A 97,565-nucleotide genomic window follows, 5' to 3' on the forward strand; every position below is an offset into this window, starting at 1 on the left:
CGAGATCCGTCGTGTACGCCGCGTTCTTCGACGCGAGACGGAACTTCGCCGTGTCGAACGACACGACCACCTGTCCGTTGGCCTGCTGCACGTCGAGGTTCTTGTAGTACGTGACGGGAACGTAGGTCTTCCCGTTGTACGACACCTGCGGCACCAGCAGTGCGTAGCCCAGATCGGTCGTCCCGTAGATCAGCTTGTCGGAGAACGGCACCGGGTAGTACGGCGTGAACGAGTTGTAGTCGGGCGCCTGGCTGAGATTCAGGTTGATCGCGCGGCGGCCGTCGCGCACGGTGAGCAGCGCCGCGTTGTACGGATGCGCGGTATCGCCGGGCTGGTTGTACCAGGTGAGCGTGTAGCGCGGCAGCGCGTCGAGCCACGCATCGTAGGCCGCATCGTCCATCGGCGCCTTGCCGCCGAAGCCGAGCTTGTTCCACCACGCGTTCACGTACAGGTACTGATGCAGCAGGCTGAAATTCTCGCCCATCACGCGCGGCTTGCCGCGATAGGCGTCCGTGCCGCGACCCTTGACCCACATGTTCACCGACGGCGTCGGCAGCGACGGGTCGTACCAGTACGTGTCGAAGCGCCGCGCGGCCCGGTAGATGAACGCGTACGCAACCTGCTTTTCCTGGTCGGTCAGCACGCCCGCGTTGGCGGCCGCCGTCAGCACCTCCATGAACGCGGAATCGCCGTACGGGCCGATCGAACGGCCGTAGTTGAAGCCCTGGCCGTCGGCGTTCAGCTGCGGCAGGATCAGGTCGACCGACTTGCGCAGATAGCCCTTCAGTTCCGGCGTGAGGTTCGCCTCGTTGCCCATCTCGAACGTGCGCTCGGTCACTTCGCCGATCAGCAGCGTGCTGTAGCGGTCGTAGCGCGCCCGGTCGTAATAGGTCGTGTGCGTGTTCGACGCTTCGTCGGAGAAGCCGCCCGACGAATCGTTGCGGATGTGGTTCGTCACCGTATAGAGCAGCGCATCGCGCGCGCCCATCGTCGCGACGGCCGGATCGGTTGCCGACGCGAACGACGGATTGCTCCAGCCGAGTTTTTGCCGCAGGCCGGCGATTCCGTAGGACACCGCATAATAATTCTGCGCGGTGTTGAGCGACGTAATGTCGATCGGCGTACCGGCGGCCGGGCAGGTGCTGGTCTTGCCGCTTGCATCGGGGCCGAACATGTCGCAGAAGGTGAGCCGTTGCTGCAGCGTCGCGAGCATCGCGTCGCTGAAGACCTCGTTGAGCATGCCGTGCGCCTTCAGGTTGTTCAGCGCGACGAGGTAGTAGTACTCGCCCCACGACGTATTTGCATACGTGTAGTCGCTGCCCGACTGCGCCATCATCGCGGTCGTGATCGTCTGGTACGTCGCGAGATAGCTCGCGTATTGCGGGTCGCCCTTCGACTTCATGTCGATCAGGATGTACGACAGTCCGAGCGCGAGCTTGCCGGGCAGGAATTTGTCGCCGGTGTTCGTGTCGAGCACGTGAACCGGCGAACCGTCGCCGAGATCCATGACGACCTGCGTGAAGTCGGGCGACTTCCGGATCAGGTCGAACAGCGCACGCATCTGCCCCATCATCGTGACCGGAATGCGCGTGCCGGCCGGCACGCTGGTGTCGGGTGCGCCGTAGACGAGCGCCTGCAACGAGTTCGGCGCGAGCGCCGGTGTCGACGGCGGGGCGGTCACGTCGTTGCCGCCGCATGCGCTGACGAACAGGACGGAAAGGGCGCTGAACGCCGCGCCGAGCGCGAATCTGCTGCGCGTATGCATCGTGTCTCCAGGTTCGAATAGTGATGAAGTCTTGAATCGCAACTCGAGCAGGCAAGCGTTCTCCCTGCGCGGGCCATGGTCGCGTCGCGCCGACAGTGCTGGAAAACGTTTTCCAAATTTAGACATCGATTGCTTCGATGTCAATGCGCTTTCACGCCGGATGCGACGGTGAAAACCCGGATGGTCAAAGCAGGAGGTGCGATGAAAGTGGGCTATGCGTGCTGGAATTTCCGCGATTTATGATTATTTTCGCTGCGGCGCAGCGTGGCATATCGGCAGTGACGGCATGCGTCGGAAAGGCGTTCGTGCGGCGCGCTTCCGGCGAGATGCGCGAGAAAACGTTACCCTTGAAAATCGAATCGAGCCGGACATCGACTTGTCGATCCCGTCCGGTGGCCGTCCCGCGGCGATGCTAAAGCTGCGCTTCGATCGCGGCCTTGTCGATCACCGACCACACCTGGCGGATCTTGCCGTCGTGAAATTCGTAGAACACGTTCTCGGCGAACGTGACGCGCGTGCCGTCGACGGCGAGCCCCATGAACGTCCCGCTCGGCGCACACGCGAAGCGCAACCGGCATGCGATGCGCGGCGGTTCGCACACCAGCAGCCGGATCTCGAAATGGAGATCCGGAATGTCGCGGAAATCCTGCTCCAGCATCGCGCGGTAGCCGGCCAGGCCGAGCGGCCGGTCGTTGTGGATCACGTTGTCGGCGACGTACCGGCCGAGCGCCGGCCAGTCCTGGCGGTTCAGGCAGTCGATGTAGGCGCGGTAGTGCGTGGCGAGATCGGGTGTCGTCATGGCGGTGGTGCCTCCTCGTGTATCGCCCGGCCGTTGCGGACGGCGCGCGGCGTTCAGCGCGATGGCGTTTCGCCCGACAGATACGACACGAACGCCTGCGTATATTTGGGCAGCGCATCGAACGATCGCGCGCAGAGCGTCAGCTTGCGGTGGCTCCACGCGTCGGACAGCTCGACGAGCCGCACGTCCATCGTCTGCATCGCGCGCTCGGCCGCGTGGCGCGATACGATGCCGATCCCCACGCCGCTTTCGATCACGCGGCAGATCGCATCGAAACTCTTCAGCTGCACACGGTAACGGATCCGCTTGCCGAGCGCACGCGCCTGGTCGCCGAGATGGACCTGCAGCGCGCTGCCGTCGGTCAGCCCGATGAAATCCGCGTCGGCGATCTCGTCGAACGCGACCTCGTCGCGCGCGGCGAGCGGATGCCCGGCCGGCACGACCGCGATCAGCCAATCCTCGCGGAACGGCTTCTGCTCGAGTCCGCCGAGCCCGACCGAATCGGCGACGATGCCGACCTCGGCCGTCTTGTTGCGGATCGCGTGCACGATTTCCTGGCTCGAGCGCTCCTCGACGCTGATCGACAGTTTCGGATGATGCGGCAGATATGCGGCGAGCGCGTCGGGCAGGTATTCGCTCAGCGACGCCGTGTTGCAGAGCAGCCGGATATGCCCGCGCAGCCCCTGGCCGTATTGCTGCAGTTCGCCGCGCATGTGGTCGATCTGCTGCAGCACCGTGCGCGCGTGGTGCTCTAGCGCGCGGCCGGCGTCGGTCGCCTGCGCGCCGGACTTGGTCCGGTGCAGCAGCGGCACGCCGAGTTCGTCTTCCATTCCGCGAATGCGCTCGCTTGCTGCCTGCAGCGTGATGTGTGTGCGCTCGGCGCCGCCCGTGATCGTGCCGGCCTCGCAGATGTTCAGGAAGAGCCGCAGGTCGGTCAGGTCGAAGCGCATGGCGGGGTGAGGGCGCGTAAGAATGGATATGGCCGATAAGTTAGCAGGAACCGCCGCGCCGGTCTCAGGCTGCGCCTGAGACCCCGTTCGCCGGTTCCGCATTTTCGGGGCGGGATCGATGCCGGATCATGGCCGCATATCAACCGGGGGAGATCGTCATGCGGGTCGATTCGTCGTGGGGCGTGTCGTTCAAGATCGCGTTGCACCTGCTGTTCCTGTGCATCGGCGTCGCGTGGGCCTGCGCGGAGCTGGTCGACTGGCTGCGCTGAGCGGGCGGCCGTCGCAGGCCGCCTCGGCTGTCCGGCGCGGCCATGGGAGATTGAAAGCCATTCGAAATATCGGTAGATCCTGAAATTTCTTCCGCATCGCGCGTCCAAAACCGTCAAGTTTTTCCGAAATCGACCGTATTACCGGTAACGAGTGTCCGCCGGCGCCCGGTTCGTGATCGTTTGTCATCATTGTTTGCATCCGGTTACACGTCGGCCGTTCCGTTTTTGAGATGCTTGAAAGATTGTCAAACCGGAGTCGATCGTCCATGAATCAGCGCGAGATTTGCCGCAAGTCGGCGTGGCTGTCCGGCCTGGCCGCGGTGCTCGTCATGGCCGGTTGTGCCAGTCCGCCGCCCGTCCCGCCGAGCGACACGCTGGCGGGCTCGCCGTCGGGCCAGCCCGCCGCCACGCCCGCGACGCCGCCGCCCGCACCCATTCTCGTCGCGCAGAAGTACGTGGTGAAACGCGGCGACACGCTGTCGGGCATCGCGTCCGCGAACGACTGCAGCGTCGCCGACCTGCGCACCTGGAACAAGCTCGATGGGCGCGGCAGGCTGCGCATGGGACAGGTGCTTCGCATCGTCCGCCAGCAGCCGTTGCAGGCATCGGGCGGGAATGGCGGTGCACAGGCCGTCGCGCCAGCCGACGCGAGCAATGCGCCGGCCGCCGCGCAGGCGAGCGCGTCGACGGCGAGCGACCGGCAGGTCGTGAAGGAAACCAGGCGGCATGCGGGCGGTGTGGCGCTTACGTGGCCCGCGCGCGGCAAGATCGTCGACGCGTTCCGGCCGGGGCAGAACCGCGGCATCCAGATCGCCGGCCGGCCGGGCGACCCGGTTCGCGCGGCGGCCGACGGCCGCGTGATGTACGCGGGTAGCGGCCTGAACGATTACGGCACCCTGATCATCGTCCAGCACAACGCGGATTTCCTCACCGCCTATGCGCACAACCGCAAAGTGCTCGTGAAGACCGGCGACATCGTGCACCGGGGCGACGAGATCGCCGAGATGGGCGACCTCGACAACTCTCGTGTCGCGCTGCTGTTCGAAGTGCGACGCGACGGCAAGCCTGTCAATCCGATGCCGTACCTGCCTTCGTCGCAAGGCTGACGCGGGGCGCGCTCGCTGCTACGCTAGGGTCTGTTCACGTGCGTCCCGCCGCATGCGGGGCCGACGGACGTCTTCGGGGATGCGCGGCGTATGCCGTCGCGAGCCGGCCGTCGGCGCGAATGCGTGTGTGTCGTCGACGCGCACGTGCGTTGCTCCATGCCACCGTTTCCGACAGAACGCCCTTCATCCATGGAACATTCTCCGACACGCCGCTCGCTGTTGCTCGCCGCCGTCGCCGCGCCGTTCGTCGCCGCGTGCTCGTCGGCGCCCGTCGCCGAACAGGGGCGCGCACATGCCGCCCAGGCCGAACTCGCCGCGCTCGAAAAAGCGTCGAACGGCCGGCTCGGCGTCGCCGCGCTCGATACGTCGAGCGGCACGCGCATCGCGCATCACGCGCGCGAGCGCTTCCCGCTGTGCGGCACCTATGCGGTCGTCGCCGCCGCCGCGATACTCGCGCGCGGCTCGCTCGACGCGTCGCTGTTGCCGCGCCGCATCCTGTATCGCCGCTATGAAGTCGTGGCCGGCTCGCCGGTGACGGAAAGCCACGTCGACACGGGGATGACGATCGCGCAGCTCTGCACGGCGATGCTGCAGTCGGGCGACAAGGGCGCCGGGAACCTGCTGATGGGCGTGCTCGGCGGCCCGCAGGCCGTCACGTCGTTCGCGCACGAAAGCGGCGACACCGTGTTCCGGCTCGATCGCTGGGAACCCGAACTGAACCAGGCGGCGCCTCGCGACGAGCGCGATACGTCGACACCGGTCGCGATGGTCGACACGCTGCAGCGGTTGCTGCTTGGCGATACGCTGCGCGAACCGCAGCGTGCGCAGCTCACGGAATGGATGACCGGCGGCGCGCGCGGCGCGACCGGGATCGCGGCCGGCGTGCCGCCCGGCTGGCGCATCGCGGACAAAACCGGCACCGGCGGCTACGGCACGACGACCGACGTCGCGGTGCTGTGGCCGCCGTCGCGCGCGCCGATCGTGCTGGCCGTGTCGTTCACGCAGCCGCGTGCCGACGCGGCCGCACGCGCGGACGTCGTCGCGTCGGCGGCACGCATCGCGACGGGCGCGTTCGCCGCCACGGCCTGAGCGCGCGCCGCACCTCGCGTAAAGCCGGCGTTTGGCTTATCGTGTCGATCAACGCGCGCCGGTGTCGGCGCGCGGCCTTGCCGCGCCGTCGTTCCGTGCGGTCGATCCGTCTACCCCCTTCGTCATGCGCCGACTTCCGCCCCTGCACGCGCTGCAGATCTTCTCGACGGTGGCCCGCCACCGCAGCTTCACGCGCGCGGCCGAGCAGCTGTGCCTCACGCAGGGCGCGGTGAGCCGGCAGATCCAGACACTCGAGGCGCACTACGGCTTTCCGCTGTTCAAACGGCACGCGAAGGGCCTCACGCTGACGGCGGAGGGCGAGCAATTGCTGCCGGTAGTCAACGAGAGCTTCGCGCGGATCGAGGACATCTCGATGAAGCTCACACGGCAGCGCACCGATCTCGCGCTGAAGGTGCCGACCTGTGTGATGCGCTGGATGCTGCCGCGCATCATGCGCTTCCAGGGCGAGCATCCCGAGCTCCACGTGCAGATCACGACCGCGTGGCAGCACGTCGTCGATTTCTCGACCGAGCCGTTCGATGCGGCGGTCGTCTACGGTACGTCGCCGGGCCCCGGTGTCTTCGCGCTGCCGCTGTTCGACGAACGCTTGACGCCGGTGTGCGCGCCCGAGTTGCGGCAGGCCGCGCCGCTCGATGCGGTCGGCGATCTCGCGCACCATACGCTGCTGCATCCGACGCGCGACCACCGCGACTGGCGCGCGTGGCTCGATCACGCGGGCGAGCGCGCCGTCGACGCGGAGCGCGGGCCGACCTTCGACACGCTCGATCTCGCGACGAACGCGGCGATGCAGGGCTTCGGCGTCGCGATCGGCGACGTGACGCTCGTCGACGACGACGTCAGCGCGCGCCGGCTCGAACGGCCGTTCGACATCGTGCTCGAAACCGGCGCCCGCTATTTCTTCGTCTATCCAGAGAGCGTCGGCAGCCAGCAGAAGATCCGCGCGTTCAGCGACTGGATCGCCTGCCATCGCGACTGACGCGCGACGTCTCCGGCAGCGGGCGTTACTGGTACGTCACGATGGCGATCATCGGCGCATGAGTGTCGCCCGCACGGCCAGGTAAAACGATTGCGCGCGAGGCCTGCGTAAAGGTCGTGGTCTTGATCGTGCGCAGGCTGGCCGTGTCGACGAACGCGACTTGCCCGCTCGCCGGGCGCGGGCAGTCGGGGCGCACGCGCGCGTGCGCGGCGTCGGCCGTGTCGAGCGCGAACGAGCACGGCGGCTCGACGATCATGCCGGTGAAGTGGATAACGCCGGACGCGCCGGCGGCAAAAGATGAGGACGACGCCAGAAGCGAGGCAGCCAGGGCAAACGAGGCGGCAAACAGGCGATGCTTCATGACAGGCTCCAGAGAGGAAGCGCGTCGCAGCGGGGCCGCTCGAATGGCAGTCCGTCAACGCTGCGGTGCTGTATGCGTAAACGGCAATTCCATTGGACCTCTTGAATGAAAAACGGGAAATAACGGCAACGATCAAATGACGCCGTATTCCTCCAATCAATTTATCCCAAATTTGTGCAGCCGCAAGTCAGGGTATTGCCGATGGCGTAAGGGCGCGGCAATCCGGCCAGTGAACCGGGGTTTTGCGAGTGAATCGTTGAGGACTCAACGATTCGACGAAGGTGCGAATTGCGGCGTGCAGAAAGAAAACGGCCGCTCGTGTAACGAGCGGCCGTTGCGTATCGACGCGGGCGATGCGGCGGTCAGCCCGCGCGCTTGCGCACCGCGCCGACGACCACGAGCAGCACGATCGCGCCGATGATCGACGCGATCCAGCCGGCGCCTTGGCCCGGCGCATACCAGCCGGCGGCGCGGCCGACGTAGCCCGCGACGAGCGAGCCGACGACGCCGAGCACGACGGTCATCAGGATGCCCATCTTGTCGTCGCCGGGCTTGAGCGCACGGGCGAGGAGGCCGACGATGAGCCCGACCACCAGGGTTTCGATGAATTGCAGCATGAACGCCTCCCTATTGCTGTTGAGCTGTTGACGAAAGGAAATGGACCCGCGCGGCGCGCGAGGGTTCCATCCGTCGGCGCGCCGGTGCACTGGCGCGCCGACGCACGGGGTGCCGAGTATCGCACGCCCGCGCGTCGCGCACATGTCAGGCAACCGGATCGAGGCGTCGGTAGCCTTCGGTCGCGCGCAGCAGCGTGCGCGTGTAGTCGCGTGCGACCTGTCCGGCGCGAACGTCCGCGATCCGCAGCTGTTCGACGATCTCGCCATGCTGCATCACCGCGACGCGCTGGCACAGGAAGCCGATCACCGCGAGATTGTGGCTCACGAGGATCATCGTCAGGTTGCGTTCGCGATGCAGGCGGCGCAGCAGGTTCAGGATCTCGGCCTGCACCGATACGTCGAGCGCGGAGGTCGGCTCGTCGAGCAGCAGCACGCGCGGCTCGACGATCAGCGCGCGCGCGATCGCGACACGCTGGCGCTGGCCGCCCGACAGCTGATGCGGATAGCGGAAGCGGAACGCCGGGCCGAGCCCGACTTCGGACAGCGCGCGGGCGATGCGCGCGTCGGCGTCGTCGATCCGGTGGATCGACAGCGGCTCGCGCAGCGTCTGGTCGACCGTGAAGCGCGGATGCAGCGACGCGTACGGATCCTGGAACACCATCTGCACGTGGCGGCGGAATGCGCGGTCGGGCGTGCCGCCGACGGGCCGGCCGTCGATCGACAGGCTGCCGCCCGCGAGCGGCACGAGGCCGGTCAGCGCGCGCAGCAGCGTCGACTTGCCGGAGCCCGATTCGCCGACGAGCCCGAAGACTTCGCCGTCGCGTACCGCGAAACTGGCATCGCGCACGGCGTCGACATGGCCGGTGCGGGTCGGAAAACGGATCGAGGCGTGATCGACGTCGATCATCGTGCGGCCTCCCTGGATTCGGCCGACGACGACGCGGGCGAAGCGGCGTCGAGCCACGCCGGGTCGCGCCGCAGCACCGGCAGTTCGTCGGGCGGGTTCGCGAGCGGCGGATTCGCCGCGAGCAGCCCGCGGGTGTACGGATGCGTCGCGTCGCGCAGGTCGCGCGCGGCGCAGGTTTCGACGACGCGGCCCGCATACATCACCGCGACGCGATCGCAGAACGACATCACGAGCGGCAGGTCGTGGCTGATGAACATCAGGCCCGTGCCGTGCCGCGCGATCATCGCGTCGAGCACCGCGAGCACCTGCATCGACACCGCGACGTCGAGCGCGGACGTCGGCTCGTCGGCGATCAGCAGGCGCGGGCCGGTCGAGACCATCATCGCGATCATCACGCGCTGGCCCATGCCGCCCGACAGCTCGTGCGGATACGCATCGGCGACGCGCGCCGGGTCGCGAATCTGCACAGCGGCGAGCGCCTCGACGATCCGCTCGCGCAGCGCGCGGCCGCGCAACCCCGGCTCGTGCAGCCGGAATGCTTCGCCCATCTGCTTCGCGACGGTCATCACCGGGTTCAGCGAATATTTCGGATCCTGCAGGATCATTCCCATCTGGCTGCCGCACAGGCGCCGGCGTTCGCTCGCCGACATCGCGAGCAGGTCGCGGCCGGCGAAGCGCATCGTGCGGGCCGACCAGCGCGCGGCTTCGGGCAGCAGGCCGAGCAGCGCGCGGCCCGTCAGCGATTTGCCGGAGCCCGATTCGCCGACGATGCCGAGCCGTTCGCCGGGGGCGAGCGTCAGCGACAGGTCGCGCACTGCGTCGGACACGACGCCGTCGTGCCCGCGAAACCCGATCTTCAGGCCGTCGATCTCGCAGAGCGGCGCGGGCGCATTGACGGAATTCGGTTGCATGTCACGCTCCATGACGCGGATCGAAGACGTCGCGCAGCCCGTCGCCGAGCAGGTTGAACGCGAGGCTGACGAGCAGGATCGCCGCGCCGGGCAGCGTCGCGACCCACCACGCGTCGAGCAGCACGTTGCGGCCCGACGCGACCATGAAGCCCCATTCGGGGCTCGGCGGCTGCGCGCCGAGGCCGAGGAAGCCGAGGCCCGCGACGGTCAGGATGATGCCGGCCATGTCGAGCGTCGCGCGCACGATCACCGACGACATGCACAGCGGCACGATGTAGCGCAGCAAGATCCGCGGGCCCGATGCGCCTTGCAGGCGCGCCGCGTGGATGTAATCGGCCTGCGCGATGCGGATCGTCTCCGCGCGCGCGAGCCGCGCGTACGCGGGCCACGCGGTGATCGAGATCGCGACGACCGCGTTGATCACGCCGGGCCCGAGCGCGGCCGCGAATGCGAGCGCGAGCACGATCTTCGGGAACGCGAGCGCGATGTCGGTGATGCGCATCAGCACGCTGTCGACGAAACCGCCGCAATAGCCGGCCGTCGTGCCGATCAGGAGTCCGATCGGCACGACGATCACGACCACGAGCATCGCGATGCCGAGCGTGAGGCGCGAGCCTTCGATCAGCCGCGAGAGGATGTCGCGGCCGAGCTGGTCGGTGCCGAGCCAATGCGACGGCGAGCCGGGCGGCAGCAGGCGGTCGGACAGCACCTGGCGCAGCGGATCGTGCGGCATGATCAGCGGGCCGACGAGGGCGACGACGATCAGCGCGACCAGGATCGCGAGCCCGAACAGGTTGAGCGGATTGGCGGCGAAGCGGCGCCAGCGGCGATATGCGAGGCCGAACGCGGCCTGCGAGCGCGACGCGGGCGCATCGGAAAGCAGCCACGCGCGCAGCGTGAGACGCTCGGCATTCATGATCGGACGACCTTCGGCATGGACGGTGAAAGAAGCAGGGTGGAAGCGGTCATGTCGCGGCGGCCCTCAGCGCGCACGCGGATCGAACACGCGGTACAGCGCGTCGGTCAGCAGGTTGACGGTGATGAACATCGCGCCGATCACGAGCGTCGCGCCGAGCACCGCGTTCATGTCGGCGTTCAGCAGCGCGCCCGTCAGGTACGAGCCGAGCCCCGGCCACGCGAACACGATCTCGGTCAGCACCGAGCCCTCGAGCAGGTTGCTGTACGTGAGCGCAATCACGGTCAGGAGCGGCACCGCGATGTTGCCGAACGCATGCCGCCAGATCACGCGGCGCTCGGACAGGCCCTTCGCGCGCGCGGTGACGATGTATTCCTGGCTCAACTGGTCGAGCATGAAGGAGCGCGTCATCCGGCTCAGGTACGCGACCGAGTAGTAGCCGAGGATCGCGGCCGGCAGCGCGATGTGCGACACCGCGTTGCGGAACACGTCCCACTCGCCCGCGAGCGCCGAGTCGATCAGCAGGCTGCCCGTGCGCGGGTCGACCATGCCGTCGTACACGGGATCGAGCCGGCCGGGGCCGCCGACCCAGTGCAGCCGCGCATAGAACAGCAGCAGCCCCATCAGCCCGAGCCAGAACACCGGCACCGAATTGCCGATCAGGCCGACGAAGCGCGCGATGTGGTCGATCGGCCGGTTGTGCTTCACCGCGGCCGCGACGCCGAGCGGCACGCCGATCGCGATGCCGATCAACGTCGCGATCGTCGCGAGTTCGAGCGTGGCGGGGAACACGCGTCGGACGTCGTCGAGCACCGGGTTCGACGTCAGCAGCGACATCCCGAGATTGCCGTGCAGCACGTCGCGCGCGTAGATCAGGAATTGCGTGGCGAGCGGCTTGTCGAGGCCGAGCGCGATGCGCTCGGCCGCGTACGCCTCGGCCGACGCGCGATCGCCGAGGATCGCGAGCACGGGATCGATCGGCACCTTGCGGCCGATCACGAACGTCAGCGCGAGCAGCCCCGCGAACGTGACGGCGAGCGTAAGCGCCCAGCGCAGCACGCGCAGCGCCCAGCGTACGGCCGGGCGCCGCGCGGGCAGCGTGCGCAGCGCTTCGAGGGAGGAGGCGGGAGTCGACATGCGGTGAATCTTATTGCTTCTTCAGGTTACGGTACGACACGAGATCGTTGATCGGTCCGACTTCGAGTCCGCTCACGCCGGGCCGCGTCGCGACCTGCGCGACCTTCTGGAACATGATCACGAACGGCGAACGCGCGAGCATGTCCTTCTGCATCGCCTGATACCGTTGCGCGCGTTGCGCGGCGGTCGGCTCGGCGAGCGCGGTGTCGGTCTCCTTCGTCAGTTGCGGAATGTCCCAGCTGTTGCGCCAGGCCAGCATTTTATAGCTCGACTTGTCGGAGTTGTCGGGGTTCCATGCAAAACCCTGCGCGTTGCTGTGCGGGTCGATGTAGTCGGCCGACCATTCGCCGATGTAGATGTCGTGCTGGCGCGCGCGGTATTTCGCGAGCGTCTGCTTGTTGTCGCCGGGGATCAGCTGCACCTTGACGCCCGCCTGCGCGAAGTTCGCCTGCACGGCCTGCGCGATCTCCGTGTACGGATAGTCGTTGCGCACGTCCATCGTCACCGCGAAGCCGTTCGGCACGCCGGCCTTCGCGAGCAGCGCCTTCGCCTTCGCGACGTCGAGCTTGTACGAATTCGCATTCAGCGTGCCGAGGAAGCCTTCGGGCAGGAAAGTCTGGTGCACCTTGTAGGTCGTCTTCACGACGTTGGTCTGGATTCCGGAATAGTCGACCAGCCACTTCAGCGCTTCCTGAACGTCGGGCTTCGCGAGCGTCGGATTCTTCGTGTTCAGGCCAAGATACAGCAGCGTCGCCTGCGGCGATGCCGCGACCTTCGCCTTGCCGGATTTCACGACCGAGGCGAGATCGTCCGGGCTCAGGTCGCGCGCCGCGTCGACGTCGCCGTTTTCCAGCAGCAGGCGCTGGCTCGCCGCTTCGGGCACGTGGCGCAGCACGATGCGCTTCATCGCGAGCGGCAGGCGGTAGTCGTCGAAGCGCTGCAGCACGATGCTGTCGCCGGCCGACCACTTGACCAGCTTGTACGCGCCGGAGCCAGCCTCGTTGGTCTTCAGCCACGCATTGCCGAAGTCGTTGCCTTGCTGGTGCGACAGCAGCAGCTTCCTGTCGAGCACCGACGCGGGCCACGAGCCGAGCACGTTCAGCACGAAGGTCGGCGCGTATTTGTGGTCGGTCGTGATCGACACCGTCTGATCGTCGAGCTTCTTCACGTTCGCGGCGACGTTCGCCTTCGTGAGGCCGATGCCGGTCAGCACGGCGGCCGGACCCTTGTCGAGCAGCACCGCGCGCTGGATCGACCATGCGACGTCGTCGGCCGTCAGCGGGTTGCCCGAATGGAACTTGAGGCCCGAGCGCAGCTTGAACGTATAGGTCAGCCCGTCGGCGCTCACCGTCCACGACTGCGCGACGTCGCCGTTGAATTTCGACGGATCGCGCAGGTCGACGCGCACGAGCCGGTCGTACGTGTTCGCGACGTATTCCTCCGGCACCAGTTCGTAGATCTCGCCGGGATCGAGCGTCGTGAATTCGTCGAGCAGCGTGGCCATCACGAACATGTCCTTCGGCGTTTCCGCGCATGCGGCGGAAAGCGGAACGGCGGCGAGCACGGACGCGGCGGCGAGTGCCGCGACAAGCCGGGAGGTCAGGGGTTGCATGTGCGCTTCTCCATGTGTCGTTGAGGTCGTTGAACGGGAATGGTGAAAGAAACGTGCATCGTCGTTACATCAGGCGCCACGGGCCGCTCGCCGCGTTGTCGATCTGCGGCAACGCATGCGAACCGGGCAGTTCGTAGTGCCACCATTCGCTCTCGATATGCGCGAAGCCGGCCGCGCGCATCACGCCGAGCAGCAGCAGCCGGTTGCGTTGCACGGCTTCGGGCAGCCCCGGGTGGAAGTGGCCCGACGCGGCCACCATCTCGTCGAAGCCGGTGCCCATGTCGAGCGGCTCGCCGTTCGCGCCGACGAGCGTCAGGTCGAGCGCGGTGCCGCGGCTGTGGTTCGAGCCGCGGCCGAGATCGGCGACGAAGTTCGGATCGGGCAGGAAATCCCACAGCACCTGTTGCGCCTGCGGCGGCCGGTATGCGTCGTAGATGCGCAGCGTGAAGCCGGCTTGTGCCGCGACGTCGACCGCGCGGCGCAGCGCGGTCTCGGCCGGCTCGAGCAGCAGGCAGTGCGCGCGACGGTAGATCGGCTTGCCGGTCAGGTTGCGCTCGGTCGCGTAGACGAGATCGATCTCGACGCGATGCGTGGCGGGCGTGATTTCGACGAGGCGGGGAGACGGCATCGGCATTCGGGGCGCTCAGGATTCGAATTGGTCGAAGGTGCGCTGCAGTTCGCGGTTGCGCGCGACGCGCCGGTCGATCGCGGGACCGAGGCGGTCGACCACGGCGGTGATCAGCAGGTTGAACAGACACGTGAGCGGCGCGAGCGAATCCCAGAACTGGCCGACGTCGGTCTTCACCTGCAGCAGGTCGGCCGGCCATTCGCGCGCCCACGGGCAATAGAGATCGGTGACCAGCGCGAACGGCTGGCCGCGTTCGGCGGCCGCCTGGCAATAGCGGCGCGCGCTGCGCGAATAGGCGCGCGTATCGGTGACGATGCAGTACGGCCGCTCGAATTCGGAATTCAGCGAATCGACGTACGAGCCCGACTGGCCGTCGGAATAGAACACGCGCGGGCGCAGGTATTCCAGATAACTGCTGAACGCGTTGCTGATGCCGCGGGTCGACTGGATGCCGAGGATGAATACGGCGTCGGCATGCGCGATCCGGTCCGCGACCTGCGCGAACACGGGTTCTTCCGCGAGCCGGTAGACGTGGCGGATCGCATCGAGCTCGCGATCGAGCGACGATGCAAGCGTGCCGTCGCCATGGTCGCTGTCGCCGGCGTTCGCGTGCGCGCCGGCGGTGCGGCGGTATTCGTCGAGGCGGTCGGTGATCATCCACGGGCGGTCGCTGCCGCCGCGCAGTTCGCGTTTCAGATCGTCGAGGTTCCGGTAGCCGATGCTGCGCAGGAAGCGACCGACGGAGATGCCGCTGGTGCCGGTCTGCTGCGCGATCTGGTCGGCCGTTTCGAGCCCGAGACGGTCGAGGTTCGCGAGCATGTAGCTCGCGATGCGCTTCGCGGTCGGCGTCAGGTCGGCAAAGCGGGATTCGACGGTATGGGCGAACGCGCAGGTCATCGGGCTGTTAGATATTTGTCATTGGATGATTCGGTGTCATCCATCTAACAAAGCCAAAATCATTCGCGCCAGCGGATAAAAACTATCGTGTTGCGCATGATGATAGTTCCATGGGGGGCGCCCGAGGGCGGATTCGGCCCACATACCGAACCGCCACATTCATATGCTGTGCATTGACCGCTATCGAAGCGCCCACTGCCGCGACGCCGCAATAATTACAGAATGCCGACCGAATCAGAAGAAATCATTAATTCAGGTTAATAATTCATTTAATTTTTAAGTCGACTTGTATTTAACTTGCGTCACGGCGCGCTGCTTTTCGATAAACAAGAAAGTGGTGAATGTCCGGAGTGAATATTCGATTTTCCGAAATGGTGAAGAGGGAAACATGACGAATCTTTCTCGACGCAGGATGTTGACGAGTACGGCCGGTGCGATCGCCGCCGCAGGCATCGCAGTAACGGCGAAGGCCGCTTCGTTCGGTAATCCGGACAGCCCGCCGGAAGGCGCGATAAACGCGCGCAACAAGCAGGGATTGACCGACCCGGGGCCGCAAAACCCCGCATTGTCGAATCAGTTCCCGTCTTTTCAGAATCCGCCGGCCACCGATATAAACGGCATGCCGTTATTCTGGGCGTCGTTCAATAACGCACATAAACGCATTCAAAACGGCGGATGGGCGCGAGAAGTCACGCAGGACGATTTCGCGATTTCCGAAACCATTTCCGGCGTGAACATGCGGCTCACGCGCGGTGGCATTCGCGAGATGCACTGGCACCAGCAGGCCGAGTGGGCGATCATGCTCGACGGCCGTTGCCGCATCACCGTGCTCGACGAGCAGGGGCGGCCGTCGGTGCAGGACGTGAAAACGGGCGATCTCTGGTATTTCCCGCCCGGCCTCCCGCATTCGCTGCAGGGCATCGGCACCGATGGCGCCGAATTTCTGCTCGCATTCGACAACGGTCGCGCATCGGAATTCAACACACTGCTGCTGACCGACTGGGTCGCGCATACGCCGCCCGACGTGCTCGCCCTCAACTTCGGCGTGGCGGCCGACGCATTCAGGAACATTCCGCTCGACAACCTGTGGATCTTCCAGGGGGACGAGCCCGGGCCGCTCGCGGACGCGCAGCGGGCATCCGCTTCGTCGGCCGGCACGCCGCCGCATCCGTTCATCTTCTCGCTCGGCGACATGAAGCCGTTCAAGAAGACGCGCGGCGGCGAAGTGCGGATTGCCGACAGCACGAATTTCGACGTGTCGAAGACGGTCGCGGCGGCGCTCGTCACCGTGCATCCGGGCGGCATGCGCGAACTGCACTGGCATCCGAATGCGGACGAATGGCAGTACTACCTGCAGGGCGAGGCGCGGATGACCGTGTTCGACACGGGGCCGAAGGCGCAGACGGCGGATTTTCGCCCGGGCGACGTCGGTTACGTGAAGAAGAGTCTCGGGCACTACGTGCAGAACACCGGCAACACCGATCTCGTGTTTCTCGAGATCTTCAAGACGGACCGCTACGCGGAGGTGTCGCTGTCCGACTGGCTCGCGCATACGCCGCCGAAGCTCGTCGAGGCGCACCTGAACATCGCGCCCGACGTGCTCGCGCGTTTTCCGCGCAACCGTCCCGACGTCGTGCCGCTGTAACGCCGCCGCCGCGGCCACGGCCGGTCGCGGCGGCAGATATTAAGGAATCCTTCACCTTGAGAACGGAACCCGACCATGATTCCCGTCCCGAGCAAATCCCCCGGCGGTCTCGCGCTGTCCGGCCTGTCCACCGAGCGTAGCGACGGCGCGGCGCGCGCCGCGCTGGAAGGACGCCGCACCGGCATCGCCGCGCTGCTGCCGTTCGTCGGCCCAGCCGTGATCGCGTCGATCGGCTACATGGATCCCGGCAACTTTGCGACCAACATCCAGGCCGGCGCCGCGTACGGCTACCGGCTTCTGTGGGTAGTCCTTGCCGCGAATGCGATTGCGATGCTGTTCCAGGCGATGTCGGCGAAGCTCGGCATCGTGACCGGCCGAAACCTGGCGCAGCTGTGCCGCGACCATTTCCCCGTGCCGCTGGTGTGGGGCATGTGGATTGCGTCCGAGGTCGCCGCGATGGCGACCGATCTTGCCGAGTTTCTCGGCGGTGCGCTCGCGTTCGGACTGCTGTGTCACCTGTCGCTGTTCGCGGGGATGACCGCGACGGCGCTCGCGACCTTCGCGATCCTCGCGCTCGAGAAGCGCGGCTTCCGGCCGTTGGAAGCCGCGATCGCAGCATTGGTCGGCGTGATCGGCGCATGCTATCTCGGTGAACTTCTGATTGCGCCGCAGGACTGGCACGCGGCTGCATTCCATCTGGTTGTCCCGCAGATTCCCGATCATGCGGCGCTGACGATCGCGGTCGGGATCATCGGCGCGACGATCATGCCGCACACGCTGTATCTGCATTCGGGCCTCACGCAGGATCGCAACGCAACGCGCGATGAAAGCGAGCGGCGCCGGCTCATGCGATTCTCGAACCGCGAGGTCGTCGTTGCGCTGGGCCTCGCCGGGTTCGTGAACATTGCGATGGTGATGATGGCGTCGTCGGCATTCCATGCGCGCGCGCCGGGAACGGCCGACATCGGCGCTGCCTATCACACGCTGATCCCCGTGCTCGGACCAGCGGCCGGCGTGCTGTTTCTCGTCGCGTTGCTCACGTCGGGCGTGTCCAGCTCGGTCGTCGGCACGATGGCGGGCCAGGTCGTGATGCAAGGATTCATCCGACGCCGTCTGTCGGTCTGGGTACGGCGAGTGGTGACGATCGCGCCCGCGTTCGTGGTGGTCGCGTGCGGGTGTGACGTCACGCGCGCGATGGTCGCCAGCCAGGTGGTACTGAGCTTCGTCCTGCCGATGCCGATGATCGCGCTGCTCGTTCTGTCGGCGCGGACGGACGTGATGGGGCGCTACGCGATGCGGATGCCGCTGCGTATCGTCGCCGGCACGGCCACCGTCGTGATCGTCGGGCTGAACGCGTATCTCGTATGGGCCGCGTTCAATTGAACAGCGGGTGTGGCGCAGGTGGGACGACACCGCCCGCGGCAAGCCGGAGCGGCCGCGCGGGCAGCGTCGCGAACTTACTTTTTCAGCGTACGGTACGACACGAGGTCGTTGATCGGTCCGATCTCCGGCCCGGTCGTGCCGGGGCGCGTCGCGACCTGCACGACCTTCTCGAACATGATGATGAACGGCGAGTTGGCGAGCACGGCCTTCTGCAGCGCCTCGTAACGCTGTGCGCGCTTCGCGGGCGACGGCTCGACGAGCGCGGCCTCGGTGTCCTTCGTCAGTTGCGGGATGTCCCAGCTGTTGCGCCATGCGAGCATCTTCGTCTTCGACTGGTCGGAATTGTCGGGATTCCAGGCGAAGCCGCGCGCGTTGCTGTTCGGGTCCATGTAGTCGGGCGACCATTCGCCGATGAAGATGTCGTGCTGGCGCGCGCGGTACTTGCCGATCGCCTGCTTCGCATCGCCCGGGATCAGCTTCACGCGGATGCCGCCCTGCGCGAAGTTCGCCTGCAGTGCCTGTGCGATCTCGAGGTACGGATAATCGTTCGGCATGTCCATCGTCACGTCGAAGCCGTTCGGCAAGCCGGCCTTCGCGAGCAGCGCCTTCGCCTTCGCGACGTTGAGCTTGTACGGATTCGAATTCAGCGTGCCGAGGAAGCCTTCGGGCAGGAAGGTCTCGTGCACTTTGTACGTCGTGCTGACGATGTTGCGCTGGATGCCGTCGTAGTCGACCAGCCACTTCATCGCCTGTTGCACGTCCGGCTTTGCGAGATTCGGGTTCTTCGTATTCAGGCTCAGGTACAGCAGCGCGGACACCGGCCACGACGCGACCTTGATCTTGCCGGCCTTGGTCAGCGAGGCGAGGCTGTCGGGGCTCAGGTTGCGCGCGGCGTCGACGTCGCCGTTTTCCAGCAGCAACCGCTGCGCGGAGGCCTCGGGCACGTGGCGCAGCACGACGCGTTTCATCGGGTACGGCGCCCGGTACTTGTCGAAACGCTGCAGCACGATGCTTTCGTTCGGCGTCCACTTGACGAGCTGGTACGGGCCCGAGCCCGCGTCGTTGGTCTTCAGCCAGGCGCTGCCGAAATCGCTGCCCTGCTGATGCGACATCAGCAGCTTCTTGTCGAGCACCGACGCCGGACACGCGCTCAGCACGTTGAGCACGAAGCTCGGCGCGTACTTGCGGTCGGTTTCGAGCACGAAGGTCTGCGGGTCGACCGCGCGCACCTTCTGCATCACGTTCGCCTTCGTGAGGCCGAGATCGGCGAGCACGCTGGCCGGGCCCTTGTCGAGCAGGATGGTGCGCTGCAGCGACCACGCGACGTCGTCGGCGGTGACCGGGTTGCCGGAGTGGAACGTGAGGCCGGGGCGCAGCTTGAACGTGTAGGTGACGCCGTCGGCGCCGACCGACCAGGATTGCGCGATCTGCCCGTCGAAGCGCGTCGGGTCCTTCAGGTCGACCCGCACGAGCCGTTCGTAGGTGTTCGCGACGTACTCGGACGGCACGAGCTCGTAGATTTCGCTCGGGTCGAGAGTCGTGAATTCGCCGAGCTGGGTGGCGACGACGAAGATGCCGGGCGGCGTCGCGGCCTGCGCCGGCAGCGCCGGAACAAGCGCGACGAGCGCGGCGCTGACGAACAGCCGGGACAGCAGGTGCTTCATGCGGGCTCCGTGGAAAGGGAATCGTGGTGCGATTCTCTCATCGACGGCGGCCCGGATGAAAAAATTCGACGGGCGCGCATGACGGCGCCCGGATGGCGCGGCTTGCGGGCCGGGCGGGGTGCCCGGCACCGGCGCCGGTCAGATCACGCAGCGCGCGATCGCGAAGCGCATCGCTTCCTCGGCCGGCTCGCTGCCCGAGCCGCGCACGACCTTGACGACCGACCCGTTGCCCGACGGCGTGAGCGTGACGAAGTACGAGCGCGACCCGACGGTGATGTCGGTCACGCCGTTGTGCTGCGACTGCTCGGTGCCGGACAGGCGGCTGTCGAGGCAGTTGGCGATCGCGTGGGCCGGGCGCGCGGACGACACGTAGATCATCGGCGCCGGGCCGGACGCGGCCGAATCGGACGAGGGCGCCGAGCCGCAGGCGGCGAGCAGGGCGGCGGGAAGGAGCAGCAGGAATCGTTTCATGATCGGGATCGTCGTGTGTCTCGTGTCGAGGCTGGGGCGCGGGGTACGCGAAACGCGGAGCTTCGCGACGAAACCGCCGGAATCGTGCCGTTCTTGACGGTCGATGCGGGTGGCGGCTGACGTCGGAGTATACCCGCGGCACTTGACGCGAACGGCCTGCTGAAACGATTCGATACAACAACAAGCGCCCGCTGTCGCACGGCGGCAGCGGGCGTTTCAAGCGATGGCGAATCGACGCTTGCCGGCGCTACTGGCCGATCTTGTGGCTGACCGCGTTTTCCTGCCGGTTCAGCACGTGCTTTTCGCTCTGCGTAATGTGGCCGTGATCCTGCGCGGCCATGTCCCGCTCTTCCTGGCGGATCTTGCGGTCGTCGCGGTGCAGGCGCGCGGCCTGGGCGTGCGACATCTCGCCTTCCTTCACTTCGTGATGGATCCGGCGATTCTGGTTGGCGAGACGCTGGTTGACCTCTTCGCGGCGCGGATGCGCTTGCTGCCACGGCGTTTCGGCGAACGCGGTGCCGGTCAGTACCGACATCAGGGTGGCGGCGATCGCGAGATGGCGGGTAAGGGCTCGCATGACGTTTTCTCCTGTCGTTGCGCGTCACGAAACGTGCGCGCTTGTCGAAAAAAAACGCTGAGCGGGCCCCGGCTGTTGACGTTTCCGGCTGTATCGATTGCAAGTCTTTATTACGGCGTCGATGCGATGCGCTCGCCGCCGCTCGCCATCGACACGAGATCGTCGAGGCGCGCGTCGAGCATCCGCAGCCAGTGCTCGCGCGGCCGCACGATCATCGCGGCGCTCCGTCAGGCAGCGGCCGACGCCGGCGCGGCCGCGCGATGCAGCAGCACGGGCACCGACTTCGACGTCGGCGTGTTGCACACGTCGCCGACGCTGTCGAGCGGCACCAGCGGGTTCGTTTCCGGGTAGTACGCGCCGATACAGCCGCGCGGGATGTCGTATTCGACGAGCAGGAAACCGTCCGCGCGCCGCTCGATGCCGTCGTGCCACACGGTTTCCATGTCGACCCATTCGCCCGCCTTCAGGCCGAGCATCGCGAGGTCGTCGCGGTTGACGAACACCACGCGGCGCTGGCCGAACACGCCGCGATAGCGGTCGTCGAGCCCATAGACGGTGGTGTTGTACTGGTCGTGCGAACGCGTCGTCATCAGCGTCATCAGGCGCTCGCCGTGCAGCGCGCGGGCGCGCTGGATCGGCGTGTCGGTCGGCAGCGCGTGCGCGATGAAGTTCGCCTTGCCCGTCGGCGTCAGCCATTCGCGGTCGCGCGACGCGACGCGCAGGTGGAAACCGCCCGGCCGCGCGATGCGCGTGTTGTAGTCGTAGAAGCCGTCGACGGTTGCCTCGATCGCGTCGCGGATCTTCGCGTAGTCGTCCTTGTACGCGAGCCAGTCGATCTCGCCGCTGCCGAACAGCGCATGGCCGATGTGCGCGACGATCGCGGGCTCCGACATCAGGTTCGGCGACGCCGGCTTGTTCATCCCGTACGACACGTGGACCATGCTCATCGAATCCTCGACCGTCACGCCCTGCGCGACGTTGTCCTGCAGGTCGATCTCGGTGCGGCCGAGCGTCGGCAGGATCAGCGCATCGCGGCCGTGGATCAGATGGCTGCGGTTCAGCTTCGTCGTGATGTGCACGGAGAGATCGCAGCGGCGCATGCCTTCCCACGTGCGCGGCGTGTCGGGCGTCGCCATCGCGAAGTTGCCGCCGAGACCGATCAGCACCTTCACGTGGCCTTCGAGCATGCCTTCGATGGTTTCGACGACGTCGTAGCCGTGCTCGCGCGGCGGCTCGAAGTCGAACACGCGGCCGAGCCGGTCGAGGAACGCCTGCGACGGTTTTTCCTCGATACCGACCGTGCGGTTGCCCTGCACGTTCGAGTGGCCGCGCACCGGGCACAGGCCCGCACCGGGGCGGCCGATGTTGCCGCGCATCAGCATCAGGTTCGTCAGCATCTGCACGGTCGCGACCGAATGCTTGTGCTGGGTGATGCCCATCCCCCAGGTCGCGATCACGCGCTCGCTGCGTGCATAGCGTTGCGCGAGGCCGTCGATCTGCTCGTACGACACGCCGCTTTCGGCCGTCAGCGCGGACCAGCTTTCGTTGCGCAGATCGTCGGCGAACGCATCGAAGCCGGCCGTATGCTCGCCGATGAACGCCGTGTCGAGCACGCGCGGCGCACCGGCGGCGCGCGCGGCATCGTCGAGTTCGAGCACGCGCTTCGCCATTCCCTTGATCAGCGCGAAATCGCCGCCGATCGTCGGCTGGATGAAGGTCGACGCGATGTTGGTGCCCGACATCGTCAGCATCTCGAGCGGGCTTTGCGGATCGGCGAAGCGCTCGAGCCCGCGTTCCTTCAGCGGGTTGATCGACACGATCGTCGCGCCGCGCTTCGCGCATTCGCGCAGCTCGCCCATCATCCGCGGATGGTTGGTCGCCGGATTCTGGCCGAAGATCAGCAGCATGTCCGCGTGCTCGAAATCGTCGAGCGTGACGGTGCCCTTGCCGACGCCGACCGACGCCGGCAGCCCGCGGCTCGTCGCCTCGTGGCACATGTTCGAGCAGTCGGGGAAATTGTTCGTGCCGTAGCGCCGCACCAGCAACTGATACAGGAACGCCGCCTCGTTGCTCGCGCGGCCGGACGTGTAGAACGCTGCCTGGTTCGGGTCCGGCAGCGCGCGCAGGTGGCGTGCGATCAGCTCGAACGCGTCGTCCCACGCGATCGGCACGTAGCGGTCGGTCCGCGCGTCGTACACCATCGGGTCGGTCAGGCGGCCGTGCTGTTCGAGTTCGAAATCCGTCTGTTCGAGCAGCTCGGCGACGGTGTGCGCGGCGAAGAATTCGGGCGTCACGCGCTTGCTCGTCGCCTCGGCGGCGACGGCCTTCACGCCGTTCTCGCAGAATTCGAACGTCGACGCATGCTGGCGGTCGGGCCACGCGCAGCCCGGGCAGTCGAAGCCGTCCGGCTGGTTCTGGCGCAGCAGCGTGCGGTAGTTGCCGCCGCTGACCTTTTCCTTGATCAGGTTGATCGTGACGGCTTTCAGCGCGCCCCAGCCGGCGGCCGGGTGGGTGTACGGTTCGATGCGCGCGGCGGCGGATTTCTTTTTCATGATGCGTGTGTCGGGGGCGATGCACGGAGAGTACGCGCGGTGCGGCGGCCGCTGTGTGTACACCTTTCATCTTCAAAAAAGAGTACAGTTGCGGCCAGTCAGGTGGTGGCGGCCGCAACTGTGTTGTCGAAGGGATGTTGAAAGGGAGGCGCGTGAAGCGTTACGAACAACTGGCCGACGATCTGCAGGCGCAGATCGAGCGCGGCGTGTACCGGCCCGGCGAGCGGATTCCGTCGGTGCGCCAGGCGAGCCGGCAGCAGCAGCTCAGCGTCACGACCGTGCTGCGTGCGTATCTCGTGCTCGAGAGCCGTGGGCTGATCGAGAGCCGGCCGCAGTCGGGCTACTTCGTGCGGGCGCGGGCCACGGCGCCGGCGCAGGCCGAGCTGCACATGTCGGCGCCGACCGCCGAACCGTCGGCGGTGGACGTGAGCCGGCTCGTGCTGTCGACGCTGCGCTCGATCGCGCGCGACGACGCGGTGCCGCTCGGTTCGCCGTATCCCGATGCGTCGCAGTTCCCGGTGCAGCGTCTCGCGCGCTACGCACAGGCGATCGGCCGGCGCCGCACGCGCTGGGGCGTGATCGACGACCTGCCGCCCGGCAACCAGGAGTTGATCCGCCAGATCGCGCGGCGCTACGCGGAGCGCGGGATCCCGGTCGAGCCGGGCGAGATCGTGGTGACGATCGGCGCGACGGAGGCGATCAACCTGTGCCTGCAGGCCGTTGCAAAGCCCGGCGATACGATCGCGGTGGAGTCGCCGACGTTCTACGCGATGCTGCATGCGATCGAGCGGATGGGTATGCGCGCGCTCGAGGTGGCGACCCATCCGGGCGACGGCATCGATCTTGACGCGCTCGAACGGATTCTCGCGCGCGAGCGTATCGCCGCATGCATGGTGATGCCCAATTTCCACAATCCGCTCGGCTTCCAGATGCCCGATGCGCGCAAGCGCGCGCTCGTCGAGCTGCTCGCGAAGCATGACGTGCCCGCGATCGAGAGCGACGTCTATCACGAGCTGCATTACGGCGACACGACGCCGAGCGCGCTGAAGTCGTACGACCGCGACGGCCTCGTGCTGCATTGCGCGTCGTTCACCAAGAGCCTGTCGCCGCGCTACCGGATCGGCTGGGCGATGCCCGGCCGCTACCGCGACCAGGTCGAGAAGCTGAAATTCCTGAACACGCTCGCGACGCCCGCGATCGAGCAGCTCGCGATCGCCGAATACCTGAAGCACGACGGCTACGATTTCCACCTGCGGCGGATGCGCAAGCAGTATGCGCAGCAGGCGAGCCTGATGAGCGCGATGGTGCGGCGCTTCTTCCCCGAAGGCACGCGATTGTCGCAGCCGCAGGGCGGGTACGTGCTGTGGGTCGAGCTGCCGCCGCAGGTCGACGCGATGAAGCTGTATGCGCGCGCGCTCGCGCAGGGGATCACGATCGGGCCCGGCCACATGTTCTCGGCGACCGCCGATTACCGGCACTTCATCCGGCTCAACTACAGCTATCCGTGGTCGCGGCAGATCGAGGACGCGTTGAAGGTGGTGGGGCGGCTCGCGGCCGAGTGCGCGGGGCGGTGAGCGGCGCCACGCGCGCCGCGATGCCGCGTTGCCGGCGGCGACCCGTTGCAGGCCGCCGCGGCAAGCCCTAGCGCGCGTGCGGCGCCGACAGTTCGGCTTGCGCCGCGCCGGCCATCCGGCGCATGTCGAAGCCCGACGGATGCTGGTACACGCGCAGCCCGAACTCGGGCAGCACCGCGATCAGGTGATCGAACAGATCGGACTGGATCGCCTCGTAGTCGACCCAGGTCGTCGTGTCGGTGAAGCAGTACAGTTCGAGCGGAATGCCCTCGGCCGTCAGCGGCAGCTGGCGCGCCATGCAGGTCATGTCGCGGCGGATCCGCGGATGGCCCTTCAGGTAGTTCGCGACGTACGCACGGAACGTGCCGAGATTCGTCAGCTGGCGGCGGTTCGCCTGGCATTCGCCGGCCGCGCCGAGCGTGCCGTTCCATTGCGCGATCGCATCGACCTTGTCTTCCAGGTAGTCCTTCAGGAGCGTCAGGCGTTCGAGCCGTTCGATCTCGTCGTTGCCGAGAAAGCGCACGCTCGTCGCGTCGACGAACAGCGCGCGCTTGATGCGGCGCCCGCCGGCCTCGGTCATCCCGCGCCAGTTCTGGTAGCTCTCGGTGATCAGCTTCCAGGTCGGCACCGTGATGATCGTGTGATCGAAGTTCGCGACCTTGACCGTGTTCAGCGTGATGTCGATGACGGTGCCGTCCGCGCCGGCCGATGGCATCGTGATCCAGTCGCCGATCCGCAGCATGTCGTTCGACGACAGTTGCACACCGGCGACGAGGCCGAGCAGCGTGTCCTTGAAGATCAGCATCAGCACCGCCGACATCGCGCCGATGCCCGACAGCAGCAGGCCGATCTGCTTGCCGGTCGCGTCGCCGATCACGACGAGCGCGGCCGTGATGAACATCACGAGCTTGACGAGCTGCATCGCGCCTTTCAGCGACAGGCGCGGCTGGTCGCGCCGGCTCGTGCGATGCGTGTGCTCGAGCGCGGACAGCGTCGCGCTGATCGTCATCGACACCAGGAACACGATCAGCGCGAACAGCACCTTGTCGGCGGCTTGCGCGGCCACGGCGGGGATGCCGGGCACCGCGCCGAGGCCGAGCTTGATCACGACGAACGGCACGATGCGGTTCAGCCACTTGAATGCGCCGAATTCGAACAGCGCGTCGTCGATGCGGGTGGCCGACAGCCGCGCAAGCCGCGCGACCACGCGGAACAGCAGGAAATGGGCCGTGGCCGTGATCGCGCCGGCGGCGGCGACCAGGATGAGGATACCGACGAGCGGCGCAAACCAGGATTCGTTCAGGGTCATAAGGTCAGGCAGGGTCCTTCTCGTGTGTTGAATCTGCGCCGCGATGCGGCGTGCGCCCGATGAAGGGCACATGTAAGGGACCGTGATTGTGCCATCGGGTTCCGGCCGGATGTCGCGCACGCATGACGTAGGGCTCCGGAACATTTTCAGCGTTACGTCGGACTGCGTTGTTTTCATGCCGCGCAGCACGTTGCGCGTTTGGCATGCAGTGCCCGCGGGGGGCACGTGTCGCGCGGCGGCGAGCGGGGAGGAACGCGCAGGTCCGGTCGACCATCGACACGGGCAGCGGCGTCTGCATTCACCGCGAACCGACCCGCGCGGCCCCCGCCGGTCGCCCGCCCGCGCCGCTCGACCATCGCGGCAGCCGCAGCGTCGTCACGAAGCTCGCCGCATGCAGTGCGCAAAGCAGGCCGAACGCCCACGCGTAGGCGGCTCCATGCATGCCGCCCGTCGACGCGGATTCGACCTGCAGCCGCCACGCGAGAAACAGCGTGCACAACGTCGTGAACGTCGGGCCGCCGAGGCGCTGGACGATATTGAGCGACGTCGTCGCCATCGGCAGGTTGCGCCGCTCGACCGACGCATACGCGGCGGAAATCGACGGTGCGCCGATCGCGCTCTGGCCCATCCCGCGCAGAAACAGCGCGGGCACCAGCACGTAGGGATCGTAGCCGGCCAGCGCCAGATACACGAACGACAGCGTTGCGGCGAGCGCGAGCAGCGCGCCGGCGGCGGCCAGCCGGCGCACGCCGAACCGGCCGGTCAGCGCGCCCATCGAAGGATAAGTGACGAGCATGCCGAGTCCGAGCGGCGCCAGCAGCCAGCCCATCTCGCCGGGAGAGCGGCCGCACGCTTCGATCAGGAACACCGGAATCAGCATCTGGCCCGCGTAGATCGCGCCGTTCGACAGGAACTGCGTCGCAGCGGCCGCGCCGAATACGCGCGAACGAAACAGCGCGAGATCGATCAGCGCATGCTCGCCTTTGCGCCGCTCGACGCGCAGGAACGCGGCGAGCAGCAGCACCGAACCCGTGATCGCGGCGATGCCGGGCACCGCGTCGATGCGCTCGGCGCCATACAGGAACAGCACGAGCGCCGGCGACAGCAGTGCGAGGCCGACCCAGTCGAGTTCGCGCCGCTGCGTTTCATCGCGGTCGCCGGGCAGGAACCGCACGGCCAGCGCAAGCGCCAGTGCACCGACCGGCAGATTCACGAGAAACAGCCAGCGCCACGAGGCGTGCTGCAGGATCGCACCGGCGACGACCGGCCCGAGGATCGGTGCGATCAGCACGGGCACCGCCGCATAACCGATCACGCGCGCCATCTGCTGGCCGGCCACGCGCGCGATCATCATCTGCGCCATCGGCGCGAGCAGCCCGCCGCTGACGCCCTGCAGCACGCGGAACGCGATCAGCGACGGCGCGGACCACGCGAGCCCGCACAGCGCCGACGTCAGCGTGAACGCGGAGAAACACCACAGGTACAGCGCCTTCGCGCCGATCCGGTCGACCAGCCAGCCGTTCAGCGGCAACACCAGCGTGAGGGCGAGCAGGTAGCCGCTCGTCACCCACTGGATCGTCGACAGGCTTGCGTGCAGATCGGTCGCGAGGCTCGCCAGCGATACGTTGACGATCGTCGCGTCGAGTTGCGACAGCAGCGAGCCGAGCGTCGCGACGGCGCTGACTTTCCAGATCGACGGATCGAGCCGGCCGGCCGCATGGCCCGGCGCCGGCCGAGCGCGTTTGTCGCTCACGCGCCGCGCCGGTCGAGCAGCGCGAGGATTGCTTGCGTCGGACCTGTCTCGCCCAGGCGCGGGAACAGCCGTTCGACGCTGTTCGTATGCGCGTCGGCGTTGAGGTCGGTCATCGCGTCGACCGCGAGCGTCACGTTGTAGCCGAGTTCGTGCGCCTGGCGGGCCGTCGATTCGACGCCGATGCTCGTCGCGATGCCGGCCAGCACGATCTGCGTGACGCCGGCGGCTTTCAGGTGCGCGTCGAGACCGGTGCCGGTAAACGCACCCCAGGTCTTCTTCGTCACGAGATGGTCGCTTGGCTGGCGGTTCAGTTCGGGCAGAAGATCGGCCCAGTCGGCGGGAAGGGCATCCAGACGCACCTGCTGCTGCGTGCGGCCCGGCGCGCTGCCGGCGACGTTGACGAGCACGACCGGCAGGCCGCGACTACGGAAGGCGTCGAGCAGCGCGCGCGTCCGTTCGATCACCGGTGCGACCGGGTGAGCGGTGGGCAGCGCGACGATGCCCTTCTGCAGGTCGATGACGACGAGTGCCGTTTGCGTGTCGAGACGGGTCGTGCTCATGGCGTGATGCTCCGTGAAGTGGGCGAAGGAAAGCGTGCGCGCGGATGCCGCGCGGCACGCACGCAGGTCATTGCTCGCCGATGCGCCGGATCAGCAGAATCGCGGCGGCGAGCGTGCGGATGTCTTCGGGGGCGAGCTTCTCGATCGCGGCACCGAGCCACTTGTGCTTCGCGGTGTCGCGCTTGCGACGCGCCGCGAGGCCGGCCGCGGTCAGCATGAAGAGGATCTGGCGGCCGTCGGTCGGATGAGGCTCGCGTTCGACGAGCCCGTCTTCCTCGAGGCTCGCGAGAATCGCCTTCATCGACTGCGGCTTCATCGCCTCGGCGCGGGCGAGATCGGCGGTCGTCATCGGGCCTTGTCGTTCGAGCCGTGCGAGCGCGCTCGTCTGCGACATGCCGAGCCCTTCGGATTCGATCTCGGAACGCAGCCGACGGATCAACTGGCCGACCGCGAGGGTCAGATCGGCGGCGACGGTATCGGCGGAAACGCCGGGTGTGCGCGGTGGTGTCATGCGGCGAATCATAGAATACGACAGTTTAACTTGCAAGTTTGGCTGTCGAATTTGGCGGGCGTACGAGATGTGCGGTGTGTCGGTGCGGTGGGAGTGGGCAGCGCGTTACGCGCGGCGCGGCGACGGAATCGGCACGACGTCGTTGTACTTCGGCGATGCATTCTCGTGCAGCAGGTCGCCGAGATATTGCGCGAGTTCGTCCGCGGCGAGCGCGGACGGAATCTGCAGGTTGGCCGGCCGTCGCTTGCCGTCGGTGCCGAGATCGAACACGGTCCAGCGGCCGTTCGAACGCACGACGGCGAGCAGGCGTCCGAATGCGTTGAAACGGTATTCGTCCTGCATGGCATCGCTCCTTCGTGGATGAGCGCGCGGGCCGCGCGCGTCGTGCTTACTGGATCGAGCAGGCCAGCCAGCGATGGATCTTCAGGGCATCGCTCGACACGCCGGCGCGCGTCGGCGCGCCGAGCAGCACGACCGTTTCGCGGCGCCCCTTCACGTGCATGCGCATGACGACGCCGTGCCCCGATTCGTTGATGAAGCCGGTTTTCTGCAACCGGATCGGCAGGCGGCCGTGGCGGACGAGCGGATCGGAGTTCACGTACAGCAGCTCGCCGTCGCCGGCCTGCACGGTGGTCGACGTGTCCGTCGAGAAATAGCGGATCAGCGGATCCTGCGCGGCCGCGGCGACGAGCCGCGCGAGATCCTCGGCGGTCGACACATTGTGCGGCGAGAGGCCGGTCGGTTCGCGGAAATGCGTATGACGCATCCCGAGCCGGCGCGCCTCGCGGTTCATCGCCTTCACGAACGCGGCACGGCCGCCCGGATAGTCGCGGCTCAGCGCGGCGGCCGCGCGATTTTCCGACGACATCAGCGCGATATGGAACATCTGGCGGCGCGACAGTTCGGCGCCGATCGGCAGCCGCGAACCGGTGAACTTGATCGTGTCGCGGTCGCGCGAGGTGACGCGCAGCACGCCGTTCAGCGGACGGTTCGCGTCGCGCGCGACGACGGCCGTCATCAGCTTCGAGATCGACGCGATCGGCCGCACCGTGCGTGCGTTGCGGGCCAGCAGCGGCGTGCCGGAGTCGACGTCGAGCACGTAGGCCGCGCGCGAGTGCAGCGAGCGTGCCGCGCGCGGGCTATAGCCGCAGCTTGCGAGCAGGCGCGGCTTCGCGGCGGGGCGTGGGCGAACCGCATTCGTGCGTTTCGCGCGCCGCTGCGGTGCGGGCGCCGCGTGACGCTTGACCGCTTGATGCTTCACGCGCGGGCGGCGATGCTTGACGGCCTTGTGCTTGCGGGGAGCGGGCTTTTTCTTGACGACTTTCGCATGCGCATGCGCATGCGGCGACGCGGTGCGATGCGGCTGCGCGGACGCGTTCGTCGCGAACGCGAGTGTCAGGAACGAGAGGACGATGATCAGGGTGGTCCGGGCGCGAGGCAGGCGCGCGATGAGGCCGGTCAAGCGAAAGTCTCCTTTTCTCGCGCGTTGCGGCGGCGCGAAATGCGTGGGCGGTCAGCGGGTGCGGGAAATTATAAGGTCGATCGCGTGGCGATGACGATGGATGTGCGCGCAATGATGCGTGATGCGCGCGGATTCCTGCGGTTTTTTTGCGGAGGATCGAACGCGTGCGTTCGGCGGCGGGCGCCAGGTGTCGCGATTCAACGCGGCCAGTTCCGCCGCGACACGACCGCGAAGCTGATCGCGATCGAACCGGTGACGGCACGTGGCGGCACGTCGTCCAGCGCATTGCCGAAGCGCAAGCGGCGGCTGCGGCCGTCGGCGCGTGCGGTGCGACGCCCGGGCGCCGGCGCGTCGGGCCCGGCATCGCTTGCGCCGGCGACGACCGTGTCGCACGACTCGTCGGTCAGGCACTCGGCCGCATGATCGAAAGGCATGGTGGGTAACTCCGAAAGGGGCGTTTCCGTATTGAACGTCACGCCATTCGATCAGTAAAATGAATGTTTCGATCGATACGATTCCTTTGAAGAATGGAATTGAAACTGCTGCGCACTTTCCTGACGGTCACCGAACTCAGCCATTTCAGCCGTGCGGCCGACACGCTGCACATGAGCCAGCCGGCGCTGAGCAAGCAGATCGGCGCGCTCGAGGCGAGCCTCGGCGGCAAGCTGTTCGAGCGCGGGCGGCACGGCGCGGAGCTGACGCCGTTCGGTGAACGCTTCCTGCCCGACGCGCAGGCGCTCGTGCGCGACGCCGACGAGATTCTCGCGCGTGCACGGGAGGCGACCAGCGGGCAACGCGGGCATTTGCGGCTCGGCATCTGCCTGTCCGTGCTGACGCTCGTGCCGAAACTCGTCGCGGAATTCCGGCGCCGCAATCCGGGCATCGCGGTCACGCTGAGCGACCTGTCGTCGTCCGAGCAAACTCGTCGGCTCCGCGCGGGCAAGCTCGACGCGGGGTTCCTGCGTTTGCCGTCGGATGACGGATTGTCGTCGTTCAAGGTGATCGACGAGGGGCTGGCGCTCGCGGTGCCGCCGCACCTCGGCTTCAAGCGCGTGCCGGCCGATCTCGACGTGCTCAACGAGATCGGCTTCATCGCGCTGCAGCGCGCACGCGGCCCCGGGCTCGCCGCACAGATCGACCGGTGGTGCGTCGAGCGGCGCTTCGTACCGCAGGTCACGCAGCAGGCGGAGGACGTGCAATCGGTGCTCACGTCGGTCGCGGCCGGGGTCGGCGTCGCGTTCATTCCTTCGCGTGCGCAGTATCTGCTGCGCGACGCGACCGTATTGCCGCTCGCCGGCAGGGACGCGAAATGGCGCGTCGGGCTGGCGTGGCTGTCCGGCCGCGACGATCCCGTGACCACGCGTTTCGTGTCGTTCATGCGCGCCGCGATCAAGGGCGCGTGACCGGGCGTATAGTGTCCGCGATTGCATCCTTCCCGAATGCCGGTCCCGCGCCGGCTCGCGAACCCGAACCGATGACTTCAGAATCCGACGACGCCCCGCTCGATCCCGCACTCGTTGCGACGCTCGCGACGCTGCATGACGCCGCGACCGATCCGTCCGGCAGGACGTGGTCGCTGCCGAAAATCGCGAAGCGCACGCAATTGCCGATGAGCACGCTGCGCCGCGTGCTGACGCAACTCGACGCCGCCGGCCTGAGCGCGACGACGCTGAACGACGATGGCACCGGCAGCGCCGCATTGACCGAAGCGGGGCGCGCCGTGTGCGCGCAACTGTTCGGCGCGAACGACGGCAAATGAGAAAACGGGCCGCCCGAAGGCGGCCCGTCGCGGTGGGTCAGACATGCGGCGTCGGCCGCATCGTCACGGCATCACCACCGCGCCGTTACTCCACCCATGACGGAATGACGGTAGGTCTGGTCGTTCAGCCCGTGCCGGTAGCCGATGTCGAGATCGAGCCAGCGCCTCGGCGAGTAGATCGCACCCGCGATCACGAACGCCGGATTTGCGCCGGCCGTGCTTTCGGTGTTGCGCGACAGGCCGATGTCCGCCACGAATTGCAGCTTGTCGGTTGCCTTGTAGAGCGCCGCGGCCGACACGGCCCAGACCGAGCGCAGATCGCCCTGGCGATTCGGCTGGTAGGCGAGGCCCGCATTCGCGAGCAGCGAGAAGCGCGCGACGTCGGCTTGCGCGAGCAGCGTCGCGCCGGTGCCGACACGGCCCGTGCCGAGCCCGCGACCGTCGTTGCCGGTCGGCATCGTCACCTTCGGTTTCAGCGCGAGCGACAGCGGCCCGCGTTCGACGAAGCGCCATTTCATGCCGATCTCGACATCGCCGATGCCCGCGCCGTTTTCGTCGGTGCGCGTTTGCAGATGCGTGTAAGGCGCGCTCACGTAGAGATCGACGTGCTCGCCGAGCCCGCGCGTGAGCGTCGCGTTCCACAACTGATGGCGGCCGTTCTCGTCCTGTTTCGAGGTTTCCTCGCCGTTGAATTCGAACTGCCAGTTCGCATTGCCCTGCGTGCCCGTGTCGTCGCTGACGAGCGGATGCGCCGCGTAGGCATCCAGCGGCGCGAGGAGGGCGCTCGCGGCCGCGCGCGGAAGCATTCTTCTTTTCATCACGTCACCTGTAGTGCGTCGTGGGCGTGCCGCCCATGCGGGCCGGCACGCCGTCGTTCGGAGGGAATCAGAACCACTGCTTGTAGCGACGCACATAGATCGTCTTGACGATCTGCGCGAGCAGGATGTAGCCGACCATCGTCGCGGCGAGCCACAGCCAGTAGGTGCCCGGCAGGTGCATGAAGCCGAGCGAATCCGCGAACGGCGAGAACGGCAGCCAGCAGCCGATCGCGATCGCGGTGAACGTCGAGAGCAGCACCGGCAGCGCGGCCGTGCTCTGCAGGAACGGAATCTTCTGCGTGCGCAGCAGGTGCACGACGAGCGTCTGCGACACGAGGCTCTCGATGAACCAGCCCGAGTTCATCACGATCTGGCCGCCCGAGCCGCCGTGCAGGTGATACATCGCACCCGCGCCGAACACGGTCCACATCAGCACGTAGGTCGTGATGTCGAATACCGACGACGTCGGCCCGACCCACAGCATGAAGCGGCCGATGTTGCCGGCTTCCCACTTGCGCGGCTTCTTCAGGAACTCCGGATCCATCTTGTCCCACGGCAGCAGCATCTGCGACGTGTCGTAAATCAGGTTCAGCACGAGCAACTGGGTCGCGAGCATCGGCTCCCACGGCAGGAACGCGCTGGCGACGAGCACCGAGAACACGTTGCCGAAGTTCGAGCTGGCCGTCATGTTCAGGTACTTCAGGATGTTGCCGAACGTCTCGCGGCCCTTGATCACGCCTTCCTCGAGCACCATCAGGCTCTTTTCGAGCAGGATGATGTCGGCGGTTTCCTTCGCGATGTCGGCGCCGCTGTCGACCGAAATGCCGACGTCGGCGTCGCGCAGCGCGGGTGCGTCGTTGATGCCGTCGCCGAGGAAGCCGACCGTGTGGCCGTTCGCCTGCAGCGCCTTCACGATGCGCGCCTTCTGCAGCGGCGTGAGCTTTGCGAACACCGTCGTGCGTTCGACGAGCTGCGCGAGCGTCGCGTCGTCGAGCGCCTCGATTTCAGCGCCGAGCACCGGCTTGCCCGGTTCGAGGCCGACCTGGCGGCACACCTTCATCGTGACGGTCGGGTTGTCGCCCGTCAGCACCTTCACCGACACGCCGTTCTCGCGCAGCGCGGCGAGCGCCGGCGCGGCCGATTCCTTCGGCGGATCGAGGAAGGTCAGGAAGCCGCGCACGACGAGGTCGCGCTCGTCGGCGGTGCGGTACTGTTCGCGTTCGTCGCCGCGCGGGATCGCGCGGGTCGCGAGCACCAGCACGCGGAAGCCGTCCTCGTTGTAGGCGTTTGCCTGTTCGAGCAGCCGCTTGCGCGCGACGAAGTCGAGCGGACGCACGCCATGCTCGTCCTGCACGTGGGTCGATACCGCGAGCATTTCCTCCACCGCGCCCTTGCAGATCAGCAGGTGCGCGCCGTGCGTGTCCTCGACGACGACCGACAGGCGGCGGCGCACGAAGTCGAACGGCAACTCGTCGATCTTCCTGTAGCCCTGCGGCTTCACTCGCTCGCCGATCTCGTCGGCGCGCGCGACCACCGCGATGTCGATCAGGTTCTTCTGGCCGCTCTGATGGAAGCTGTTCAGCCAGCCGAGCCGCAGGATGTCCTCGTTCCGGTGGCCGGACAGGTCGAGATGGTGTTCGAGGATGATCTTGTCCTGCGTGAGCGTGCCAGTCTTGTCGGTGCACAGCACGTCCATCGCGCCGAAGTTCTGCACGGAATTCAGCCGCTTCACGACGACCTTGCGGCGCGCCATCGCGATCGCGCCGCGCGCGAGGTTCGCGCTGACGATCATCGGCAGCATCTCGGGCGTGAGGCCGACGGCCACCGCGAGCGCGAACGTGAGCGCGCTCAGCCAGTCGCCCTTGGTCAGGCCGTTGATCATGAACACGATCGGCACCATCACGAACATGAACCTGATCAGCAGCCAGCTCACGCTCGCGACGCCGCGGTCAAAGCTCGTCTCGATGCGCTTGTGGCTCACGACGTTGCGCGCGAGCGATCCGAAATACGTGTCCTCGCCGGTCGCGACGACCACGGCCGTCGCGGTGCCGCTGACCACGTTGGTGCCCATGAAGCACACGTTCTCGAGATCGAGCAGCGATGTCGACGCGTCGTTCGCCGCGCCCGGCGCGCCCGCCATGCCCGCGTGGGCCGACTTGCCGGCGACCGCGCCGAGCGTGTCGTACTTCTCGACCGGCAGCGCTTCGCCGGTCAGCACGGCCTGGCTGATGAAGAGGTCGCGCGACGCGAGCAGACGCACGTCGGCGGGGATCATGTCGCCGGCCGACAGATGCACGATGTCGCCGACCACCACTTCGCGCATCGGCACCTCGCGGCGCGCCGGCTCGGACGTGTCGGTCACCGCGCGCTGCACGGTCGCCGTCGTGCGGACCATCGCCTTGAGCTTTTCGGCCGCGCGCAGCGACCGGAATTCCTGCACGAAGCGCAGCAACGCGCTGATCGTGACCATCGCCAGCAGGATCGTCATGCCGACGTAGTCGCGATCGTCAGGTGCCGCGAAATAGACGTCGGTGAAGAAGCTGATCGCGGCCAGCACCAGCAGCACGTAGACGAACGGATTGTGGAACGCATGCAGCAACTGACGCGTCCAGTGCGGCGGCTTGTCGTGCGCGATTTCATTCGGGCCGTCGTGCTGCAGACGGTCGGCGGCCTGCCCGTAGGTGAGGCCGCGCATGCTGGTATGCAGCGACTTGAAGGTTTCTTCGAGCGGGCGGGCCGCTTCCTGCGCGGCGCGCATGGCACGCGGTTCGTTCTGCTGACCGGGGCCGGCGTTGATGAAGCCGCGCTGTTTCTTTTGCGAGGTGTTTCGTTGTGTCATGAATCGCTCCTTGCGCACGCGGCGGCGGGCGGGAAGCGACCGTGACGTTATCGACGCACGAACGCTTCCCGCCGCGTCGCGCCGGGCGCGATCGGCTGTGGATCGGTGAAGGGAGGAAGGCTCGCCGGCGCGCGGAGTGCGGTCCGAGGGACGAAGCGCGGCGTCGCGCCGGCGAGCGGTAATCGACTACTGTCGTCTGAGTTCATCTGCACTCCTGTCGGTTGCGGGTGGACGGCACGGGCGATCGATAGCCGCGCACGCGTGAGGGCGCGCGGCCGGACGGCACGCGAACGGAACACGCACGCAGCGTGCGCTGCGTGCGGCGCGAACGTATGCGCGCGGCAACGCACGGTTGCGCAGCGCGAACGTTCGGCGATATCGAAAAAATCGGCGGGGGATTCTGGCCGGTCAGGCCGGAAGGGCGCCGCATCCTGCTTCCCGGGATGCGGCAGAAGACGAGGCTCTGCGCGGTTTCCTCAGGCAGCAGTCAAGTTGGTCGAGGACCAACTACAACTCGCATCGGTGTTCACAGAACACTCCATGTAATCAGACGGGGGCGATGGTAATGGGTCGTCGTGCGAAGCGTCAACCCTTTTTCCGCCCTTTTTTCGGGCAGTTCCTGCAATACGCCGGTGCGACGACGCTGGCTTCGCGGACGAAAAAAACGCGCGCATGCCAGGCAGGCATGCGCGCGATTGCGTCGAGGCGACGTACCGGCTACTGCGTGGACGCCGTGACGGCAGCGCCTGCATCCGCGATACCGGAACCGGCCGGCAGCGCGGTGCACGACGTGCTGGCCGGCAGCATCGCCGCGCGTGCGCCGCCTTGCAACTTCTGCTGGATCTGCGCGGGCGTGAGGTTGCCGTTCACCGACAGCATCAGCCCGACGATGCCCGTCACCTGCGGTGTCGCGAGGCTCGTGCCGCTCGCGGTGCCGTACGTGTCCGTGCCCGGTGTCGTCTTACCGCTATTGGCCGTCGACAGGATGTTGACGCCCGGCGCGCTCAGCGCGACGTCGGAGCCGAAGTTGCTGAACGACGCGCGGCGCCCGGTTGCGTCGGTCGCGGCGACGGTGATCACGCCGCGGCAGTTCGCCGGCTGGTCGAGCGCGGTCGACAGGCCATCGTTGCCGGCGGCGACGACGACGGTCACGCCCTTCGCATTCACATCGTCGATCGCCTGCTGGAACGTCGCGCTGCACGCGCCGACGCCGCCCAGGCTCAGGTTGATGATCTTTGCGGGATTCGGGTTCGTCGGCACGCCGGCGACCGGGATGCCGGCTGCCCAGCGCATCGCGTCCGCGATGTCGCTCGTCTTGCCGCCGCACTTGCCGAGCACGCGCACCGGCAGGATCCGGCCGAGCCACGACACGCCGGCGACGCCGATGCCGTTGTTGGCGGCGGCGCCGATCACGCCCATCACGCGCGTGCCGTGCCAGCTGCTGGCGCTCGGCTCGCTCGCGCAGTGATAGTACGGGCCGCTGGTGTCGTCCAGTTCCTGCTGCGTGACCCAGTCGCCCGGATCGGTTGCATCGGTGCCGCGCGCCTGGCCGTTGTTGCTGGTGTTGGCGTTCGAGATGAAGCTGTAACCGGGCAGCAGATTGCCGACGAGGTCGGGGTGCGGCCGGTAGCCGGTGTCGAGCACGGCCGTGACGACGGTCGGCGCACCCTTGGTCCGCGTCCACGCGGGCGGCGCGTTGATGCCGACGCTGGCGTCGGACAGATACCACTGCTGGCCATAGGCGGGGTCGCTCGGCGTGTCGCGGATTCGCATCGGGTGATCGGGTTCCGCGTAGTCGACGTCGCCGTCGGCCGCGAACGCCTGCGCGAGCGCCGCCGCGTCGTCGGATGCGATGCGCTGGCCGATGGACAGCACGGCCGCGCCGTCCGACAGGGTTCGCTCGACCTGCACGTTCAGCGGTGCCTGCGATGTCGTCACGGCGGCATACGTCCGTGCGGCGCCGGTCGACGTCGGCGCTGTCCAGCGCGTCATCGAGCGCTGGATCACCGCGTCGAGCCGCGTGCCGGTGTCGAGGGCCGCCATCGCGCGCGCGGCAGTCGGCGTCTTCAGCCGGACGATCAGGTGATCGACCGGCGGCTCGATGGGCCCGGCCGTCTGGGCGGCCATCTGCACGGCGGCCTGCTGCGTCGTGCATGCATTGCTGCCGCTGGTCGGGGGCGGGGTCGTCGGGGTTGGGGAGGGCGCCGGCGAGGGGGCCGGCGCTGCGTTGGAAGAAGACGGATTGCTGCCGTCGCCGCCACCGCCGCCGCAACCGGCGATCGGAAGCAGGGCCGCGGCAGACAGCATGCCGGCGAGCATGCGCGCATGAGCGGAGCGGGCCAGCGCGAAATCGAATCGTTTGGCTCTCATGGTGAAACTCGATCCTCGTAGATGACCGTCGTGCTGGCGGTCGTGCCTGCCCGGCGTAAACCGGACCTGTTTTTTTATCGGACACGTGCAGACTGCTGCGACGCGCCATGCACTGGGTAACGGCCGATGAGGCGGCTTCTTGAATATGTTTTGTGTGAAAAAAGCACGACACGCAAACGATTGCCTTGCTGTATCGCAGCATGAACGCGCGTTTGGAACGGATGATCTGTTCACGCAGTGCAAGATTGGAGGCGGATGACCGGGAGAAACGTGCGGCGCGGGCGTTTTTGCGCGCCACGGAAACGATTGCTCGCGGGCGGCATCGACGGAGTGCGCTTTACGCTTTCCCTGATGAGGCGCGAATTTTGTCGGGCGTACGATCGCGATTCGATCAACGTTTCGTCAGGAGAAAAGCATGGATCGCCGCTTCCGTTGGCTGGCCGTCGCACTGACCTGCGCGCTGGCGGGCACCGCGCACGCGCAGGCGCTCACCGGCACGCTGAAGAAGATCAAGGACACGGGCGTCGTGTCGCTGGGTATCCGCGAATCGTCGGTGCCGTTCTCGTATTCGGACAACCAGCAGAAGAACATCGGTTACTCGCGCGACATCGCGGCGTGCATCATCGACGCGCTCAAGGCCGAGCTGAAGGCGCCGAACCTGACGGTGAAGGAAATCCCGATCACGTCGCAGAACCGGATTCCGCTACTGCAGAACGGCACGATCGACTTCGAGTGCGGGTCGACGACCAACACGCTGGAGCGGCAGAAGCAGGCCGCGTTCTCGAACAGTATTTTCCTGTACGGAATCCGCTTCAGCACGCGCAAGGATTCAGGTGTGAAGGACTTCGCGGACTTGGCCGGCAAGACGGTCGCGACGACGGCCGGCACGTCGGACGAGCGCCTGCTGCGCAAGCTCAACGAGGAGAAGGGGATGAACATGACGATCATCAGCGCGAAGGACCACGCCGAAGCGTTCATGAACGTCACGACGGGGCGCGCGGTCGCGTTCGTGATGGACGAGCCGCTGCTGTACGGCGAGATCGCGAAGGACCGCAATCCGGGTGCGTACACGGTGACGGGCACGCCGCTCGTTCACGAAAACTACGCGTGCATGATGCGCAAGGACGATCCGGCGTTCAAGCACGTGGTCGATGGCGTGATCGCGAAGATGCAGACCTCCGGCGCGGCCGAGAAGCTCTACGACCAGTGGTTCATGCAGCCGATTCCGCCGAAGGGCGTGAGCCTCAATTATCCGCTGTCGCCGGAGATGAAGCAGCTGTTCAGGAATCCGACGGATCAGGCGCAGTACTGATCGACGCGTCGTCGGCGTATCGCACCGCAAATATAGAGACCGCCGGCACCTGCCGGCGGCTTCCGTTTATGGCCCGGACCCTGGCGCGGCGCAAGCGTGCGTGAGACCTTGATTTCCGGCTGGCGCAATGCCGGTTCGTCAGTTGCCGACTGTGCCGAAATCGGCATTCAACCGCGCCCGCGCCATGGGATTCCTGTCGCGCTGCGTAACAACAGGCACAATACGCACTTCGCCGCGCACCGTTGTTCGTCGTTCGAACAGCACGGCGCGTGCCGCCGCCGTCCGAATCTTTCCCGGTTGTCATGAACGCCTCGCTCACCCCCGCGCGCGAATCGAACTCGCCGCGCTTCCTGTTGTTCCTGATCTGCCTGTTTGCCTCCGCCGGCCAACTCGCGATCGACATCTACGTGCCCGCGCTGCCCGACATGGCGCGCTCGTTCGCGACCACGCCGCAGGCGATCCAGTCGAGCGTATCCGGCTACATGGCCGCCTATGCGCTCGGCCAGCTGATCTTCGGCCCCGTCGCCGATGCGTACGGGCGCAAGCGCGTGCTCGCGTTCGGGCTCGTCATCTACACGATCGGCTGCCTGCTGTCGCTCGGCGCACCGAACCTGGAGACGTTCGTGCTGGCGCGCTGCCTGCAGGGCTTCGGGATCGCGACCACGAACCTGCTCGCGAAGGCGATCATCACCGACTCGTTCTCGGGCCAGGCGCTGATGCACGCGTTTACGTATATGTCGATCGCGTGGGGGCTTGCACCGATCATCGCGCCGGTGATCGGCGCGCACCTTCAGGAATGGTTCGGCTGGCGCGCGTGCCTCGTGTTCCTGCTGGTGTACTCGCTGGTGATGTGGGCGCTGCTGTGGCGCTATCGCGAAACCTTGCCGAAACCGGTCCATCTCGAGCCGCGCACGCTGATGGCGAACGCGGGCAAGGTGCTCGCGAGCCCGGTGTTCCAGAGCTGCTTCCTCGCGCAGGGGCTGTGCTACAGCATCCTGCTGGTGTTCAACATCGTCGGGCCGTTCATGGTGCAGACCACGCTGCACAAGCCGCCGACCTACTTCGGCTATCTCGCGCTCGGAATCGGGCTGATGTATTTCCTCGGCGGGCTGTCGAACCGGATTCACGGGCGCGGGCTGCCGAGTGCCGAGCAGCGGCTGCGCATCGGCGCACGCGTGATGGCGGGCGCGGCGGTCGCGATGCTGGTGCTGGCGCTGACCGTCGGCCTGCGCGTGTGGACGCTCGCGACGCCGGTGCTCGTGATGGGTTTCTGCGCGGGCGCGATGTATCCGACGCTGATGGCCAAGGGCAATTCGCTGTTTCCGCATATCGCGGGGCTGACGAGCGCGATCCTCGGGTGCGCGCTGCTGCTCGTGTCGTCCGCGATGATGGGGCTGGCCGGTTTCGTGTCGATTCACGTGCTGACGCCGCTCGCGGTGTTCTTCGTCGCGCTGTCGTTCATCGTCGTGTGGATGGTGACGAAGCTGCTGCGCTACCTCACGCAGCAGCAGGCGGCGCGGGTTGCTTGCGGGAGCGGGGAAGCCGCGTAAGCCGTAGCGGCTGCGCAAGCGCGTGCCGCAACGGCACGCCGGCCGCTCACAGCGGGTGCCCCGCGCCCGCCTGCGCCAGCAGCGAAACCGCGGCCGGATCCGGCATTCCGTTCGAATCGATCGCGCCGGCCTTGGCCAGCGCGTCGAGATCGCTGTCGACGCCTGGTTGACCGACCACGAACGGCGTCGTCAGGAAGGCCGGCGTCGACAGCGTGACCGAATAGCGCTGCTGCAGATTCGTCACGACCGCCGATTGCGCGGCCTGCACCGTGTTCGGGCTGCCCATCGCCTGCTGGAAGTGCGCATTCCCCTGAAAATTGCCGATCAGCCCGGCCGTGTTCGTACCGAGTTGCGCGGCGAGATAGACGAGCATCAGCTCGGTCTCGGGCGTCGTGTTGAAGGTGCCGCCCGCGTAGGCGAGCGAATGCAGGCTGGTGCCGCTCGATGCGACGGTGATCACGCACGGCAGCACGGCGTTCACCGTCACGCGGTAGTTGCCGCCGCCGTCGGTCAGCGTCGTCGCCGAGCCTTGCGCGCAACTGACCGTGACCGACGCGCTCGCGAGCGCGGAGCCCGTGGCGGCCGTGCCGGACAGCGCGACGGTCTGCGTGTTGTTGCCGTTGAAGCAGACATCGACGCCGAAGCAGGCGTCGCCGTTGCAGCCGGCCAGTGCCGCGAGGGCGGCGACGCAGGCGGTGCCCAGCGCGGGGCGGAGAAAGCGCGGATGGCGAAGGTTCATGGTCGCGGGCATATGGGCAAGTGTGGCAACCGGTGGACGCCGGATAGGCGGTGTCGCTCATATTCTAGGTCTCGGATTCCGGCGGTGCATGCTCGCTTTCTCGACAGAGCGCGGGGAGCGCGTGCCGGCAGGTGAGTCTTGTCAAACCTGCTCGCGCGAGCAGCACGTTGCACCGGCGCGATCGGCAACCGCCCGGGTCCGGAGCCTTTCGATTCCCTTCGCAATTGGTTATGCTGCGGGACGATCAAAAAACGACGAGAGAACGCGCCATTCCCGACGGAACCGGCGCGCCGTTTCCGACATGAACCTGAAACGACTGACGCGGCGGTCACGCCTCCCGGATTGCGAGGGCGATCCGGCATCGATGGCATGCACGACCCGCAACGCGGCGCGGCCCGCCCGCATCCGCGGCAAGACCGGCACCGGCAAGGTGGTGGCGGCCGCGCTGCTGGCCGGGGCGATGGTTCTTTGCAGCACGGCCTTCGCCGCGCCGGCCGCTGACGCTGGCGCGATTCCGTTGGCGGCCGGTGCGCCGTCGGCCTGCACGAACGTGGCTACCGCAGCCGCCTATCCCGTCGCCAACGACCCCGAAGCAGCGCCGCCGCTGACAGGCCGCGTGACCGACATGACGGGCGTACTGAGTGTCGCATGTGCGTCCGAGCTGACCGACCGTCTGGCCGATCTCGAGCGCCGGCTCGGCGTGCAGATGGCGATCCTGCTGGTGGGCTCGACCGGCCACGCGACCATCGAGCAGTTCGCGACCACGGTATTCGAGAAATGGCGTCTCGGCGCGAGCAAGATCGACAACGGTCTGCTGCTGGTCGCCGCACTGAACGATCGCACCGTGCGGATCGAGGTTGGATACGGCCTGGAAGACGCGATTCCGGACATCGTCGCGGGGCGAATCATCCGTGAACGCATCGTGCCGGCGTTTCGCGAGAAGCGTATCGAAGCCGGCGTGAGCGATGCGGTCGATGCGCTGGTGCGCGAGATGACGCCGCCTGAAATGGCGGCGTCGGATAGCGCACTGCCCGACGAGGACGCGCAGCGCGCGACGTCCGGCGATGCGAAGCGGTTGTCGAACGGCTTGCGGGAGAAACCCTCGGCCGACGTCGGGAGCTTCCTTTTCTGGTTACTGCTCGGGCTGACCGGTGTCGCGCTGGGTGTCGTCACCGAATGGCGCAAGCTGCGTTGGCAGGTGATGTTGCCGGCCAGCTTTCTCGTCGCGACGATCGTGCCGGTTGCGATGTTGCCGGTCGGCGCGATTTTCGAAGGCGATCTGGTCGCGATGCTGGGTGGGCTGGGGATCGTCGCGACGAGCATGGGTTACTGTGCGTGGCTCCTCGGCATCGCTCTCGTTCGATCCGCACGCGTCCGGAAGAATACGGCGATCATCGGCGTGACGTTGCTGGCGTTGATCTGGATCGGGCATCTGATGGGATATTCGCCCGGTGAGGTTCTGCTGACGGTCTTCTGCGTGGTGATGGGGATCCTGTTGATCGTCGAAAAACTGACGGGCAGCGATTGGTCGTCATCCCGCTCCACGTCCTCGTCTTCGTCGTTCAATTGGCCATCGTCCGGCTCGGATTCGTCCAGCTCCAGCTCCAGTTCGTCCGATTCATTCACCGGCGGTGGCGGCTCGAGCGGCGGCGGCGGGGCATCGGGCCGCTGGTAGCCGCCGTGCGCGGTGCGAGGGCGAACGTTTCTTTTCAACTTTCCGCTCCAGCCGGAGCGTTCAACCGGAAGTCACAAACAATGAAATGGTTTCGAATCCTGCTCGTATGCTGCGTGCTCGCGCCGCTCGCCGGTTGCGGCTACAACGCGATCCAGTCGTCGGATGAAGACGTCAACGCGGCGTGGTCGGAGGTGCTGAACCAGTATCAGCGTCGTGCGGACCTCGTGCCGAATCTTGCCGCGTCGGTGAAGGGCTACGCGTCGCACGAGGAACGCGTGCTGACCGAGGTCGCGTCGGCACGCGCGCGCGTGGGCAGCGTGCAGATGACGCCGGAGATGGCAAAGGATCCCGCCGCATTGGCGGCGTTCGATCAGCGGCAGGGCGAACTGTCGGGCGCGCTGAGCCGGCTGATGGTGGTGTCGGAGCGTTATCCGGAACTGAAGGCGAACGAGGCGTTTCGCGATCTGCAGACACAGCTCGAAGGCACCGAAAACCGCATCGCGGTCGCGCGCGGCCGCTACATCAAGACGGTGCAGCAGTACAACGTGCAGATCCGCCAGTTCCCGGGCGTCGTGATCGCGCGGATCTTCGGCTACCAGCCGCGTCCGAACTTCAGCGTCGCGAACGAAGCCGCGATCTCGACCGCGCCCGTCATCGACTTCTCCAATCAGCCGCCGAAGGCGAACGCAGCAGGCCAGTAAGCGGCCGGCGCGGGCGCTCAGGGCTTGCGCCCAGCCGGCTTCGCGAACGCGCCGCGCACCTCGAAGCCGATCGCATCCGCCACGTTGCCGCGTGCGTCGACGAGTTCCAGCCGGTGCCTTCCCGGCCACGGCATCCACGCGACGCGGTCGGCGTGCCCGATCACCTTGTCGTCGAGCCGCCACGCGAACCGCGCGGCATGCCCGGACGACCGCTCGAACCAGATCCGCTGGTTCTTCGGCGGAATGTCCGGATCGATCGCGAAGATCGTGCCGTCGGTCGGCGCGCCGATCGTCAGTGGTGCGCGCGCGCCGTCCTTGCCCGGCGTGACGGGCGCCGCGAGCCGGATCGTATCGAGCGCCGTGCCCGCGACGAACCACTCGTCGCGCGACGGCTCGACGTCGCGCTCGAACGTGATGCGACGCGTTTCGACGCCGGCCGGCGGACGTGGCGCCCGGCTCGGCAGGTCGCGGTGCAGGTAGCCGACGACGGCCGACCACACCGGCGACGCGCCCGTCACCCCCGACACGTCCCACATCGGCGAACCGTCCGCATTGCCGACCCACACGCCGACCGTATAGCGCGACGTGAAGCCGACCGTCCAGTTGTCGCGCATGTCCTTGCTCGTGCCGGTCTTCACCGCCGAGAAGAAGCGCGTCGCGAGCGGATTGTCGAAGCCGAACGTGCGCACGCGCGCATTGTTGTCGGAGAGGATGTCGGTGACGACGAAGCTGGCCGCTTCGCTGAATACGCGCGTGCCGTTGTCCGCGCGCCCCGATGCCGATGCGCCGGAAGCGGGCGACGGCGCGGGCAGGTCGACGATCTGTCGTGCGACGCCGCCGTTCGCGAGCGCGCGATACGCGTTGGTCAGCGACAGCAGCGTGACGTCCGCGCTGCCGAGCGCGAGGCTGAAGCCGTAGTAGTCGCCTTCCTGCGCGAGCGGCAGGCCGAGCGCGGTCAGCGTGCGTGCGAAGCGGTGCGGCGTGACGAGCACGAGCGTGCGCACGGCCGGCACGTTTAGCGAGCCGCCGAGCGCGCTGCGCACGCTCACCCAGCCCTTGAAATCCTTGTCGTAGTTTTGCGGAATGTAGAGTCCGCCACCGGCTGCGAGGTTGATCGGTGCGTCGTCGAGCAGCGATGCGGCGGTCAGCCGTTTCTCGTCGATCGCCTGCGCATAGAGGAACGGCTTGAGCGTCGAGCCGGCCTGGCGCGGCGCGAGCACGGCGTCGACGTCGCGCGCGCCCGACAACGCCCCCGACGAACCGACCCACGCGCGAATCTCGCCGGTCGCGTTGTCGATCACGACGACCGCGCCGTCCTGCACGTTGCGCCGATGCGCGGGCGCGTTGAGCTCGGTCAGCGCGCGCGTCAGCGTGTCGCGCGCGAAGCGCTGCAGCGGCGCATCGAGCGTCGTGCGCACCTGCGCGCCGGCCGCCGGCCTGACCTCGGCCGCGATGCGTCGCGCGAAGTGCGGGGCGAGGGCGGCGCCGTCGTCGCGCACGGCGTTGGCCGGGCGGGCGATCACGAGCTGCACGTAGCCGTCGAGCGACGCGCACGCCTGTTCCGCATGCATGTCGCGCAGGATCCGGCACGCACGCTCGGCGACCTTCGCGCTGGCCGCGTTGGGCGCGCGCACCAGCGCGGCCGCGATCGCGGCTTCACGCGCGTCGAGACCGGACGGCGCCTTGCCGAACAGCACCTGCGACAGCGCGGCGAGCCCGACCGTCTCGCCGCGGAACGGCACGAGATTCAGGTAGGCCTCGAGGATCTGGTCCTTGCGCCAGCCGCGCTCGAGCAGCAGCGCGTTCATCGCCTGCGTGGCCTTCTGCGGCAGCGAGCGCTGGCCCGAGCGGCGCGGCGAATCGCTGAGCAAGCCGGCGAGCTGCATCGTCACGGTCGACGCGCCGCGCGTGCGCTCGTTCCACAGATTGCCCCACGCCGCGCCGGCGATCCCGCGCCAGTCGACGCCGCTGTGCGCGTAGAAACGCTTGTCCTCGGACACGACGATCGCCTCGCGGAACGCGGGCGACACGTCGGCGAGCGAGACCCAGTCGCCGCGCCGTTCGGTGAGGTCGACGCGCGTGCGTTGCAGCGGCGTGCCGTCGCGCGCGAGCAGCACCCAGTCGGAACTGCGCCAGTTGCGGCGCACGTCGTCGTAGCCGGGCAGCGCGTGCGCGACCAGCGGCGCGGCCAGCACGACGGCGACGAATACGCGGCCGGCGAAACGCACCGGCCGCGGCGATACACGATCGATCATCACGTACTCGTTACTTGCCCGCGTCGGCCGGCTTCACGGTCATCGGCGGGTTCGGCCACAGGCCATACACGGACGGCGCGTACAGCGCCTCGACGCGCGTCGGCGGCAGCCCGAAGGTGCCGACGTTGTTCAGCCGCACCGTGTATTCGACCGAGAGTTTGCCCTTCGGCAGATAGTCGTAATACGCGCGGTAGCCGTCGAAGTCGCGTTCGATGAAAGCCGGCCATGCGCCGTCCGGCGATTTCTCGCCCTGCGTCGCGGCTTCGGAGTCGCGACCGAGGCCGGAGCCGAGGATCGTCGCGCCGGACGGGATCGGATCGTTGACGACGACCCACGTCATGTCGCTCTGCGCATCGATGTCGAGATGCACGCGCACGACGTCGCCGCGCGTCAGCACGCCCTTGACGGCGGGCGACACGGGCGTGACGGTCTTCGTGATCCGGTAGCCGGCCGCGAACGGCGCGCGCAGCGGCACGGCCGCGAGGCTTTCGACGGTCGCCCACGGGCGGCCCGTGCCGTCCTGCGTGACGGACAGCGTGGCCGGTGCCTGCGCCGCACGCGGCCACGGCATCAGCACGCTGCGCGCGGCGGCGGCGCGGGTCGCGGCGGTGGCCGATGCGGGGGCGTCGGCCGGTGCCGGCGCCTGCGACCACGAGATCGCGCGCTCGTTGCCGCCGAGCGCGACCTTCGTCGTGCCCGCCACAGGCGTGCTCTCGTAGGTGCGCGAGAAGCGCTCGATCGCGAGCTGGCCGAGCGCGTTCGACGTCGTCGTCTGCCATGCGCCCTGGCGTTGCAGCGCGAGCAGGCCGGTCGCGATGCGCGGCATCTCGTCCTTCCACGCGGGGTCACCCGCGAACTCCAGCGCGAGACGCGCGGCGTTGGTCTCGGTGCTCGTCATCAGCCACCACAGATCGTCGTCGCGCGCGGTCGAGAACACGAGTTGCGTGCCCTGATACGTGAGGCGCGCACGCAGGATCTGCTCGACCTGCGCGCGTTTCTCGTCGCGCTGCGGGATGTCCTTCACGCGCGTGAGGATCGCGTGATAGTCGATCACCGCCGACGTCGGCCACTGGTTCGGCGCGATCTCGATCGAACCGAGCATGCGGCCCTGCGCGGCGCCGTAACGCGACAGCGCCTCGATCGCGGCGAGCTTGCGCAGATCGCGATCCTGGCGCGGCGCCCATGCGTTGCGCTCGATGCGGCCGTCGACGAAGCGCGCGAGCCCGGCCTCGAGCTGCGTGCGCAGGTCTTCCGGCAGCGCGAAGCGCGGGTCGAGGCGGCCGGCCTCGTCGGCGACCACGAGCAGGTACGACGAGAGCGTCGGGCTGCCGTAGTGCGCATCGTCGGACGACGGCGGGAAGTAGCTCGCGAGGCCATCGCTGTCGAGGTACACGGGCATGCGCGCCACCAGCGCCTGCCATTGCGCGGCGTCGTGCAGGCCGATCGCACGCGACGTCTGCTGTTCGAGGCAGCGGTACGGATAGCGCTCGAACCAGCGCCGCACGCCGGGCAGGCCGTCGGCGAGCTTCGACTGCAGCGACACGGCGATGCCGCCGCGCGGCGCGCCCTGTGCGTTGTTGACGGCGCCGGCCGGAGCGGATACGGGCACCGTCAGCGTGCCGTCGACCTGCGTGAGCGTGGCTTGCTGCACGGTCACCGGCAGCGCGGGCACGACCTTCTGCGCGACGGCCAGCGCGTCGGACGCGCGCTTGCCGCCTTGCTCGGCCGCCTCGATGCGCCAGTTCAGCGCGCCGGCCGCGTCGAGCGCCTGCTCGGGCACCGTGATCGTCCATGCCACCTCCGTCGCCGCATTGGCCGCGAGCGACACGGTTTGCGGCGCGACGTCGAGGCCCGTCACGCGCGGCGTCACGACGACCTGCATCGCGCGGTCGGTCGTGTTGCGCAGCGTGACCTGCGCGCGGAACGCATCGCCTTCGCGCACGAGCGGCGGCAGCCCGGAGATCAACTGCAGATCCTGCGTGCTGCGAATCGACGTGCTGCCGGTGCCGAAGCGGTCGGGGCCGACCGCCGCGATCGCGACGATCCGGAAGCGCGTGAGCGCGTCGTTCAGCGGCACGTCGACGGTCGCGCTGCCGTTCGCATCGAGCGTCACGCGAGGATTCCACAGCAGCAGCGTGTCGAACAGCTCGCGTGTCGGCGCGCCGCCGCCGCCGCCGCCGGCCGGCACGGCCTTGCGGCCGAAGTGGCGGCGACCGACGATTTCCATCTGCGCGGTGGCCGTCTCGACGCCATACGCGCGTCGCTGCAGCATCGCGTCGAGCAGGTTCCAGCTGTCGTTCGGCATCAGCTCGAGCAGCGCCTCGTCGACGGCCGCGACCGCGATCTGCGTGCCGGCCGGCGCCGGCTGGCCGTTCGGCAGCGTGACCTTCACGTGCGCCTGCGCCTTGCCGCGCACCGTGTAACGCGTCGCGTCGGTCGTCACGGACACGCCGAGACGATGCACGCCCGTGCCGACCTTGATCTCGCCGAGGCCATAGCGGAACGCGGGCTTCGACAGATCGACGAACGCGGTCGGTGCTTCATAGTGACGGCCTTCGCGCCAGAACGCGCGGGCCCATTCGACCGGCGCCTTCCAGCCCCAGGTGAAGAACGAGTACCACGGCACTTCGCGAATCCGGCCGCGCAACGCGAGCACCGACACGTACACGTTCGGCCCCCACGACTCGCCGACCTTCAGGTCGACGGTCGGGTTCTTGCCGTTGAGTTCGACGATGTGGGTTTCCATCACACCGCCGCGTTCGACCGCGACGAGCGCGGTTGCGTAGCGGAACGGCATGCGAACCTGGAAGCGGGCCGTTTCGCCCGCCTCGTAGGACGTCTTCTCCGGGATCACGTCGATCCGGTCGGTGTTGTCGCCGCCGAACCAGAGTTCGTCCTCGCGCGTGACCCAGACGGACGTCGACGCGTTCGACGTGCGGCCGTCGCCGTCCTTCGCGACCGCGATCAACTGGATGTTGCCGGCCTGTTCGAGCGTCGCGTCGCAGGCCATGCGGCCCTTGTCGTCGGTCTTGCCCGAGCACAGCACGCCGAGGTCGCGCGTGTCGCTCTTGTTGTCGTATGCGTAAAAGCCGCCGACCATCCGCTTGCGCGACGACGTCGTGATGTGCGCGACGCCCTTGATCTCGACCGGCACCGATGCGCGCGGCTTGCCCTGCAGGTCGACCGCGAGCGCCTGCACAGGCACGCGCTGGCCGACCGACACCCAGCGGCCGGCCTTGATGCCGGCCACTACCGCGGCCGGCCACAGGATCGTGTCGCCGCGGATCGTCTGCACTTCGCCGTTCGGGTCCGCGAACGTCGCCTCGAGGGCGATGCGCTTCGGCGCGTCGACGTCGGGCAGGCCCTTGAGCGTGACGGTGCCCGCGCCGTTGCGGTCGAGCGTCAGCGGCAGCTTGTCCGCGATCAGCCGGGTCGAGTCGGGATCGTTGTTCGCGGCCGATGCGCTGTCGCCGTCCTGCGCATCGTCGTCGGCATTGCCGTCGCTGCGCTCGGGACGATACGGCGTGAAGCTGAAGTCCTCGAAGCGATCCGCGAACGGCGGCGAAGCCCATTTCATCAGCGCCGACACCTGCACGGGCAGGTTCGATGCGCCGCCGCCCGACACGTAGTCGATCTGCACCGCGAGCGGCGCTTCCTTGGCCGCGACGAGCGGGCTCTTCTGCGCGTCGCGCGCGCCGATCGTCCCCTTGAGCACCGGCAGGCGGAACGCCTCGACACGGAAGCTGCCGCTGTAGTAGCTGGCGGTCGGCGCATCGTCCGGGCCGCCTTCGAGCGACACGCTGTACTCGCCGAGCTTCGCCGCGGGCGGCAACGTGAACTGCGTGTCGGCGCTGTGGTCGGCCGACCACGTGAGCGGCAGCTTGTAGGTCTGGTCGGAGCCGAGATGGCGGATCGTCACGCGCGTCGGGTATTGCGCCGGGAACGCGAGGCTCTGCAGCGTCTCGGTGCGCAGGAAGTGCTTCATCGACACGGTTTCGCCGGCACGCAGCAGCGTGCGGTCGAATACCGTATGCGCGCGCACGGTCGGCGCGCTGCCGGTGTCGGTCGGCACGTTGAAGCGCCACGATTCGATCCCGCGGTTCCAGTTCGAGCTGACGAACGCCATGTCCGGGCCCGTCTTGGGATCGTCGACGCGCGCCGACACGAAGTAGTCGTCGAAGCGTTCCGACTGGCTGCATTCATGCTTCGGCTCGAATGCACCGTCGATCTTCAGCAGGCCTTGCGCATCGGTCTTGCCGGACGCGATTTCGTCGCCGTTGCAATCCGACACGCGGATTCGCGCGTTCGGCACGGGCTCGCCCTTGTCGAGCGTCGTCACCCATACGAGGTTGTTCTCGCGGCCCTGTTTCAGATGCACGCCGAGGTTCGTGACGAGCACGGTGGTACGCACGTACATGCTCGACGGCTTCGCGAGCAGCGAGCGGCCGAGCGCGGGCGACGCGAGTTCGAGCACGTAGAAGCCGGGTTTCTCGATCGGCACGCCGACGACCTCGAACGGACGCAGCGCCTTCGGATCGGCCTTCGGCAGCGTCAGTGCCTGCGCGCCCGGTTCGCCGGCGAGCAGCGACAGCGAGCGCACGTCGATGCGGCGGTTCTGCGGCGCGGGCATCTTCTCGCCGGCCTGGAGCGGCACGTAGACGGGGTGCTGGCCCTTGCGCCGGAGCAGGCCCGGGATGCGCTCGTCGATCGTGCCGGCCGTCATCGACCAGTTGTCGAAGCGCTCGACGGTGCGCATCCATTGACGGATCGCGGTGTCGTCGTCGACCTTCAGGTTCGAGAATTGCGCGCCGCTCGTGTTGAGGCCCGCGATATGCAGGTCGGCCTCGACGTTGCGCAGCGTGACGGGCACGAGCGCGGGCGTATCCGGTTCGGCGAATCGCTCGACGATCCCGAAGGTGCCCGACGAGAATTTCGCGAGCGGCGGCATCGGCGCGGTGCGCGTCGCGAGCGGGAACAGGTCGGCGTTCGCGAGTGGGCGGTCCGTCACGTCGCGCAGGCCGGACGGCAGCTCGATCGTCAGGTTCGCCTGCGCGGGCAGCGGCGGGTTGAACGTGACGGTGGTCACTTCGTCGCTGTGATCGTCGGCCGCGAAGGTCGGCGAAAGCGAGCCGTCAGGGCCGCGCAGCTTGATCGCCTCGGCGTTCTTGCGCGAGATCGGCGCATTGAACGACAACGTCAGCGGACGCAGCGGCGTGCAGGGCGCCTTCGCGTTTTCGCGCTCGCACGAGAAGCTCGCGGCGAACGGTGCGCGCACGGTGAAGTCGAAGCGGCGCTCGGTGTCGTTCGCGATGCCGCTCGGGCTTGCGACGCCCTTGCCGTAGACGAGCTGCATCTTCGCGCTCGCGGGCAGCGCCTGCGCGCACGACAGCGTCAGCACGCGCGCGGCGTCCTTCTTCAGCCCGAAGTGATCGAGCAGCGCGTTGCGGGTATCGTCGTCGGCGGCCGTGACGGGGATGCGGTTGCCGATGCCGACCGCTTCGCACCAGATGTTCGCGAGCGCGGAGCGCGGCTCGGCCGGGCCGTTCAGCTTCAGCACGAACACCTGGCGTTCCTCGATCTCGCGCGTGCCGGGGCGCACCGTCACCGGGAACGGGCCGCCGGTTTGAAACGTGAAGCGGCGCGGGCCGCTGACCGCGTTGCCGGCGACCGAGCGCAGCGTGTCGTTGAGCGCGACGGAGCAGCGCACGCCGGGCGGCAGGTCGTTCTCGAAATCGTAGACCCAGGTTTTGTCGTCGAGCCAGTGCCCCTGGCCGCGCGCGGCGGTGGAGTCGTTGCAGGTCATGCGCGCGGGACTCGGCGCGGACGCCGAGCCGAACGCGACCATCGGTTCGTCGAACTTGACGACGCTTTGCCGGACTTCGGTGACGGTGCCTTGCGGCGACACGCTCACCGTGCGTGCGGCGCCCGCATGCAGCGACAGTGCCGCGGCAGCGCCGAGCGCCGTGACCGCGCCGATGCGCCAGAGCAGCCGTGTGGTGTGACGGGTTGAATTCGTGTTGTTGTGTTTGTTGTGCTGCTTCATCGCTCGATGCCCTCGGAGGGAAGCTTTCTGTTTGATTGCACGCGATTCTAACCGACGCGCATGTGAGCGGATGAAGGGAGGGGGAGGCGGCGTGTCGCCGGCTTGCGACACGCCGGCATCCGGAAGCAGAATTGTCGCGTCGACGACACAAAAATGCAGCGAAATGTCGATTGTCTCGGATTGCGGAACATTTATTGGACTATAAAAGCATTGTTCAATTCGAATTGTGCGCGTACATTTCAGGGCCGCGCGAAAGTTTGAGAAATATCAAGCGTGGTTTTCCCGAATCCGGTGTTCGAGAGAAGGAAACATGCACAACGACAACACCCCCCACTCGCGTCGCGATCGCGACGCAGCCGCATCCGGCATCACGCGGCGTCAATGGCTGCAGGGCGCACTGGCGCTGACGGCGGCAGGCCTCACCGGCTCGCTGGCGTTGCGGGCCCTGGCCGATAATCCTGGCTCCGCGCCGCTCGATACATTCATGACGCTCTCCGAGGCACTGACTGGCAAGAAAGGGCTGAGCCGCGTGCTCGGCGACCGCTTCCTGCAAGCCTTGCAGAAGGGCTCGTTCAAGACCGCCGACGGTCTGTCGCAACTCGCGGGCGCGCTCGCGTCCGGTTCATTGAATCCCGATCAGCAGGCCTCCGCGCTGTCGATTCTCGAAGCGTGGTATCTCGGCATCGTCGACAACGTCGTGATTACTTACGAAGAAGCGTTAATGTTCGGCGTCGTGTCCGATACGCTCGTGATTCCCTCGTATTGCCCCAACAAACCCGGCTTCTGGGCCGAAAAACCGATCGAGAGGCAAGCCTGATGGCCGATACCGATACGCAAAAAGCCGACGTCGTGGTCGTCGGATCCGGTGTCGCAGGCGCGATCGTCGCGCATCAGCTCGCGATGGCCGGCAAGTCGGTGATCCTGCTCGAGGCAGGCCCGCGCATGCCGCGCTGGGAAATCGTCGAACGCTTCCGCAACCAGCCCGACAAGACGGACTTCATGGCGCCGTACCCGTCGAGCCCGTGGGCGCCGCATCCGGAATACGGCCCGCCGAACGACTACCTGGTCCTGAAGGGCGAGCACAAGTTCAACTCGCAGTACATTCGCGCGGTGGGCGGTACGACGTGGCACTGGGCCGCGTCGGCATGGCGCTTCATCCCGAACGACTTCAAGATGAAGACCGTGTACGGCGTCGGCCGCGACTGGCCGATTCAGTACGACGACCTCGAGCATTATTACCAGCGCGCGGAGGAAGAGCTCGGCGTGTGGGGCCCCGGCCCCGAGGAAGACCTGTACTCGCCGCGCAAGCAGCCGTATCCGATGCCGCCGCTGCCGTTGTCGTTCAACGAGCAGACGATCAAGAGCGCGCTCAACGGTCATGACCCGAAGTTCCACGTGGTGACCGAGCCGGTGGCGCGCAACAGCCGTCCGTACGACGGCCGGCCAACCTGTTGCGGAAACAACAACTGCATGCCGATCTGCCCGATCGGCGCGATGTACAACGGCATCGTGCACGTCGAGAAGGCCGAGCAGGCCGGCGCGAAGCTGATCGACAGCGCGGTGGTCTACAAGCTCGAGACGGGGCCGGACAAGCGCATCGTCGCCGCGATCTACAAGGACAAGACGGGCGCCGACCATCGCGTCGAGGGCAAGTACTTCGTGGTCGCCGCGAACGGCATCGAGACGCCGAAGATCCTGCTGATGTCGGCGAACCGCGACTTCCCGAACGGCGTCGCGAACAGCTCCGACATGGTCGGGCGCAACTTGATGGATCACCCGGGCACGGGCGTGTCGTTCTACGCGAGCGAGAAGCTGTGGCCGGGCCGCGGCCCGCAGGAAATGACGTCGCTGATCGGTTTCCGCGACGGTCCGTTCCGCGCGACCGAAGCCGCGAAGAAGATCCACCTGTCGAACATGTCGCGCATCAACCAGGAAACGCAGAAGATCTTCAAGGCCGGCAAGCTGATGAAGTCCGACGAGCTCGACGCGCAGATCCGCGATCGTTCGGCCCGCTACGTGCAGTTCGACTGCTTCCACGAAATCCTGCCGCAGCCCGAGAACCGCATCGTGCCGAGCAAGACGGCCACCGACGCGATCGGCATTCCGCGCCCGGAAATCACCTATGCGATCGACGACTACGTGAAGCGCGGCGCCGTGCACACGCGCGAAGTCTATGCGACCGCGGCGCAGGTGCTGGGCGGCACGGACGTCGTGTTCAACGACGAGTTCGCGCCGAACAACCACATCACGGGCTCGACGATCATGGGTGCGGATGCGCGCGACTCGGTCGTCGACAAGGACTGCCGCACGTTCGACCATCCGAACCTGTTCATCTCGAGCAGCTCGACGATGCCGACCGTCGGTACGGTGAACGTGACGCTGACGATCGCGGCGCTGGCGCTGCGGATGTCGGACACGCTGAAGAAGGAAGTCTGACCGTGCGGAAATCTACTCTCACCTTCCTCCTCGCCGGCTGCCTCGCGCTGCCGGGCCTCGTGCGCGCGGCCGACTCGGCCGATCCCGCGCAGATCAAGCGCGGCGAATATCTGGCGGTCGCGGGCGACTGCATGGCCTGCCACACCGCGAAGGGCGGCAAGCCGTTCGCCGGCGGCCTCGGGATGCCGGTGCCGATGCTCGGCAAGATCTACACGAGCAACATCACGCCCGACCCGGACACCGGCATCGGCAACTGGACGTTCGACGACTTCGAACGCGCGGTGCGTCACGGCGTCTCGAAGAACGGCAGCAACCTGTATCCGGCGATGCCGTACGTGTCGTACGCGAAGATCAACGACGACGACGTGCAGGCGCTGTATACGTACTTCATGCACGGTGTCGAACCGGTCAAGCAGACGCCGCCGAAGAACGAGATCCCCGCATTGCTGAGCATGCGCTGGCCGCTGAAGATCTGGAACTGGCTGTTCCTGAAGGACGGCGCGTACCAGCCGAAGCCGGCGCAGAGCGCCGAGTGGAACCGCGGCGCGTATCTGGTGCAGGGCCTCGCGCACTGCAGCACGTGTCACACGCCGCGCGGCATCGCAATGCAGGAGAAGTCGCTCGACGAGACGGGCGGCAGCTTCCTGTCGGGTTCGGTGCTGGCGGGCTGGGACGGCTACAACATCACGTCCGACCCGAATGCGGGGATCGGCGGCTGGACGCAGCAGCAGCTCGTCCAGTACCTGCGCACCGGCAGCGTGCCGGGTGTCGCGCAGGCGGCCGGTCCGATGGCCGAGGCGGTCGAGCACAGCTTCTCCAAGATGACCGACGCCGACATCGGCGCGATCGCGACGTATATCCGTACGGTGCCGGCCGTCGCCAGCGGCGACGCGAAGCAGTCGCGCTCGTCGTGGGGCAAGCCGGCGGAAGACGGCCTGAAGCTGCGCGGCGTGGCGCTCGCGGCGTCGGGCATCGATCCGGCGCGGCTGTATCTCGGCAACTGCGCGACGTGCCACCAGATGCAGGGCAAGGGCACGCCGGACGGCTATTACCCGTCGCTGTTCCACAACTCGACGGTCGGTGCGCCGAATCCGGCGAACCTGGTGCAGGTGATCCTGAACGGCGTGCAGCGCAAGGCCGGCAGCGAGGACGTCGGGATGCCCGCGTTCCGCAACGAGCTGTCGGATGCGCAGATCGCCGCGCTGACGAACTACCTGACCGGCCAGTTCGGCAATCCGGCCGCGAAGGTGACCGAGCAGGACGTCGCGAAGGCGCGTTGACGCCGGGCGCGACGCGGCACGAAGCAGGGCAACACTGACGAGAGGAGGAGCACAGCACATCGGGCGGGCCCCGATGCCGGTTGTTGCAGAGCGGGGCGGGCGGCCGGCGGTCGCCCGTCCCGGTTCACAGGCAATCCGGTGCGCGCGTTTCGCGCACCGCTTTCGTTGATCACACCATGACACCGAATCAACCGTTTCTCGCGTCCCAGCGCGATGTGCTGCTGCTGCTGTCCCGAATCCTGCTCGTGATCCTGTTCGTGATGTTCGGCTGGAAGAAGATCGTCGACTTCTCCGGTACGATCGCGTTCATGGGAAGCGAGGGTGCGCCCGCACCGATCGTTTCGGCGGCCATCTCCGTCGTGATGGAGCTGTTCGCCGGCATCGCGATTCTCGTCGGTTTCCAGACGCGGCCGCTCGCGCTGCTGCTTGCGCTGTATACGATCGGCACCGGCTTCATCGGCCATCACTACTGGACGATGTCGGGCGGCGAGCAGATCGACAACATGATTCATTTCTACAAGAACATCGCGATCTCGGGCGGCCTGCTCGCGCTTTGCGCGGCGGGCCCCGGGCGTTTTTCGATCGATCGCGGGTGAACGGACCGCCGGCGCGTGCATGGGGCGCGTGCCGGACGGTCGAGACTCCGAGGGGGCATCATTTTGCGACTCAAACATTTCGCATGGCTGATCGTGGCCGCCACGCCGGCGGCCGCGTTCGCACAGACCAGCGTGACGCTGTACGGCCGTATCGACGGCGGCGTCGAATACCTGAACCACATCGCGACGCCCAACGGCAGCTCGACGCGCTGGAGCGCGGAAGGCGGCGACTGGGGCACCAGCATGTTCGGCCTGAAGGGCGTCGAGGATCTCGGCGGCGGGATGTCGACGGTCTTCAATCTGGAAACCGCGTTCCAGGTGATGAACGGCACGACGGGCGGCGGACGCATGTGGTCGCGCCGCGCGTATGTCGGGTTGAAGAGCGACACGTGGGGCCAGCTGCAGGCCGGCCGCAACCTGTTCATCGACAGCGACGGCGTGTGGGAATTCGATCCGTTCGTGCAGCAGGCGTTTTCGTCCGCATCGCTCGTGCGCGGCCGCAACTGGCAGCAGAGCAGCAACAACATCGAATATCACAGCCCGGTGATCGGCGGCTTCGACGTGCAGGCGCAATATGCGTTCGGCAACCAGTCGCGCGGCTTCAACTACGGCGCGGCCGACGACTTCGGCCGCTCGGACGGGATCATGATCTCGTATCACTCTCCGGTGCTCGACGTGCGCGGCATCTACGACGAGCTGCGCGACAACAACGGCAAATTCAGCAACATCTTCACCGCGTCGCGCGAGTATTTCGTCGGCGCGAACGTGAAGGTGTCGAAGTTCAAGATCCAGGGCGCCTATACGCACTACCAGGCGCCGGACAGCCCGGCGGGCGTCGCCGATCGCGCCGATCACTACTGGCTCGGCGCGACCTACACGGCCACGCCGCAGTGGGCCGTGACGGGCGGCGGGTATTACGTGAAGGTCGGTGATGGCGGCGGCGATGCGTCGCACGATCCGTCGGGGCACGCGATCATGTACGTGCTCGGTACGACGTACAACCTGTCGAAGCGCACGTTCCTGTACGGGACGGTCGCGTATGTGCGCAACGGCGGCAACTCGAACTTCTCGCTGCTCGCGTCACCGCGCGACGCGACGTCGGGCACGAGCCCGATGACGGGCGAGTCGCAGACGGGCGCGTATGTGGGGATGATGCATACGTTCTGAGCGGGGTGTCGCGCACGCAAGGCACGGGTGAGGGTGGCCCGTGCCTTGTTGCGTTGACGGCGACGGACGTATCGTCGGCACTGCCGGTTCATGTGAGCGGTGTCGATCGCGCAAAAGGAAAGACCCCGCCGAAACCGGCGAGGCCAGTGGATCGATGACGTCGCGGCCGCGCACGTGCCGCGCATCGCCCGTCAGTCAATCGAGCGCCTTCCCGGCCTTCTCGTCCATGCAGCGAATCGCGAGCAGCGTGAGCACACCGCAGCCGATCGCATACCACGCAGGCGCATTCGGGTTGCCGGTCGCCGCGATCAGCCACGTGACGAAGAACTGCGCGAAGCCGCCGAAGATCGCGACGCCCACGCTGTACACGAGCGCACCGCCGGTCGCCCGGACCGCGCGCGGAAACAGCTCGCCGAGCATCGCACCGGTCGCGCCGATGTTGATCGCGTGCACGACCGACAGCGCGGCGATGATCGACAGCAGCGACGCGGCGCCCGGCCATCGGTTCAGCGCGATGAACGCGGGATAGATCGCGGCCATCAGCACGATGCGCGTCCACCAGACGATCCGGTTGCGCCCGTAGACATCGGACAGGTGCCCGCCGATCGGCGTCACGAGCATCAGGATCGCGCCGGCGACGCAGCCGGCCGTCATCGACAGCCAGGTCGGCAGATGCAGCACCTGCACGCCGTAGATCGCCATGTAGAACACGATGATGTAGTGGATCGACGTGCCGCCGATCGTCACGCCGAGGCCCGCGAACACGGCCTTGCCGTGGTGGCGCAGCACGTCGGCGAGCGGCAGCGACGCGACCGGCTCGTCATGCGCGGCGGCGGCCGGCACTTCCTCGACTGTGCGGCGCAGCCAGTAACCGAGCGGCACGAACAGCGTGCCGATGATGAACGGCACGCGCCAGCCCCAGCTTTCGAGCTGCGCGGCATTGAGCGTCGACGTGAGCGCGACGCCGGTGAGCGCCCCGGCGAGCGCGGCGAGCCCCTGGCTCGAGAACTGGAACGACGCGTAGAAGCCGCGACGATGCTGCGGCGCCTGTTCGAGCAGCAGCGTGGTCGACGCGCCGACTTCGCCGCCCGATGCGAACCCTTGCAGCAGCCGTGCAAGCACGAGCAGCAGCGGCGCGGCGATGCCGACCTGCGCGAAGGTCGGCGCGACCGCGATCGTTGCCGTGCCGAGCGCCATCAGCAAGAGCGTCAGGATCATCGCCTTCTTGCGGCCGGCGCGGTCGGCGTACATGCCGATCACGAGCCCGCCGAGCGGACGCGTGACGAAGCCGACGCCGAAGCTCGCGACCGCGAGCATCAGCTGCCCGAACGACGAGTGGACCGGAAAGAACAGCTTGCCGATCAGGATTGCGAAGAAACTGTAGACCGTGAAGTCGTAGAACTCGAGCGCGTTGCCGACCGCGGCGGCCGCGATCAGGCGGCGTTTCTTCGCGGCGGCGCGGGCATCGGCCGGCGAGCCGGCGAACGGAAGGGCGGACGTTTCCATGGGGTTCCCCTGCTGAAGCGCGAAACTGCGTGATGAAGGGCCGTCAGGCCGCGAGCCAGCCTTCGGCGACGCGGACCCAGTAGCTCGCGCCGATCGCCAGGATGTCGTCGTTGAAGTCGTAGCCGGGGTTGTGCACCATGCAGCCGCCCTTGCTGCCGACCCCGTTGCCGATGAACGCATAGCAGCCGGGGCGCGCTTCGAGCATGAACGCGAAGTCCTCGCTGCCCATCAGCGGCGCGGCTTCGGTCTCGACGCGCTCGGCGCCGAGCATCTGGCGCGCGATGTCGGCCGCGAACGCGGTCGGTTCGGGATGGTTGACCAACACCGGGTAGCCGTAGTCGTAATCCACGTCCGCGGCGACGCCGAAGCTTTCCGCCTGGCCCTTCGCCAGCGCTTCGATGCGGCGGGCGAGCAGCGCGCGCACGTCGGCGTTCAGCGCGCGCACCGACAGCTTCATCACGACGGTTTCGGGAATGATGTTGAAGGTCTCGCCGGCCTGCACGCTGCCGACCGTGATCACGGCCGCGTGCTGCGCGTCGACCTCGCGCGCGACGATCGTCTGCAGCGCGACCATGATGCTGCCCGCGGCCGACATCGGATCGCGCGCGAAGTGCGGCATCGCGCCGTGACCGCCGACGCCGCGCAGCGTGATCGTCACGCGGTCGGCCGACGCCATCGCGGCGCCGGTGCGGAATGCCATGTCGCCGGCGGCGCGGCCCGGCATGTTGTGGATCGCGAAGATCGCATCGCACGGGAAGCGATCGAACAGGCCGTCGTCCATCATCGCTTTCGCGCCGCCGAAGTTTTCCTCGGCCGGCTGGAAGATCAGGTTCAGCGTGCCGGAGAACTGGCGCGTCGCGGCCAGGTGACGCGCCGCGCACAGCAGCATCGCGGTGTGGCCGTCGTGACCGCACGCATGCATCTTGTTCGCATGGCGGCTCGCGTAGGGCAGGCCGGTGGCCTCCGCGAGCGGCAGCGCGTCCATGTCGGCGCGCAGGCCGACGGTGCGCGTGCCTTGTCCTTCGCGCAGCACGCCGACGACGCCCGTCTTGCCGATGCCGCGATGCACTTCGTAGCCCCACCCGGTGAGCAGTTCGGCGACGAGATCGCTCGTCAGCGTTTCCTCGAACGCGAGTTCCGGGTGCGCATGGATGCGGCGGCGCACTTCGATGAGGTCCGGGGCGATCGCGGCGATGCCGGGGATGACGGGGTTCACGGCTTGCAGCATGGTGTCTCCTGTGGGTCCGGTGGACGTTTGACGCGCATATGACGTGGAAGGATATAAATTTCTTTTGCGCACCAGAAGCTGCTAAATTGCTTTGGTGCACACCACCGGTTGCCGCTCGGGAATACCCTGAGCCTGCATGCGCCGCGCTGCACGGGGTTTCCACGAATCACGCATGCCGCCATGAAATACCATCAGCTGAAAGCGTTCGTCACCGTCGCGGACGAAGGGAGCATCCGCGCGGCCGCGCGGCGCCTGAACGTGTCGCCGGCGGCGTTGACGAAAGCGGTCAAGGAACTGGAGATCGCGCTCGGCGTGTCGCTCGTCGTGCGCACCGCGCGCGGCGTGCAGCTCACGGCGTTCGGCCAGCAACTGCAGGTGCGCGCGCGGCTGATCGTCGCCGAGATGCAGCGTGCGCGCGACGACATCGAGCAGGCGCAGGGCGCGATGACGGGCTCGGTCGCGGCGGCGATCACGCCGGCCGCCGCGGTGACGATCCTGCCCGACGCATTTCGCGCGTTCCGGCGGCGCTTTCCGGTCGCGCGCGTCAGTCTGATCGAAGGGTTTCCGGGCGTCGCGCTGCCGCGCCTGCACGACGGCTCGCTCGATTTCGCGGTGGCCGTCGTCGTGCCCGAACTGCTGGCGGCCGAGTTCGATCACGCGGAACTCTACGCGAGCCGGTCATTGATCGTCGCGCGCAAGGGGCATCCGCTCGCGTCGGCCACGTCGCTAGCCGATCTCGTCGAGGCCGACTGGCTGATGAATCCGTCGCCGGAAAGCTCGACCCAGGTGCTGTTCAACTCGTTCATCGCATACGGGCTGCCGGTGCCGCAGCGGGTCGTCGAATGCCCGAGCTTCGGCCTCGCGCACAGCCTGATGACGAGCTGCGACCTGATCGCGTCGATGCCCGAACAGCTGCTGCACGGGGAGTGGGCGCGCGACCAGCTCGCGGTGCTGCCGATCCGCGAGCGGCTGCCCGGCGTGTCCGTGCAGGTCGTCACGCGGCGCGACAGTCCGCTCACGCCGGCCGCGGCAATGCTGCTCGACTGCCTGCGCGACTCCGCGCGCCGCAAGGGGCTCCGCTGAGCCGCGCGATGCGGGCCACGCAATGCATCGGGTAGTGATCCTTATGATTGGTCGCCCGCCTCGAGTCCGTCCCGCTTGCGGCCCGCCCGCCGCGAGCCGGTATCATAGCGGCCGGCCTGCCGCCCCGGCCGGCTTCCGACAACACGCCATCCGGCATCCAGCAATCAGAGGCATCACATGACCAGTGCAACCCAATTCGACAACGTATCGGTCGTCAAGCGCGCAAACGTCTATTTCGACGGCAAGTGCGTGTCGCATACCGTGCTTTTCCCGGACGGCACGCGCAAGACGCTCGGCGTGATCCTGCCGTGCGCGCTCAACTTCGGCACGGACGCGCCCGAATTGATGGAAGTGCAGGCCGGCAAGTGCCGCGTGAAGCTCGACGGCAGCAGCGAGTGGCAAACCTACGGCGCCGGCGAATCGTTCTCGGTCCCGGGCAAGAGCCGCTTCGACATCGAGGTGCTGGAGACGCTCGACTACGTCTGCAGCTACCTGTAAGCGCGCAAGCAAGGGTCGCGGCGCGTGCGCGCGGCCCATGCGCCTAAACAAAAAGCCCCGCCGAAGCGGGGCTTTTTGCATGCGGGCGGCGCAATGCCGTCCGGCAGCGGTGCTTACAGACAGGCGTTGATGTCGCCAGCGGCGGCCGCATCGCCGCGCACGGCGACCCACGTCTTCGCGCCCGGATTCGGCGACGGACGAACCATCGCGGCCGCGCCGTTCGGCGGTTGCTGGCCCGGTGCGTAGACATCGGTCGCGAGGCCGTTGGCGAGCACGTTCTGCGAGATCACTTGTTGCTGCGACTTGTCGGCCCAGGTCTTGGCGATGCACGCCGAGACTTCCGGGGCGGCCTTCTGGCTTTGTCCCACGTTCTGCGCGGCCGGATCGGCCGCGTGAGCAGAAATTGCCACGGTCAATGCGATGAGCGGTAAGTATTTCACGTTCACGTTTATCTCCCTCGAGTCGTGATTGATTGAGTGGGATGCGCAGCAGAACTGCGTGCTTGTGAGATTGCATCGGACAAATGCGGTTCCGGCGATTCCGAAACAAGTTGTTAACGCGCTTGCCAAACGGCAATCCGGATGCTGTGCGTTCTGTCGCGCGGCCGCATGCCTCGTGCGTGGTCCGTATGGAGACACGGTGGCGACGTCATGCGTCGTGAGGTCGGCTCGCTGCCCTGAGGTGTGGCGGATTGACGGTCGCGGCGTGCTGCATGTGTCTGCATGTCGCACCGCGACGCTTCTTTATTGGATGACGATGTGGAACGGCTGAATGATGGCCCCGTCGCATGCAGACCATGATGACAAACTTTCGTCCGATCGATTGTCAACGAAGTTTAAACGCCGGACGCGGCGCCGCGCGCGGTACGTGTCAGCCGGCCTTGCGTACACCTGCGTCGCGCAGGTTGACGGGTAGGACGGGACGGAAGCGTTCGCGCTTCTGTTCGTCGTCGAAGTGCTGGAGCGCGGGTTTGATCAAGTCGCTGCGCGACACGATGCCGATGATGCGCAGCGATTGCGGATCGTCGACGACCGGCAGGCGTTCGAGGCCGAGCATCGCGAGTCGCGATGCGACCACGCGGCACGTTTCGTGCGCCTGCGCGACGGCCGGCACACGTTCGGCGAACGCGCTTGCGAGCACGGCGCCGGGACCGCTCTGCGCGCGTTGCGCGTCGAGCGTCGCGCGATCGACGACGCCGAGGAGGCGCCCGTTCCGCACGACCGGGTATGCACGGTGCGTCTGCTTCGCGCCGAAGTACTGCGACTCGACCGCATCGAGCGTCGTGGCGCCGTCGATCGCGACGAGCGCGTCGGCTGGCGTCATCACTTCGGCCACGTCGTGGCGTTCGAGCGGATCGACGCCGTATTCGCGGTAGATGTGATACCCGCGGCGCGCGATCTTTTCCGTCATGATCGAACGCTTCATCACGACGGTCGCGAAGCCGTGCGCGACGAGTGTCGCGGCGAGCAGCGGCAGCAGCGCGTTCGCGTCGTGCGTGAGGCCGAACGCGAACACGATCGCGGTCAGCGGCGCGCCGAGCGTGGCGCCGAGCGTCGCGGCCATGCAGACGAGCGGCCACAGTGCCGGATCGCCGCCGGGCAACACCGGCGACAGCACGGTGCCGAGGCCGGCGCCGAGCATCAGCAGCGGGGCCAGCACGCCGCCCGACGTGCCGGAGCCGAGCGCGATCACCCACATCACGGCCTTCACGATCAGCAGCGCGAGCGCGATCTTCAGCGCGATGTGCTGGTGCAGCAGGTCGCCGATCACGTCGTAGCCGACGCCGAGCGCGCGCGGCTCGAGCCAGCCGCCGACGCCGATCACGATCGCGCCGAGCGCGGGCCACCACATCCAGTGCACAGGCAGCTTCGCGAAGGTGTCCTCGACGCGGTACAGCGCGGCAGACAGGCCGCACGCGAGCATGCCCGACAGCAGGCCCGCGACGATGCACGACAGCAGCGCGACGGGCGTCGGCGATGCGGTGGCCAACGGAAACAGCGGGTCGACGCCGAAGAACGCGGCGCGGGCGAAACCGGCCACCGCGCACGCGAGCGCGACCGGCAGGAAACTGCGCGGACGCCATTCGAACAGCAGCAGTTCGACCGCGAGCAGCACGGCGGCGACCGGCGTGCCGAACACGGCGGTCATGCCGGCGGCCGCGCCCGCGACGAGCAGCGTCTTGCGCTCGGCCGCGGTCACGTGCACGCATTGCGCGATCAACGAGCCGAGCGCGCCACCGGTCATGATGATCGGGCCTTCGGCACCGAACGGGCCGCCGCTCCCGATCACGACGCCGGACGACAGCGGCTTGAGGATCGCAACCTTCGGCGACATGCGGCTCTTGCCGAACAGGATCGCCTCGATCGCTTCGGGGATGCCGTGGCCGCGGATCTTCTCCGAACCGAAGCGCGCCATCGATCCGACGATCAGCCCGCCGATCACCGGCACGACGATCACCCACGCGCCGAGCGTGTTGTGGGCGGGCGAACGATCGACGAACGAGAACTGCTGGAAGAAGAACAGGTTCGTGAACAGGTGGATCAGGCTCGACAGCACGAACGCCGCCAGCGTGCTGAGCACGCCGATCCCGGCAGCCAGCAACGCGATCCCGGGCAGGCGTTCGTTGGTCGAGAAATCGCGTTTGTGTGGTGCGTTCATCGGAGTAGGGGAAGGTCGGTAAAGCCTGGGTCAGAAATCGATCTGCGGAACCTGGAACGTGCCCTTGAGCGATTTCAGTTCCGTGCGGTGCATGGCCGCGAGACGGGCGAGCAGCGTCTCGCCGGCTTCTTCGAGATGGACCTCGACTTGCCGGCGGTCGGCTTCGCTCGTCTTGCGCTTCACGAGCCCGAGCGCCTCGCAGCGCGTCACCAGCGCGACGACGCCGTGATGCTGCGCCTGCAGGCGTTCGGCGAGTTCGCCGATGGTGGCCCATTCGCGATGCGGGTAGCCCTTGATGTGCAGCAGCAGCAGATATTGCAGCGGCGTCACGCCTTCGCTTTGCGCGGCGCGTTCGGAGAAGCGCTCGAAGCGGCGCATCTGGTAGCGGAACTCGGACAGTTGCTGGAAATCGCCTTTGGTCAGCGCGCGTCGGGTATCGGTCATTGCGGTCGGTCGGGCAGCAGTTTCGGTAACGCGAAATATATCACAACATGATATAAATGGATGATTTTCAGCGAAATGGAGCGCATTTTTATGTTCGTCGGCGTTACGCGGCCTCGAGCATCCGCGTCTGCTGGTACAGGCCCGTGACGAGATCCGTCTGCGTAATGATGCCGACGAGCCGTTGCGATGCGTCGACGACCGGGATGTGGTGGTGGCCCGAATGCGTAAACAGCGGCACCAGCGCCGTGATCGGCAGGGTCTGCGGCACGGACGCGACGTCGCGGGTCATCACGGTGGCGACGCTGGGCGGCCGGCCGCCGAACGACTGCGGCAGGCGCGCGGCCAGCCGTTGCCACAGCGGGGCCGGGCGGCGCAACTGGCGCGTGAGGTCGGCGCGCGTGACGATGCCGATCAGGCGATCGTCGCCGTCCACGACGGGCAGCGCCTTTACGCGATGGCGGTCGAGCAGTGTCAGCGCGGCCATGACCGACGTCGACGGCGCGACTTCGATCGCGTTCTTCGTCATCAGGTCGGCGCACGTGAGCTGGCCGAACGTGCGCGCATACGCCTGCATCTCGGTTTCGCGCAGCAGCATTTCGAGGTCGTCCGGATCGACGTCGAGCCATTCGCCGCGGCGCTTCAGCACGGCGTCGAGATCGGCGCGCGTGAAGCCGCCGCGTGCCGGCGCGGCGCTGCCGCCTTGCGGCTTCGCGTCGGGACGCACGCCGCCGTGCGGATAGCGGTGGCCCGTCAGCGCGTGGTACACGAGCGCGGCCGACAGCAGGATCGCCGATTGCAGCGCGATCGGCTCGACCACGAAGCCGAAGCCGAGCGAGCGGATCGCGGGGCCGCCGAGCACGGCCGTCAGCGCGACCGCGCCCGACGGCGGGTGCACGCAGCGCAGTACGAACATGCCGCCGATCGCGAGGGCGACCGCAACCGCGGCGGCCGTGATCGGATCGGCGATCGACTGCGCGCAGGCGACGCCGACGGTCGCCGCCACCAGATTGCCGCCGATGATCGACCACGGCTGCGCGAGCGGACTCGCGGGCACCGCGAACAGCAGCACCGCCGACGCCCCCATCGGCGCGACGAGCAGCGGCACGAGGCCCGGCACGCCGGGCAGCAGCCGCATCGTGACGCCGACCGTCGCGATGCCGACGAGCGCGCCTGCGCACGAGCGCATGCGCTCGCGCCAGCCGAGCGTCATCGGATGGGGAATGAAGCTGTGCAGCCATTGGCGGAATGTGCGGCGCGACGGGGAGGAACCTGACGACATGGACGATAAGCGGTAGAAAGGGCGACGCGGATGACGCAGCGCAAGGAAGGCGCAAATTATATCGCGTCGTGATACAAATTGTCGCGCCGCATCAATACGTTGCGGGCGTGCGACGTATTCGTCTTGCAAAAACCTTTCATCCGATGAAAGCCTGGAGGCGCGGCGATCGCGCAAATTTGCCTGCGGCGGCGTACAATTCGGGCCACCGAATCCCCCGATATGCCACAACCACGCACGCGATGCCCGCTCTCCCGCCCGTTCCCCGGCATGGTGATCGCTTGCGTGTGGTTCGCGCGCCCGCCCCGATTCCCGTCTGACGCGAGCGCCGCCGACGTTCCTCCACCGATACCCCCCAAGCCAATTCAATGGACATGCTCGAAAACATGCGCCTGTTCGTGCGCGTTGTCGAAGCCGGCAGTTTCACCGCGGTCGCCAAAGAAATCGATGCGACCACCGCGCAGGTGTCGCGCGCGGTGTCGAATCTTGAAGCTCACGTACAGACGCGGCTGCTGCATCGCACGACGCGCCATCTCGGCCTCACCGAAAGCGGCGAGCGCTACTTCGAGCGTGCGAAATCGATCCTCGCCGAATTCGACTACGCGAACGCCGAGGCGCGCAACGCGCTGCTGCGGCCGAGCGGCAAGATGCGCATCCATGCGATGACGGGGCTCGGGCAGAGTCATGTCGTCTCGTCGATCGTGCGCTACCAGGAAGACAACCCGGACGTGTCGATCGAGCTGACGCTCGCGCAGCGGATGCCGAACCTCGTCGAGGAAGGCTACGACGTGTCGATCGTGACCGCGTCGCAGCTGCCCGATTCCGGCTACGTCGCGCAGACTTGCGGCACGAGTTGCAGCGTGCTGGTTGCATCGCGCGAATACCTGGCGCGGCATGGCACGCCGACCACGCCCGATGATCTGCCGAACCACGTGTGCCTGCGCCTCGATACGCCCGCATCGCCGGCCAGCGAGTGGCGGCTCGAGCGCGGCGACGACGAGGAAACGGTGTACGAGCTGCAGCCGGCGCCGTTCCAGGTCAACGTGCCGGATGCGTTGTGCGTCGCGGTGCGGGCAGGGCGCGGCATCGCGTGCGTCGCGCTGTACACCGTGCTCGACGACATCCGCGAAGGGCGGCTGATTCGCGTGCTGCCCGAATACCGGCTGCAGACGGTCAGCGTGTATGCCGTCTATGCGACGCGCCGCTATCTCGACGCGAAGATCCGCACCTTCCTCGACCATCTGCGCACGACGCTCACGCCCGCGCTGGAGAACGACCTGCGCGAACTCGACCGGCTCGCGGTCGCGCCGACGCCGGGCACGCGCCAGCGCGCGTGATGCCGCCGCCGGGCGTCATGCGTGCCGTGTGATCCGAATCCGGTCGAAGCGACCGGCGAGCGATGGTCATGGAGGCCTCGGTCGGCGCGCGCGGCGCGGCCGCGCATCGGCTGCAACCGAGTATGGGAATCGTATCGATATCGGTCTAACATCAAGACGCGATCGATTGATTCAAGATTTGAATGATTGAACTGAACCAGCTTCGCTGCTTCGTCGCCGTGGCCGAGGAACTGCATTTCGGCCGCGCGGCCAGGCGGCTCTTCATGACGCAGCCGCCGCTCAGCCGGCAGATCCAGTTGCTCGAACATGCGCTCGGCATCGCGCTGCTCGAACGCAGCAGCCGGCAGGTCAGACTGACCGCGGCCGGCGAGCGCTTCTTGCGCGATGCGCGGCACATCCTCGAATTTTCCGCGCGGGCCGAGCAGGCCGCGCAGCGCGTCGCGCACGGCGAGGCTGGCCGCATCACGCTCGGCTTCACGGCCGTCAGCGCATACCGGATGATTCCGGAACTGCTCGCGCATGCGGCGCACGCGCTGCCGGACGTCGATGTCGAGCTGCGCGAAATGGTGTCGACCGTGCAGATCGAGGCGCTTGCGTCGCGCATGCTCGACGCGGGCTTCGTGCGCCAGCGCGCGGCGCGCCATCCGCTCGAATACCGGCTCGTGCAGCGCGAGCCGATGCTCGTCGCGGTCGCGCAGGGCGCGCCGCTGGCCGCGTACGAGCAGATCGGCCCGGACGAGCTCGACCGGCAGCCGTTCATCGCGTATTCGCCGAACGAGGGCAAGTACTTCCACGACATGATCTCGGGGATGTTCGCCAGCGCGGGGCGCTTGCCGAATTACCTGCATTACGTCGGGCAGACGCATACGATCCTCGGCCTGGTGCGTGCCGGGCTGGGTGCCGCGCTGGTGCCGGCGTCGGCACGCGAGCTGCATGTGGACGGCGTGGTGTTCCGGCCGCTCGCGGGCGTCGACGTGGCGGCCGAGCTGTATCTCGCGTGGCGCGCGGACAACGACAATCCGGCGCTGCCGGTGTTCAACGCGATGGTCGGGCAGTTTCTGACGGACGGTGCGGACGGCATCGCCGTTTAGAAAAAGTCAGTTGTCTGACGATATCCGCCGGCACGCCTGACGTGCGCCACGGGCCGGAAAGACCGAAATGCGGCGACGCCGCGTGGTACTTCGGCCCGAAATTTCCACCTGCCCGTCACGGGAAAACCCTCATTTCACGCTCATCGGTCGTCGTATTACTGTATCGATACACTAAATCGATACAGTTGCGTCAGAAGACGCGATTGGAAAGGAGACGGCCATGACTACCTTCACCCGGCGGCGCTTTCTGCAAACGGCGTCCGCCGCCACGCTCGCGGTCGCGGGCGGCTTGCCGGAAATCGGTCGCGCGGCGCAGGCCGTGACGCTGCGCTGCTCGTCGTCGATGCCGGCCGATCAGAACGCCGCGCACTACGTGTGGTACGAGCGCCTCGCGGCGAACCTGAAGGCGAGCGTCGGCGACGCGATCCGGGTCGACTACTTTCCGAACAGCCAGCTCGGCAAGGAGAGCGACGTCGCGCAGCAGGTGAAGATCGGCGCGATCGACATGATGATCGCGGGCTCGTCGATCTGGGCCACGGTCGCGCCGGAACTCGGCATGCTCGATCTCGGCTACCTGTTCGACAGCTATGCGCACGTCGCGAAGGTGCTCGACGGCCAGGTCGGCGCCAGCCTGAACGCGCTGCTGCAAAAGCGCGCGGGCTGCTCGGTGCTGACGTGGGGCTCGCACTTCGGCGGGCGCTGCGTGTTCACGAAGCAGCCGGTCACGGCGCTGCAGGGCGTGAAGGGCACGAAGCTGCGCGTGCTGCCGACGCCGGCCTTCATGGACACCTTCAAGGTGATGGGCGCGGTGCCGACGCCGATTCCGTTCGGCGAGCTCTACATGGCCGTGCAGACGGGCGTCGTCGACGGACTCGAGCACGATCCGGCCACCGTGCTCGCGAGCCGCTTCGACGAGATCGTCAAGTCGTGCTGGCAATCGCATCACGTGTTCGCGGCGATGACCGTCGTGATGGGGCGGCGCGCGCTCGAGCGGATCCCGGCGAACCTGCGCCCGGCGTTCGACCGCGCGGTGGCCGACGCGACCGCGCAGCAGCGCGCGATCGCGGCGCAGAAGGCCGAGCAGGCGGAGGCGGCGCTGAAGCAGCACGGGATGACGTTTCATCCGATGGCGGATGCCGAGCGCACGGCGCTGCGGCAGGCAATGCACGACCGCCTCTACATGGCGTTCGCGAAGCAGTATCCGGCCACCGCGCCGCTGTTTCCGGCGATCGCCGCCGCGCGGGGTTGAGCGATGGATACCGGTTCCGTTTCGAGCGCCGTGCCGGCCGTCGCCCCAGGCCGTCCCGTGCGCGCCGCCGCTCGTGCGCTGGATGCGGCGATGCGCTGGATCGAATACGTGTCGGCCGCCGTGCTGGCCGTCGACGTGCTGGTTGTATTCGTGTCGGTCGTCTTCCGTTATTTCCTGCACGATCCGGTCGACTGGGCCGAGGAGGTCGCGAGCGCGCTGATGATCGTGCTGGTGTTCTTCGGCGCGGCGACGGTGCTCGGCCGCAGCCAGCACGTCGGCATCGACCTGTTCCGCGGCTGGCTGCCGGCACGCTGGCAGGGCGCGCTCGTGCAGATCGGGCACTGGATCGTCGCGGCGGTGTCGCTGAACCTGCTGGCGTCGTCGTGGCAGTTGCTCGGCGACTCGTACGATCAGTTGACGACCGGCGGCCTGCCGGGCTGGATCAACGTGTATCCGATGATGTTCGGCGCGCTGTTCATGAGCGTGTTCGCGCTCGCGAACGCGCTGAACGCGCCGCGCCGCCGCGTGCTCGGCACGCTGGCCTGCTGCGCGGTGCTCGCGGGTGCCGTGTACGGCTGGAACGCGCTGTGGCCCGAACACGCGATCGCGCCGGGGGCGCTGCTGGTCGCCGGCTTCGTCGGCGGGCTCGTGCTGGGCGTGCCGATCGGCTTCGTGCTCGCGTTCTCGGCGCTGCTGTACTTTCTCGCCGATCCGACGCTGCCGTTGCTCGTCTATTCGCAGCAGGTGATGGCCGGCGCCGATCACTTCGTGCTGCTCGCCGTGCCGTTCTTCGTGCTGGCCGGCTTGCTGATGGAGTCGAACGGGATGTCCGCGCGGCTCGTCGAATTGTTGCTGCGGATCTTCGGGCGCGTGCGCGGCGGGCTCGGGCTGATCGTGATCTTCGCGACGGCGTGCTTTTCCGGCGTGTCGGGTTCGAAGCTGGCCGACATCGCGGCGGTGGGCGGCGTCGTGATGCCGGCCGTGCGCCGCGCGCGGCAGGATCCCGACGAAACCGCGGCGCTGCTCGCGTGCAGCGCGGTGATGGCCGAGACGATTCCGCCGTGCGTGAACATGATCATCATGGGCTTCGTCGCGAACATCTCGATCGCCGGGCTGTTCGTCGCGGGGATCGTGCCGGCGGCCGTGCTCGCCGCGTCGCTGGCGGTCGTGACCGTGATCTGCGGACGCCGGATCGACATCGACGCCGTGTTCGTCGAACGCCGCGCGTGGCTGCCGCTCGCCGGCGGCGCGCTCGTCGCGCTGATCATGGTCGCGATGATCGGCAAGGGCGTGACGTCGGGCATCGCGACGTCGACGGAAGTGTCGGCGTTCGCGGTGGTCTATGCGCTGGTGGTCGGCTGGGCGGCGTTCCGCGAGTTGACCTGGCGCTCGGTCGGCCGCGTGTTCGTCCGTGCGGCGTCGATGGCGAGCGGTATCCTGTTCATCGTCGCGGCGGCGTCGAGCGTGTCGTTCGCGCTGTCGATCGAGCAGATTCCCGCGCTCGTCTCGGGCACAATGACGGCGTTTGCCCATCAGTACGGCTCGACGGCGTTCCTGTTGCTGGCCGCGCTGCTGATGATCGTGTTCGGCGCCGTGCTCGAAGGCGCGCCCGCGCTGATCATCTTCGGGCCGCTGCTCGCGCCGATCGCGCTGCAGCTCGGCATCAACCCGCTGCATTTCGGCACGGTCGTGGTGGTGGCGATGGGGCTCGGCTTGTTCGCGCCGCCCGTCGGGCTCGGGCTGTTCACGACCTGCGCGATCACGGGGACCGAGGTCGCGCGCGTGGCGCGGCCGATGGTGAAATACCTGCTGGTGCTGTCGGTCGCCCTCGTGGCGCTGATCTTCGCACCGGCGTTTTCGTTGTGGCTGCCGGCCCGTTTCGGCCTGTAGCCCGTTCATTGCAAGACGACATGAGTACGATTCAGGACGTGGCCCGTCATGCGGCTGTTTCGGTCAGCACGGTTTCGAACGTGCTCAACGGCCGCACCGATCAGATGAAGCCGGAGACGCTCGAACGCGTGAAGGCGTCGATGGATGCGCTGCAGTACCGGCCGAGCACGCTCGCGCGCCAGCTCAAGACGGGGCAGACGCCGCTCGTCGGGCTGCTGGTGCCGTCGATGGCGAATCCGATGTACGGCTACATCGCGCGCGAGATCGAGGCTTGCGCGCAGGAGCAGTACGGCCATCGCGTGCTGATCGGCAACACGTACCGCGACGCGGGCAAGGAGGCGTCGTTCTTCGACGACCTGTTTGCGCACGGCGTGCGGCGCGTGATCGTGATCTCGTCGCTCGCCGACGAAAGCCACCTCGAACGCGCGGCCGAACGCGGGATGACGGTCGTCAGCTACGACCGCCGCGCGACGCCCGGCGAGCAATCGAAGGTCGATCACGTGACGGCCGACAACGAAGCGGCCGCGCGGCTCGCGACCGCCTGTCTCGTCGCCGCGGGCCATACGCGGCTCGCGTTCGCGACGGTGGCCGGCGTCACCGTGAGCCGCAGCGACAAGATTCGCGGCTTTCTCGCGGCTGCGCGCGACGCAGGTGCCGATGCGCAAGTGCTCGACGGCGGTCCGGCGAACGAATATGGCGACGCGGTGATCGTCGAGGTCGGGCGCGCGCTGGGCGCGGCGCTCGCGGCCGATCCGGCGCGGCCGACCGGCATCGTCGCGGTCAACGACCTGTTCGCGCTGGGCCTGATGGCCGGGCTGCGCGACGGCGGATTGCGCGTGCCGGACGACGTATCGGTCGTCGGGATGGATGGTCACTTCCTGTCGGCGATCTCGTGGCCCGCGCTGACCACGGTGCAGCTGCCCGTCACGGACATGGCCGCGGAAATGGTGCGGCGCGTGATGCGGCACGACGGCGACCCGTCGGAGCCCGGGCAGTGCGTGTTCCCGGGCGTCACGCTCGTCGAGCGCGCGTCGGTCGCTCCGCCGCCGCCACGTGCGGTCGAATCGGACGGAGCCCCCGCATGACGCGCGTCTATGTGACCCATCCGTCCGGGATGCTCGATTACTACTTCGGTGCGAAGGCGCTGCGCGCGCTGCGGGCGATCGCGGACGTCACGTGCAATCCGCTCGACCGCGAGCTCGGCACGGACGAGCTGATCGCCGCCGCCCAGGGATGCGACGCGATGATCGCGTACCGGCAGACGCCGGCGCCGCGCGCGCTGTTCGCGGGGCTGCCCGCGCTCGCCGCGTTCCTGCGCTGCGCGGTCGACATTCGTACCGTCGACGTCGACGCGGCGAGCGAATTCGGCGTGCTGGTCACGCAGGCGAGCCCCGGTTTCGGGCCGGCCGTCGCGGAGTGGGTGATCGGCGCGATGATCGACCTCGCGCGCGGTATCGGCGCGTACGCCGATGCGTACCACCGCGGCACGCCGCCGCTGCCGCGGATGGGCCGCGAATTGCGCGGCGGCACGCTGGGCGTGGTCGGCTATGGACAGATCGCGCGCCATCTCGCGCCGATCGCGACGGCGTTCGGGATGCGCGTGCTCGTGTGCGATCCGTACGTGCGGGTCGACACGCCGTCGATCGAACAGGTCGACCGCGCGACCTTGCTGCGCAACGCGGATTACGTCGTGTGCCTCGCGCCGGCGACGCCCGCCACCGCGAACCTGTTCGATGCGGGTGCATTCGCCGCGATGAAGCCGGGCGCGTGCTTCGTCAATGCGTCGCGCGGCGAGCTCGTCGACGAGCGGGCGCTGGCCGACGCGCTCGACAGCGGCCGGCTGGCCGGTTGCGCGCTCGATGTCGGCCGCGCGACGGACCAGATGCCGACGCCCGCACTCGCCGCGCATCCGCGCGTGATCGCCACGCCGCATATCGGCGGACTGACGCGGCCGGCGGTCGAGCACCAGGCACTGGAGACGGTCGAACAACTCGCCGCGCTGCTCGACGCACGCGTGCCGAACGGCGCGGTCAACGCCGCGCGCGCGACGCGGCTCGCACGCTGGCGATCGGCCGACGCATCCGCCGCGCCGGGCGCACGATGACGCACGACCGCACCGGTGCACGGTCGTCGCCCGCCTGCGATTGCCATATTCATATTTACGACGATGCGTATCCGCTCGCACCGACGGCGACGTTCCGCCCGCCGCATGCGCCGGTGGACGCGTATCGCCGCGTGCAGCGGGCGCTCGGCCTCGCGCGCGTGGTCGTCGTGCAGCCGACCGGTTACGGGTTCGACAACCGCTGCACGCTCGATGCGCTGGCCGCGCTCGGCCCGCAGGCGCGTGGCGTCGCGACGTTGCCCGTCGACGTGCCGGACGCCGAACTCGAGCGGCTGCACGCAAGAGGCATCCGCGGTGTGCGGTTCATGACGCTGTCGGGCGGCGTCGCGCGATGGGACGAGCTCGAGCGGATGGCCACGCGGATCGCGCCGCTCGGCTGGCACATCGACCTGCAGCTCGATGGCCGGACGCTGCCCGACGTCGAGTCGATGCTGACGTCGTTGCCGGCGCATGTCGTCGTCGATCACACGGGCAAGTTCCTGACGCCGGTGACGCCGGATGCGCCGGCGTTCGTCGCATTGCGGCGCCTGCTGGATCGCGGCCACGTTTGGGTGAAGCTGTCCGCGCCTTACGAGACTTCGCGATGCGGTGCGCCCGGTTACGACGACGTCGCGCGCCTTGCCACCGTGCTCGCGCGCGAGCATTCGGCGCGCTGCGTGTGGGGTAGCAACTGGCCGCATCCGAACGCGTCGCCGGTGCCCGACGATGCGCACCTGCTCGGCTGGTTGCACGCCTGCGCGGCGGACGAGGCGGTCGGCCGCGCGATGCTCGTCGACAATCCGGCCGTGCTGTACGGGTTCGATGCGGACGCCGCGATCGGCGCCGAGACGTAACATCCCGGCGGCCGGCCGCGGGCCGCGTTTCGATCGACGTCGATTTCGACCGAGCGCGACGCATCGCGGCGTCGGCAACATCCTTACCGTTCGGAAAGCTGACGCGCCGCGCACGCTTTCGATCGCGAAAGGGCAACGCACCGCGCCGACCGCTTGACGCTGCATGCCGGTCGGCGCAGGATACGTGAGTGCATTTGGAGCGGGGCGCGCTGGCCGCGCGTTCCCGCATCAGCGACGCGCACAAGAACAACGATGAGCCTTCACGCACTCGTACCGGAATCCCGGCGCCGCAGCCACCGGCCCGCCGGAATCGCGATTTTCCCGACGCCCGTCGCGTCACGTATCCGTCATCCCGTTTCGTACCGTGCATCGGTACACTTTCCCGTTCGCGCGCCGGCCGCGACGATGAGCGGTGCCGATCGGCGCCGCCGCGTCGCGCGTCAGCCTGTCGCGCCCGAATACCGTATCGCGCACGACGCTTACACCGGCGTTTCGTGACGCCGCCGGCACGCGTTCACGCATCGTGCCGTCGACCGTCCCGCGCGCGCGGCGGCACCGGAGTCCGAAGCATTTCGATTGAGCAGACGCAGCTTACGCACGCAGTTCAGTTCGAGGTTCAAGGAGAAAAACTCATGTCGCAGCTTTCGAATGAAGCAAACGGCAGTTCGGGGAGTGGCAAGGCAAAGCTGATCAAATGGGCGATCATCATCGCCGGCGTCGCGATCGCGGCACCGGCCGCGCTGTTCATCCTGAAGGGGATGATCGCGCTGATCACGGCGGCCGTGATCGGCCTCGGGGCGATCTATTTCGCGCCGGTCGTCGCGATGAAGTTCGCGAACCAGAAGGTGAAGATGATCGTCGAGGAAGCGCAGTCGAATCCGATCGAGACGCTCATCAACCAACTCGCGGAAAAGCGCCAGGCGGCGCAGAAATTCGCGGACAGCATCACCGCGTTCCGCACCGAAGTGAAGAACTTCGGGGACAAGACCGAACTGTTCGAGAAGCAGTATCCGGACGACGCGCCACGCTTTCGCGCGCAGCTCGACACGATGAAGCAACTGCTCGCGTTTCGCGAAAGCCGCTACAAGCAGGTGCAGACGGAACTGAAGAATTTCGCGTCCGCGATCGATCGCGCGAAGGCGATGTGGGACATGTCGCAGGCGGCGCAGCACATGAACAAGCTCGCGGGCCGGCAGACGGCCGATACGTTCGAGCAGATCAAGACCGACGTGGCCGTCGATTCGGTGATGCGCTCGGTGAACAAGGCGTTCTCCGAAATGGAGACGTCGCTGCTGGACAATCCCGAGGTCAAGCAGGCGCAACAGCAGGCGGCGATGAACGGCACGCCCGTGCCCGGCCCCGATGCGGCACGGGCCGCTGCATTGCCGTCGAAACAACAATAACTTCCCGCAGGCACGCAACCATGAAAAAACTTCTCGGTGCAGTCGTGTTTCTGGTGGTGCTCGTCGGCGTATGGATCGTCCACCAGGGCGGCCTGTCGACACTGATTCCCGCGCACGATGCGGCGCCCGGCGCGACGTCCGCGCAGGCGGGCGGCGCAGGCCAGCCCGCGCAGCCGTCGACGTCGGGCAACGTGCTGCCGGCCGGCTTCACGCCGCAGGCGAGCACGCTGAAATCGATCGCCGAAAACGGCGTCGTGCGAGTCTCGGTGCAGAACCCGAGCGAGCCGTTCTTCGGCGAGGACAAGGGCGCGCCGCACGGCTTCAACGTCGAATTCGCGCGGCTGCTGTTCTCGGATCCGTCGTTCTCGCACGGCGGCAAGCCGGTCGTCGTCGATACGCGTCACGAAGTCGACACGTACCCGGGCGTGCCCAAGCAACTGCTCGACACCGATGCGAAGGGCAACCATGTCGTCGACGTCGCGATGGACGGGCTGACGTTCCCGGACAACACGCCGGCGGGCGTCGTCTACTCGGTGCCGTACGTCGACGATTTCGGCTATTCGCTGATCGTGCGGCAAGGCTCCGCGATCCGCTCGGCCGACGATCTGGCCGGCAAGACGGTCGGCATCCTGAAGGGCGACCCGGACGTGCGTGCATTCGTCACGCGCCAGTATCCGAACGTCCAGTTGGTCGAGGTCGACGATTCCGACCCGGCTTTCATCGCGAAGAGCCTCGACGGCCATGCGGTCGACGCGTTCATCTACGACTATCCGTTCGCGGTCAGCTCGATCAAGGGCACCGACCTGAAGTTCGCGGTGACCAAGCTCGACGGCTCGAACATCGCGTACAAGATCGGCGTGCGTGCCGACGACCAGGACCTGCTGATCTACCTGAACGCCGCGATCGCGAAGCTCAAGCAGTCGCCGCAGTATCTGGACCTGCTGCGCAAGTACTTCGTCAGCGACCAGGCGATGACGACCGCGGCCGCGTCGGGCGAAAAGACGTACGTGGTGAAGGCGGGCGACACGCTGAACATGATCGCGGCGAGCAAGCTGGGCAGCGGCCAGCGCTATCGCGAGATCCAGCGCCGCAACAACCTCGCGAACCCGAACCTGATCCTGGCTGGCCAGCATCTCGTGATTCCGGTCCGGTAGGCGCGGCGTGAAGCGAAGAAGGTGAAGCGGGGAAGATGAAACACGGCGCGCGGCACGGCGAATCGTTTTCGCCGTGCCGCGCGCCGTTTTGCGTCAGTGCGTGATCGACAGGAACAGGTAGGCCGCGAACAGCGACAAATGCACGACACCGTGCAGCACCGTCGTGCGTCCCTGGCTGAGCGTCAGCGTGCTGACCAGCAGCGTCAGCGACAGCAGCACGGTTTCCATCGCGCCGATCCCGAGCGTGAGCGGCTGGCCGACCCAGATGAACACGGCCGCGACGGTCGGAATCGTGAGCCCGATGCTCGCGAGCGCCGAGCCGAGCGCGAGGTTCATGCTGGTCTGCAAACGATTCGCGCGTGCGGCGGTGACGGCCGCGAGCCCTTCGGGCAGCAGCACGAGCGCGGCGATCACGATGCCGACCGCCGCTTCCGGCGCGCCGAGTTTCATCACCGCATGCTCGACGGCCGGCGACAGCAGCTTCGCGAGCAGCACGACCGCGACGAGGCTCGCGAACAGCAGCACGAGGCTGATCAGCGCGGTACGGCTGCTCGGCGGCGCCGCGTGCACCGATTCGTTCGCGCTGTCATGCTCGGTGAGGAAGTAGTCGCGGTGGCGCACGGTCTGCACGAATACGAATGCGCCGTACAGCACGAGCGACGCTACGCCGGCGAACGCAAGCTGCGATTTCGAAAAGAACGGGCCCGGCGCGGCGTTCAGGTAGTTCGGCATCACGAGCGACAGCACCGACAGCGACGCGAGCACCGCGAGCGCCTTGCTGGCGCCGCGTCCCTGGAAATCCTGTTCGCCGTGCTTCCACGCACCGACCAGCAGGCAGAGGCCGACGATGCCGTTGCAGATGATCATGACGGCGGCGAACACGGTGTCGCGCGCGAGGCCCGATTTCTCGGGGCCCGCGCCGAGCATCACCGACACGATCAGCGCGACTTCGATGACGGTCACGGCGACTGCGAGCACGAGCGTGCCGAACGGCTCGCCGACGCGGTGCGCGACGACTTCGGCATGGTGGACGGCGGCGAACACGGCGCCGGCGAGCGCGGCGGCGAACACGGCGATGACGAGGCCTTCGGCCGGCACGACGCGCGACAGCGCGAGTACCAGCCATGCGGCAAGCGGGGCCCAGAGGGTCCAGCGCGGGAGCTGGTTGGACGAGAGCGGCATGGACGGTTTCCTATGCGGGTGGCGGCGCGACGCGCCGTCACGGGTTGACGAAGCCCGGCCGGATGATCCGCCGAACGAGGACGATGAAGCTGATGCACGGCAGCACGGAACGGCGCTGCCTCGGGTTCGCCGCCGTGAGGCGACGAGGGGCGCGGGCGGGCCGAGGCCCGTCGCTGGATGAAACGGTTCGATGCGACCGAGTGCCGAAGGCGGGACGCTTGCACCTGACGACAGACGTGCCGGCGGGACTGAACCGACCCCGAAAGGGCGCGGACGATGGACGGCAACGGCGTGACACGCGGTTTCCCCCTGAAATCCGGCGAATTGTCGAATTTTATCAGGCGTTCGGGGGCCACTATCTCATATTTGAATGCTTTCATTGACCTTTCGGCTTGCAAAAAGTGCCCCGATCGTTCGATTTTTTGAGTTTTACAGTTTCCGTAACGGTCTCTTGCACGACAAATTCGGGCTCGCCCTGACATAAATCTACCGACCGGTCGGTTTATAATCGCTCGCACTTCCACTTCATGACGGATCGCAAGCGATGGCTGTTTCTTCTGCACATTCGGTGAATTCGGGCGCGCTGGCGCAATCGGCGGTCGTCGGCGTGATCGGCGCAGGCGCGATGGGCGCGGGCATCGCGCAGGTTGCCGCGGCGGCCGGCCATGCGGTGCTGCTGTACGACCTGAACGAAGCCGCGTGCGACAAGGCGCTGGCCGGCATCCGCGCGCAGTTCGCGCGGCTCGCGGAGAAGGGCCGTCTCGAGCCGGCGCAAGCGGAGGCGGCCGGCAACCGGATTCGCGCGGTGCGCGCGCTGGCCGAGTTCGCCGGCGCGGCGCTGATCGTCGAGGCAGCGGCCGAGCGGCTCGACGTGAAGCGCGAGATCTTCGCGACGCTCGAGCGTCATGTCGACGATCGCTGCGTGCTGGCGACCAACACGTCGTCGATCTCGATCACGTCGATCGCGGCCGGGCTGCGCGCGCCGCAGCGCGTGGCCGGCCTGCATTTCTTCAATCCGGCGCCGCTGATGGCGCTCGTCGAGGTGGTCAGCGGGCTCGCGACCGCGCCGGAAGTCGCGCGGGCGCTGTACGACACGGCCGTCGCGTGGGGCAAGCGGCCGGTGCTGGCGAAGTCGACGCCGGGCTTCATCGTGAACCGCGTTGCGCGGCCGTATTACGCGGAGGCGCTGCGCGTGCTGAACGAGCAGGGCGGCACGCCGGCCTCGATCGATGCCGTGATGCGCGAAGCCGGCGGCTTCCGGATGGGGCCGTTCGAGCTGATGGACCTGATCGGCCACGACGTGAATTTCGCGGTGACCGAGTCGGTGTTTCGCGCTTACTTCAATGACCCGCGCTACACGCCGTCGCTGATCCAGCAGGAACTCGTGAACGCAGGCTTCCTCGGACGCAAGTCGGGCCGTGGCTTCTATTCCTATGCCGACGGCGCGACGCCGCCCGCGCCCGACCTCGAAGCGCAGCGTGACGCGCCGGCCGACGTCGTGCTGTTCGCGCAGGACGGCCCGGCTGCCGCGCTGCATGCACGCTTCGCCGAACGCATCGCGGGCGCGCGGCAGAGCGGCGCGCATGCCGACGAACTGCTGGCCGTGGCCGGCCGCGCGTCGATCGCGCTGACCGACGGCCGCACCGCGACGGTGCGCGCCGCGCAAACGGGCGTGGCCGACCTCGTGCTCGTCGATCTCGCGCGCGATTACGCGCAGGCCGGGCTCGTCGCGCTGACGCGCGCGCTGCAGTGCAGCGACGACGCCTATGCGGATGCGGTCGGCCTGTTCCAGCAAGCCGGCTTTCGCGTCGTCGGCATCGCGGACGTGCCGGGCATGGTCGCGATGCGCACCGTCGCGATGCTCGCGAACGAGGCGGCCGACACGGTGAACCAGGGCGTGTGCTCGCCCGCCGATCTCGATCTCGCGATGGAGAAGGGCGTGAACTACCCGTGCGGCCCGCTCGCGTGGGCCGATGCCATCGGCATCGGCCGCGTGCATCGCGTGCTGTCGAACCTCGCGGCGAGCTACGGCGAGGACCGCTATCGCATGTCGCCACGCATCGCCGCGCTGCACGCGGCCGGCCGCACGTTCCGCTAGCCGCCGGCAGCCGCACCCCGATCACGATAACGACATCACTCCATTGGAGGAGCACCCCGATGACTCACCCGACGCATCCCGCCGCCGCCCTCGAGCCGATCGAGACCGCCAGCCGCGACGAACTGCAGGCGCTGCAGCTCGAGCGCCTCAGGTGGTCGCTGCGCCACGCGTACGACAACGTCCCGCACTATCGCCGCACGTTCGACGCGGCCGGCGTGCATCCGGACGACCTGAAGACGCTCGCCGACCTGTCGAAATTCCCGTTCTCGACCAAGAACGACCTGCGCGACAACTATCCGTTCGGGCTGTTCGCGGTGCCGCGCGAGCAAGTCGTGCGCGTGCATGCGTCGAGCGGCACGACCGGCAAACCGACGGTGGTCGGCTACACGGCGCGCGACATCGATACCTGGGCGAACGTGACCGCGCGCTCGATCCGCGCGGCCGGCGGCCGTCCGGGCGACACGCTGCACAACGCGTTCGGCTACGGGCTCTTCACGGGCGGCCTCGGGATTCACTACGGCGCGGAGCGGCTCGGCTGCATGGTCGTGCCGATGTCGGGCGGGCAGACCGAGAAGCAGGTGCAGCTGATTCGCGATTTCGAGCCGAAGATCATCCTCGTCACGCCGTCGTACATGCTGAACCTGATCGACGAGATGGTGCGGCAGGGCATGGACCCGGCCGAGTCGTCGCTGAAGATCGGCATCTTCGGCGCGGAGCCGTGGACGCAGGCGCTGCGCGAGGAGGTGGAGACGCGCGTGGGCATCGACGCGCTCGACATCTACGGGCTGTCGGAAGTGATGGGCCCGGGCGTCGCGTGTGAGTGCGTGGAGACGAAGGACGGCCCGGTGATCTGGGAAGACCATTTCTATCCGGAGATCATCGATCCCGTGACCGGCGAAGTGCTGCCGGACGGCAGCGAGGGCGAACTCGTGTTCACGTCGCTGACGAAGGAAGCGATGCCGGTGATCCGCTACCGCACGCGCGACCTCACCGCGCTGCTGCCGCCGACCGCGCGCGCGATGCGCCGGCTCGCGAAGATCACGGGCCGCTCCGACGACATGCTGATCGTGCGGGGGGTGAACGTGTTCCCGAGCCAGATCGAGGAAATCGTCGTCGCGCAGACGAAGCTGTCGGGCCAGTTCCAGATCACGATCTCGCGCGACGGCCACATGGACCGGCTCGATCTCGCGGTCGAGCTGCGCTCCGAGGCCGCCGCGTGCGTGACCGACGGCGACCGCGCGGCGATCGCGCGCGAGCTGCAGCACCGGATCAAGACGATGGTCGGCGTGTCGGCGGGCGTGACGGTGCTCGGCGCGGGCGGCATTCCCGCAAGCGCGACCGGCAAGGCCCGGCGCGTGATCGACCGCCGGCAGGCCGCCTGAGTTTCGCCGTTCCCTGTTCTACCCGAGGAAACCTGTTCGATGGATGGATTGAAGACCCTGGCCGTCGCCGTCGATGCGCGCGGCATTGCGACCGTCGCGCTGCAGCGCGGCGACGTGCTCAACGCGTTCGACGAGACGATGATCGCCGAGCTGACCGACGCGTTCACGACGCTCGGCGGGCGCGACGACGTGCGCGCGATCGTGCTGCGCTCGGACGGCCGCGCGTTCTGCGCGGGCGCCGACCTGCAGTGGATGCAGCGCGCGAGCGCGAACGACGCCGCCGCGAATTTGCGCGACGCCGAGCGGTTCGCCGCGATGATGCGGGCGATCCGGCAGTGCCCGAAGCCGACGGTCGCGCGCGTGCAGGGCCACGCGTTCGGCGGCGGCGTCGGCCTGTGCGCGGCTTGCGACATCGTGATCGCGAGCGATCACGCGCGCTTCTCGGTCAGCGAGGCCCGTTTCGGGATCCTGCCGTCGGTGATCGGCCCGTATCTGGTCGAGGCGGTCGGCCAGCGCCAGGCGCGCCGGCTCGCGCTGACCGCGACGCAGATCGCGGCCGGCGAGGCCGTCGCGATCGGGCTGATCCACCAGGCCGTGCCGTCCGACGCCCTCGACGCGGCGCTCGACAAGACCCTCGCCGAACTGAGCCGCAATGGCCCGAACGCGCTGATGGAGATCAAGCGCTTTTTCGACGCGATCGGCGAGTATCCGCCGTCGGACGAACGCGCGGCGTTCACCGCACAGACGATCTCCCGCGTGCGGGCGACGCCGGAAGCGAAGGAAGGCTTCGCCGCGTTCTTCGCGAAGCGGCCGCCGGCGTGGGAGCCGGTCGCCGAATAAGGGCGTCGCGCGGCCCGTCGGGCCCGGGGCGTGATTTGCGTCGCGGGCGCGGGCGCTTGCTCTACAATGCGTGACCCCCGGCGCGCCGCCGGCCCAGCCCCGACCGTTTCCTCGCTTCCGATGATCGTCAATCGCCTTATCTCCGAGATCCTGTTCGGCTTCACCGGCCTGATCGGCATCATCAATCCGATCGGCATCGCGTTCCTGTTTCTCGAACGCACCGAGGCGCTGACCGAGGACGAGCGGAACCTGCTGGCGAAGAAGGTGGCGTTCAACGCGTTCATCGTGTTGCTGGTCGCGTTCTTCGCCGGCACGCCGGTGCTGCATTTCTTCGGGATTTCGATGGAAGCGCTGCGGATCGGCGGCGGCTTCGCGGTCGCCGTCGCGGGCTGGCAGATGCTGAACGAGCCTGACGGCCCGGCGGGCGGCGGCGATACGCCGATCAAGCCGATCAATGCGAACGCGATCATGACCCGCGCGTTCTTCCCGCTGACCGTGCCGCTGACGGTCGGCCCCGGCTCGATCGCCACCGCGATCGCGCTGAACGCGAACCGCACGCACAAGCTGTCGGAATTCATGCTGTCGAGCATCGTGTCGATCGCGGTTTCCGCGCTCGTCGCGGTCGTGATCTGGCTGACCTACAGCCGTGCCGCGCTGCTGTCGCGTTATCTCGGCACCGAAGGCACCAAGGTCGCGAAGCGCGTGTCGGCGTTCCTGCTGCTGTGCATCGGCGTGCAGATCATGCTGACCGGCTTCTCCGAATTCCTGCAGCCGCTCGCCGACCAGATCAAGTAACTCCGTTCGTCGTTCGACGCGCAACCCGGGCCGAGCGGCGCATCCGGGCTGCGGGGCGGCATTCGTCCGTCCGGCCTTGGCCGGTAGCGCGCGAGTGCACCGATACGCGTTTGCGCGCCGCGGGATACCATGCGACGTCCGGCGGATGCATGCCGCGGCGTTCGTGCCCGCCGCCGCACCGCCGCGCACGGCGTTCAGCGCGCGGCGGCGAGCATCGGGTAGGTGAACAGCCCGAAGTGGATCGCGTTCAGCCCCGCATGCGCGAGCGCGGACGCGAGCAGCCCGCCGCGCCGCCAGGCGAGGCCATAGCCGATGCCGGCCACCGTGCCGAGCACGATCCAGGGCCAGCCGCCGGCCGCGTGCGCGGCGCCGAACAGCACCGCGCCGATCGCAAGTGCGGCCCATGGCCCCCAGCCGAACCGGCCGAGCACGCGCGTGAGTCCACCCTGCACGTAACCGCGGAACAGCGCTTCCTCCGCGAGCGTGACGAGCAGCACGTTGTTGACGAGCCACATCCAGCCCGACGCCGGCCATTTCGGCGCCCAGCCGACCATCCCGAAGGCGAGCGCGCCAGCCAGGCAGGCCGCCGCCGTCGCGACGGCCGCCACGGCGCCGGTGCGCAGCGCGCGTGCCGGCGGGACGTCCGGCGCGATCCACGGCAGCGCCCACAGCAGCCACAGACCGACGAGCGGCTTGTCGAAATTCAGGTACATCGTGAACGGCACGGCATCCGGCGTGAAACGCGTCGGTTCGATCACGCGCGGATTGTGGAAGCCGGGGATCAGGTGCAGGCTCAGCGCGATCGCGAGCGCGGCAAACGCGACGTGCGCGCCGATCCGCACCGCGACCGGACGGCCCGGCGCGACGCCCCAGGCGGCGGCCACGAGCAGCGCGAGCGGCGCGAGCACGATCGGCTCCAGCTTGCCGAACGCCAGCGCAGCGGCATAGCCGAGCGCGGCAAGGGCGATGCTCAGGCCGTGCAGCGGGCGCTGCCACGCGAATGCGGCGGCCGCGAACAGCGCGAGCCAGATCGTGGCACACGGGAGAAGCGAGAGAGACATGGGGCGATGCAGGGTCGGACGAAACGCCGCGCATCATACCCTAGCGGCCGTGACATGCCGCGGGGCGGGCGCTCAGCGGCCGGCGATTTCGGTGATGCCGTCGCGGCCAGGGATGTCGACGCGGTTGCGCTCGCGCATTCGCCGCCGGTACCAGAAGGTCCACAGCAGCAGCGTGCCGAACACCGTGTAGCCCATGATCGGCGACACGACGAGCACGCGCTCGACGGGCCAGGTGACGACCATCCACAGGCGCAGCAGCATCTCGAGCGTCATGCACGCGCCCCACACGAAAGTCATCAGCCGCAGCATCTGGCGCAGCCCCGGCTGCTCGGCCCAGACCGTCTCGAAACGCGCGGCGCCGCCGGCCATCTCGCGGGCCACCGTCGCGCGCGCGAGATAGAAAATCAGCGGACGATCGCGGAACAACGACAGCAGGAACACGACGCCGATCGTGCCGGACGCGAGCGATTCACGCATCAGCAGCGTGCGCGCGCTGCCGCCGAGCGCCATGCCGGCGATCGACAGCGCGATGCCGAGCAGCACGATGGCGGCCACCGCATCGATGCGGCGGGAGCGGATGAATTCGACGATGGACCAGACGATGGGCGGAATCGCCGACGCATACAGCGCGCCGGTTTCGCCGAAATACGGATGCGCCGCCCGGTATGCGACCCAGGGCAGCAGCAGGTTGACGACGAGTTCGAGGATCAGGCCGGCTCGTGGTTTCACGGAAGCGGGCGCGCGGGCGGCGCGCGGGGCGGTGATGTCGCTTCGAGTATATCGAAGTCCGACCCCGCGCGCCCGCACCCGGTGCCGTTGTGCGCGCACCGAAAACGGGCGGGAACATGTGCCGGTCGGCCGGTCCCCGGTTCGTCAGGCGGTCGCGGGCTGGACGATGATCTTCACGTTCCGGTCCTTGTGGTTGACCAGTTCCTCGAAGCCGTGCGTGACGATGTCGCCGAGGTTGATGCGTCCGGTGATCAGCGGCTGCACGTCGATGCGGCCGTCCGCGATGAAGCGGATCACGTCCGCGAATTCGCCGTTGTACGCGAGCGAGCCGATCACTTCCTTCTCGGTCGACACGATGTCGAAGAAGTTGAACGACGTCGGCTCCTCGAAGATGCCGACCATCACCGACTTGCCGGCCTTGCGGATCACGTCGATCGCGAGCTGCGCGGTGGCCGTGTGGCCGATGCACTCGAACGACACGTCGGCACCGTAGCCGCCCGTCAGCGCCTTGATTTCCGCGATCGCGTCGGACGCCTTCGGGTCGATCACGACCGTCGCGCCGACTTCCAGCGCCTTCTGCTTGCGCGCGGCCGACATTTCCAGCGCGATCACGCGTCCGGCGCCCGCGGCCTTCGCGCACATGATCGTGCAGAGGCCGATCGTGCCGGCGCCGACCACGACGACGGTCTGGCCAACGATGTTGCCGGCCTTCTTCACCGCATGCAGCCCGACGGCGAGCGGCTCGATCAGCGCGCCGGCTTCGGTCGGGAAGTCGTCGGGCAGCTTGTACAGCAGTTCGGCCGGCACGTTGACGAATTCGGCGAATGCGCCGTTGTTCATCAGCCCGGTGAACGCGAGGTTCTCGCAGATGTTGTACAGCCCGTGCCGGCAATACCAGCAGGTGCCGCAATGCTGGCACGCGTCGGCCGTCACGCGTTCGCCGACCGCGAAGCCCGTCACGCCGGCGCCGAGCGCCGCGATTTCGCCGCTGAATTCGTGGCCGAGGATGCACTGGCCCTTCAGGCCCGTCAGCGGGTGCGGCGCGTCGACGGGGATGAATACGGGCCCGGCGACATACTCGTGCAGGTCGGAGCCGCAGATCCCGCACCAGTGCACGCGGATCTGGACCCAGCCGGCCGGCGGATGCGCCGGAACGGGAACCTCCTCGACGCGGATGTCGTTGCGGCCGTGCCAGACGGCGGCCTTCATGCTGCTGGGAGCGGTGTTCGGTGCCGGTGTACTCACGTTGCTGTCTCCGTCAGGTTGTCGTCGGACGCGCGGCAAGGCGGCCGGCGCGTCCGTCGCGCGATTGCGCGAGCGACCGACATGCAGGAACGGGGCCAGCCCGAATCGGCGGTCGGGTGGCGACGGAGCGGGAGGCGCAGTGTGCGGTGCAGCATCTGGTTTTGCGCTGACATCAGGAGGCGTGCAGAGCGAATCGCACGTGAAACTTGCTGCGCTTGCGACGGGCTGGAACGCGTGAGACGCCGGGACATTCGTCTCAGCCGATTGAGACGAAACGCGAGACGCTGCCACCGCCGTCGGGCAACCCATTGTGCCGATCGGCGAAACGCATCGTTGCACGCTCCACCTCTTTACTTGAAGTTAACTTCAATTTGTATCATCTGCGGCAATGTCCGATCGCGTGCGTGCGCGGCGCGACTCGCTTCAATCTTCACGGAATGTCATCCAGCATGCCAAACCTCATCGAAAGCCTGATCTGCGAGTACGTGTCGTACCACATGCTGGTAGCCGACGAGCGGGACGCGATGCCGTTGTCGCCAGAGGTCGGGATGGCCCGGCAGTCGGAGCGTACCGATCGCGCGCCGTTTCCGGAGCCTGTCGCGCCTGGCGTTTCACCGTTGCGGCCGCAACTGTTCGTGTCGATTCTGGAGGCTGGCGACGACGGCTTGCTGGTGCGCTGGAGCGAAAGCGGGCGCTGCCATTACGGCGAGCAACGCTGGCGCTTGCGCGTCGCGTTGCAGCCGGGCCGCTGCGCGATCTCGGGGCAGGCGATCGAGCCGGGCGAACCGGTGTACCGGCCGGTGCGGCGGCCGGTGCCCGTCAACGGCGACGAGATGATCCACCCCGCGTCGGTGCCGCCCGCGGCCGGCGCCGCGTGTCACGTAGCACCAGCCTGCGGCGAGGCGACGGATCCGGTCGACGCCCTGGGCTGAGCGCGACCGGTCGCCCCCGCGCGTTACTTGAGATCTTTCCGGTACTGAATGAACCCCGCGTTGGTCGCGAGCTTGTCGTACAGCGCGCGCGCCGTCGTATTGGTTTCGTGCGTGAGCCAGTACACGCGGCTTGCGCCGGCTTCACGGGCCCGCTCGTACACGGCTTCGATCAGCGCACCGCCCGCGCCTTGTCCGCGGGCGTCGGCCGCCGTGAACAGGTCCTGCAGATAACAGTACGGCCCTTCGGTCCAGCATGAGCGGTGATAGATCGCGTGCACGATGCCGACCAACGTGCCTGACGCGTCGAAGGCGCCGAGCACGAACATCGGTTCGGCGGGGTCCATCAGGCGCGCCCACGTCGTCGCGAACACGGCGTCGCTCAGCGCGGTCTCGTAGAACCTCTGGTAACCCTGCCACAGCGGGCGCCATGCGGCTTCGTCGGCGGCGACGAGCGGTCGGACCGTGACGCGCGTCGCGTCGTTCGCGCGGCCGGCTGCGTCGCGCGCACGAGCCCGCGCGTGGCGGATCGCAACGAGCGACTCGCGCTGCGCACCGTTGGCGTCGAAGTTCTCCGGCGCGAGCCAGGCTTCGAACGCGGCGCGCACATCCGGCCATTCGCCGTCGACGATCGAGAACCACGCCGTGTCGCGATTGCGGCCCTTGTAGATGATCGCCTGCCGGAACGTGCCCTCGTAACGGAAGCCGAGCCGCGCGGCCGCCTTGCGCGACGGCTCGTTGAGATCGTCGCACTTCCATTCGTAGCGCCGGTAGCCGAGCGTGTCGAACGCGTATTTCATCAGCAGGTACTGCGCTTCCGTCGAAATCGGCGTGCGCTTGAGCAGCGGCGAGAACGTGACGGAGCCGACCTCGATCACGCCGTTGGCCGGGTCGATGCGCATCAGCGCGAGCGTGCCGACCGCTCGGTTCGTCGCGCGGTCGATCACCGTGTAGTGCAGCGGATCGGCGCTTGCCGCCGCGCCGCGCGCGTAGTCGCGGTAGCTCGACTCGTCGGTGTACGGCCCGTGCGCGAGATAGGTCCAGTCGCCGCCGTCGGGCGCCTGCGCATACGCGGCGTACAGGTCGGCGGCATGGCGGTCGGCGTCGAGCGGTTCGAGGCGGCAGTAGCGGCCCTCGAGCACGATGCGCTCCGGGCGCGGGCGCGCGGACCAGTCGGGAACGGGGTGGCCGATGGGCTGCTGGAAGTCGTTGGTGAGCGTGGACAAGGTCGATCTCGCTTCGGTTGGCGGCCGGCGACATGCCGGCATGCAGACGATCGTAGTCCCGGCGAGGTACCATGAGAAGCGCCAGACAGTGGCAAATTTATGGTGCCACGAACGCGCAACGATGGCGCCATGCACCGAGACTTCCACGCCGCGATATCCCGATGACGACTGCCATTCCTTCCGGCGCCGCGCCGCTGCTGCCGCTCGACGCGCCGCTCGCGCGCACGGCCGGCGCGCCTTCCTTGCAGCGGCAGTTGCTGCGTCGTCTACGTGACGCGATTCTCGGCGGCGCGATGCCGGCCGGCACGCGGCTGCCCGGCACGCGCGCGCTGGCCGAGACGCTCGGCGTGTCGCGCAACACGACGGCGGCCGTCTACGAACAGCTCGTCGCCGAAGGCTTCCTGCAATCCGATCGCCGCGGCACGCGCGTGGTCGGTCTGTCGCGGCCGGCCGCACCGCGTCGGCGGGCCGCGCCGCCGGCCGTCGCGCAGCGGCTAGGCCGGATCCGTCCGAGCCTGATCGGCACGGGCGAATCGGAGGGCTTCCGGCCGGGCGTGCCCGCGCTGTCGCATTTTCCGGTCGATGCGTGGCGGCACGCGATCGACCGCGCGTTGCGCCGCGCCGGCCGCGACCTGCTCGCGTACGGCGACCCGCTCGGCGAGCGCGCGCTGCGCGAGTCGATCGCGCGCCATCTGGCCGTGACGCGCGGAGTGCGCTGCGATCCCGAGCAGATCGTGATCACCGAGGGCGCGCAGGGGGCGATCGCGTTGTGCGCGCAACTGCTGACGAACCCGGGCGACACGGTCTGGGTCGAGGAGCCCGGCTATCGCGGCGCGCGCACCGCGATGCAGGCGGCCGATCTCGACGTCGTGCCGATGCCGGTGGACGCGGAGGGGCTGCGCGCGGAAGACGCGGACTGGCGCGAGCGGCCGCCGCGGCTCGTCTACACCACGCCGTCGAACCAGTTCCCGACCGGCGCGGTGCTGTCGATCTCGCGCCGGCTCGCGCTGATCGACGCCGCACGCCGGCATCGCGCGTGGATCATCGAGGACGACTACGACAGCGAGTTTCGTCACACGGGCGAGCCGATCGGCGCGTTGCACGGGCTCGCGGCCGATTCACCGGTCGTCTATCTCGGCTCGTTCAGCAAGACCATGTTTCCGGCGTTGCGGATCGGCTTTCTCGTGCTGCCCGACGCGCTGCTGGCCGCGGTGCGGCCGGCGTTGCCGGAGATGCTGCGCGGCGGGACGCGCCACGTGCAGCTCGCGCTCGCCGATTTCATCGAGACGGGGGAATACGGACGGCATCTCGGGCGGATGCGCCGGTTGTATCGCGACCGGCGGCGCTTGCTGCTCGCCGCGCTGGACGACGCGTTCGCCGTGCCGCATCAGGTCGAGGGCGGGCCGTGCGGGCTGCATCTGGCGCTGCGGATGCCGGCACGCTATCGCGACCGCGCGATCGTCGAGGCGGCGCGCGCGCACGGGATCGGGCCGTTTCCGCTGTCGGGGTTTTCGATCCACGCGACGTCGGCGGCCAACGGGCTCGTGCTCGGTTTCGGCAATACGTCGGCCGATGCGTTCGCGCCGATGCTGCGGACGTTGTCGACGATCGCGCATCGGGTTGCGGGAGAGTGAACCGCAGCCGCGTCGCCGCGAATCGGAACTTACCGCACGCGTTCCTCGCGCATGATCCGGCGGGCAGCCGCCAGGCCGAGCACGAGCAGCACCGCGACATACGCGGCGACCGCGCCCCACGCACCGTGCTGCCAGAACGTGCCGCCGACCGAGCCCAGCACGCTTGACCCGAGGTAATAGGCCAGCAGGTAGAGCGACGCGGCGTGCCCCTTCGCAGGCCCGGCGAGCTGCCCGACCCAGCCGCTCGCGACCGCATGCGCGACGAAGAAGCCGATCGTGATCAGCACGATCCCGACGATGATCGCGACGAGCGAATACGATAACGTGAGCGCGAGGCCGGCCGCGAACACGAGAATGCCGCTGACGAGGACGGGCGCGCGCCCAAGACGATCGGCGAGTGCACCGGCGCTCGACGACGACACCATCCCGAACAGATAGGCACCGAAGATCAGCCCGCATGCGGTCGCGCTCAGGTTGAACGGCGCGGCCGTCAGCCGGAACCCGGCGTAGTTGTACACGGTCACGAACGCGCCCATCACGAGGAAACCGATCGCGAACACGAACGGCAGGCGCGCGTGATGCAACTGCGCGCTCCACAGCCGCAGGTGGTGACGCAGCGTCAGGTCGGTTCGCTTCACGAAGCGTCGCGACTGCGGCAGCAGCATCACGAACGCGATCGCCGCGACCAGGTCGACGACGCCGATCGTCAGCATCGCGGTGCGCCAGGAGAAATACTCCTCGAGCGCGCTCATCCCGATTCGCCCGATCATGCCGCCGAACGCGGTGCCGCCGACATAGAGCCCCATCGACAGGCCCAGCCCGTCGGCGGCGATTTCCTCGGCGAGATAAGCCATCGCCACTGCCGGGACGCCGCCGAGCGCGAAACCTTCGAGCGCGCGCCAGATCAGCAGCAGGTTCCAGTTCGGCGCGATCGCCGAGAGCACGTTGAACAGCGCCGCGAGCGTCATCGACGCGAACATCAGCCCGCGTCGGCCGAAGCGTTCGGACAGCGCGCCGGCGCACAGGATGGAGACCGCCAGCATCCCCGTCGACAGCGACAGAGACAGCGAGCTCGACGCCGCGCCCAGGTTGAACTCGCGTGCGAACGCGGGCAGCAACGGCTGCACGCAGTACAACAGCGAGAAGGTGGAAAAGCCGGCCAGGAAGAGTGCCAGTGCAATGCGCTTGTACGCCGCCGAGCGCGGCGACACGCCGGCGGGCAGCGCATCCGGCGCGGCGCTTGGTGCGCGAGTCGCGGTGGACGAAATCGCGGGATTCGACATGCTATGTACCCGATGGGCTGGGGAATGTCCGAATTCTTGCGCACGATCATATATATGTCCAATATATGAAAGAAACCGTAGCGATACTTTTTGAGAATGGCTCGATCGCCATTTCCATCGACCCGAGATCACATGGAACTTCGCCATCTCCGATACTTCCTGGCCGTGGCGGCCACGTCGAACTTCACGAAGGCCGCGGAAGCGCTCGGCATGGGGCAGCCGCCGCTGAGCCAGCAGATCAAGGCGCTCGAAAACGAACTCGGCGTGGAGCTGTTTCGGCGGACCGCGCGCGGTGCCGAGCTGACCGTCGCGGGAGAGGTGTTCGCGGAGGAGGCACGGCGCGTGCTCGACGATGCGGAGCGCGCGGCGCGGGCGGCAAAACGGGCCGCGCGTGGGGAAATCGGGCAACTGCGGGTCGGTTTCACCGGGACGGCGGCCTTCAATTCGAAAGTGGCCGACCTGATTCGCCGCTTTCGCGAAGCGTTTCCGGATACGGACCTGACGTTGCAGGAGGCGACCTCCGGCGTGTTGCTCGAGGCGCTGGACGCCGGGCGGCTCGATGTCGCGATCGTGCGGCCGGAGCGTCGCATCGCGGACACGTTGCTGGCCGCGGATTGGGACGAGGAGCCGATGTTCGTCGCGATGCCGGTCGCGCATCGGCTTGCGCAGCGGCGTCGGATCGATCTGGCGGAACTGGCCGACGAGGCTTTCGTGCAGGTGCCGCGCGAAGCGGGCAGTGCGCTGTTCGACGACATCGTCGCGGCGTGCAATGCCGCCGGCTTCCAGCCGCGCATGGCGCAGCCCGCGCCGCAAATCGCGTCGGCGGTGACGCTCGTCGCGGCCGGGCTCGGCGTGTCGATCGTGCCGAAGGCGATCACCCAGGTGCAGGTCGCGGGCGTCGTGTATCGGCAGGTCGCGGGCAACGGGCTGCGCGCGCGGCTCGCGATTGCGTCGCGACGCGACGATCCGTCGGCGGTGGTGCGCAACTTTCTGCTGCTGGCCTGGTAGCGCGGGACGTACTTCGCCGCGCGCATCACCGCGATGGCGGGTGAATGTTCCGATTGACGAACCGTGAACTTTGCCCGGAACGAACGCTGTCGCGGCTCCGACGCCGCGCGACGGCCCGGCATGCGGGTTTCGATTCGTATGTTCCGCATGCTGCGTGGACTATAAATGGAGGGGTGTACCGGTGCTTGTCGGCGCCCGCGCGGGGCGGGGCCGCGACTGCCGGGGGAGGTGCACCGTGGTTCGCCAGACGCTTGCTCGCGCCGTGCTTCGCACCGCGTTGATCGGGGGCGTATTCGCCTCGTTGCTGTCGCCGTCGGCAGCCGTTGCCGGAACCGTCGCACCGCCCGCCACACCGCCTGTCATGAAGAACCGGCTCGCCGCATCGCCTCACGCGATGCCGGTCGACTTCCCGACGATCGTCGACCGATACGGCCCGGCAGTCGTGACCATCATGACCGCCGCACCCGACCAGCAGGCCGGTGGCCCGTCCTTCGCGATTCTCGATTCCGACGATCCGCTCGCCGCGTTCTTCCGCCGCGGTGGTCCGCCGATGTCCGCACAGGTTCCACCGGCGCCCGATACGGCGCCGCGCACGCTGTCGGGCAGCGGCTCGGGTTTCATCGTCAGCGCCGACGGGCTGATTCTCACATCCGCGCATGTCGTCGACGATGCGACCGACGTCACGGTGCGACTCGCCGATCATCGCGACCTGAAGGCGACGGTCTTGGTCGTCGATCCGCAAAGCGACGTCGCCGTGCTGCACGTCGACGCGACGAAGCTGCCGGTCGTGCGCATCGGCGATTCGTCGCGGGTGCGCGCCGGCGAACCGGTGATGACGATGGGCGCGCCGGACGGCTCGGGCAACACGGTCACGGCCGGCATCGTCAGCGCGACGTCGCATGCGCTGCCCGACGGCAGCGCGTTTCCGTTCTTCCAGACCGACATCGCGGTGAATCCCGACAACTCGGGCGGCCCCGTGTTCAACCGCGCGGGCGACGTGATTGGCATCGCGGTGCAGGTCTATACGGGCGCCGACCGCTACGCGAGCACGACGTTCGCGATTCCGATCGCGCTCGCCGTGAAGGTGCGTGCGCAAGTGCAGGCGCAGATGCGGGCCAGTGCGCAGACGCAGCGCGCGTCGTCCGGCAACGCGTTGGGTGTCGACGTGCAGGACGTCGGCGCCGGGCTGGCTGCGGCGTTCGGCCTGCCGCGTCCGGCGGGCGCGCTCGTCAACGGCGTCGATCCCGGCTCGCCCGCCGCCGCGGCCGGCGTGAGGCCCGGCGACGTGATCGTGAAGTTTGGCGGCAAGCCGATTGGCCGGTCGGCCGAACTGAACGACCTGGCCGCCGAATTGCCGTCAGGCGCGAAGGCGCCGCTGCGGGTGATCCGCAACCGCGTGCCGATGATGCTGACGGTCACCGGCGTGGGGACCGGCGATGCGATCGACAGCGCGGGAGTGACGGGGAGCGGGGGCAATGCGGGCGGCGCGGGCACGGTCGGCGCGGGCGGTGCCGCCGGCGCGGCGATGGCGGCCGCGCGGCCGGCTGACAGCGGCGATCGGCTCGGGCTGACGATGCATCCGCTGAGCGACGCCGAACGACGTTCGACCGGGCTCGCGGTCGGGATGATGGTGGATGCGGTGCACGGGCCGGCCGCGAACGCGGGGATCCGGCCTGGAGATGTCGTGCTCGAACTCAACGACACGCTGCTCGAAACGCCGGACGACGTGCAGTCGCTCGAAGCGAAAGGTGGGGTGATCGCCGTGTTGATTCAGCGCGAGAATGCGCGGAAGTTTGTGTCGGTGCGGGCGCGGTAGGGGGGTGATGGGGGCGTGGGGGGAGAGCGTCGGCTGGCGGCCACTTTCAGCCGTTCACATTCTTCGTCAGTCGGACGTTTAGACGTCGGCTCCGCTCCTGTAACCGGTCATCGGATTGTCAATAATTCAGCGTCCCTGTGATTCAGCGTCACCGCGCGGTAGGGGCCGCGTGCCATGACTGACTAGGACGCGCCGGGTTCGCTAGCTCACTCCAATCGGTTGTGCTTCCCAGATCGAGAAGAGAGTTTGGCTTGGGCGATAATGCATATCGCTTGTCTCGAAAGGCTCTACACTATGTTCTCGCCCATGTTAGTGCAGTACCTTGTCGGCCTGTGTTGTCTCCGCTACGACCCGGACGCGGTTGACGTCACAATCGGCGACATGGTTTTGGATGAAGCGGCAGAAAAAGAGCGGGACGTCGATATAACGGTCACGATCGTCGGCGACGACGGAGAAATATCGGCGTTTAAAGCGTCGGAGGTAAAGCACGAGGGTAAGCCGCTTGATGTCGGCACTGTAGAGCAGTTGATCCTCAAATTGAATGACATGCCTAAGGTGACGCACAAGGCGATATTTTCAACGTCCGGATATACCGATGGAGCTCGTAAAAAGGCCGCTTCGCATGGCGTCGATCTCTATACTATGCAGCCGTGGGAAAATCGAATTGAGAATGATTTCCCAGATTTTCCCGGTGTTGGTACGCCTAGCGAATTTCTGAGCCAGTTCTCGGGTAGCCTCTTGTGTTGGCCGCAGCACAAGTTATCCATTACGTGCGCACCCGGGTCCCCGACGTCTTTTACCATTAATGATGACGATCGAATTTATGATCGTGACGGGTCTGCACACCCGGCGCATTCGACCTTCGGTGAATACAAACGCGCGGTCTTGCTGAGATCTACGGAGATCCTTTACATTCTGGAGCCCGCACAGACGGTCCTTCATACGTTTCCCTATGGGCTTCACGAGCAAGGTGACTTCTCTTTAGGTCCCGCATGGCCTCATACGCACACATTGGATGTTCGCGCGGACGAAGTTTACGCGAAAATTGACGAAGGAGCACCTTTTCGATTCGATTCGATCACTATATCTGGCAATCTCCAGTGGCAGCGTCGAAATTCCAAACTCGAATTCAATATTTTGAAGCGTGTTACCGACGATTCTGTCTTTGCCGGTGCGGCCGTCGCTGCCTATGGCGTCGACGATGAACGATTGTTCGCAATGATTTTTCCAGATAAAGGCCGTGAGTTAGGCATCCATCTTTTCAGCATCCCTGAAAAGCAAAGAAACATGATTCGTAAGCTCAAGATAAAAGGTTAGTCTCGATATAAGTAATACGATTCCGAATGCTGACGACCGAAAAGAAGTGAGGATGGGAGGTAAATCGCGATGAGAGACAATTTTGATTATAAGGCGTACTTACGCCCTATTTGGGCCGACCTTCGGCCCGCTGACCAGCGTTTTCCGGCGTTCAGGCCGTTGATTGCGCACTACTGCTCGATCGCCACGCTCGAGGCAGTCGTCAAGAACGAGCAGTTCTGGTTCTCGAATCCGCTGTACATGAACGACTACGAAGAACTGGTGTTCGGCCTGGCAAACAGCCGCAACCGGTTTCTGCAGAACACTTCTATCAGGAATGCCTTCAAGAATCCGGAGCAATACGACAGGTTTCGCGAACAAGTTCTCTGGATCTATGACCAGTTCGACAAAGGTCTGCTATTCGACATCTACATCGCCTGTTTTGCCGAACACGATCCGACCGACAATGATGGTCTTCTGTCAATGTGGCGGGGATATGGTGCGAATGGCAGTGGCGCGGCTATCGTGTTTAATACTGCGGCGCTAACGGAGATCCCGCATTCACCGCTGCGCATGGACCCGGTCACCTACGGGACGAGCGAAGAACGGCTTGCATGGATCGATCAGATTCTGAATAAATTCGCCGAACTGGTGGCCGCATACGACATCCCCGAAGATGCCTTTCCCGCTTGCGCGTCAGAGCTTTTTGAGCGGCTTCTCATGTTCTCGGTCTTTACCAAGCATCGCGGCTTTCGGGAGGAGAAGGAATGGCGAGTGGTCTACTCGCGGCATTATGATCCGAACCAGATTCTCACAGACATGCTCGGCTACTTCATCAACGGCGGAACGGTTGAGCCAAAGCTGAAATTCAGGATTGCGCCGCTCGACGGCGCCGCCGCTGGTGTCACGCTAGAACAGCTTGTGGTGAAGATTATCCTGGGTCCCAACGGCGCATCGGTCCGTTCCACTATGGCCGTGCGGCGAATGCTAGAAACGCTTGGCAAGCCGGTACTGGCGGAACGTGTGGTGACATCGTCCACCCCGTACCGCGCGAAGTAGATTCCCCAACCCCCCATCGATATGCGGGCGGAGGTACGGACGGAAATCGCCCACCGAGGATAGCAGGGCGTCGCGATTCGAAGTAGCTCTGTCGTGATCGATGACGCGCATGACCGCTTCAGTGCAAGAAGAGACAAAGCGGCACGCCGTCGTCGAACGGCAGAGACGGGTGGTGGATTCAACCGGTCGATGCAACAGCTTGATGGAATCGTTCAGCCGGTGTATCGAAGTTTAGTGTCTTGCGTGGA

The 97,565-nt window shown here is 67.4% G+C and carries 80 protein-coding genes (1 of these 80 only partly in view); 39 read left to right on the forward strand and 41 right to left on the reverse strand.

Going from position 1 to position 97,565, the window contains the following annotated elements; genetic code table 11:
- From WS45_RS04105 to WS45_RS04115, 3 genes are all read right to left on the reverse strand, one after another.
- Nucleotides 1-1,765: the 5' portion of a hypothetical protein gene (locus WS45_RS04105; RefSeq protein WP_059698360.1), read on the reverse strand. 380 nt of this gene lie to the left of the window's left edge; only the first 1,765 of its 2,145 coding nucleotides appear in the window; the start codon lies at nucleotides 1,763-1,765; its stop codon lies off the left edge, out of view.
- Between the two features lie 412 nt (nucleotides 1,766-2,177).
- On the reverse strand, nucleotides 2,178-2,564 hold the full coding sequence (locus tag WS45_RS04110) for an ester cyclase (protein WP_059533953.1): 387 nt from the start codon (nucleotides 2,562-2,564) through the stop codon (nucleotides 2,178-2,180).
- A 53-nt stretch (nucleotides 2,565-2,617) separates the two neighbouring features.
- Nucleotides 2,618-3,514, reverse strand: a complete 897-nt coding sequence (locus WS45_RS04115; RefSeq protein WP_059533951.1) for a LysR substrate-binding domain-containing protein — start codon at nucleotides 3,512-3,514, stop codon at nucleotides 2,618-2,620.
- Between the two features lie 128 nt (nucleotides 3,515-3,642).
- On the opposite strand from WS45_RS04115, the gene WS45_RS34715 reads away from it, so the two are divergent.
- The 4 genes from WS45_RS34715 to WS45_RS04130 all read left to right on the forward strand — a co-directional run bounded on the left by WS45_RS34715 (nucleotide 3,643) and on the right by WS45_RS04130 (nucleotide 6,975).
- Nucleotides 3,643-3,783, forward strand: a complete 141-nt coding sequence (locus tag WS45_RS34715) for a hypothetical protein (RefSeq protein WP_156437028.1) — start codon at nucleotides 3,643-3,645, stop codon at nucleotides 3,781-3,783.
- Nucleotides 3,784-4,049: 266 nt separating this feature from the next.
- The gene (locus WS45_RS04120) at nucleotides 4,050-4,889 is read left to right on the forward strand and encodes a peptidoglycan DD-metalloendopeptidase family protein (protein ID WP_059698362.1); all 840 of its coding nucleotides are present in this window, start codon (nucleotides 4,050-4,052) and stop codon (nucleotides 4,887-4,889) included.
- Nucleotides 4,890-5,078: 189 nt separating this feature from the next.
- Nucleotides 5,079-5,978, forward strand: a complete 900-nt coding sequence (bla, locus tag WS45_RS04125; protein WP_059533947.1) for a class A beta-lactamase — start codon at nucleotides 5,079-5,081, stop codon at nucleotides 5,976-5,978.
- Between the two features lie 124 nt (nucleotides 5,979-6,102).
- A complete protein-coding gene (locus WS45_RS04130; RefSeq protein ID WP_059698460.1) occupies nucleotides 6,103-6,975 on the forward strand; it encodes a LysR substrate-binding domain-containing protein in 873 nt (290 codons plus the stop codon).
- A gap of 25 nt (nucleotides 6,976-7,000) precedes the next feature.
- On the opposite strand, the gene WS45_RS04135 is transcribed toward WS45_RS04130, so the two are convergent.
- From WS45_RS04135 to sapR, 9 genes are all read right to left on the reverse strand, one after another.
- A complete protein-coding gene (locus WS45_RS04135) occupies nucleotides 7,001-7,336 on the reverse strand; it encodes a hypothetical protein (protein ID WP_059698364.1) in 336 nt (111 codons plus the stop codon).
- Between the two features lie 362 nt (nucleotides 7,337-7,698).
- Nucleotides 7,699-7,953, reverse strand: a complete 255-nt coding sequence (locus WS45_RS04140; RefSeq protein WP_059691315.1) for a GlsB/YeaQ/YmgE family stress response membrane protein — start codon at nucleotides 7,951-7,953, stop codon at nucleotides 7,699-7,701.
- A 145-nt stretch (nucleotides 7,954-8,098) separates the two neighbouring features.
- Nucleotides 8,099-8,860, reverse strand: a complete 762-nt coding sequence (locus WS45_RS04145; RefSeq protein WP_059698366.1) for an ABC transporter ATP-binding protein — start codon at nucleotides 8,858-8,860, stop codon at nucleotides 8,099-8,101.
- A complete protein-coding gene (locus WS45_RS04150; RefSeq protein WP_059691314.1) occupies nucleotides 8,857-9,771 on the reverse strand; it encodes an ABC transporter ATP-binding protein in 915 nt (304 codons plus the stop codon). The genes WS45_RS04145 and WS45_RS04150 overlap by 4 nt, the downstream gene beginning before the upstream one ends.
- A gap of 1 nt (nucleotide 9,772) precedes the next feature.
- Nucleotides 9,773-10,687, reverse strand: coding sequence for a nickel transporter permease (gene nikC / locus WS45_RS04155; protein ID WP_059451140.1), 915 nt, complete (start codon nucleotides 10,685-10,687; stop codon nucleotides 9,773-9,775).
- Between the two features lie 66 nt (nucleotides 10,688-10,753).
- Nucleotides 10,754-11,824: an ABC transporter permease gene (locus WS45_RS04160; RefSeq protein WP_059698368.1), complete on the reverse strand. Its 1,071-nt coding sequence runs from the start codon at nucleotides 11,822-11,824 to the stop codon at nucleotides 10,754-10,756.
- 10 nt (nucleotides 11,825-11,834) lie between these two features.
- The gene (locus WS45_RS04165; RefSeq protein WP_059698370.1) at nucleotides 11,835-13,436 is read right to left on the reverse strand and encodes an ABC transporter substrate-binding protein; all 1,602 of its coding nucleotides are present in this window, start codon (nucleotides 13,434-13,436) and stop codon (nucleotides 11,835-11,837) included.
- A 64-nt stretch (nucleotides 13,437-13,500) separates the two neighbouring features.
- Nucleotides 13,501-14,064, reverse strand: coding sequence for a D-alanyl-D-alanine dipeptidase (gene ddpX, locus WS45_RS04170; RefSeq protein WP_082721842.1), 564 nt, complete (start codon nucleotides 14,062-14,064; stop codon nucleotides 13,501-13,503).
- A 15-nt stretch (nucleotides 14,065-14,079) separates the two neighbouring features.
- Entirely contained in the window at nucleotides 14,080-14,961 is an 882-nt protein-coding gene (sapR, locus tag WS45_RS04175) for a sap1 transcriptional regulator SapR (RefSeq protein WP_059691311.1), read from the reverse strand.
- A 388-nt stretch (nucleotides 14,962-15,349) separates the two neighbouring features.
- Between sapR and WS45_RS04180 the strand changes: the two genes are divergently transcribed.
- Together WS45_RS04180 and WS45_RS04185 are read left to right on the forward strand one after the other, a co-directional pair.
- The gene (locus WS45_RS04180) at nucleotides 15,350-16,606 is read left to right on the forward strand and encodes an oxalate decarboxylase family bicupin (protein WP_059533932.1); all 1,257 of its coding nucleotides are present in this window, start codon (nucleotides 15,350-15,352) and stop codon (nucleotides 16,604-16,606) included.
- 75 nt (nucleotides 16,607-16,681) lie between these two features.
- Nucleotides 16,682-17,989 carry an Nramp family divalent metal transporter gene (locus tag WS45_RS04185; RefSeq protein WP_059698374.1) on the forward strand — a complete coding sequence of 436 codons (1,308 nt, stop codon included), beginning with the start codon at nucleotides 16,682-16,684 and terminating at the stop codon, nucleotides 17,987-17,989.
- 74 nt (nucleotides 17,990-18,063) lie between these two features.
- Here the strand turns inward: WS45_RS04185 and WS45_RS04190 are convergent, their stop codons facing one another.
- The 4 genes from WS45_RS04190 to WS45_RS04205 all read right to left on the reverse strand — a co-directional run bounded on the left by WS45_RS04190 (nucleotide 18,064) and on the right by WS45_RS04205 (nucleotide 23,253).
- Nucleotides 18,064-19,653: an ABC transporter substrate-binding protein gene (locus WS45_RS04190; RefSeq protein ID WP_059698376.1), complete on the reverse strand. Its 1,590-nt coding sequence runs from the start codon at nucleotides 19,651-19,653 to the stop codon at nucleotides 18,064-18,066.
- A 138-nt stretch (nucleotides 19,654-19,791) separates the two neighbouring features.
- Nucleotides 19,792-20,124: a hypothetical protein gene (locus WS45_RS04195; protein ID WP_059533926.1), complete on the reverse strand. Its 333-nt coding sequence runs from the start codon at nucleotides 20,122-20,124 to the stop codon at nucleotides 19,792-19,794.
- Nucleotides 20,125-20,371: 247 nt separating this feature from the next.
- Nucleotides 20,372-20,701, reverse strand: coding sequence for a hypothetical protein (locus WS45_RS04200; RefSeq protein ID WP_059698378.1), 330 nt, complete (start codon nucleotides 20,699-20,701; stop codon nucleotides 20,372-20,374).
- A 227-nt stretch (nucleotides 20,702-20,928) separates the two neighbouring features.
- Nucleotides 20,929-23,253, reverse strand: coding sequence for an FdhF/YdeP family oxidoreductase (locus WS45_RS04205; protein ID WP_059698381.1), 2,325 nt, complete (start codon nucleotides 23,251-23,253; stop codon nucleotides 20,929-20,931).
- A gap of 152 nt (nucleotides 23,254-23,405) precedes the next feature.
- On the opposite strand from WS45_RS04205, the gene WS45_RS04210 reads away from it, so the two are divergent.
- Entirely contained in the window at nucleotides 23,406-24,827 is a 1,422-nt protein-coding gene (locus WS45_RS04210) for an aminotransferase-like domain-containing protein (protein WP_059698383.1), read from the forward strand.
- A gap of 67 nt (nucleotides 24,828-24,894) precedes the next feature.
- On the opposite strand, the gene WS45_RS04215 is transcribed toward WS45_RS04210, so the two are convergent.
- The 7 genes from WS45_RS04215 to WS45_RS04245 all read right to left on the reverse strand — a co-directional run bounded on the left by WS45_RS04215 (nucleotide 24,895) and on the right by WS45_RS04245 (nucleotide 30,856).
- Nucleotides 24,895-26,136, reverse strand: coding sequence for a mechanosensitive ion channel family protein (locus WS45_RS04215; RefSeq protein WP_059533918.1), 1,242 nt, complete (start codon nucleotides 26,134-26,136; stop codon nucleotides 24,895-24,897).
- 298 nt (nucleotides 26,137-26,434) lie between these two features.
- Nucleotides 26,435-27,889 (reverse strand): DHA2 family efflux MFS transporter permease subunit, encoded by a 1,455-nt coding sequence (locus tag WS45_RS04220; RefSeq protein ID WP_059698385.1) that lies wholly within the window; start codon nucleotides 27,887-27,889, stop codon nucleotides 26,435-26,437.
- Nucleotides 27,886-28,449, reverse strand: coding sequence for an isochorismatase family protein (locus WS45_RS04225; protein ID WP_059698388.1), 564 nt, complete (start codon nucleotides 28,447-28,449; stop codon nucleotides 27,886-27,888). The genes WS45_RS04220 and WS45_RS04225 overlap by 4 nt, the downstream gene beginning before the upstream one ends.
- Nucleotides 28,450-28,516: 67 nt before the next feature.
- Nucleotides 28,517-28,972 carry a MarR family winged helix-turn-helix transcriptional regulator gene (locus WS45_RS04230; protein ID WP_059698390.1) on the reverse strand — a complete coding sequence of 152 codons (456 nt, stop codon included), beginning with the start codon at nucleotides 28,970-28,972 and terminating at the stop codon, nucleotides 28,517-28,519.
- A 93-nt stretch (nucleotides 28,973-29,065) separates the two neighbouring features.
- On the reverse strand, nucleotides 29,066-29,302 hold the full coding sequence (locus WS45_RS04235) for a DUF7661 family protein (protein ID WP_059533907.1): 237 nt from the start codon (nucleotides 29,300-29,302) through the stop codon (nucleotides 29,066-29,068).
- Between the two features lie 46 nt (nucleotides 29,303-29,348).
- On the reverse strand, nucleotides 29,349-30,422 hold the full coding sequence (locus WS45_RS04240; RefSeq protein WP_059698392.1) for a serine hydrolase: 1,074 nt from the start codon (nucleotides 30,420-30,422) through the stop codon (nucleotides 29,349-29,351).
- Between the two features lie 197 nt (nucleotides 30,423-30,619).
- Nucleotides 30,620-30,856, reverse strand: coding sequence for a hypothetical protein (locus tag WS45_RS04245; protein WP_082721833.1), 237 nt, complete (start codon nucleotides 30,854-30,856; stop codon nucleotides 30,620-30,622).
- A gap of 93 nt (nucleotides 30,857-30,949) precedes the next feature.
- Between WS45_RS04245 and WS45_RS04250 the strand changes: the two genes are divergently transcribed.
- Nucleotides 30,950-31,825: a LysR family transcriptional regulator gene (locus WS45_RS04250; RefSeq protein WP_059698396.1), complete on the forward strand. Its 876-nt coding sequence runs from the start codon at nucleotides 30,950-30,952 to the stop codon at nucleotides 31,823-31,825.
- A 71-nt stretch (nucleotides 31,826-31,896) separates the two neighbouring features.
- Entirely contained in the window at nucleotides 31,897-32,181 is a 285-nt protein-coding gene (locus WS45_RS04255; RefSeq protein ID WP_059534015.1) for a hypothetical protein, read from the forward strand.
- A gap of 71 nt (nucleotides 32,182-32,252) precedes the next feature.
- Here WS45_RS04255 and WS45_RS04260 read toward each other — a convergent pair whose 3' ends face one another.
- The 3 genes from WS45_RS04260 to WS45_RS04270 all read right to left on the reverse strand — a co-directional run bounded on the left by WS45_RS04260 (nucleotide 32,253) and on the right by WS45_RS04270 (nucleotide 38,208).
- Nucleotides 32,253-32,999, reverse strand: coding sequence for a transporter (locus WS45_RS04260; protein WP_082721834.1), 747 nt, complete (start codon nucleotides 32,997-32,999; stop codon nucleotides 32,253-32,255).
- Nucleotides 33,000-33,066: 67 nt separating this feature from the next.
- Nucleotides 33,067-35,838: a magnesium-translocating P-type ATPase gene (gene mgtA, locus WS45_RS04265; protein WP_082721835.1), complete on the reverse strand. Its 2,772-nt coding sequence runs from the start codon at nucleotides 35,836-35,838 to the stop codon at nucleotides 33,067-33,069.
- Between the two features lie 717 nt (nucleotides 35,839-36,555).
- On the reverse strand, nucleotides 36,556-38,208 hold the full coding sequence (locus tag WS45_RS04270; protein WP_059698400.1) for a S8 family peptidase: 1,653 nt from the start codon (nucleotides 38,206-38,208) through the stop codon (nucleotides 36,556-36,558).
- 415 nt (nucleotides 38,209-38,623) lie between these two features.
- Here WS45_RS04270 and WS45_RS04275 point away from each other — a divergent pair, with 415 nt between their 5' ends.
- Nucleotides 38,624-39,520 carry a glutamate/aspartate ABC transporter substrate-binding protein gene (locus tag WS45_RS04275; RefSeq protein ID WP_059698402.1) on the forward strand — a complete coding sequence of 299 codons (897 nt, stop codon included), beginning with the start codon at nucleotides 38,624-38,626 and terminating at the stop codon, nucleotides 39,518-39,520.
- Between the two features lie 302 nt (nucleotides 39,521-39,822).
- Complete coding sequence (locus WS45_RS04280; protein ID WP_059691294.1) at nucleotides 39,823-41,070, forward strand: multidrug effflux MFS transporter; 1,248 nt, start codon at nucleotides 39,823-39,825, stop codon at nucleotides 41,068-41,070.
- Between the two features lie 46 nt (nucleotides 41,071-41,116).
- Here WS45_RS04280 and WS45_RS04285 read toward each other — a convergent pair whose 3' ends face one another.
- On the reverse strand, nucleotides 41,117-41,809 hold the full coding sequence (locus WS45_RS04285) for a hypothetical protein (protein WP_059534011.1): 693 nt from the start codon (nucleotides 41,807-41,809) through the stop codon (nucleotides 41,117-41,119).
- Nucleotides 41,810-41,897: 88 nt separating this feature from the next.
- On the opposite strand from WS45_RS04285, the gene WS45_RS04290 reads away from it, so the two are divergent.
- Nucleotides 41,898-43,484 carry a TPM domain-containing protein gene (locus tag WS45_RS04290; protein ID WP_179950352.1) on the forward strand — a complete coding sequence of 529 codons (1,587 nt, stop codon included), beginning with the start codon at nucleotides 41,898-41,900 and terminating at the stop codon, nucleotides 43,482-43,484.
- Nucleotides 43,485-43,564: 80 nt separating this feature from the next.
- The gene (locus WS45_RS04295) at nucleotides 43,565-44,185 is read left to right on the forward strand and encodes a LemA family protein (protein WP_059691292.1); all 621 of its coding nucleotides are present in this window, start codon (nucleotides 43,565-43,567) and stop codon (nucleotides 44,183-44,185) included.
- A gap of 17 nt (nucleotides 44,186-44,202) precedes the next feature.
- Here WS45_RS04295 and pbpC read toward each other — a convergent pair whose 3' ends face one another.
- Together pbpC and WS45_RS04305 are read right to left on the reverse strand one after the other, a co-directional pair.
- The gene (pbpC, locus tag WS45_RS04300) at nucleotides 44,203-46,440 is read right to left on the reverse strand and encodes a penicillin-binding protein 1C (RefSeq protein WP_059698406.1); all 2,238 of its coding nucleotides are present in this window, start codon (nucleotides 46,438-46,440) and stop codon (nucleotides 44,203-44,205) included.
- A 10-nt stretch (nucleotides 46,441-46,450) separates the two neighbouring features.
- Nucleotides 46,451-52,483 carry an alpha-2-macroglobulin family protein gene (locus tag WS45_RS04305; protein WP_059698407.1) on the reverse strand — a complete coding sequence of 2,011 codons (6,033 nt, stop codon included), beginning with the start codon at nucleotides 52,481-52,483 and terminating at the stop codon, nucleotides 46,451-46,453.
- Nucleotides 52,484-52,793: 310 nt separating this feature from the next.
- Between WS45_RS04305 and WS45_RS04310 the strand changes: the two genes are divergently transcribed.
- From WS45_RS04310 to WS45_RS04330, 5 genes are all read left to right on the forward strand, one after another.
- Entirely contained in the window at nucleotides 52,794-53,300 is a 507-nt protein-coding gene (locus WS45_RS04310) for a sugar dehydrogenase complex small subunit (protein WP_059533879.1), read from the forward strand.
- A complete protein-coding gene (locus WS45_RS04315) occupies nucleotides 53,300-54,919 on the forward strand; it encodes a GMC family oxidoreductase (RefSeq protein WP_059533877.1) in 1,620 nt (539 codons plus the stop codon). The genes WS45_RS04310 and WS45_RS04315 overlap by 1 nt, the downstream gene beginning before the upstream one ends.
- 2 nt (nucleotides 54,920-54,921) lie before the next feature.
- Nucleotides 54,922-56,199, forward strand: coding sequence for a c-type cytochrome (locus WS45_RS04320; RefSeq protein ID WP_059533875.1), 1,278 nt, complete (start codon nucleotides 54,922-54,924; stop codon nucleotides 56,197-56,199).
- 176 nt (nucleotides 56,200-56,375) lie between these two features.
- Nucleotides 56,376-56,795 (forward strand): DoxX family protein, encoded by a 420-nt coding sequence (locus tag WS45_RS04325; protein ID WP_059533874.1) that lies wholly within the window; start codon nucleotides 56,376-56,378, stop codon nucleotides 56,793-56,795.
- 63 nt (nucleotides 56,796-56,858) lie between these two features.
- Complete coding sequence (locus tag WS45_RS04330; RefSeq protein WP_059533872.1) at nucleotides 56,859-57,962, forward strand: porin; 1,104 nt, start codon at nucleotides 56,859-56,861, stop codon at nucleotides 57,960-57,962.
- A gap of 195 nt (nucleotides 57,963-58,157) precedes the next feature.
- Here WS45_RS04330 and WS45_RS04335 read toward each other — a convergent pair whose 3' ends face one another.
- Complete coding sequence (locus WS45_RS04335; RefSeq protein ID WP_059698408.1) at nucleotides 58,158-59,468, reverse strand: MFS transporter; 1,311 nt, start codon at nucleotides 59,466-59,468, stop codon at nucleotides 58,158-58,160.
- 43 nt (nucleotides 59,469-59,511) lie between these two features.
- Nucleotides 59,512-60,696 carry a M20 aminoacylase family protein gene (locus tag WS45_RS04340; protein ID WP_059533868.1) on the reverse strand — a complete coding sequence of 395 codons (1,185 nt, stop codon included), beginning with the start codon at nucleotides 60,694-60,696 and terminating at the stop codon, nucleotides 59,512-59,514.
- A gap of 180 nt (nucleotides 60,697-60,876) precedes the next feature.
- On the opposite strand from WS45_RS04340, the gene WS45_RS04345 reads away from it, so the two are divergent.
- Both WS45_RS04345 and ppnP read left to right on the forward strand, forming a co-directional pair.
- On the forward strand, nucleotides 60,877-61,779 hold the full coding sequence (locus tag WS45_RS04345) for a LysR substrate-binding domain-containing protein (protein ID WP_059698409.1): 903 nt from the start codon (nucleotides 60,877-60,879) through the stop codon (nucleotides 61,777-61,779).
- A 177-nt stretch (nucleotides 61,780-61,956) separates the two neighbouring features.
- Nucleotides 61,957-62,277 carry a pyrimidine/purine nucleoside phosphorylase gene (ppnP, locus tag WS45_RS04350; protein WP_006478890.1) on the forward strand — a complete coding sequence of 107 codons (321 nt, stop codon included), beginning with the start codon at nucleotides 61,957-61,959 and terminating at the stop codon, nucleotides 62,275-62,277.
- A gap of 113 nt (nucleotides 62,278-62,390) precedes the next feature.
- Here the strand turns inward: ppnP and WS45_RS04355 are convergent, their stop codons facing one another.
- The 4 genes from WS45_RS04355 to WS45_RS04370 form a co-directional block, all read right to left on the reverse strand.
- The gene (locus WS45_RS04355; RefSeq protein ID WP_175909541.1) at nucleotides 62,391-62,723 is read right to left on the reverse strand and encodes a hypothetical protein; all 333 of its coding nucleotides are present in this window, start codon (nucleotides 62,721-62,723) and stop codon (nucleotides 62,391-62,393) included.
- Nucleotides 62,724-63,147: 424 nt separating this feature from the next.
- Nucleotides 63,148-64,935 (reverse strand): chloride channel protein, encoded by a 1,788-nt coding sequence (locus WS45_RS04360; RefSeq protein ID WP_059698410.1) that lies wholly within the window; start codon nucleotides 64,933-64,935, stop codon nucleotides 63,148-63,150.
- A gap of 30 nt (nucleotides 64,936-64,965) precedes the next feature.
- Nucleotides 64,966-65,379, reverse strand: a complete 414-nt coding sequence (locus WS45_RS04365) for a MarR family winged helix-turn-helix transcriptional regulator (protein WP_059533862.1) — start codon at nucleotides 65,377-65,379, stop codon at nucleotides 64,966-64,968.
- 103 nt (nucleotides 65,380-65,482) lie between these two features.
- A complete protein-coding gene (locus tag WS45_RS04370) occupies nucleotides 65,483-66,658 on the reverse strand; it encodes an HPP family protein (RefSeq protein ID WP_059533860.1) in 1,176 nt (391 codons plus the stop codon).
- 365 nt (nucleotides 66,659-67,023) lie between these two features.
- On the opposite strand from WS45_RS04370, the gene WS45_RS04375 reads away from it, so the two are divergent.
- From WS45_RS04375 to WS45_RS04415, 9 genes are all read left to right on the forward strand, one after another.
- The gene (locus tag WS45_RS04375; protein WP_059691282.1) at nucleotides 67,024-67,992 is read left to right on the forward strand and encodes a LysR family transcriptional regulator; all 969 of its coding nucleotides are present in this window, start codon (nucleotides 67,024-67,026) and stop codon (nucleotides 67,990-67,992) included.
- A 182-nt stretch (nucleotides 67,993-68,174) separates the two neighbouring features.
- The gene (locus WS45_RS04380; RefSeq protein WP_059698411.1) at nucleotides 68,175-69,083 is read left to right on the forward strand and encodes a LysR substrate-binding domain-containing protein; all 909 of its coding nucleotides are present in this window, start codon (nucleotides 68,175-68,177) and stop codon (nucleotides 69,081-69,083) included.
- Between the two features lie 220 nt (nucleotides 69,084-69,303).
- The gene (locus tag WS45_RS04385; protein WP_059698413.1) at nucleotides 69,304-70,332 is read left to right on the forward strand and encodes a TRAP transporter substrate-binding protein; all 1,029 of its coding nucleotides are present in this window, start codon (nucleotides 69,304-69,306) and stop codon (nucleotides 70,330-70,332) included.
- A gap of 3 nt (nucleotides 70,333-70,335) precedes the next feature.
- Complete coding sequence (locus WS45_RS04390) at nucleotides 70,336-72,222, forward strand: TRAP transporter large permease (RefSeq protein ID WP_059698415.1); 1,887 nt, start codon at nucleotides 70,336-70,338, stop codon at nucleotides 72,220-72,222.
- 8 nt (nucleotides 72,223-72,230) lie between these two features.
- On the forward strand, nucleotides 72,231-73,307 hold the full coding sequence (locus WS45_RS04395; protein ID WP_059698418.1) for a LacI family DNA-binding transcriptional regulator: 1,077 nt from the start codon (nucleotides 72,231-72,233) through the stop codon (nucleotides 73,305-73,307).
- Nucleotides 73,304-74,326, forward strand: coding sequence for an NAD(P)-dependent oxidoreductase (locus WS45_RS04400; RefSeq protein WP_059698419.1), 1,023 nt, complete (start codon nucleotides 73,304-73,306; stop codon nucleotides 74,324-74,326). The genes WS45_RS04395 and WS45_RS04400 overlap by 4 nt, the downstream gene beginning before the upstream one ends.
- Entirely contained in the window at nucleotides 74,323-75,177 is an 855-nt protein-coding gene (locus WS45_RS04405) for an amidohydrolase family protein (RefSeq protein ID WP_059698421.1), read from the forward strand. Before WS45_RS04400 ends, WS45_RS04405 begins: the two co-directional genes overlap by 4 nt.
- A gap of 632 nt (nucleotides 75,178-75,809) precedes the next feature.
- Nucleotides 75,810-76,580, forward strand: a complete 771-nt coding sequence (locus tag WS45_RS04410) for a hypothetical protein (protein WP_059698423.1) — start codon at nucleotides 75,810-75,812, stop codon at nucleotides 76,578-76,580.
- Between the two features lie 20 nt (nucleotides 76,581-76,600).
- A complete protein-coding gene (locus WS45_RS04415; RefSeq protein ID WP_059698425.1) occupies nucleotides 76,601-77,734 on the forward strand; it encodes a transporter substrate-binding and LysM peptidoglycan-binding domain-containing protein in 1,134 nt (377 codons plus the stop codon).
- A 93-nt stretch (nucleotides 77,735-77,827) separates the two neighbouring features.
- Here WS45_RS04415 and WS45_RS04420 read toward each other — a convergent pair whose 3' ends face one another.
- On the reverse strand, nucleotides 77,828-78,916 hold the full coding sequence (locus WS45_RS04420) for a calcium:proton antiporter (RefSeq protein WP_059533841.1): 1,089 nt from the start codon (nucleotides 78,914-78,916) through the stop codon (nucleotides 77,828-77,830).
- Nucleotides 78,917-79,460: 544 nt separating this feature from the next.
- Between WS45_RS04420 and WS45_RS04425 the strand changes: the two genes are divergently transcribed.
- The 4 genes from WS45_RS04425 to WS45_RS04440 all read left to right on the forward strand — a co-directional run bounded on the left by WS45_RS04425 (nucleotide 79,461) and on the right by WS45_RS04440 (nucleotide 84,031).
- Complete coding sequence (locus WS45_RS04425; RefSeq protein ID WP_059698427.1) at nucleotides 79,461-81,014, forward strand: 3-hydroxyacyl-CoA dehydrogenase; 1,554 nt, start codon at nucleotides 79,461-79,463, stop codon at nucleotides 81,012-81,014.
- A gap of 59 nt (nucleotides 81,015-81,073) precedes the next feature.
- A complete protein-coding gene (paaK, locus tag WS45_RS04430) occupies nucleotides 81,074-82,396 on the forward strand; it encodes a phenylacetate--CoA ligase PaaK (protein WP_059698429.1) in 1,323 nt (440 codons plus the stop codon).
- A gap of 39 nt (nucleotides 82,397-82,435) precedes the next feature.
- Complete coding sequence (locus tag WS45_RS04435; protein WP_059698431.1) at nucleotides 82,436-83,236, forward strand: enoyl-CoA hydratase-related protein; 801 nt, start codon at nucleotides 82,436-82,438, stop codon at nucleotides 83,234-83,236.
- Between the two features lie 120 nt (nucleotides 83,237-83,356).
- Complete coding sequence (locus WS45_RS04440) at nucleotides 83,357-84,031, forward strand: MarC family protein (RefSeq protein WP_059533833.1); 675 nt, start codon at nucleotides 83,357-83,359, stop codon at nucleotides 84,029-84,031.
- A 194-nt stretch (nucleotides 84,032-84,225) separates the two neighbouring features.
- Here the strand turns inward: WS45_RS04440 and WS45_RS04445 are convergent, their stop codons facing one another.
- The 3 genes from WS45_RS04445 to WS45_RS04455 form a co-directional block, all read right to left on the reverse strand.
- The gene (locus WS45_RS04445) at nucleotides 84,226-85,092 is read right to left on the reverse strand and encodes a CPBP family intramembrane glutamic endopeptidase (protein ID WP_059698433.1); all 867 of its coding nucleotides are present in this window, start codon (nucleotides 85,090-85,092) and stop codon (nucleotides 84,226-84,228) included.
- A 72-nt stretch (nucleotides 85,093-85,164) separates the two neighbouring features.
- A complete protein-coding gene (locus WS45_RS04450; protein ID WP_059691270.1) occupies nucleotides 85,165-85,821 on the reverse strand; it encodes a VC0807 family protein in 657 nt (218 codons plus the stop codon).
- Nucleotides 85,822-85,965: 144 nt separating this feature from the next.
- Nucleotides 85,966-87,030 (reverse strand): 2,3-butanediol dehydrogenase, encoded by a 1,065-nt coding sequence (locus tag WS45_RS04455; RefSeq protein ID WP_059698435.1) that lies wholly within the window; start codon nucleotides 87,028-87,030, stop codon nucleotides 85,966-85,968.
- A gap of 485 nt (nucleotides 87,031-87,515) precedes the next feature.
- Between WS45_RS04455 and WS45_RS04460 the strand changes: the two genes are divergently transcribed.
- Entirely contained in the window at nucleotides 87,516-87,998 is a 483-nt protein-coding gene (locus WS45_RS04460) for a DUF3331 domain-containing protein (protein ID WP_059698437.1), read from the forward strand.
- Nucleotides 87,999-88,021: 23 nt separating this feature from the next.
- Here the strand turns inward: WS45_RS04460 and WS45_RS04465 are convergent, their stop codons facing one another.
- A complete protein-coding gene (locus tag WS45_RS04465; protein ID WP_059698439.1) occupies nucleotides 88,022-89,221 on the reverse strand; it encodes a GNAT family N-acetyltransferase in 1,200 nt (399 codons plus the stop codon).
- 161 nt (nucleotides 89,222-89,382) lie between these two features.
- Between WS45_RS04465 and pdxR the strand changes: the two genes are divergently transcribed.
- Complete coding sequence (gene pdxR, locus WS45_RS04470; protein WP_059698441.1) at nucleotides 89,383-90,855, forward strand: MocR-like pyridoxine biosynthesis transcription factor PdxR; 1,473 nt, start codon at nucleotides 89,383-89,385, stop codon at nucleotides 90,853-90,855.
- A gap of 29 nt (nucleotides 90,856-90,884) precedes the next feature.
- Here the strand turns inward: pdxR and WS45_RS04475 are convergent, their stop codons facing one another.
- Nucleotides 90,885-92,138 (reverse strand): MFS transporter, encoded by a 1,254-nt coding sequence (locus WS45_RS04475; RefSeq protein ID WP_059698443.1) that lies wholly within the window; start codon nucleotides 92,136-92,138, stop codon nucleotides 90,885-90,887.
- A 132-nt stretch (nucleotides 92,139-92,270) separates the two neighbouring features.
- Here WS45_RS04475 and WS45_RS04480 point away from each other — a divergent pair, with 132 nt between their 5' ends.
- From WS45_RS04480 to WS45_RS04495, 4 genes are all read left to right on the forward strand, one after another.
- Nucleotides 92,271-93,146, forward strand: coding sequence for a LysR family transcriptional regulator (locus WS45_RS04480; RefSeq protein ID WP_059698445.1), 876 nt, complete (start codon nucleotides 92,271-92,273; stop codon nucleotides 93,144-93,146).
- 235 nt (nucleotides 93,147-93,381) lie between these two features.
- Nucleotides 93,382-94,962, forward strand: coding sequence for a trypsin-like peptidase domain-containing protein (locus WS45_RS04485; RefSeq protein WP_059698447.1), 1,581 nt, complete (start codon nucleotides 93,382-93,384; stop codon nucleotides 94,960-94,962).
- Between the two features lie 294 nt (nucleotides 94,963-95,256).
- A complete protein-coding gene (locus WS45_RS04490; RefSeq protein WP_179950353.1) occupies nucleotides 95,257-96,279 on the forward strand; it encodes a restriction endonuclease in 1,023 nt (340 codons plus the stop codon).
- A gap of 69 nt (nucleotides 96,280-96,348) precedes the next feature.
- The gene (locus WS45_RS04495; protein WP_059698451.1) at nucleotides 96,349-97,317 is read left to right on the forward strand and encodes a DUF2971 domain-containing protein; all 969 of its coding nucleotides are present in this window, start codon (nucleotides 96,349-96,351) and stop codon (nucleotides 97,315-97,317) included.
- Nucleotides 97,318-97,565 lie beyond the last annotated feature (248 nt).

The sequence above is a fragment of the Burkholderia sp. RF2-non_BP3 genome (assembly GCF_001522185.1).
GTDB lineage: Bacteria > Pseudomonadota > Gammaproteobacteria > Burkholderiales > Burkholderiaceae > Burkholderia > Burkholderia diffusa.

What these genes read in the sequence shown, in the direction of transcription:
- sapR (WP_059691311.1), bottom strand. Translation starts at nt 14,961, where the DNA reads ATGACCTGCGCGTTCGCCCATACCGTCGAATCCCGCTTTGCCGACCTG.
- WS45_RS04225 (WP_059698388.1), bottom strand. Translation starts at nt 28,449, where the DNA reads ATGAGCACGACCCGTCTCGACACGCAAACGGCACTCGTCGTCATCGAC.
- ppnP (WP_006478890.1), top strand. Translation starts at nt 61,957, where the DNA reads ATGACCAGTGCAACCCAATTCGACAACGTATCGGTCGTCAAGCGCGCA.
- pdxR (WP_059698441.1), top strand. Translation starts at nt 89,383, where the DNA reads ATGACGACTGCCATTCCTTCCGGCGCCGCGCCGCTGCTGCCGCTCGAC.
- WS45_RS04365 (WP_059533862.1), bottom strand. Translation starts at nt 65,379, where the DNA reads ATGACCGATACCCGACGCGCGCTGACCAAAGGCGATTTCCAGCAACTG.
- WS45_RS04165 (WP_059698370.1), bottom strand. Translation starts at nt 13,436, where the DNA reads ATGCAACCCCTGACCTCCCGGCTTGTCGCGGCACTCGCCGCCGCGTCC.
- paaK (WP_059698429.1), top strand. Translation starts at nt 81,074, where the DNA reads ATGACTCACCCGACGCATCCCGCCGCCGCCCTCGAGCCGATCGAGACC.
- WS45_RS04130 (WP_059698460.1), top strand. Translation starts at nt 6,103, where the DNA reads ATGCGCCGACTTCCGCCCCTGCACGCGCTGCAGATCTTCTCGACGGTG.
- WS45_RS04410 (WP_059698423.1), top strand. Translation starts at nt 75,810, where the DNA reads ATGTCGCAGCTTTCGAATGAAGCAAACGGCAGTTCGGGGAGTGGCAAG.
- WS45_RS04260 (WP_082721834.1), bottom strand. Translation starts at nt 32,999, where the DNA reads ATGAAAAGAAGAATGCTTCCGCGCGCGGCCGCGAGCGCCCTCCTCGCG.
- WS45_RS04435 (WP_059698431.1), top strand. Translation starts at nt 82,436, where the DNA reads ATGGATGGATTGAAGACCCTGGCCGTCGCCGTCGATGCGCGCGGCATT.
- WS45_RS04370 (WP_059533860.1), bottom strand. Translation starts at nt 66,658, where the DNA reads ATGTCGTCAGGTTCCTCCCCGTCGCGCCGCACATTCCGCCAATGGCTG.
- WS45_RS04120 (WP_059698362.1), top strand. Translation starts at nt 4,050, where the DNA reads ATGAATCAGCGCGAGATTTGCCGCAAGTCGGCGTGGCTGTCCGGCCTG.
- WS45_RS04140 (WP_059691315.1), bottom strand. Translation starts at nt 7,953, where the DNA reads ATGCTGCAATTCATCGAAACCCTGGTGGTCGGGCTCATCGTCGGCCTC.
- WS45_RS04160 (WP_059698368.1), bottom strand. Translation starts at nt 11,824, where the DNA reads ATGTCGACTCCCGCCTCCTCCCTCGAAGCGCTGCGCACGCTGCCCGCG.
- WS45_RS04455 (WP_059698435.1), bottom strand. Translation starts at nt 87,030, where the DNA reads ATGAAGGCCGCCGTCTGGCACGGCCGCAACGACATCCGCGTCGAGGAG.
- WS45_RS04180 (WP_059533932.1), top strand. Translation starts at nt 15,350, where the DNA reads ATGACGAATCTTTCTCGACGCAGGATGTTGACGAGTACGGCCGGTGCG.
- ddpX (WP_082721842.1), bottom strand. Translation starts at nt 14,064, where the DNA reads ATGCCGTCTCCCCGCCTCGTCGAAATCACGCCCGCCACGCATCGCGTC.
- WS45_RS04490 (WP_179950353.1), top strand. Translation starts at nt 95,257, where the DNA reads ATGTTCTCGCCCATGTTAGTGCAGTACCTTGTCGGCCTGTGTTGTCTC.
- mgtA (WP_082721835.1), bottom strand. Translation starts at nt 35,838, where the DNA reads ATGACACAACGAAACACCTCGCAAAAGAAACAGCGCGGCTTCATCAAC.
- WS45_RS04285 (WP_059534011.1), bottom strand. Translation starts at nt 41,809, where the DNA reads ATGAACCTTCGCCATCCGCGCTTTCTCCGCCCCGCGCTGGGCACCGCC.
- WS45_RS04335 (WP_059698408.1), bottom strand. Translation starts at nt 59,468, where the DNA reads ATGGAAACGTCCGCCCTTCCGTTCGCCGGCTCGCCGGCCGATGCCCGC.
- WS45_RS04400 (WP_059698419.1), top strand. Translation starts at nt 73,304, where the DNA reads ATGACGCGCGTCTATGTGACCCATCCGTCCGGGATGCTCGATTACTAC.
- WS45_RS04205 (WP_059698381.1), bottom strand. Translation starts at nt 23,253, where the DNA reads ATGAAAAAGAAATCCGCCGCCGCGCGCATCGAACCGTACACCCACCCG.
- WS45_RS04495 (WP_059698451.1), top strand. Translation starts at nt 96,349, where the DNA reads ATGAGAGACAATTTTGATTATAAGGCGTACTTACGCCCTATTTGGGCC.
- WS45_RS04290 (WP_179950352.1), top strand. Translation starts at nt 41,898, where the DNA reads ATGCTCGCTTTCTCGACAGAGCGCGGGGAGCGCGTGCCGGCAGGTGAG.
- WS45_RS04145 (WP_059698366.1), bottom strand. Translation starts at nt 8,860, where the DNA reads ATGATCGACGTCGATCACGCCTCGATCCGTTTTCCGACCCGCACCGGC.
- WS45_RS04360 (WP_059698410.1), bottom strand. Translation starts at nt 64,935, where the DNA reads ATGAACGCACCACACAAACGCGATTTCTCGACCAACGAACGCCTGCCC.
- WS45_RS04440 (WP_059533833.1), top strand. Translation starts at nt 83,357, where the DNA reads ATGATCGTCAATCGCCTTATCTCCGAGATCCTGTTCGGCTTCACCGGC.
- nikC (WP_059451140.1), bottom strand. Translation starts at nt 10,687, where the DNA reads ATGAATGCCGAGCGTCTCACGCTGCGCGCGTGGCTGCTTTCCGATGCG.
- WS45_RS04315 (WP_059533877.1), top strand. Translation starts at nt 53,300, where the DNA reads ATGGCCGATACCGATACGCAAAAAGCCGACGTCGTGGTCGTCGGATCC.
- WS45_RS04345 (WP_059698409.1), top strand. Translation starts at nt 60,877, where the DNA reads ATGAAATACCATCAGCTGAAAGCGTTCGTCACCGTCGCGGACGAAGGG.
- WS45_RS04480 (WP_059698445.1), top strand. Translation starts at nt 92,271, where the DNA reads ATGGAACTTCGCCATCTCCGATACTTCCTGGCCGTGGCGGCCACGTCG.
- WS45_RS04230 (WP_059698390.1), bottom strand. Translation starts at nt 28,972, where the DNA reads ATGATTCGCCGCATGACACCACCGCGCACACCCGGCGTTTCCGCCGAT.
- WS45_RS04405 (WP_059698421.1), top strand. Translation starts at nt 74,323, where the DNA reads ATGACGCACGACCGCACCGGTGCACGGTCGTCGCCCGCCTGCGATTGC.
- WS45_RS04215 (WP_059533918.1), bottom strand. Translation starts at nt 26,136, where the DNA reads ATGACCCTGAACGAATCCTGGTTTGCGCCGCTCGTCGGTATCCTCATC.
- WS45_RS04305 (WP_059698407.1), bottom strand. Translation starts at nt 52,483, where the DNA reads ATGAAGCAGCACAACAAACACAACAACACGAATTCAACCCGTCACACC.
- WS45_RS04390 (WP_059698415.1), top strand. Translation starts at nt 70,336, where the DNA reads ATGGATACCGGTTCCGTTTCGAGCGCCGTGCCGGCCGTCGCCCCAGGC.
- WS45_RS04245 (WP_082721833.1), bottom strand. Translation starts at nt 30,856, where the DNA reads ATGCCTTTCGATCATGCGGCCGAGTGCCTGACCGACGAGTCGTGCGAC.
- WS45_RS04415 (WP_059698425.1), top strand. Translation starts at nt 76,601, where the DNA reads ATGAAAAAACTTCTCGGTGCAGTCGTGTTTCTGGTGGTGCTCGTCGGC.
- WS45_RS04275 (WP_059698402.1), top strand. Translation starts at nt 38,624, where the DNA reads ATGGATCGCCGCTTCCGTTGGCTGGCCGTCGCACTGACCTGCGCGCTG.
- WS45_RS04235 (WP_059533907.1), bottom strand. Translation starts at nt 29,302, where the DNA reads ATGCAGGACGAATACCGTTTCAACGCATTCGGACGCCTGCTCGCCGTC.
- WS45_RS04185 (WP_059698374.1), top strand. Translation starts at nt 16,682, where the DNA reads ATGATTCCCGTCCCGAGCAAATCCCCCGGCGGTCTCGCGCTGTCCGGC.
- WS45_RS04475 (WP_059698443.1), bottom strand. Translation starts at nt 92,138, where the DNA reads ATGTCGAATCCCGCGATTTCGTCCACCGCGACTCGCGCACCAAGCGCC.
- WS45_RS04200 (WP_059698378.1), bottom strand. Translation starts at nt 20,701, where the DNA reads ATGCGAGCCCTTACCCGCCATCTCGCGATCGCCGCCACCCTGATGTCG.
- WS45_RS04385 (WP_059698413.1), top strand. Translation starts at nt 69,304, where the DNA reads ATGACTACCTTCACCCGGCGGCGCTTTCTGCAAACGGCGTCCGCCGCC.
- WS45_RS04270 (WP_059698400.1), bottom strand. Translation starts at nt 38,208, where the DNA reads ATGAGAGCCAAACGATTCGATTTCGCGCTGGCCCGCTCCGCTCATGCG.
- WS45_RS04115 (WP_059533951.1), bottom strand. Translation starts at nt 3,514, where the DNA reads ATGCGCTTCGACCTGACCGACCTGCGGCTCTTCCTGAACATCTGCGAG.
- WS45_RS04380 (WP_059698411.1), top strand. Translation starts at nt 68,175, where the DNA reads ATGATTGAACTGAACCAGCTTCGCTGCTTCGTCGCCGTGGCCGAGGAA.
- WS45_RS04460 (WP_059698437.1), top strand. Translation starts at nt 87,516, where the DNA reads ATGCCAAACCTCATCGAAAGCCTGATCTGCGAGTACGTGTCGTACCAC.
- WS45_RS04195 (WP_059533926.1), bottom strand. Translation starts at nt 20,124, where the DNA reads ATGAAACGATTCCTGCTGCTCCTTCCCGCCGCCCTGCTCGCCGCCTGC.
- WS45_RS04280 (WP_059691294.1), top strand. Translation starts at nt 39,823, where the DNA reads ATGAACGCCTCGCTCACCCCCGCGCGCGAATCGAACTCGCCGCGCTTC.
- WS45_RS04255 (WP_059534015.1), top strand. Translation starts at nt 31,897, where the DNA reads ATGACTTCAGAATCCGACGACGCCCCGCTCGATCCCGCACTCGTTGCG.
- WS45_RS04250 (WP_059698396.1), top strand. Translation starts at nt 30,950, where the DNA reads ATGGAATTGAAACTGCTGCGCACTTTCCTGACGGTCACCGAACTCAGC.
- WS45_RS04135 (WP_059698364.1), bottom strand. Translation starts at nt 7,336, where the DNA reads ATGAAGCATCGCCTGTTTGCCGCCTCGTTTGCCCTGGCTGCCTCGCTT.
- WS45_RS04420 (WP_059533841.1), bottom strand. Translation starts at nt 78,916, where the DNA reads ATGCCGCTCTCGTCCAACCAGCTCCCGCGCTGGACCCTCTGGGCCCCG.
- WS45_RS04340 (WP_059533868.1), bottom strand. Translation starts at nt 60,696, where the DNA reads ATGCTGCAAGCCGTGAACCCCGTCATCCCCGGCATCGCCGCGATCGCC.
- WS45_RS04325 (WP_059533874.1), top strand. Translation starts at nt 56,376, where the DNA reads ATGACACCGAATCAACCGTTTCTCGCGTCCCAGCGCGATGTGCTGCTG.
- WS45_RS04110 (WP_059533953.1), bottom strand. Translation starts at nt 2,564, where the DNA reads ATGACGACACCCGATCTCGCCACGCACTACCGCGCCTACATCGACTGC.
- WS45_RS04310 (WP_059533879.1), top strand. Translation starts at nt 52,794, where the DNA reads ATGCACAACGACAACACCCCCCACTCGCGTCGCGATCGCGACGCAGCC.
- bla (WP_059533947.1), top strand. Translation starts at nt 5,079, where the DNA reads ATGGAACATTCTCCGACACGCCGCTCGCTGTTGCTCGCCGCCGTCGCC.
- WS45_RS04295 (WP_059691292.1), top strand. Translation starts at nt 43,565, where the DNA reads ATGAAATGGTTTCGAATCCTGCTCGTATGCTGCGTGCTCGCGCCGCTC.
- WS45_RS04445 (WP_059698433.1), bottom strand. Translation starts at nt 85,092, where the DNA reads ATGTCTCTCTCGCTTCTCCCGTGTGCCACGATCTGGCTCGCGCTGTTC.
- WS45_RS04150 (WP_059691314.1), bottom strand. Translation starts at nt 9,771, where the DNA reads ATGCAACCGAATTCCGTCAATGCGCCCGCGCCGCTCTGCGAGATCGAC.
- WS45_RS04190 (WP_059698376.1), bottom strand. Translation starts at nt 19,653, where the DNA reads ATGAAGCACCTGCTGTCCCGGCTGTTCGTCAGCGCCGCGCTCGTCGCG.
- pbpC (WP_059698406.1), bottom strand. Translation starts at nt 46,440, where the DNA reads ATGATCGATCGTGTATCGCCGCGGCCGGTGCGTTTCGCCGGCCGCGTA.
- WS45_RS04375 (WP_059691282.1), top strand. Translation starts at nt 67,024, where the DNA reads ATGGACATGCTCGAAAACATGCGCCTGTTCGTGCGCGTTGTCGAAGCC.
- WS45_RS04425 (WP_059698427.1), top strand. Translation starts at nt 79,461, where the DNA reads ATGGCTGTTTCTTCTGCACATTCGGTGAATTCGGGCGCGCTGGCGCAA.
- WS45_RS34715 (WP_156437028.1), top strand. Translation starts at nt 3,643, where the DNA reads ATGGCCGCATATCAACCGGGGGAGATCGTCATGCGGGTCGATTCGTCG.